The following is a 112,463-nucleotide window of genomic DNA, read 5'->3' as shown; positions in this document are numbered from 1 at the left end:
CCCCGCGGCAGGACGACCAGCGGATTGATGTCCAGCTCGGCCAGGTCATCGCCCAGTTCGAGCGCCATCCGCTGCACGCGCAGGACGACCTCGACCAGCGCGTCGACATCCGCGGGCGGTGCGCCCCGCACACCGTCCAGGAGGGCGTGGCCGCGCAGTTCGCCGAGCATCGCCCGCGCCTGGTCCTCGCCGAAGGGCGGCACGCCCACCGCGACATCCCGCAGTACTTCCACGAGGACCCCGCCCAGCCCGACCGTCACCGTCGGTCCGAAGAGGCTGTCATGCGTGACCCCGACGACCATCTCCACGCCCCGCTCGATCATCTGGCAGACCAGCACCCCGTCGAGGGGTACGCCCTCGTAGCGGGCGATGTCCGTGAGCTCGCGGTAGGCGTCCCGCACCTGGCTGGCGGAGGTCAGCCCGACCTTCACCAGGCCGAGTTCGGTCTTATGGGCCAGTTGCGGCCCGGAGGCCTTCATGACCACGGGATAGCCGACCTGACTCGCCGCCCGTACGGCCGCCGCCGCGCTGGTCACCAGCTGTTCGCGCGGCACGCGGATGCCGTAGGCACGCAGCAGCTGCTTGGCCGCGTGCTCGCTGAGCTGCTGGCCCGGACGCATCAGCGCCTGCGCCTTGCGGGCGGAGGGGGAGAGCACACGCGGGGCGTCGTCGAACGGCGAGCGGTAGTCGGCGGTGAACCGGTGGTGGTCGAGATAGGCGCGAACGGCCGTGATGCAGTTGGCGAAGGTACGGAACGTCGCCACGCGAGCGGAGCCGAGGAGGGTGTGCCGATAGGCGTCCTCGGTGCCGACCGGCGACCCCCACACGACACAGACCAGCTTGTCCGTCTGCTCCGCGGCGTCCACCAGATCCTGTGCGAGCTTGTCGCTCATGGGCGGGAAGGGCCCGGTGATCGGGCAGATGAGAACGCCGATCGACGGGTCGGCGAGGATCGCGTCGATGATCTTGCGGCCCCGCCAGTCCCCGACGGGGTGCCCGCCGTTGTCGATCGGATTGGCGACGTTCAGGTAGTCCGGTATCCACTGGTGCAGTTCGGACTGCTTCGCGTCGTCGAGGGTGGGCAGCCGCAGCCCCGCCGCGGTCGCCAGGTCCGAGAAGTGCGCGCCGGTGCCACCGGAGATCGAATACACCGCGACGCCCTCGGCCGTGGGCCGCTTGGCGCGGGCCAGCAGCGCGGCGGTGTCCTGCAGCTCGTCGAGCCCGTCCACCCGGATCACGCCGAACTGCCGCATCGCGGCGTCCACGACGCCGTCCGCGCCGGTGAGCTTGCCGGTGTGTGAGGCGGCCATCCGGGCGCCGGTCTCGGTACGGCCGACCTTGACGGCGACGACCGGCACCTTGTTGCGGGCGGCGCGGTCGGCGGCGAGCAGAAAGCTGCGGCCGTCCTTGAGGCCTTCCACATACGCGGCGATCGCGCCGACCTCGGGGCGGGAGGCGAAGTAGGAGAGGAAGTCGGCGGTCTCCAGATCGGCCTCGTTGCCGGTGGGGGCCCAGTGAGAGAGGCGGATGCCCAGTTCCTGGAGGGTGAAGACGGGGCGGCCCTGGTGGCCCGACTGCGTGATGAGCGCGATGGCCGGGCCGTCGAGGTCCTCGCGGAATTCCTCGAAGGCGTTGAGGTTGGTGTTCGGGCCGAGCAGCCGCAGGCCGGAGCGTTCGACGGCCTCGGTCAGCCGGGCCTGCGCCGCCGCGCCGTCCGCGCCCGTCTCGGCGAACCCGGAGGCGAACGCCACCGCGAACTTCACCTTGGCGTCGCCCAGTTGCTCGATGACCGGGACCGGGTCGCCGACCAGCAGGACGGCGAGGTCGACGGGTTCGGGGAGGTCGGCGACGGAGGCGTGGCAGGGCCGGCCGAAGACCCGTTCGCGCCCCGGATTGACGGGATGGAGCCGTGCGCCGACCCGCTCGGCCCAGGCGATCAGCTGACGGGTGATGCCGGTGTTCGGGCGGCCCTCGCTGTCCGAGGCGCCGATCACCGCCACGGCCTCGGGCCGGAAGAAACGGTCCAGGTCGGGCACCGGGGCGTGCAGCGGGCGCCCGCTGACGTCCCGGTCGACGGCCGCCCCGCCGGATCGCTGCCCGGCGTCGCCCTCGTGCGCCTCGGGCACGCCGTGGACGGTGTGCGGTGGTTGCTCCCCGCAGGCCACGACGCGGGCCGGCCGGGAGTGAGTGGTGAGGGTGCCGTGAGTCGATCCAAGCATCGCAGACGCCCGCTCCTGTGTGACGGCTCTGGTTACCTGACGCATAGTCAGATTACTGAACTGACGGCCTGTCAGGAATGGGGCTGCACGGTAAAGCTTCGCGGAGCCCGCCGTTGTCGCCTGCACCGAGGCGCCCAAGGACCGGAGTCGGCCCGAAGGCCGGAGGGTCGCTGTCGTACGTCCTCTTGCGTACCCCGCTCCGCATCCGCTGAACTGACGTGACGTCAGATAAGTTAGAACTCGGCCGGATCCATACCGCGCCACCAGGAGGGCACCCGGAATGCATACGCGGAGTGATCTGCCGGAGATGGACGCTTTCACCCGGCCGTACTGGGACGCCGCGGCGGAGGGGCGGCTGCTGCTGCGGCGCTGCCGGGCCGAAGGCGGCGGGTGCGGGGCGGCCCACCATTACCCGCGCGAGTTCTGCCCGTACTGCTGGGGTGAGGACGTCGAATGGGAGCCGGCCGGCGGCCGCGCCACCCTGTACACCTGGTCCGTCGTACACCGCAACGACCTGCCGCCCTTCGGTGCCCGCGTGCCGTACGTGGCGGCCGTGGTCGACCTCGCCGAGGGGCCCCGGATGATGACCGAGGTCATCGGCTGTGCGGAGCGGGACCTGCGGATCGGGATGCCGCTGGTGGTGGACTTCCGGGAGGAGGCGGCCGGCGCGGAAGGCGGTGGCGGGGCCACGGTCGCGGTCCCTGTTTTCCGGCCCGCGTGACGGCGCCGCCCGACGGAATCGGGTGGCGCGCCGCAGGCCCCCGCGTCACCCTTGCCCTGTGCTGATTCGCGAAGCGACCGCGGCCGACTGGCCCGCCATCTGGCCGTTCTTCCACGCCATCGTCGCGGCCGGGGAGACCTATCCGTACCCCGCCGACCTCGATGACCAGGCCGGCCGGGAGATGTGGATGCGCCAACCGCCGGGCCGTACGGTCGTCGCCGTCGACGCGGTCGGTACGGTGCTGGGCACGGCCAACATGAACCCCAACAAGCCGGGCGGCGGCTCGCATATCGCCAGCGCCAGCTTCATGGTCGATCCCCGGCACGGCCGCCGTGGTGTCGGGCGGGCGCTGGGTGAGCATGTGCTGGACTGGGCCCGCGCCGAGGGCTACCGCGGGATCCAGTTCAACTCGGTCGTCGAGACCAACACCGCCGCGGTCGCCCTGTGGCAGTCCCTCGGCTTCGAGATCATGACCACCATCCCCGAGGGATTCCGGCACCCCACAAGGGGCTATGTGGGATTCCACATCATGTACCGGAAGCTGTGACGCCGCTTCGGCCGCGGCAGGCCGAAGCGGTCAGGCCTTCAGGCCGTCGGCAGGTCACGGCCACAGCAGCTCGTGCGCCCAGCCGCCCTCGTCCTCGTAGCGGTAGTTGAGGCGGACGTGACGGCGTCGCGCATCGCCCTGGAAGAACTCGACCTCCTCGGCCCGCAGCACGTACAGCGTCCAGCTCGGGACCGGAGCGTCCGGCTCGCGCCGGGCTCGTTCCCAGGCGGCGTCCGAGGCGCGGGCCAGTTCCTCGGTGGAGCCGAGGACCTCGCTCTGGTGGCCGACCAGCGCGGCGGCCAGCGCGCCCGTGGAGCGGCGGTGCAGATCGGCCGCGCTCTCCTCGGGGCCCGCCTCGGTCACCGTCCCCCGGATACGGACCTGACGGCCGACCGCCGGCCAGTAGAAGCCGAGCGCCGCCCGGGGCCGGGCGGCCAGCTCGCGGCCCTTGCGGCTGCCGCGGTGCGAGCCGAAGTGCCAGCCGCGCTCGTCGGCGTCGTGCAGCATCAGCGTCCGCAGGGAAGGGTCCCCGGCCGCGTCCGCCGTGGCCAGCGTCATGGTGTGCGGCTCGGGCACACCGGCATCGGCGGCCTCGCGCAGCCACTGCCGGAAGAGCGGCAGCGGTTCGGCCGGGGCGCGCGCCGGATCGAAGGAGGGCAGTTCGCTCTCCCACACCCGCAGCCCGCGCAGCAGCTCGCGGAACGCGCGGGCCGCCGCCTCTTCCGAAGGGTGACGGCCGGCGGCGCGGTCGTCCGGGGAGTCCTGGTGGGCAGCGAGTTCGGCCATGTCAGGCAGCGTACGGGGGGAGGGCCGCGGCCGCCGCAGGGGCGGCCCCGCGCCGCCGTGGCCGTCCGGCCGCCGATGCCGGGCGGACCGCGCCGTAGTCCTTGAGCGTGATGGCGTTCGCCCCCCGCTGCACATCCTCGGCGACCTTCTTCGCGACGAGGTTCTTCCACGGCATGTGCGGCAGGATCCGCAGCATCAGATGCCGCAACCGGATCCCCCGCCGCGTCGCCAGGTTCATCTCCGTCACGAACTTCTCCGCCAGCCGGTGATTGACCTCGACATAGCCGCGCATCTCCCGCTCGTAACGGTCGAAGGCCACCGCCGGATCGCCGCCCGCGGCCGCGAGCTCCCCGGCCAGGACGTACGCGCCGACCAGCGCCATCCCGGTCCCCTGACCCGACGCCGGCGAGGCACAGTGCGCGGCATCGCCGAGCAGCACCACCCGGCCGCTCGACCAGCGGTCCATCTCGATCAGCTGCATCCCGTCGAAGTAGAGGTCGGACGCCTCGCGGGCCGCCCGGAGCAGCCGTGGGGTGCGGCCTCCGTCGCCCTCGAACGCGGCCTCCAGCAGGGCGAGTTGCCGGTCGGTGTCGCGGTGGTCGTGGGCCGGCCGGGGCGAGCGGAAGCTCATCATGCCCTTGGCCGCCGGGTCGCCGGCCGAGCTGTATTCGCAGAGCAGCTTGTTGGGCAGTGCGTAGTACAGCTCCTCGCGGTCCAGGCCGAGCTCGTTGGGCATGGAGAAGACCGCGAGATAGGTGCCGAGGTGGCGGCTGAACCGCTCCTCCGGGCCGAAGGCCAGCCGCCGTACGGTCGAGTGCACCCCGTCCGCGCCGACGACGATGTCGAAGCGGCGCGGCGCGCCCCGCTCGAAGGTGACGTCGATGCCTTCGGCGCCTTCGTCGGTGGCGGCGCCGGTGGGGGCGCCGGTGGCGGCGATGGGGGTGAGGGAGGCGATCGAGTCGCCGAAGAGGTACTCGACGTCGTCCCGGGTGCGGTCGTAGAGGATGCGGGCCAGATCGCCACGCATGATCTCGTCGTCGCGGCCGATTCGGGCGCCGAAGATGTCGGCGGGGAGCGTGGCGATGCGCTTGCCGTCGTCATTGACGTAGGCACCGGTCTGCATGTCCGTACTGGCGCGCTGGATGTCCTCCAGGATTCCCATCCGCTCCGCGACCTCGATCGCCGCGCCCCGGATGTCGACCTTGTAGCCGCCGGTCCGCAGCTCGGGTGCGCGCTCGACGACGGTGACGGCGAAGCCGTAGCGGTGCAGCCAGTGGGCGAGCGCCGGTCCGGCGACGCTCGCGCCGGAGATCAGCACGGTCTTGGCGGGGCGGGGGCGCGATCCGGTGCCGGGCATGGCGGGATTCCCTTCGGGGTCGGGGCGTTCGGGGTGGAGCGGACGTGCGTGCTCGATGGCTTACGACCCCGAATATACGAGCGTATTAAACACTTGTCTATGACGTTCGTTTAATACATCCGTATGGATGTTTGTCTGTGGCGCCAGCCTGCGACGTCCGCAGGGAAGCCCCGCACCGGCCGACCGGTACGCCCGCGGTCGCCCCCGCACCGCGAGCGCCGGGCACCCGGCCCCTCACTCCCTCCCCAGCACCACCGTCCCCGACGAGCAGAACCAGCCGCCCGTACCGGAGGCGACGGCGAGCTGCGGGAGCCGCCCGCCCGCCTTGTGGACCTGGCGGCCGGGACCGGCCTCGCCGCGGAGTTGGCGTACGGCCTCGACCAGCAGGAACAGGCCGCGCATGCCCGGGTGGCAGGCGGCCAGGCCGCCGCCGTCGGTATTGACCGGCAGCTCGCCGTCCCGGAGCAGCCGCCCCTTCTCCACGAACGCGCCGCCCTCGCCCTTGGCGCAGAAACCGAGGTCCTCCAGCGTCACCAGGGTCATGTAGGTGAAGGCGTCGTAGATCTCGGCGAGGTCGATCTCGGCGGGGCGGACGCCGGCCCGCTCGAAGGCCAGGCGGCCGGAGACCGCGGCCGGTGAGACGGTGAAGTCCGCCCACTCCGACATGGTCGTATGGGAGACGGAGGTGCCCGAACCGAGCACCCAGACAGGAGGTTTGGCCAGGTCGGGGACGTAGTCCTCGGCGACCAGCAGGACCGCGCAGCCGCCGTCGGAGCGGATGCAGCAGTGCAGCTTGGTGAACGGGTCGGCGATCATCGGGCCGGAGAGGACGTCGTCGACGGTGATCGGGTCGCGGTACATGGCGTCCGGGTTTGTCGCCGCGTTGGCCCGCGCCTGGACGGCGATCTCGGCCAGCTGTTCCAGCGTGGTGCCGTATTGGTGCATGTGCCGGCGGGCGGCCATGGCGTATTTGGCTATCAGGGTGTGCCCGTAGGGGACCTCGAACTGGAGCGGGCCGCGGGCGCCGAAGGACAGGTTGGAGGTGCGGCGCCCGGCCTTGATGTCGGCGCGCGCGGTGGAGCCGTAGACGAGGAGTACGGCGCGGGCGTGACCTGCGGCGATCGCGTCGGCGGCGTGGGCGGCCAGGACCTCCCAGGTGGCGCCCCCGACGGAGGTGGAGTCGACCCAGGTGGGCCGCAGGCCCAGATATTCGGCGACCTCCACGGGCGCGAGGGTGCCCAGACCGGCCGAGGCGAAGCCGTCGATCACCGACCGGTCCAGGCCGCTGTCGGCGAGCGCCCGGCGGGCGGCCTGTGCGTGCAGGGCGTAAGGGGTGGCCTCGTCCACGCGTCCGCAGTCGGACAGGGCAACTCCGGCGACGGCGACCTTGCGATGGCGATACCCGGAAGGGGTCCCTGAAGTCATGAATCTGACGGTACATCAGATCGCGCGGCCCGGGCAGGGTGACGGACGGGGTGACGGGCGGGGCTCCTGGCGCCCTGGCGGTACGTCTTCCGCCCAGGCGGGCGAAGTGGCGCGGCCCTAGGAAAGTCGGCCCCCCGTCCCTACTATGACGGCCCGTCAGATCGGATGCCGGGGCCCGTCGTACCCGATGGGCGTTGTCGCACGGCTGGGAGGAGCCCGCCGATGGATGCCGCGTTCACCGAGGAGCAGGACGAGATCCGCCGCACTCTGCGCGAACTGCTGCACAAGCGCTGCGGACCGGACGACGTCAAGTCGGCGGTGCGCACGCCGCCCGGGTACGACCAGGCACTGTGGCGGCAGCTCGCCGGACAGCTCGGGCTGCCGGGCCTGGCCCTGCCCGCGGCCTACGGCGGCGCGGACTGCGGGCCCACCGAACTCGCCCTGGCCTGCGAGGAGACCGGCCGCGTACTGCTCCCCTCGCCGCTGATCGCCACCGCCGCGCTCGCCGCGCCGCTGATCCTGGCTCTGGGCAGCGAGCCGCAGCGCGCCGAACTGCTGCCGGCCCTCGCCGCCGGGGAGCTGACCGCGACCCTCGCCGTACCGGGCGGACGGCTGGCCACCGCGCTGGCGCTGACCGGGCCGAACGCCGGGGACTGGGCGGGCGGCGGCCGCGCGGGCGGCATACAGGCGCGGGCGGTGTCACCGCAGCGCGATGGGGGTGCCCCCGGGCGGAGTCCGGGGGAGCTTCCGGCGAAGGGCGGGTGGCGGCTGTACGGAGAGGCCGCGCAGGTCCTCGACGGCCACACCGCGGACGTCCTCCTGGTGGCCGCGCACACCGGCGGCTTCGCGCGCAGCCGCACCCTGATCTTTCTCGTACGGGCCGACGCCCCCGGCCTGGTACGGACCCGGCAGACCGCCATGGACGAGACCCGTCCGCAGGCGCGCATCGAACTGCGCGAGGTGACGGCCGAGTTGCTGGGGGAACGTGAGAGCGACGAGGCGGCCGTGGCGGACGCGCTCGCCGCCGCCGGGACCGAGGCGGCCGCGGCGCTGGCCGCCGAGGCGGTCGGTGCGGCCGATGCCGCGCTGGCCCGCACCGTCGAATACGTCGGTACGCGCGAGCAGTTCGGCCGGCCCATCGGCTCCTTCCAGGCGGTGCAGCACCGCCTCGCCGACCTGTATGTGGCGGTGCAGGCGGCGCGCTCGGCGGCGTACTACGCGGCCTGGTCGGCGGGCGGCGCCCGGACCGGGGACCGGCGCGCGGCCGAGCCGGGGGTGGCCGGGCTGGCGCTCGCGCAGGCGTTGGAGGCGTTGCGCAAGGTGGCGGCCGAGGCGGTGCAGCTGCACGGCGGCATCGGCTTCACCTGGGAACACGATGCGCACCTGTACTTCAAGCGCGCCGCCTGCGACGAACTGCTGCTGGGGCCAGTGCACCGGCTGCGGGCGCGGGCCGCGGAGGAGGCCGGGCTGTTCGCGGCGCGGGACGGGGGAACGGTGCCCGGGCCGGTCGCGGCGGACGTTGCGCGAGAGGCGGTCGATGCGTGATGTCGCCTGGCGAGCGGCTGGTGCAGAAGGTGTCCTCGACCCGTACGTTCGCGCGGATCGCACCGCATGTCATTCCCGCGCTGGACCGCGCCGTACACCGGGTGACGCGGGGAAAGGTGCTGCTCAGCGCGCGGATGCTGCCCGGGGTGATCCTCACGGCGACCGGGGCGAAGAGCGGGCTGCCGCGGCGTACCCCGCTGGCGTGCATGCCGGAGGAGGGCGGCGGCTGGCTGCTGATCGGCAGTAACTTCGGGCGGCCGGGACACCCCGCCTGGACCGGGAATCTGCTCAAGCATCCGGATGCGGAGGTGAGTTGGCGGGGCCGGGACATTCCCGTGCGGGCGCGGCTGCTCGAGGGGGCGGAGCGGGAGCGGGCCTGGCGGGCGGCGCTCGCCTTCTGGCCGCCGTATGCGGCGTATCAGGCGCGGGTGGAGCGGGAGATCAGGCTGTTCCGGCTCGAACGGCGCTGAGCGGCCCGCACGGCGCCGAGTGCACAGCGCCTCGCACGGCGCTGAGTGCACAGACAGCGGGTGCCGTATGAACCCTCAGGGCCCTACGGCACCCGCTGCGTGTGCAGCTGTGCTGCTATGGCAGGACGGACACAGGACGGATGCAGGACGAATGCGGGACGTATGCAGGGCCGGTCGCGAACCGGTCCGGCGTGCGACCACCCGACTGCGCGACTGCGCAGCTGACGCCGGCTACTTCGTCGGTTTCTTGCCGGTGACGCCGAAGTGCACCAGCAGCGCCAGATTGGGCTTGAGCTCGGCCTGCTTGACGCCCCAGCTCTGGAAGCCCTTCTGGTGCCCGGCGACCGCCGCCAGCATCGCCACGATGGAGCCCGCCATGGCCGGCGCGCTCACGTCCTTGTCGACCTTGTTCTTGCTCTGGAGCTCCTGGATGGAGTCCGTAAGGGAGTTGGTGACGGCATTGAGGATCTTCATGCGGATCTTGTAGAACCGCTTGTCGCCCTCGGCCGCGCCCAGATCCACGACGCGCAGAATCGCGTCGTGCTTGCGCCAGAAGGAGAGGAAGCCGTCGACGAGTTCTTCCGCCGTTCCCCAGCCGGCCTTGCCCACCCAGGAGCGTTCGGCGACAAGACCGGTCAGACTTGCGCCTTCTTTGGCCATCTCCTCGGCGATTTCGAGGACGGCGCCCTCGACGTCCGGGAAGTACTGATAGAACGTTGCGGGTGAAGTCCCCGCTTTTCGGGCCACATCGATGACTTTGACGTCCCGGTAGGGGGACGAACTGAGCATTTCGCTGAGGCAGTCGAGCAGCTTCTGCCGCGTCGCCTGTCCGCGGCGGCCGGCAACTCTGCCGTCGACGGTTCGCACTTGTCCTGTCATGCCGTCAGCTTACCGAGGGGTGATCGGAGCGCGATTTGGCTGCCTGCAAATGGGGATGGGGGAGTTAGCGGCCCTCGGTGCCGGTTGCCGCCCCTGTTGCGGCATCCGGCGGGGCCGCGGATCCGTATGGCGGCGCTTGATCCGAACCGGTGAATGGTCTTATCAACAGGCTGTGGACAACTTTGGTGGACAAGTGCGCGCCGCGACGACGACAAGTGCGGTCAGGGTGTGGCCTGTTGTGCGCCGAACCCGGGGATGACCTGCGTCAACCCCGGAATGAATCGACCACACGTTCGAGTGCTCGCCGGGCGGGGCGCCCGTACCGCCGCTAGCGTTGATGCATGACTGCACTCGCGGACGGCGCTCCCTGCTGGGCGGACGTGATGCTGCCCGACCTCGAGCGGGGCAAGCGCTTCTACGGGGACCTCCTGGGGTGGACGTTCTCCGGGGGCGCCGCCGAGTTCGGCGGGTACGTCCAGGCCTCCCGCAACGGCAAGATGGCCGCCGGGCTGATGCCCCGGCAGGGCGAGACGTCCCCCACCGCCTGGGGGCTCTACTTCGCGACCGGCGACATCGAGCGCACCTCATCCCTGATCCGGGAGGCGGGCGGACGGATCCTCGCGGCGCCCACGGAGGTCGGCGCGCTGGGCTCCATGCTGATCGCCGTCGACCCGACCGGGGCGGTGTTCGGTGCCTGGCAGGCCGGTACGCACCAGGGCTTCGAGACCGGCCAGGAGCCCGGCGGCTACATCTGGATGGGGCTGCACACGCGCGACGCCGCGGCGGCGGACGCCTTCTACGGGACGGTCTTCGGCTTCCAGGGCGTCGCCGACAGCCCCATGGCGCGCCCCGGCTTCCTGCCGTGGCGGCTGCCCGGCCGGGCCCGCGAGATCGGCTGCCGGGTCGCGATGGACGCGACGTTCCCGCCGCAGGCATCGGCGCACTTCCTCGTCTGCTTCCTCGTCGACGAGATGGACACCGCGGTGCGCACCGCCACCGCCCTCGGCGGCAGTGTCGTCGTGCGGCCGCAACAGACCCCCGGCGGTCCGTTCGCGGTCTTCAGTGACAATCAGGGCGCCACCTTCGGCGTCATCGGGCTGAAGTAGCGGCCGACGTCTCAGAATTGGGCCGGCGGAGAGGGTGGCGGAGCGATCGTGCGGAGGGTGAAATAGGTGCGGGACCGGGGGAATACGCGAGATACGGGCGGCGCTGCACGATGTGCACGTCAGCGGCGGCAAGAGCGGGGCGGGGACGGCATGACCGACAGGGGACGCGCGCGCGGGCGGACGACGGCGGGGCGGCGGACGGGTACCGCCGGGGGCCCGCTGCGCCGCGGGATACCGGCGGCCGGCGTACGGCCAACCGGCCGGTAACCCCACGGCCACCCCTTTTTCGCGGGACGTGACGGAGCACGTCAGGCGGACTTGGGTTACGCCTGGTAACGGCCGCACAGGGTGTGACGGGGCGTGATCCGTGACACGACGCATGGCCCCGGGTTCGCAACGATCGGCCCGGCCAGGAAGAATCAGCACGCGTACGGCCGTTTCGACAGTCCTCGCCGAAGGCGGGGAGACGCTGCACGGGGCAGTGGCTCTCGGCGGCTCGTGGCTATTGAGAGTCTCTTTTTAAGCCCCACGGGGAGGTGGCAGGCAAGTGGTGGAGCAGCTGACGCAGCTGACGCAGCACGATCCCCGGCGGATCGGGCCGTTCGAGGTGCTCGGCCGTCTCGGGGCCGGCGGCATGGGACTGGTCTATCTGGCCCGTTCGGCGTCCGGCCGGCGCGTGGCGATCAAGACCGTGCGTACCGAACTCGCCGAGGACCAGCTGTTCCGGGTCCGCTTCACACGCGAGGTCGAGGCGGCCCGCGCGGTCAGTGGCTTCTACACCGCGGCGGTGGTGGACGCCGATCCGCGGGCGGCGGTGCCGTGGCTGGCGACGGCCTACGTCCCCGCCCCCTCCCTCGAGGAAATAGTCAATGAGTGCGGGCCGCTGCCGGCCCAGGCGGTGCGCTGGCTGGCGGCCGGGATCGCCGAGGCGCTGCAGTCCATCCACGGCGCGGGCCTGGTGCACCGCGACCTGAAGCCGTCGAACGTCCTGGTGGTCGAGGACGGCCCCCGGGTCATCGACTTCGGCATCGCCTCCGGCGTGTCCAACACCCGTCTGACCATGACCAACGTGGCCGTGGGGACCCCGGCCTACATGTCGCCCGAGCAGGCCCGCGACTCGCGCAGCGTGACGGGCGCCAGTGATGTGTTCTCCCTCGGCTCGACGCTGGTCTTCGCCGCCACCGGGCACGCGCCCTTCCACGGCGCCAACCCCGTCGAGACCGTCTTCATGCTGCTGCGCGAGGGCCCCGACCTCGCCGGACTGCCGGACGAGCTGCGGCCGCTGATGGAGTCCTGTATGCAGATGGAGGCGGCCCACCGGCCGTCCCCCGCCGATCTGCAGTCCCAGCTGGCGCCGCATCTGTTCGGCTCCGGCAGCGACGACAGCGGCACGGCCTCGGCCTGGCTGCCGCCCGGTGCGGTGGCGCTCATCGAGCAGCGGCGCGGCGGCCGGTCCACCGTGCCCAAGAACGCGCAGCGCGCCTCCGCAGGCCGCAGCGCCGCCCGCCCGGCGCCCGTCGCGCCGCCCGCCCCGCAGTCCGTACCGGCGCCGCCGCGGCCCGAGCGCGCCCCCGTGGGCGGCGCCGCGCCCGAGTCCGGCTGGCCCGGCCAGGTCGGCGCGGGCCCCGGCGCGCACCGCGGCGGCGACCCCCGGTCCGCCGGACCCGGCCCGATGCCGCAGCCCGCGGCGCTCGGCCCGGACGCCTCGACGGCCCGGGTGACCCCGGTATCCGCGGCCCCGCCGCCCGCCGCGCCCCCGGAGGCCGGCCCGGTACGCCTCGGTGGCTCGCCCGCCGCCATAGGGCCGGGTCTGCGCGCCGCCGACGCGCGCGATCCCCAGCCGCACGCCCAGGCCGGCGCCGCCACGAACTGGGTACGGCCGCCCGGTGGCGGACCGACCGCCGGGGTGCCTCAGCAGGGCGCGGCCAGTGGCGGCCCCGCACAGGCCGCGCCGCCCCCGCCGCCCGAGCAGCCGCCCGCCGAGCCGGGCCGCTGGCGCCCCTGGCGGTTCCGGATGTCGAACGACGTGTGGGGCACCCCCGCCGTCTCCGGCGACCTGCTCTACGTCACCTCCTTCGAGGTGCACGCCCTCGATGTGGCCAGCGGACGACGGAAGTTCAAGACCCGCGATGTGGCGTGGGCGATGGCCGTCGCCGACGGCCGCATCCATGCCTCGGACGGCCCGAGCCTGTACGCCCTGGACTCCGATGACGGCACCGAGCTGTGGCGGCTGAACACCGAAGGGTGGGTCTACGCCCTGAAGGTGGACCGCGGCACGGTCGTCACCAGCACGCGCGGCGGCGGCGTCCAGGCCTGGGAGGCCGCCAACGGCGAGCTGCTGTGGGAGATCAGCGGCATCCAGACCGACTTCGAGACCGATGAGACCGGGCCCGTGGTGCACGACGGCACGGTCTTCGTCTGGGACGACGCGCGGCTGAAGGCGCTGGAGGCGCGTACCGGCGCCGAGCGCTGGTCGTACCCCGTGGGCGACACGGCGTCCTGCGGCGGGGTGCCGATGCGGCTGCTGCCCGCGCCCGACGGCGTGGTCTACGTCGTGGCCGGGACGCGGGTGATGGCGCTCGACATCGCGCGCGGCGATGTGCGCTGGCACTTCGAGGCGCCCGCGGTGTTCGTCAGCCCGCCCGCCTTCGCTCCCGGCCCCGCGGTCACCGGCGGCGGGGTCTATCTGGCGGACTACCTCGGCACGGTCTACGCCCTGGACGCGGCGGACGGCCGCGACCGCTGGCGGATCGCCACCGAAGCGCGCCAGTCCAGCGAACCGGTGCTGGTCGCGCACGGCGCGGTCCACCTGGGCAGCGGCAAGGCGCTCTACACCCTGGACGCGGTGACCGGCACGCCGCGTTGGCGGTTCCAGGCCGGCGCGGACGTGGTCGGCGCCCCGGTCGCCGCCGAGGGCCGGGTGCACTTCGGCTCCGCCGACCACTGCCTCTACACCCTGGACGCGATGGGTGGCCAGCTGCGCTGGAAGCTGGAGACCGGCGGCGAGATCACGGGGTCGCCGGTGGCGGTCGGCGGCGTGGTCTACGCGTGCAGCAAGGATCGCTGTGTGTACGCGCTGGACGCGGCGAAGGGGACGGGTCAGGCCCGGCGCTCGTAACGGCGCCGCGCCGGGCGGCTACTGCCCCTCCTCCGGCGGCTCTCGGGAGCCCCGCTGCCGCTGTTCCTTGCCCCACTCCACCGGAGGCGTGGGCGGCTGCTGATGCGCCGGCCGGGTCGGCGGCGGAGGAGGCGGGGGCGGCGGCGCCGTCGGGCGGGGCCAGGGCTCGGTGAACGGCTCGCGGGGCGGGCGTCCACCGCCTTCGGGGCCGACGGCGTCGGGGTCGAAACCGGGGCGGGTCAGCGGGCGGGTGGCGGGCCCTTCGTCCGGCGGCTCGCCCCCATTGCCGTACTGCTCCGGCGTCCACTCCTGGGTCGCCGGGTCATGCGTCACCGGGCGGCCCGGGTCCCATGGTTCGGGCGCCACTGGGGGCGCCACCGGGGGCGCGGCCTCGCGCTCGTCGTAACGGCCGTACCCGTCGTCGTACCGCTCCTCGGCCCGGCGGCCGCCCACCCGATCGGCCCGGCCGCTCATCACCAGGGCGCCGAACACCATCAGCGCACCGCCACCGAGGGCGTTGGCCACTCCCACACCGAGGCCGCGGGCGCCCGCCGTCAGCTCGCCCGCCGACTGCCCCTGGCGGACCATCCACAAGATGGTGAAGCCCAGCACGACCAGGCCCGCGAGCGCGACCAGCACCCGCGAGCGCAGCACGACGCCGACCAGAGCCATCAGGCCCGCGACGGCCAGCGGCAGAAAGACGGAGCCGTAGAGAGAGGCCCTGTTGTCGGTGATGCTGTTGAAGAGATCTTCGATACGGAAATCGCTTCCGTGACGGCCGTCGTACCAGGGACGGAAGGGGCTCCAGACGGCGGCCGTCGCTCCGATGAGGGCGATCAGGGATCCGATGACGTTGCGCACCACTGGCGTCGCCTCGCTTCGGGTCGTCCTGAGGTCCTCCGTGACCGACGCTACGCCTGACCGTCCGTACCCGCTATTTCTCCGGTGCTTCCGGGCCCCGTCCGGGTTGTCACCCACCCTTGCTAGGGTGCCGTGCACGCGTCAGCCAACGCATGACGCGGTTTGGACGTCTTCAGGGGGATGGGCAGGGGCATGAAGCAGCGCACGCGCACACACATAAGCCGGCGCAGGGGCACCCGGGCGGTCGGGACGGCCGGGCTCGCCCTGGCGGTCATGACGACGGTCGGCGGCTGCGGCGCCCTGCTCCCGGGCGGCGCCACGCCGAGCTTCTCCCCGAGCGCCTCGGCGAGCGGCTACAACCCGAACGACCCGACCCCGTCCGGTGACGCGACGCCGGAGGACACCTACACGCCCGAGGACACCTACTCGCCCGAGCCGACCGAGGAGACCTTCGACCCGGACGGCCGGAGCGACGTCACGGGCAAGGACTGCAACTTCTCCAATTCGCTGAACCAGTTCACGTACACGGTCTCGGTCACCAACCCGTCCAGCGAGAGCACCTTCTCCTACGACATCGCGATCAACTGGATGAAGGCGAAGCCGGCCGACGGCAAGGCGTGGGGCCTGCATCAGCGCAGCATCACCGTGGGGCCCGGTGACACGGAGACCTACACCGCCAAGTACAGCGTCAACTGGGGTAACAACTACGGCCGGTTCTGGTTCAACTGTCAGGTCACGCGGGCGGAGAAGACCAAGCTGTGACCCGCTGCCGGGTCAGCGCACCCGGTAGTCCCGTTTCCGGGCGCCGAACAGCTCCGTCTGGAGTTCCGGCGCCGCGTTGCCGAGCGTGATCAGATGCGGCGCGCCCGCCAGCGCCTGCGTACGCGCCGCCTCGCGCGCCGACCAGACCGCCCGTACGGTCCCCTGGACGGCCGCCGTCGGGTACGAGGCGATCACCGCGGCCGCCCGCAGCGCGGCCGCGACCGCCTCGCCGTCCGGTACGACCTCCGACACCAGTCCGGTCTCGTACGCCCGCGCGGCCGAGAGCCGCTCCGCCGTCCCCATCAGCGCCATCCGCGCGATCTCGCCGAACGGCATCCGCTGCGCCATCCCGATCGCCTCGTACGCGCTGACCATGCCGTACGTCGTGTGCGGGTCGAAGAAGGTGGCCGACTCGGCGCCGACGAGGAAATCGCACTCGCCCAGCAGGTAGAACGCGCCGCCGCAGGCCATGCCGTTGACGGCCCCGATGACCGGCTTCCACAGGTCGTTCGCCTTGGGACCGACGGTCAGCAGCGGATCGTCCATCGAGTACGGGGAGGCGGGCTGCGGGACGCTGACGGAGCGGTCGATGCCGGTGCAGAAGGCGCGGTCGCCCGCTCCGGTGAGGACCACGGCCCGGACCCGGCCGTCGCCGCGGATCGCCCGCCAGGCGGCTGCCAGTTCCGCGGCGGTCTCCAGGTCGATCGCGTTGTGCCGCTCGGGCCGGTCGATCGTGATCAGCGCGACGCCGTCGTCGCCGGGGCGCTCGACGCGGATCGTGCGGCCGGTCGTGCCGTTTGTGCCGGCCGCGCCGTTGATGCCGTTCGTGCCGGTCATGGCCGCTCCAGGAGCCAGCGGGGTACGGTCACGCCCCCGGGCATGGTGTGGAAGGTGACCTTCACCGGCGCGCCGATGCGCAGCCGCGCCGGGTCGACGGAGTTGAGGGGGGCGTCGGCGGCGGTGACGAGGTTGCCGACGAGGCGGATGCGCGGGGCCTCGGCCAGTTCCACGATGACGGCGTTGTAGCCGGGCTGGGCGGCGTACGCGGGCAGCAGCGGCGGATGCGGCAGCACGTACGACCAGATGCGGCCGCGGCCGCTCATCCTCCGCCAGTGGGCGGCGAAGGACTGGCAGTGCGGGCAGCAGGGGCGGGGCGGGAAGCGCAGCTCGTCGCAGTCGGCGCAGGCCTGGATGCGGAGCTCGCCGCGGGCGGCGTGGTCCCAGAAGGGGGCGCCGTCTTCGTCCGGGACCGGAAGCAGCAGGCCGGCGCCGGTGTCGGGCCGATTGTCAGTGGTGGCTGTCACGCTTGAGGACATGACGTCACGCACCGGCTCGGATGCACGAACGGACTCACGAGAACTCATTGGCCGTCAACTCCTCAGCAGCAGGGCCGAAGTGGGGACTCCCTCGCCCGCGGTGACCAGACAGGTGGCGGCGTCCGGGACCTGCGCGGTGCTGGTGCCGCGCAGCTGCTTGACGCCTTCGTTGATGAGGTTGAAACCGTGTACGTACGCCTCGGAGAGACCGCCGCCGCCGGTGTTGAGGGGGAGCCGGCCGCCGATCTCCAGCGCGCCGCCCTCGGTGAAGGCCGCGCCTTCGCCGCGCCCGCAGAAGCCGTAGCCCTCCAGCGAGAGGGGAATCAGGGGGGTGAACGCGTCATAGATCTGTGCCACGTCGACGTCCTGCGGTCCGAGGTCCGCGCCCTTCCACAGGTGGCGGGCGGCGGTCCAGGCGGGCCCGGTGAGCGGGTCGTCGTTCCAGTAGTTGACCATGCCGTGGTGCTGCGCGGGCAGGCCCTGCGCGGTGGAGTGCACATACACGGGCCGCTGCCGGCAGTCGCGGGCCCGCTCGGCGGAGACCACGACGCAGGCCAGCGCGCCGTCCGTCTCCAGGCAGTTGTCGAAGAGGCAGAGCGGTTCGCTGATCCAGCGTGCGGTCATATACATCTCGCGGGTCAGCGGGCGGTCGTACATGATCGCGGCCGGGTTCTGGTTGGCCCGGTTGCGGCAGGCGAGAGCGACGTTGAAGAGGTGATCGCGGGTGGCGCCGTACTCGTGCATGTAGCGGCGGGCCAGCATGCCGATCTCGTCGGCGGGGCGCAGCAGTCCGAAGGGACGGGTCCACTGTCCGGGGGTCGGCAGCTGGACCTGGGTGTTCTTCCAGGGCCGCGGTCCCGAACCGCGTTTGCGCGAGCGCCAGGCGACGCCGACGCTCGCCTGCCCGGTGGCGATGGCCGCGGCCAGATGGGCCACCGTTGCGCACGAACCCCCGCCGCCGTAGCCGACCTTGGAGAAGTGCGTGACGTCGCCCGCGCCGATCGCCTTGGCTATCTCGGCCTCGTCCGTCTCCTCCATGGTGTACGAGGCGAACGCGTCCACCTCCGAAGGCGCGATCCCGGCGTCGTCCAGCGCCGCGACGATCGCCCGGCAGGCCAACGTCTTTTCCGATTCCGGGAGTTGTTTGGCAAAAGGAGTCTGTCCGATGCCGGCTATCGCCGTAGCGTCCTTGAGGGTCGCCCCCATCGCCACCTCCGTGGTCGGCCGTCAGTGCTGACAGCCGAGGAGGCTACCGCTAATCTGACGGACAGTCAGCTATGAAGACATGCTCTTGTTCGGCCGGCTCTTTCGCGGGAGGCAGTGTGATGCGCGATGACCTGGAACTGCGGGCGGACCTGGAGTACGGCTCCATCCCCCGGCTGGTGCGCGTGGCCGCGGAGCGGTACGGCCCCCAGGAGGCCGTGGTCGACGGCCGCACCCGGCTCTCGTACACCGAGCTGGGCGAGCGGGTGACGCGGGCCGCCGCCGCCTGTATCGCCTCCGGCGTCGCGCCCGGCGACCGCGTCGCCGTCTGGGCTCCCAACACCCTCGACTGGATCGTCTCCGCCCTCGGCGCGGTGACGGCCGGCGCCGTGCTCGTCCCCGTCAACACCCGCTTCAAGGGCGCCGAGACCGCCTATGTCCTGCGCCGCACCCGCGCCAGACTCCTCTTCATCACCGGCACCTTCCTCGGCACCTCCTACGTCGCCTCGCTCCGCCGCGCCGCCCAGGAAGGCACCGGCTCCGGACCGCTCCCCGGTCTGCCGCACCTGGAAAAGGTCGTGGTCCTGTCGGACGACGCCCCCGCCGACTTCACCACCTGGAAGGACTTCCTCGCCGCCGGCGCCTCCGTCGACGCCGCGACGGTTGCCACCCGCGCCGACGGCCTCCGCCCGGACGCCCCCTCCGACATCGTCTTCACCTCGGGCACCACCGGCCACCCCAAGGGTGCGGTCATCACCCACGCCCAGACCCTGCGCGCCTACGCCGTCTGGAGCGAACTCGCCGGCCTCGAACAGGGCGACCGCTATCTGATCGTCAACCCCTTCTTCCACACCTTCGGCTACAAGGCCGGCATCATCGCCTGCCTGCTGCGCGGCGCGACGATGGTCCCCCAGCCGGTCTTCAGTGTGGAGACCGCCCTCGCCAACATCGCCGCCGAGCGGATCTCCGTACTCCCCGGCCCGCCCACCCTGCATCAGCAGATCCTCGATCACCCCTCCCGCGGCCTGCACGATCTCTCCGCGCTTCGCCTCGTCGTCACGGGCGCGGCGGTCGTCCCCCTGGAGCTCGTCGAGCGGCTGCGCAGCGAGTTGAAGATCTCCACCGTCCTGACCGCATACGGCCTTTCGGAGAGCTCCGGCATCGTCACGATGTGCCGCCGCGGCGACCCGCCCGACGTCATCGCCTCGACCTCGGGCCGCGCCCTACCCGGCACCGAGATCCGCGTCGTCGACGCGGCGGGCCGCCCGCTGCCGTCCGGCGAGCCCGGCGAGGTCCTGGTCCGCGGCTACCACGTCATGTCCGGCTACTTCGAGGACCCGGCCGGCACGGCTCGCGCCCTCACCCCCGACGGCTGGCTGCGCACCGGCGATGTCGGCATCCTCGACGCCGACGGCAACCTCCGTATCACCGACCGCATCAAGGACATGTTCATCGTCGGCGGTTTCAACGCCTATCCCGCCGAAATAGAGCAACTCCTGGGCCGCCACCCGGACATCGCCGACATCGCCGTCATCGGCGTCCCCGACCCCCGCCTGGGCGAGGTCGGCAAGGCCTACGCGGTACGCCGGCCCGGCTCGTCCCTCACCGCCGATGACCTCATCGCCTGGTCGCGCCGGGAGATGGCCAATTACAAGGTGCCGCGCGAGGTCGCGTTCGTCGCGGAACTGCCGCGCAATGCGAGCGGGAAGGTGATCAAGCGGCGACTGCGGGAGGGGGACGGCGCGGCGGCCGGGTGAGAGGGCGGGTCGGGGGTTCCGGTACCCGGGGGTCCGCGCGGCCGGGCGGTGCGATCGGGCACGCCCCCGGGACGCGGGGATGCCCGGGACCGCGGGGGCGCGTGCCCGCGTCACGCCCTCGGGGCTACCGCGCCCCCGTCACCCGGCCGTCGACCACCCCCACCCCCTCCGCCAACGCCCGCATCCGTTCCCCGAACCCGTCCTCCACCGGCCCGAACCACACCGCCAGATCCTCGGCGCCCGCGGCCTCCCAGGCCGCCACCTCGGCCCGTATGTCCGCGAGCGGGCGGTCCCCCGACGACCACTCGGTACGGCTCCCCGCCGCGACACGCGGCGCGCCCGGGACGCCGGAGCCCGCGGACCTGCCTGCGATGTCCTTGCGCCGCGCCGCGAACTCCTGCGGCGACAACCCCACCGCCTGCCAGTACCCGCCGAACTCCGCCGCCCGCCGCAGCGCCGCGTCCGAATTCCCGCCGATCAGGAACGGCACCGGCTCCTCGGGTACGGGCTCGAACACCGCGCGCTCGTCGAACGCCACGAACCCGTCCTCGTACGGCCCGCCGAGCCCCGAGTGCAGCCGCCGGATCAGCCGCAGCGCGGCGTCCGTCCGGGCACCCCGCGTCCCGAAGTCCACGCCCGCCGCCTCGAACTCGTACCGCTGCCACCCGACGCCGACGCCCAGCACGAACCGCCCGCCGCTGAGCCGCGCCAGGGTCGCCGTCTGCCGGGCGAGGGTCAGCGGATCGCGAAGCGGGGCGATGAGCACCGACGTGCCGAGGGTGATCCGTTCCGTGACCGCCGCGATATAGCTGAGCGTGGTCAGGGCCTCGTACACCCCGCCGTACCCCGGCAGCGGCGTCCCGTACGGGCCCGGCGGCAGCACATGATCCGGCAGCCAGACCCCGGCGTACCCCAGCTCCTCCGCCTCCCGCGCCAGGTCCGCGACGGTCCGGACATCCATCGCCGCGGACTCGTCCGGCAGGACGACATGCAGCCGCATCCGTGCGCCCGCTCCCTCGGTCTCCGTCATGATCCCTCCCCTTTCTCCCCTGGGCCTGGGCGCCGCCTTCCCGCGGCACACGGCCGAGACGCCGCCCCGGGCCACTTCTGCGTGACCCGTCGCTTCGGGGCGGCACTTCGCCAGGGCATTCCTACGGCCTCACACCGGTGTGAGGGTCAAGCGCCGCGGGGGAGGGATGGCGGCAGGAACAGAGGGGCGGGGAACGGAAGCTACTTCGCCGGCGTCCAGTCCGGCCGGCGGCCGCTGAGGGCCACCACCCGTTCGAGCAGCGGAGCGTCGTCCCCCACCGGGGCGGGCGCGGCGAACATCGGCCCCGGCCCGCTCCCGGAATCCTCGGCCCAGGAGGTCAGCAGCGCGTACGAGACCCCCAGGCTCGCCGGGTCGGGCGCGTACTCCTGGCCCGTGGCGCGCGCCAGATCCCAGCCGTGCAGCACCAGTTCGTTCAGCGCGATCCGGCCCGCGATGGCGCCGGGGAGGGGGACGCCGCCCGCCTGGGTCTCGCCGGTCCAGGCCTCCGGGGCGCGCCAGGCCGCCGCCAGCTCTGTCAGGTTCCGGACCAGGTCGTCGCGCCAGCCGGGCGTCACATCCGGTACGGAGCTGGTCGGCGGCGTACTGGTCGTCGGCCCGAGGTCCTTGCGCGCCGCGTCCCTGAAGGCCCCGGCCAGCCCGACGAGATGCCCCAGCAGATGGCGTACGGCGTACTCCTCGCAGGGCGTGGGGGCGTCCAGCTGTTCCTCCGCGGTGTGCTCCGCCAGCCGCGCCACCAGCTGCGTCTGCGCGTCGAAGTCGATCGTCTCGGTCATGGTCCGGTCCTTCCGTGCTGCCGTCGTGTCGGGGGAGCCGCCCCCTCCAGTGAAGACTCCTCCGGGCGCCGGAAGTCATCGCCACACCGCCGATTGCCCCGCCTGGTGGCCCTCGGACGGCCGCTCGTATCGCCTGCCGGCCGTGCTTGTCGGCTGTCCCCGCCGGCCCGATGGCCGTGTCCGGGCACGCCGACGGGGAGGGGTGAGGCACGAAACCTGCACGTGCGGTTCCATGCCTCCTGCCGACCTCAGCGGGCCGACCGTCCGCATCACACGCGACCCGATCGGTCGTCTCGTGCGTCAGGTGGGTGGGAGCCGCTCATGGCAACCATCGCACCGGGGACGCCTGGCGGATGTGGATGAGCACATCGAATGCGTCGGCAAGGCGAGTGACGGCGATGTATTCGGCGGCATCACGGGACGGGTCGTAGACCCCGCTGATCACGCGGGCCTTTGCGGGACCGTCCCATCGGCGGCGTACGTCGTCGAGGCGCAGGTCCAGCCAGTGGGCGGCCGGATCCGCCTCGCCCAGCATCGCGTCGATCAGATCTCCGGCCGGCTCCGGGACGGTGACGACACCGAGGTCTCCGTGATGGAAACCGATGGCCACGGAGACGTACCGGGTGCCGTATTGATCGCGCAGCAGGCTGCCGACGCTCGGTTGCGGACCGCGCTCGGGCGCCAGCCCCATGGTCACCGAGGCCGCCGAGGTGTGAGCAATCCCGTCCCAGTAGACCACGCGCAGGCCCGTCCGACGCTGGTGGTCACTGATGGCATCGGCCCAAACCGCGGCATCGCCGGCGTAGTTGCCGCGCCCCGCGACACTGCGTTCATGGAAGTCCACGATCAGACGCATGCGCGCCAGGATGCCGTCGGCATGGCCGACACCGGGCAACGATCGGATGAGCGCGAGCGCATCGCGGGCATGGTCGACGAACGGGCGCCCCGGGTGCATCCCCCGAGCGCGCTGCACGTGCTCCTCGGTGTGGTGAGCGGACCGGATCGGCTCCAGGTGGGAAGCCACCTCCGCCCACTGTTCCGGGGCCGATTCACGTACGTGATTCAGGACGGCGTCGTAGTCCCCGGGCTGTGCCTGTACGGGTTTCACACCGAAGATCCGGATGGGGTCGTGGGGGTGGTCCTGGTTGAACGCCCGTATCCACTCCAGCGTCGCCGCCATCTCGGCGGTGCGCCAGGGGCGCCAGGCGGCATCGAGGGCGGATTCGGCCGAGCCCTCGCCGGCGTGCACGTACCTGTCGAGGTCGGCGGCGATGCCGGCGCTGTCCTGGATGGCCAGTGCCCGGAACCCGTGGTGCTGGACGAGCCGGCGGAAGAGTTGTTCTCGTACCCCGAAGGTCTCCCGGGAGTATCGAGTGGACTCCCCGATGCCGATCACCGTTGCGGCGTCGGCAATCTTCTCGGCAAGCGCATCAAGCGTGGCGTCGGACAGCGGGACGGCATTGGCCTGCCGAGGATCGGACGACCCCATACGTGAGGGAAGGGAGCCCTGCGGAGCGGTGGTGTCATGCGTCATGCCCCCAGGCTCTTACCTGAAGTGCACTTGAGGTCAAGGAGCCCGGTCAACTGACCACCTGAAGCACCAACTGGCCGAGCGGCGGGCTCAGTCACCACGAGAACGAGGGTGTCCGGGATCGTTGCCTGACGAACAGCCTGCACACCCTCCCAACGGCCCTTGGCCACTAGCCACAGACCCCTTGGAATTGAGCATCTAGGCGTCCGCGGTCGCCCAGTTACGGAACAGCGTGAGGGCCTCGGCGAGGTTTCCGAGGCCGCACGCGGCGTGGAAGGTGTTCTCGGCGGTCCAGGCCCGGACCCAGTCCCGCGGGCTGCGGTGGACGTCCCGGCGGGGAAACTCGCGCCCTTCCATTTCCGTCTTCTCCAGGTCGATCTCGATGCTCCAGCCCGGGTTGTCGAGCGTGGCAATCTTCACGGCCCCCTCGTGCTCCCAGTCGCCGTCGCACTGCTGCGCGTACCAGTTCTGCAGCCAGCCGAGGAGAGGTTCCGAATCGCTCATGACACGGATGGTAGGCGGGTCGTGCGCCAAGCCCGGGCACGACCGCTTCCCCGGCTCCTCAGAGGGCGCCGGCGTAGCGCTCCCGCAGCGCCGACTTGAGCACCTTGTTCAGCGGGCCCCCGCGCGGCAGTTCAGCCGTGATCTCCAGCTGCTCCGGCAGCTTCTGCGTCATCAGCCCGGCGGCCCGCAGATGAGCGGTCAGGTCGGAAAGCGTCAGCGGGGCGGGAGCCGGCCCGGCGGCGGAATCGGGGGAGTGCTCCGCAAGCGCGACGACCGCGCACACCCGCTCGCCCCGCCGGCGGTCCGGCAGCCCGATGACCGCGACGTCGGCCACCGCAGGATGCGTCCGCACCAGGTCCTCGATCTCCTGGGCGGAGATGTTCTCGCCCTTGCGGATGATGATGTCCTTGAGCCGCCCGGTGAGGACGAGATGCCCGTCGGGCCGCAGATGCCCCAGGTCGCCGGTGTGGAAGTAGCCGTCCTCGTCGAACGCCTCCGCCGTCAGCGCGGGATCGGTGTACCGCCGGAAGAGCATCGTCCCCTTGAGCGTGACCTCCCCCGACTCCCCGCTCCCGGCCTCGCTCCCGTCCGCCCGCACGATCCGCACCTCGGCGCCCGTCACGGGTCGGCCCGCCGTCCGCGCCAGCTGCTCATCGCTGTCGTACGGCGTCCCCATCGCGATCATCGGGCACTCCGTCATCCCGTACCCGTGCACGATCGCGCAGTCCAGCTCGCGCCCGGCCGCCGCGTACAGCTCCGGTGACATGGGTGCCCCGCCGCCGGACAGCAGCCGCAGCGACGGAATCAGCCGCTCAGCGTCCGGCGACTGTCCCCGGTACCGCCGCGACTCGTCCAGGAAGGCCTGATAGAAGGCGGTGCTGCCGCCCGCCATGGTCACCCCGAGCCGTCGGTAGACCGCGGCCGCCCGTCCCGGCTCGAAGGTCTCCAGCATCACCGCGGGGAAGCCGCTGACCAGCATTGCGATGACGTAGTCCGGCCCGGCGATATGCGCGAACGGGAACGCGATCGAGCCGATGTCGTCCGCCGACATCCCCAGCGCGGTGGCCAGCCCGACGCCGCCCGCGATCAGCGAGGCGTCCGTGTGCTCGACGCCCTTGGGGGACGCGGTCGTCCCGGAGGTGTAGTAGATCCAGGTGGTGCGTCCGTCATCGCCGTCGGGCGCGGCATCCGGCAGGTCCGCAGGATCGCCCACCGGCAGCCCGTCCGCCACCGAGATCACCTGGAGGCCGTCGCCGGCCAGCTTCCGCGCCATCGCTCCGTAGTCGAACCCCCGCCACACGCCGGGTACGAGCACGAACTCCGCGGCCGACTCGGCCAGGATGAACCCGACCTCCCGCTCTCGGAGCAGATGGATGACCGGTGTCTGTACGGCCCCGAGCCGCGCCAGCGCCAGTGACACCACCACGGTCTCCACCCGTGTCGGCAGCTGCCACACCACCCGCGTCCCGGCCCCGATACCGAGCCCCCGCAGCCCCGCGGCCACCCGCAGCGCCGTGTCCCGCACCTCGTCGAAGGTGACGCCGTGCCCGTCCTCGTCGAAGAACATGGTCCGCCCGGCCGAGGCCCGAGCCCGGTCGTCGACCAGGTCCCAGAGGTGGTGGATGCGGGTGGGGTCGAACATGTCGCCTCCTCGCGGCTCGCGGGTGGCGTGACTGTAGCAGCGAATCTGACGAGGCGTCAGTAGTGGTGCAGGCGCGCTGCCTCAGTGGCGGCGCCCGCTCACGGCTGGTGCCGGTCCAGGTCTCCGAGGGCCGCGGTGAGCGGCATGTGGCGGTCGATGGGAGCGACCTGCGCCGAGGAGCGCCTGGGTTGTGCAGCCGTTGCGGCAGGGACGGCGACGGTGCCGACGATCGCGACGGCCAGCGCGACAGAGGCTATGGCGTGTTTGGTGCGGTGCATGTCGTCTCCTCGGTGAAGGCGGATGAGTGGTGGTGGGAACAGTTCGGTCACGGCCATACAACCGTCCCGATCATGGACAGGAAAGCCACCGGGGAAGTTTGGCCGGATGCGGCGCGAACAAGCCGCAGGGGCCGGTTCCGATGGCTCCCCCTCCAAGCCATCGAAACCGGCCCCTGCGATCCCCCGGGTACAGCGCCTTAGTTCTTCGGGTCGCCAATGGGCATGTGCTTGTCCGCGGCGGCCACCGCAGGCGCGCTTCCCTCTGCGGTAGTGGGTTTGGTGGGCTTCTTCTTGGGGACGCCGGGCGCACCGATGGGCATGTGCTTGTCCATCGGCTTGATGATGTCGCGGTCGCTTGCCGGCGGTACCTGGTCGTTGCTCATGCTGATCAACTCCTGAGTGTGGGCGCTGTGGGAAGCCCGGCCGGCAACTCCCCCGTGGGTCGCCGGACGGGCGTTCCAGAGCCGCTCACCCTAGCGGTGGGGCCTGGCTGCCGAGCCGCTTGCCCCCCGAGGCGGCGGTTCGGCAATAGAGAGACTGGACTCCCGCGATGAACGATCGATAAACGCCGACGATTCGGGCTGTGGCCTGCGCAAACGTGGCGGCCGTTCGCTCAGGACACGTGCACCGGGCTGAGCAGGGCCTGCACTTGGCGGCTCTCGGGCGAGCCCAGCTGTTCATAGATGGGCAGGGCCTCCTGCCAACACACCCGCGCGCGGCCGGTGTGCCCGATGGAGTGGAGCGCGCGTCCCAGCAGCGTCAAGGTATCCGCGCGCCACCGCTCACCCCCGACGATACGGAGGGCCTTGAGTGCCTGCTCCGCGTGTTCGGCGGCTTGGGCCGGGTGGCCGTCACCGAGTTCGATCTCGCCCAGCCTGAGCAGCGTCATTCCTTCCCAGAATCCCTGGCGGTTCTCCTGGAAAATGACCAAGGCCTCGGACAGTTGCTGACGGGCGGCGTTGAGCCGTCCGGCACGTGTGAGGGCCAGCCCGAGCGAATACATGCCGTTGGCGAGGCGGCGGGTGGCGCCGAGCTTCCGGTAGATGCCGATGCCCTCCTGGGCGAGCTTGATGGCACTCTCGACGCGTCCCGTGCCCAGGTGGACGCGGGCCAGGTTGCAGAGCGCGCTGGCCTCGGACTGCTCGTTCCGGTCGTCGCGGAAGGCGGCGCGCGCCTGACTCAGATACAGCTCGGCGTCCTCGTAGCGCTGCTGGATGCCGGCGATGATGCCCCGGTCGTTGGGCGCGTTCGACGACGCGAACGCGTCCTCCGTCGCCAGCCCCAGCAGCATCGCCGACTGCGCGTGGGCGTCCGCCTCGTCGAGCCGGCCCGCCAGCGTGTGGACGTTCGTCAGTGATGTGTGCAACCGTGCCTCGGCGCGCTGGTCGCCCAGTTCGCGGGCGGCCGCCAACAGGCTCATATTGGCCTGCTCGTACTGGTGCGAGTCAGCGCTCGACTCTGCGAGGTCCAGTGTGAGCAGGAGCAGATCGACGGCCCGGCGAAGGGCCTGAGGCGTGGTGGACTGCTGGGCACAGGCGAGGAGGCAGCGGGCCTCCCCGAAGAGCCACTGCAGGGCCTCGGGGCGGTCGGTGAATTGCAGGCCCGGGTAGCCGGTGGGCTCCATGTGATCGACGAGGCGGTCACCGGGCCGTTCCAGCGCGTACATGCGGGCCGCCGTCGCCAGATAGAAGTCCAGCAGCCGCGACAGCGCGGCCTCGCGCTCGGATGAGGGCTCTTCGTCGCGTTCGGCGCAGTCGCGGGCGTAGAGGCGGACGAGGTCGTGGAAGCGGTAGCGGCCCGGGGCGGCGGACTCCAGGAGAGAGGCGTCCACGAGGGATTCGATGAGCTCCTCGGCCGACTCGATGTCCAGATCCAGTATCGCCGCGGCCGCCGCCAGCGAGATGTCCGGCCCGTCCGCCAGTCCCAGCAGCCGGAACGCCCGCGCCTGCTGCGGCTCCAGCTGGCCGTAACCCAGCTCGAAGGTCGCCTTGACGGCCAGGTCGCCGGCGCGCAGCTCGTCCAGGCGGCGGCGCTCGTCGGCGAGTTTGCGGGCCAGGATGGAGACGGTCCAGGTGCGGCGGGCGGCCAGCCGGGAGGCGGCGATGCGGATGGCCAGCGGGAGGAAGCCGCAGGCGCCGACGACGGCCATGGCGGCTTGGCGTTCGGAGTTGACGCGTTCCTCGCCGACGATGCGGGTGAAGAGGGCGAGTGCCTCCTCGGGGCTCATGACGTCGAGGTCGATGAGGTGTGCGCCGGCCAGGTCGATCATGCGGGCGCGGCTGGTGATGAGGGCGGCACAGCCTTCCGTACCGGGCAGCAGCGGCCGGACCTGTGCGGCGTCCCGCGCGTTGTCCAGGAGGGTCAGTATGCGCCGGCCCGCCAGCGTGGAGCGGTAAAGGGCGGAGCGCTCCGCCAGGCCGTCGGGGATGGAGGGGTCGGGGATGCCCAGGGAGCGCAGGAAGGCGCCCAGGACCGCCTCGGGCGAGGAGGGGGTGTGGCCGGCGCCCTGGAGGTCGACGTAGAGCTGCCCGTCGGGGAAGTGCTCGCGGGCGGCATGGGCGACATGCACGGCCAGCGTCGTCTTGCCGACACCTCCGATGCCGGTGAGCGCGGAGACGGCCATCACGCTGCCCTCGGCGGTGGCGAGCTGATCGCCGAGTTCGGCGACGAAGGCGGCGCGGCCGGTGAAGTCGGCGACGCTGGCGGGCAGTTGCTGGGGACGTACGGCGACCCGCCCGGTGGCGTCCCGGCCGTCGCTGATGACGGGCGGCGCGTCCAGGTCGGTGTCGGCGCGCAGGATGCGCTGCTGGAGCTCGGAGAGCGAGGCGCAGGGATCGACGCCCAGTTCGTCGTCCAGCAACTTGCGGGTGTCGGTGTAGACCGCCAGCGCCTCCGCCTGGCGTCCGCTGCGGTACAGCGCCAGCATCAGCAGTTCTCGTAGCCGTTCGCGCAGGGGGTGAGCGGCGGTGAGGGCGGTCAGTTCGGAGACGGCCTCGGCATGGCTGCCGAGTTCCAGGTCGAGTTCGAGCAGGGTCTCCATCAGGGACAGCCGCCACTCGTTGAGGCGGGTGCGCTGGGTCTCGGCGTACGGGCCCGGGAGGCCTGCCAGCGGTTCGCCATCCCACAGGTCCAGCGCCCGGTCGAGGAGTTCGCGGGCGCGGCTGAGGTCGCCGGCGGTCCTGGCCTTCTCGGCCTCGGCGGCGTACTGCTCGGCCTGATCGTGGTCGAGGTCGAGCGGCTGGCCGTCCGTCGACCGGATCGCGTACCCGCCGGACTCGCTGACCAGCGCATCGGCATCCGGGCCGAGCGCCTTGCGGAACCGGGAGGCATAGGTGCGCAGCGCGGCGAGCGCGGCGTGCGGCGGTTCGTCGCCCCACAGGGCATCGACCAGCTCGGCCGCGGTGGCGGTGCGGCCGCCGCGCAACAGCAGTGCGGCCAGCAACGCCCGTTGCTGCGGGGAGCCCGCCGCCAGCGCCGTCTCGCCACGCCAGGCCCGTACGGGACCGAGCACGGTGAAGCGGAGCCGCTCCTGCCCCTGCCCCGTACCGTCGTCCATCGTTTCCCCCTGCCCTGTCCCGGTCGTATACGCGCTGTTCGCACGTATCCGCTGTGCGCAACGGCCAGTCTGCCTTGTCAGGCCCCTTTACGTCAGTAGGGGTCTGGAGCGTCCACAAAGCCTCCCCGGGTGTCGGGTGGGCGTTGGGGGGAGGCGCACGCAGGGGCGCGGAGGAATGGATTCCGTGCGCCCCCTGTGTGCCTCCCCTGGCCTGGTACGCGCGGGAGCCGTCGCGCGGTTCCCGTATTGAGCGGGTCATGGGCCGCACGATTACTGACGGACCGTCAGATCGGCGCTACCGTAGCGGCATGGAGACCATGGAGACCTTCCCCAAGATCATCTCGGTGGACGACCACACGGTGGAACCGCCCACCGTCTGGCGGGACCGGCTCCCGTCGAAGTACCACGACATCGGCCCGCGCATCGTCCGCGCACCCCTGAAGGAAATGACCTTCGTGGGCGGCAAATTCGCTCCCAAGATGGGAGCGCCGGGCGACGACGGTCCGATAGCCGACTGGTGGGTATACGAGGATCTGCAGCGGCCGCTGACCCGCCTCGACACCGCCGTCGGCTACTCCCGCGACGACATCAAGCTGGAGGGCATCACCTACGAGCAGATGCGCCGCGGCTCCTTCAGCGTCCCGGAACGGTTGGCCGATATGGACGTCAACCATGTCCAGTCCGCGCTCTGTTTCCCCACCTTCCCGCGCTTCTGCGGCCAGACCTTCACCGAGGCCAAGGACCGCGAACTGGGGCTGCTGGGGGTGCGCGCGTACAACGACTGGATGGTGGAGGAGTGGTGCGGCCCGCAGGCGCAAGGACGGCTGATCCCGCTCACCCTCATCCCCCTCTGGGACGCCGAACTTGCCGCCGCGGAGGTGCGGCGCAACGCGGCCCGCGGCGTCCGGGCGGTCTGCTTCAGCGAGATCCCGCCACATCTGGGCCTGCCCAGCATCCACACCGACTACTGGGACCCCTTCCTGCGCGCCTGTGACGAGACCGGCACCGTCATCGCCATGCACATCGGCTCGTCCAGCAAAATGCCGTCCACCTCCGCCGACGCGCCGCCCGCCGTCGGCTCCACCATCACGTTCGCCAACTGCTGCTTCTCGATGGTCGACTGGCTGATGAGCGGCAAGTTCGACCGCTTCCCCGACCTCAAGATCATGTATGCCGAGGGCCAGATCGGCTGGATCCCGTACATCCTGGAGCGCGCGAATGTCGTCTGGGAGGAGAACCGGGGGTGGGGCGGCGTCGCCGACAAGGTCCTGCGACCGCCGAGCGAACTCTTCACGGAGCACGTGTACGGGTGCTTCTTCGACGACGCCTTCGGCCTGAAGAACCTGGAGGCGATCGGGGCGGGGAACGTGCTCTACGAGACCGACTATCCGCACTCCGACTCCACCTGGCCCAAGTCGCGGGAGGTCGGGGAGGCGCAGATGGGACATCTGGCGCCGGACGTGGTGGAGCGGATCGTACGCGGGAACGCGATCGAGCTGCTGGGGCTGACGGGGGAGGGGCTTTGGGCGCCGGGGGCATCCGCCCGGTAACCGGCGGCCGCCTCCTACGGGCCGGTCGGTGACCGCCCGAGGCTGACCGCAGCCGTTCCGCCGGCCGCGTCGTACAGTCGGGCCGACGTGATGGGCTGCACGGGGGCGGCAGTTGACCGGCTGTTCCCGCGCACGGGGAGAGGCTGGTCAGTTCTTTGAAGTACGCGACGGCGATGGCGACGGTGGCCGCGGCGACGGTGGCGGGGTTGCTGACGCTCACCGCCTGCGGCGGTGGCGCGGGCGGCGGCCACGGCACGGGGGCGGCCGCACCGGGCGGCAACGGCCCGCAGGCGCTGAAGGTCAAGGCGACGGTTCCCCAGGCGTTCGACAACAGCAAGGGCTGGCAGGACGCCCTCCCCTGGGTGCCCGAAGACGCCACCGGCCGGCCGTTCGCCGTCGCGCCCGGGGCCGGGATCGTCGCACTCCTCAAGAAGAAGGGCGGATCGTACGTCCTGGAGGCCCGCGACGAGGCGACGGGCGCGCTGCGCTTCAGCGGCAGGCCCTGGCAGCCGCCGGAGCCGCAGGAGAGCGCGGGCGGGCGCGCCGAGACACCGGGTGTGGAGGCCGTCGAGCGGGACGGCCGGGAATACCTTGCCGTCTGGGCGCACGGCCTGGACGGCAAGGATGCGCTCAGCAAGGGCAAGGAGGTCGTCGCGGTGGCCCTCTACCCGGCCGGGACCTCGGGCACGTCCGCCGCCCCCGCCCGGGTGGTGAAGGTGCCGGTCGAGAGCTTCTCGAGCGTGGCGCGGGTACGCGACGCCGGAGCGGGACTGCTGGTCACGACGAAGGGCGGCGACGAGTCCGTTTCCGTCGACCCCCGGACCGGCCGGACCAAGCGCTACCCCCACAGCCTGGAGGTCGGCGAACCCACGTGCGGGGCGATCGGCTGTGTCAGCAGTGAGGTCAAGGCGCTGACCAGGCGCGGGCCGGTGCTGGACGGCTCCGCGGGCGGTTTCGGCATCCCCGGTGTCTGGAACTCCAGCCGCGCCGTACCGCCGGGCGCCAAGACGGACGACTACGAGAAATACAAGAGCAGGGCCCGGCTGGCCGTATCCGGCCATCTCCTCGCGTCCTGGACGGCCAAGGACGACGAGGGCGACGGGGGCGACGGGGGTGACGGTGATGACATCTGGGCGGTGCACAACGCCGAGACCGGCAAGGTGGAGGCATCCGTGCGCTGCGCGCTGGACAGCCTGACGGACCAGGGATCGGGGGAGGACTACCCGAGCGCCCTGTCGCTGAACGGCCGCTATCTCACCGCCGGGCCGCTCGCCTTCGATCTGAAGAAGGGCAAGGGCTACTGCTTCGCGGAAGGCGACGAACAGCGCCAGATCCTGCTGCTGTCCGTCGGCGACGACGGGCAGGCGTACGGAATGACCCAGGGCGACGCCGCCGGGACCGCCGGAGCCGCCGTGGCCGTACCGCTGAGCACGGGCCGCCCGAAGGTCCTGCCGAAGGGGACGCAGCCCCCTCTCCTCTCCCTCCGCACCGCCGGGGCCTTCGCGCCGCCCGCGGACGGCCCCGGCGTGCTGTTCGCCTTCTACCGCCGTCGCTGAGGGGGGCGGCGCAGGGCGGGGCGAGCGGCAGTGATGTGCGTGCCGCGGACCGCGTTCAGCCGCGCCGCGCCGCGTCGACGGCATCCGGACCGGCCCCGCCCAGCATCCCGACCGCCATCGCCACCAGCTCCGCGTCGGTCTCCTGCGTACGGTGATCCGCGATGCCGGAGCGGAACAGCGATGCCCCCTCGGTGAGCATCGTGAACACCCCGGCGCGGGAGCGGCATTGCGCGGTGGACAGGTCCGGCCGCCGCGCGTGCAGGAAGGCGGCGACCTGGTCCTGGTAGTCGCGGTAGAAGGCGCGTACGGCCGCGGCGACGGCCTCGTCCAGTGCGGCCATCGCCCAGAGTTCGGCGAACAGCCGGACCAGGCGGGGGTCGTCCTGTTCGGCCAGCAGGGCGCGGACGACCCGTTCCGGATCGGGGGCCGTGGGGGACCCGGGCTCCGACAGGAGCGGGCGGAGGCGTTCCAGGGAGTGGGACAGGGCGCGGTCGAGGACGGCGGCCACCAGGTCGGCGCGGGTGGGGAAGTAGTACTGGAGGTTGCCCAGGCGGATGTCGGCGGCCGTGGCCACGGCGCGCATGGAGAGTCCGGCGTGGCCGGTGGCGAGCAGGAGCTCTTCGGCGGTGTCGAGGAGCTGGGTGCGCTTGCGGGCGCCCTTGGTGGTGGGGGTGTTGGTCATGCGGCTCTCGTGGCGAGTGTGGTGACGGGAAGGGTGACGTCGCTGATCTCCAGTGTTACCCCGTACTCGGCGAGCAGTTCCGGGACCCGGGCCGGGACCGGGGTCAGCTCCGGGAAGAGCACGCCGCGCGGTGCCTCGGCGCCGTCCGCACCCAGGACCCGGCGGAGCGCCAGGGCGGCGCCGACGGCCGTGAGGTGGGCCTGACCCGCCTCGTCGGTGACGGTCGCGGTGCGGATACGGCCGGCGTGCGTGACGTCGATACGGAGCCGCGCGACGCCGCCCTCGCCCGGGGCGTACAACAGCGCGCGCCGGGCGGAGGCGAAGCGTTCGCCGCGCCCCCAGCGGAAGAAGCCGAGCCGCTTGACGGCCAGGAGCGAGGAGGTGGAGGCCGCGGAACTGAAGCCGATACGGGTGGTCGCGGTGGCCGCACCCAGGGCGAGGGGCAGGGTGAACTGTTCCGGGGTGTCGATGCGGGCCACCTTCGTGGGGTGGGCCCCGATGCGGACCCGCCGGACATCGCTGAGCGGCATGACCGTGTGCCGCCGCCCGTCCTCGGTGATCTCGTAGTCCAGGCCGAGCCGGTCCATGAACTCCACCGAATCCGCGCCGGCACGGTCCTTGAGGTCCCAGCGGATGGCGACGTCAACGGTGTCCGCGCCGCCCAGGCCGTCCGCCAGTGCCGCCGCCACCAGGCTGGTCACGCCGCCCATCCAGGCCGAGGACAGGAGTACGGGCGCGGTCGGGCCCGCCAGCGCCGCGAGGGTCGCGGCCCGTTGGAGCCGCGCGGTCCAGCGGGTAACGTCCACATACGGCACCCGGCCGCGCAGCGCCGCCCGCAGCACCCGGTCGTCGGGATCGTTCACCACCCCGACCACCGCCCGCACTTCGGCCCGGAACGGCTCGGGACCGGCCAGGTCCCAGCGCTCGACCCGCGCCCCGGTCTCCGCGGCCACCGCCGCGCCCCGCGCCACATTGCGCCCGGTCAGCAGCAGCGGCCAGTGCGGCGCCACCAGCCGGGCCAGCTCGGTGCCGACCGTTCCGTAACCGCCTACCAGCAGGACCGGACCGGCCGCGTCGTACCGGAGCTCGTCGGATGTCCCCGTCGCGTGGTTCATGGCAGCAATATAGGTCACCCGACCTAAATTTGGAGGGCTTCGGTGTCGATACCGGCGACCGAGTGCCGAGTGCCGAGTGCCGACTGCTGACTGCTGACTGCTGACTGCGTCTGCCGTCTGCCGTCTGCCGTCTGCCGACTGCCGGCGTCGGCCGCCGGTATTGCCGGACCTCTTGTCTGATGGTGCGTCAGCCATGACGATGGCCTCCGCGGTAAATGACGGCCCGTCAGATAGGCCGTCGGGTCGGTCGTCGGACCGGGCCCGGGCGGTCGCAGACGGGTCGCCGGACAGCCGTCGGACGACCGTCCGAGGCGTGCCCGATATCCACCAGGAGGAGCCATCCAGATGGTGCGGATACTGCCCGAGGGGCGACTGGCGTACGGAATGCAGCTTCCGGTGCAGTCGCAGAGCACCCTGTACGCGGAGAGCTGGGAGGCGGCGGCCGGGCCGGCCGATCTGGTGGAGATCGCGCGCGTCGCCGACCGGCACGGCTTTGCCTATATCGCCTGTTGCGAGCACATCGCGATTCCGCGGCGGCTGGCCGGCGCGATGGGCACGACCTGGTACGACCCGGTGGCCACCCTCGCCCATCTGGCGGCCGTGACGGAGCGGGTGCGGCTGCTCAGCCATGTTGCGGTGGTGGGCCTCAAGCATCCCCTGGTGAGCGCCAAGCAGTACGCGACGCTGGACCACCTCTCCGGCGGGCGGCTGATTCTCGGCGTCGGCGCGGGGCATGTGGCCGAGGAGTTCGAGGCCCTCGGGGTGGAATTCTCGCGGCGGGGGGCGGTGCTGGACGAGACCGTCGACGCGCTGAAGGCGGCGCTGGGGCCGGCGGAATTCCCCGAATTCAAGGGGACGCGGTTCGCGTTCTCGGGACTGGGGCAGGCGCCGCGGCCGGCGCAGACGCCGCGGCCGCCGATCTGGGTGGGCGGCTCCTCGCCCGCCGCCGTCCGCCGGGCCGCGGTCCGCGGTGACGGGTGGCTGCCGCAGGGCGACCGGCGGGATCAGCTGCCCGGCCAGATAGCCCGGCTGCTGGCCCTCAGGGAAGCGGCCGGGGTCACGGAGCCGATCGCGATCGGGACCATCGTCGAGCCGCTGTATGTGGGCGAGCCGGGGTGGGAGGTCGGGCGGCGGACCCTGTCGGGTGCGCCGGAGCGGATCGCGGAGTCGCTGCGTGAGTACCGGGCGATGGGTGTGGCCCAGATACAGGTGCGGTTCCGCAGCCGGAGCCGCAGCGAACTGACGGATCAGATGGCCGCGTTCGCGACGGAGGTCGCGACGCGGCTCGACGGCTGAGCGAGTGGGGTCGAGGCGGGTGCGGCGGGGATCGCCGTACCGCGCGGGAACGCTGGGAGGCGGGCATGGGAAAGCTGGCAGACCGGGTTGTCCTCATCACGGGCGCGGCGCGTGGACAGGGGGAACAGGAGGCGCGGCTCTTTGCGGCGGAAGGGGCGCGGGTGGTCCTCGGCGATGTGCTGGACGGGCCGGGGGAGGCGCTCGCCAAGGAGCTGGGGGAGGAGCGGGCCCGGTACGTCCATCTGGATGTGGGCCAGGAGGCGGACTGGGAGGCGGCGGTCGCGGCCGCGAAGGCGGCGTTCGGGAAGATCGACGGACTGGTCAACAACGCCGGGATACTGCGCTTCAACGAGCTGGTGAACACGCCGCTGGCGGAGTTCCAGCAGGTGGTGCAGGTCAACCAGGTCGGCGCGTTCCTGGGGATGAAGGCGGTGACGCCCGAGCTGGCGGCGGCCGGCGGCGGGACGATCGTCAACACCGCCTCGTACACGGCGCTGACCGGGATGGCGTTCCTGACCTCGTACGCCGCCACCAAGGCCGCCATCGTCGGGATGACGCGGGTGGCGGCGATGGAGCTGGCGGGCAAGGGGATCCGGGTCAACGCGATGTGCCCGGGGGCGGTCGATACGCCGATGACCAACCCGGACCGGGTGGCGGCGGACGGCGGGCCGAAGGCGGCCGACGCGGCGGGCAGCGCGGCGCTGGACGAGTTCTACGGGAAGGTCGTCCCGATGGGGCGGATCGGGCAGCCGGAGGAGGTGGCCCGGCTGGCCCTTTTCCTTTCGTGCGAGGACTCGTCGTACATCACCGGGCAGCCGTTCGTCATCGATGGGGGGTGGCTGGCAGGGGTTTCGGTGTTCTGAACGTCGTTGGCCGGTGCTAGCGATATCTGACAAGCGATATCCGGCAAGCGACGTCTGACGAGCAATACCTGACGAGGCGTCAGGTATTGACGATGGATGCGGGCGGTGCCAGAGTCTGCCTCGATCGTCATCTGACGATCCGTCAGGTCGATGGCCGAACTCTCAGGGTGGCCGGGTGGCCCCCGGCGGCTCGGCCGGGCGGATTGTCAGAGGGGCGGGGTACCGTCGAAGACGTGACGGAACGTGCGATGAGGATCGACGGTAAGTAATCGAACGGACGAAATCTTCCGGGGGGCGACCCCCGCACCCCGAAGGAGTGAACTCCCTTGGAATTCGGGCTCTTTGTGCAGGGATATGTGCCGGCCGCGAGGGCGAAGGTCGACCCGGAGGCCGAGCATCACGCACTGATGGAGGAGACCGAGTACGTCATCCAGGCGGACAGGTCCGGCTTCAAATACGCCTGGGCCTCCGAGCACCACTTCCTGGAGGAGTACTCCCACATCTCCGCGAACGACGTGTTCCTCGGCTACCTCGCGCACGCCACCGAGCGCATTCACCTCGGCTCCGGAATCTTCAACCCGCTCGCCCCTGTCAACCACCCGGTGAAGGTCGCCGAGAAGGTCGCCATGCTCGACCATCTCTCGGGCGGGCGCTTCGAGTTCGGCTCCGGCCGGGGCGCCGGCAGCCACGAAATACTCGGTTTCATGCCGGGTGTGACCGACATGAACCACACCAAGGAAATCTGGGAAGAGACGATCGCGGAATTCCCCAAGATGTGGCTCCAGGACGAGTACGTCGGCTTCCAGGGCAAGCACTGGCAGCTGCCGCCGCGCAAGATCCTGCCCAAGCCGTACGGGAAGTCGCATCCGGCGATGTGGTACGCCGCGGGTTCGCCGTCCTCGTACGCGATGGCGGGCAAGAAGGGGCTGGGCGTGCTCGGCTTCAGCGTGCAGAAGGTCTCCGACATGGAGTGGGTCGTCGAGTCGTACAAGACGGCCGTGAAGGAGGCGGAGGCGGTCGGCGACTTCGTCAACGACAACGTCATGGTGACCTCGACGGCGATCTGCGCGGAGACGCACCAGAAGGCGGTGGAGATCGCGGTCAGCGGCGGACTCAACTACCTGCAGTCGCTGCTCTTCCGCTACCACGACACCTTCCCGCGGCCCGAGGGCATACCGGAGTGGCCCGAGCTCCTGCCCGAGTACACCGAGGAGATCATCGAGCTGCTGATCGCCGAGGAGCTGATGATCTGCGGTGATCCGGACGAGGTGCTGCGGCAGTGCAAGAGGTGGGAGCAGGCCGGCGCCGACCAGCTCTCCTTCGGGCTGCCCATCGGGGTGAGCTCCGAGGACACGCTCAACACGATCAAGCTGATCGGCGAGCACGTCATCCCCAAGATCGACACCGATCCCGTGCACCGCACCACGCGTTTCCGTCAGGCGGCGGGCAGCTAGGTCGTGTCCGCAAACTCCCGCCTGGCTCGCCGGGCAACAACGGGATTTTGCGGACACGACCCAGGGGCGTCATCGACGTCCCGCCCGCGCTGGAGGAGCGGCGCCTTGGCCGGGCGCCGCCCCACGAACCGCACCGAGAAAGGGATCCCCGCCATGCTCGACCACCTGATCAAGGGCGCGACCGTCGTGGACGGGACCGGCGCGCCCTCCTACACCGCCGACCTCGGCATCCGGGACGGGCGGATCGCGATCGTCGCGGAACCCGGGACGGTCACCGAGGAGGCCCGTACGAGCGAGGACGCCCAGGGCCTCGTCCTCGCGCCCGGCTTCGTCGACCCGCATACGCACTACGACGCCCAGCTGTTCTGGGACCCGTATGCCACACCCTCGCTCAACCACGGCGTGACCACCGTCGCGGGCGGCAACTGCGGCTTCACTCTTGCCCCGCTGCATCCCGACCGCCCCGAGGACGCCGACTACACCCGGCGGATGATGAGCAAGGTCGAGGGCATGTCGCTGGTGGCGCTCGAGGAGGGCGCGCCCTGGAACTGGCACACGTTCGGGGAGTACCTCGACGCGCTGGAGGGGCGGATCGCGGTCAACGCCGGCTTCATGGTGGGCCATTGCGCGCTCCGGCGGCATGTCATGGGGGCGGACGCGGTGGGCGGGCAGCCGACGCCCGAGCAGCTGACGGACATGCTGCGGCTGTTCCATGACGCGATGGAGGCCGGGGCCTGGGGACTGTCCACGACCCAGTCGTCCACGCACTCCGACGGCGACGGCGAACCGGTCGCCTCACGGCACGCCCGCCCCGACGAACTCCTCGCCCTCTCCCGCGCGGTGGCCGACCACGAAGGCACCCAGCTCGAAGCCATCGTCGCGGGCTGCCTCGACCAGTTCGACGACGACGAGATCGATCTGTTCGTGGAGATGTCGGCGGCCGCCGGACGCCCGCTGAACTGGAACGTGCTCACCATCGACGCCGCGGTGCCCGAGCGGGTGCCGCGCCAGCTGGTCGCCGGCGAACGGGCCCGCAAGGCAGGCGGCCGGATCGTGGCGCTGACCATGCCCATCCTCACCCCCATGAACATGTCGCTGGGCACCTTCTGCGCCCTGAACCTCATCCCCGGCTGGGGCGAGATCCTCGGCCTGCCGGTGCCCGAGCGGATCGCCAGGCTGAGGGACGCGGACGTACGCGCCGAGATGCTGCGCCGGGCGGACAGCAAGGAGGCCGGGGTCTTCCGCCGGCTGGCCCGCTTCGACCGGTACGTCATCGGGGACACCTACTCCGCGGCGAACGAAGGACTCAGCGGCCGGGTGGTCCGCGACATCGCCGCCGAGCGCGGTCAGGACGCCTTCCACTGCCTGGTGGAGATCTGCGCCAACGACGATCTCCGTACGGTCCTGTGGCCGATGCCCACCGACAACGACCCGGACAGCTGGGCGCTGCGGCAGGCGACCTGGCAGCACGAGGACGTGATGCTGGGCGGCTCGGATGCCGGCGCCCACCTGGACCGGATGTGCGGCGCCCCGTACACCACCCGCTTCCTCGGCGACTGTCTGCGCGGCCGCAAGCTCGTCGGGCTGGAGCGGGCCGTACAGATGCTGACCGATGACCCGGCCCGGCTGTTCGGGCTGCGCGAGCGGGGCCGGATAGCCGAGGGCTACCACGCGGACCTGGTGCTGTTCGACCCGGAGCGGATCGACGCCGGGCCGGCGACGCTGGTGCACGACCTGCCGGGGGACAGCCCGCGGCTGGACTCGAAGGCGATCGGGGTGGTGAGCGTGCGGGTCAATGGCGTGGAGGCGATCCGGGACGACGTGGTGACCGGGGCGGTGCCGGGGACGGTGCTGCGGTCGGGGCGGGACACGAGGACGGTGAGCACCAGGTGAGCGGACCGGGCGGAGCGGATGCGGCCATGGCGGGTGAAGGTCGGCTGTTCATCGGCGGGGAGTGGGTCGAGCCGGACGGCGGCCATTACGACGTGATCAACCCGGCGACCGAGGAGGTCGTCGGGCGGGCCCCGGAGGCGAGCCGGGCGCAGGTGGAGGCGGCGGTCGACGCGGCCCGCGAGGCGTTCGAGGGCTGGTCGCGCACCACGCCCGAAGAGCGTTCGGCGATCTTGGACCGGGCCGCGGAGGTGATGCGCCGCGAGATCGTTCCGTACGCGGAGCTGGCCCGGGCGGAGAGCGGCGCGACGACCGGCATCGCGCGCGGTATGCAGGTGGGGGTGTCCGTCGCGCGCTTCAAGCGATATGCGCGCGGCGCCCTGGAACCGGTCGAGACGGGCCTGCCGCCGCAGGTCAGCGAAGCCGGGCCGATGGGGAAGGCGGGCGTCCTCGGCGCGCTCGCGGTGCGCCGCCCGGTCGGCGTCGTCACGTGCATCACCTCGTACAACAACCCCTGGGCGAACGCGGCTGGCAAGGTGGCGCCGGCCCTGGCCATGGGCAATACGGTCGTGGTCAAACCGGCGCCGCAGGATCCGCTGTCGGTGTACCGGATGGCCGAGGCGCTGGCGGCGGCCGGCGTGCCGCCGGGGGTGGTCAATGTCGTCACCGGGGCGCGGCCGGAGGTCGGCGAGGCGGCGGTCGCCGCGGCCGGCGTGGACATGGTCAGCTTCACCGGCTCCACTGCCGTCGGCCAGAAGATCGCCGAGGAGTGCGGCCGCGGCATGAAGCGGCAGCTGATGGAGCTGGGCGGCAAGGGCGCGGCGCTGGTCTTCGACGACGCCGACCTGGAGAGCGCGGTGGCCGGGATCGGCACGACCTTCTCCTTCTACAGCGGCCAGATATGCACGGCGCCGACGCGGGTGCTCGCGCAGCGCGGCATCTATGACCGCCTGGTGGCCGGCCTCGCCCGGTACGCGGAACGGCTGCCGCTGGGTGATCCCGGCGACCCCGGCACGGTCGTCGGCCCGGTGATCTCCGCCGCGCACCGGGACCGTATCGAGTCGTACATCGAGCTGGCCGGGAAGGAGGGCGCGCGGCTGGTTGCCGGCGGCGAGCGTCCCGCACGGGACCGTGGCTTCTATGTGGGCCCGACGCTCTTCGCGGACTGCACGAACGAGATGCGGGCGGTGCGCGAGGAGATCTTCGGCCCCGTTGTCGTGGTGGTCCCCTTCGACGATGAGGAGGAGGGCCTCGCGCTGGCCAACGACAGCGACTACGGGTTGCTGGACTACGTCTGGTCCGGCGATGTGGCCCGCGCCTTCCGGGTGGCGGGCAGGCTGCGGGCGGGCGGGGTCGGGATCAATACGGTCGGCCGCAACATGGAGGCCCCGTTCGGCGGCTTCAAGCGCAGCGGGGTCGGCCGCGATGTCGGTTCCTATGCGCTGCACGCCTACAGCGAGCTGCAATCGATCGTGTGGCCGGGCTGAGAGGCCGGTCACAGCACGGGGGCGGAAGGCCGGTCGTGGAGCGGCGGGGGAGGCCCCCTTGCACGAGCGCGCGAAAATTTCCAGACAACGGATGGGAAAATTTTGAACTACACCAAAACGGACACCGCTGCGATTCCCGCATCGCGGAAGACCTGAGTCAATGCCATGAAGTTGAAGGCTTGATTCGTTTTCTCCTTGCGATTGGTTGGGTCTCAGGTCTGATTTACCTGCATAGAGAAGGTATCTGTTGCGGAAGATCATCATCCGGATACGGAAACAGCAGGCCTTAACGTCCTGTTCATGGTTCAGGTAGACCCCCGGCCGAAGACCGGAGACACGGTAACGAGCGTCGGCGGAAGTGGCAGCGACACCCGCAGTAAAGGCCTCAGCGGCAATTCCGTCGGCTTGCTCGGCAGCGCGGTCATCGGCATATCGACCGTCGCGCCCGTCTACTGCCTCACCTCTACGCTCGGCCCGACCGTGGGCGAGGTCGGCGTGCAGATGCCCGCCGTCTTCCTCGCGGGCTTCCTGCCCATGCTGCTCGTCGCCTTCGCCTACCGCGAGCTGAACAAGGCGGTCCCCGACTGCGGCACGTCCTTCACCTGGACGGTCAAGGCCTTCGGCCCCCGCGTCGGCTGGATGTGCGGCTGGGGCCTGGTGATCGCGACGATCATCGTGCTCTCCAACCTCGCCGGCGTCGCCACCTCGTTCTTCTATCTCCTGCTCGGCGAACTCACCGGCAGCCAGACCATCGCCGACCTGGACGGAAACAGATTTGCCCACGTCGCGACCTGTCTGATCTTCATCGCCGCCGCCACGGCCATCAGCTACCGCGGGATGACCGCCACCAAGGGCGTCCAGTACGCCCTGGTCGGCCTCCAGCTCGCCGTACTGGCCGTCTTCGTCGCGATGGCCGTCATCAAGGCGCAGTCCGGCGACCTCGCCGGCTCCCTCCACTTCTCCTGGACCTGGCTCGACCCCTTCGCCGTCCAGTCCTTCTCCGCCTTCACGGCCGGCCTCTCGCTGTCGATCTTCATGTTCTGGGGCTGGGACACCTGCCTGACCGTGAATGAGGAGACCGCGGGCAGCGAGAAGACGCCCGGCCGCGCCGCCCTGCTGGCCATGGTCGTGCTGATCGGCTCCTACCTGCTGACCGCCGTCGCCTCGCAGATGTTCTCCGGCGTCGGCCACAAGGGCCTGGGCCTGGGCAACCCCGGCACCGCCGACAATGTCTTCGCCGCCCTCGCCAACCCCGTCATGGGCACCGTGCTCGGCGTACTGCTCTTCGTCGCGGTCCTCGCGTCGGCCGCGGCCAGCCTCCAGACCACCTTCATCCCGGTGGCCCGCACGGTCCTCGCGATGAGCACCTACGAGGCCCTCCCGGCCTCCTTCGCCAAGATCCACCCGCGCTTCCGCTCCCCGGGCAAGGCGACCATCGCGGCGGGCACGGCGACCGGCGTCTTCTACGCGGTGATGAGCTTCCTGAGCGAGAACGTCCTCATCGACACCATCTACGCGCTCGGCCTCATGATCTGCTTCTACTACTCGATCACGGCCTTCGCCTGCGCCTGGTTCTTCCGCCGCGACCTGCGCAACTCGGCCCGCGACCTGCTGTTCAAGGGCGTCTTCCCGGTCCTGGGCGGCGTCCTCCTCGCGGCCGTCTTCTTCAAGACCCTGATCGACATGTGGAACCCCGCCTACGGCTCCGGCAGCTCGGTCTTCGGTGTCGGCTCGGTCTTCGTCATCGGCGTCGGGCTGCTGCTGATCGGCGTGGTCATCATGCTGGTGATGCAGCGGCGCAGCCCGGCCTTCTTCCGGGGCGACGTACTGACGCGGACCACACCGGCGATGGTGGTGGAGGACTGAACCGGTAGCGAGCGCCGCCCGGCCCCGGCAGGGAGCGGAGCCCGGCCCGTTGTCCGCGGGCGGGGTCCGCTTTCGCGGTAGCCCCTCACCCCCTCCCCAGGAACACCGGATTGGTCATCGCCGCCATCGCCCCCGGGAGCCCCGCCGTGGTGGGCGGATGGCGGACCTCGGCGCGTATATAGGCGGCGTAGCCAGGCGTGGTCTGCCAGGTCACGGTGCCCGTGCCGGAGGGCGGGAGGGGGGAGGTGAACAGGCGTCCCTGGTCCGTGACGAAGGAGACCGTGCAGCCTGGGGCGCCGGAGATCTTCAGCTCGGCGGTGGCCTTGGCCGTAGGGGAGACCTCGAGGCGTTCGGCGATGCCGGCGTGTTCGCCGCGCTCGCCGGTGACCGCGAAGGCGAGGTCGATCTTCGATGACTCGGCGATCCAGACCCGGCCGGCCCGGATGCCCTCCTGCACGGCGTGCCGCGAGAGGTCCTCGGCCAGCACGACGGTCTGCGGCAGGCCCACGACATCGGGGTCGCGGTGCGCGTCGCTGTGGCCGACGGCCGGCAGCCAGGCCGTGCGGCCGCGGGTGTGGGCGACCAGGGTGTTGTCCCACTCGGCGAGGGTGACCTCGTCATCCGGGGTGTACGGGCCGTTCCAGACCTCCACCGCATCGGCGTCGTTCAGGCCGAACTTCCAGTTGCAGCCGATGCAGGTGGCGTGCGGATGGGCCGGGATGACCAGCCCGCCGGCCTCGCGGATGGCGCGTGCGTACTTGCCGAAGGCGTTGTCGCGGGCCCGGTAGCGCCAGTCGATGAAGACGCCGGGGTCGGTGCCCATCGCCACCACGTGGCCGTTGCGGGTCGTGATCTCCTCGCCGGTCAGGATGAGCAGGTCATCGCCCCACAGCCCTTCCCATGCGCGGTGCGCCGAGGTGGTGTTGTGTTCGGAGGTGGTGATGAAGTCCAGCCCGGCGGCGCGGGCCAGCGCCGCGATCCGGGCGGGCGTGCGCTTGCCGTCGGAGTAGACCGAGTGCAGATGGTTGTCGCCCCGGTACCAGGCGCGGCCGCGGCCCCGGGCGCGTTCGGGAGGGTAGACAGGGGCCGGGGTGTGCCCCGGCGGGCCGTACCGCAGGGTGATCGTGACGTCGTAGTTCAGGCCCTGGGGCGCGACGGTGTACGGGCCGAGGGCGATGTGCCAGGTCCCGGCGTTGACGGGGCCCGGGAGGTAGCCGGGGGTGGCGTCGTCGGCGCGCAGGAAGAACTCCGCGCGGGCGCCGCCCGACCAACCGCGGAATCCCGCGCCGCCGAGGCCCTTGCCGCGCTCGTCGAAGATGCCGATGTCGCAGGCGTTGCCGGCCGTGCCCTCGGGGACGGTGGGCTTGTCATAGCTGTATGCGACGGCGATCTCCCGCACGCCGCGGGGCACTTCGACCGGCAGGTAGACGAAGTCCGGCGCACCGGTGGGCAGATGGCCGGTGACTCTCCGTTCCTGTTCGGAGCCGGCGGCCCGCTCGGTCCGGTCGGCACGTCCGGCCCCGGCCCCGGGAGCGGCGTCGGCGAAGCTCACAGTGCCAAGTGTCAGCGCGCCCGCCGCACCCGCAACCGCCGAAAGCCTCAGAACCTCGCGTCGTTCCATCCTCGCCCCCGCGTCTCGTCTCGTGACGTCGCCGCTTCGCCGCTTCGCCGCTTCGCCGCTTCGCCGCTTCGCCGCTTCTTCGGTCTCGTCGGCTATCGCCTATCGCTTCACATGCCGCTCGTATCGCTGTGTATCCGCGCGCTGTCGCCTCGTATCGCCGTGTGAAAACTGTTGTACGCGGGTGTGACACGGAGGGAAAGGCCTGTGGATAACCGGCGGGCGGTAGGGCAACATGCGGTCACCACACGCCTGACGGAGGTGTCCTCAGCATGCGGATCGCGACCACGATCTTCCTGACCGACGAGACGATCCGGCCGGACCGGCTGGCCCTTGAGCTGGAACAACGCGGATTCGCCGGGCTCTATCTGCCCGAGCACACCCACATCCCGGCCAGCCGGGACACCCCGGCCCCCATGGGGGAACCGCTGCCCCGCGAATACGGCCGCACCCTCGACCCGTTCATCGCGCTCGGCCAGGCCGCCGCCGTCACCGAGCGGCTGGGCCTGGGCACCGGCATCACCCTGGTCGCCCAGCACGACCCGGTCGGCCTCGCCAAGCAGATCGCGACCCTCGACTTCCTCTCCGGCGGCCGTTTCACCTTCGGCATCGGTTACGGCTGGAACGTCGAGGAGGCCGCCGACCACGGGGTCGACTGGTCGACCCGGCGCGAGCTGACGCGCGACCGGGTGGCACTGATGCGGGCGCTGTGGGCCGCGGAACCGACCGCCTACAAGGGCGAGTTCGGCTCCGTGCGGGCGTCCCTGGCGCATCCCAAACCGGCGCACGGCGCGCCACGCACCCTGATCGGCGGGGCGGCCGGGCCCAAGCTCTTCGGGCACATCGCGGAGTACGCGGACGGCTGGCTGCCGATCGGCGGGCGCGGGCTGACCGAATCCGTTCCGGCGCTGCGGCAGGCCTGGGCGGAGGCCGGGCGCACCGGGGAGCCCGTGGTGGTGCCGTACGCGGTCCGTCCCTCGGCCGGGAAGCTGGCGCACTACCGCGAGCTGGGCCTCCAGGAGGTGGTGCTGCAACTGCCGCCGGCAGGCGAGGCAGAGGTGCTGCGCACGCTGGACGACTTCGCGCAGTACCTGTGAGGCGGCGCAGCGTGATCCGCGTGGCAGGAGCGTGAACGGCGCGGCGTAGCGCGGCTGCCTAGGTCGTGTCCGCAAACTCCCGTTGTCGCCCGCGAGCCAGGCGGGAGTTTGCGGACACGACCTAGGGCCATCGGCGTACGGCCGGCGGGCGCAGGACGGTACCGGAGACCGAAGCGCGTCCGCCGTCGGAGGTCATAGCGTGGAAAGTGACGGATTCGCTGCGCGCCGCGGGCCGGGGACGATGTCGCCGGTCCGGTGGCGTCCACGGTCCCGCGCACCTCAGAGCCGTATCCACAGATCGACGGTCCAAGGAGAGTCCGATGCCCAGCCTCGACCACACGATCGTGCACAGCACCGACCGTTTTGCCTCCGCCCAGTTCCTGACCGACCTTCTGGACGTCCCCGCGCCCAAGGCCTTCGGCCCGTTCGCCGTCGTCAAGATGGACAACGGGGTGAGCCTCGACTACGCAGAGCATGTCGCCACCGACCGCGAGTTCGTTCCGACGCACTACGCGATCCTTGTGACGGAGGACGAGTTCGACGCGATCCTGGCGCGGATAGCGGCGCGGCAGCTGCCGTACTGGGCCGACCCCCTGCACCACCAGGCACAGCAGATCAACACCCGCGACGGCGGCCGTGGCCTGTACCTCGACGACCCCGACGGTCACAACATGGAGTTCCTGACCCGGACGTATTCGGACGAGCTGCTGGCCGGCCTGTAATCCGGCTCCACCGGGCGTGCGCCGCGCGCCCCGGGAAGGGCCACGCAATGCCACGCCCGCCGCGCGGAGGGAACCTCCGTCTGACGTGATCAGTGGCACACCGGCGGCCGGTTGACCGACGGCCGCAGTGTCGGCGGGCGCTCGTATGCTCGGAGGATGACTTCCAGCGCGCAGGGACCTGACCAGGGATCTGACCGGCGACACCACCAGGGCTCCGACCAGGGATCCGGCCGGGGGCCCGACCAGGGGGCCGATCAGGAATCCGGCAGGGCGGCCGGCCGGGCGGCCGACGGGGGGACGGGCGCCGCCGGCCGGCCGGGGCGCCCCACGGCGAACGCCATGCGCCGCGCGCTCAAGCGGGCCCGCGACGGCGTGGCACTGGATGCCGGCGAGGCCGCGGTGCTGCTGCAGGCCCGCGGCGAGGACCTGCGGGACCTGTGCGCCTCGGCGGCCCGGGTGCGGGACGCGGGCCTGGAGGCCGCCGGGCGCCCCGGAATCATCACGTACTCGCGCGGCGTGTTCATCCCCCTCACCCGCCTGTGCCGGGACAAATGCCACTACTGCACCTTCGTCACCGTCCCCGGCAAGCTGCGCCGCGACGGCCACGGGATGTTCATGTCGCCCGACGAGGTGCTCGACATCGCCCGCCGCGGCGCCGAAATGGGCTGTAAGGAGGCCCTGTTCACGCTCGGCGACAAGCCGGAGGACCGCTGGCCCGAGGCCCGCGAATGGCTGGAGGCGCACGGCTACGACGACACGCTCTCCTACGTACGGGCCATGGCCATCCGCGTACTGGAGGAGACCGGGCTGCTGCCGCACCTCAACCCGGGGGTGCTGTCCTGGACGGACTTCCAGCGGCTCAAGCCCGTCGCCCCGTCCCTGGGGATGATGCTGGAGACCACCGCCGAGCGGCTGTGGAGCGAGCCCGGCGGCCCCCACCACGGCTCGCCCGACAAGGAGCCCGCCGTCCGGCTGCGCGTCCTGGAGGACGCCGGCCGCTCCAACGTTCCCTTCACCACCGGGCTGCTCATCGGGATCGGCGAGACCTACGAGGAGCGCGCCGAGTCCATTTTCGCGCTGCGCCGCATCCAGCGGACCTACCACGGCATCCAGGAACTGATCATGCAGAACTTCCGCGCCAAGCCGGACACGGCCATGCGCGGAATGCCGGACGCCGAACTGGAAGAGCTGGCCGCCACCATCGCCGTGGCCCGGCACATCATGGGCCCGTCCACCCGTATCCAGGCGCCGCCCAACCTGGTCGACGGTGAGTACGCGATGCTCATCGACGCCGGGATCGACGACTGGGGCGGCGTCTCGCCGCTGACCCTCGATCACGTCAACCCCGAGCGCCCCTGGCCGCAGATCGAGGAGCTGACCGAGCGCTGCGCGGCCGCCGGCTTCGAGCTGCGCGAACGGCTGCCCATCTACCCGGAGTTCCTCCAGCGCGGCGAGCCCTGGCTCGACCCCCGACTGCTGCCGCACGTCCGCGCGCTCGCCGACCCGGAGACGGGCCTGGCCATCGAGGACGCCCCCGTGGTGGGCCGCCCCTGGCAGGAGCCCGACGAGGGCTTCTCGATGCACTCCACGGGCCGTACGGACCTGCACCACACCATCGACACCGAAGGCCGCACGGCCGACCGGCGCGATGACTTCGACGAGGTCTACGGCGACTGGGAGGCGCTGCGCGAGGCCGCCGCCCCCGGGATGGTCCCCGAGCGCATCGACACCGACGTACGCCAGGCCCTCTCGCAGGCCGCCGACGACCCCACCAAGCTCACCGACGCCGAGGCGCTGTCGCTGCTGCACGCCGACGGCCCCGCCCTGGACGCCCTCTGCGCCATCGCCGATGACCTGCGCCGCGCCACGGTGGGCGACGACGTCACCTACATCGTCACCAGGAACATCAACTTCACCAACGTCTGCTACACCGGCTGCCGCTTCTGCGCCTTCGCCCAGCGCCGCACCGACGCCGACGCCTACACCCTCTCCCTCTCCCAGGTGGCCGACCGCGCCCAACAGGCCTGGGACGTCGGCGCGGTGGAGGTCTGCATGCAGGGCGGCATCCACCCCGACCTGCCCGGTACGGCGTACTTCGACATCGCGCGCGCCGTCAAGGAACGCGTCCCCGGCATGCATGTGCACGCCTTCTCACCGATGGAGGTCGTCAACGGCGCGACCCGCACCGGCCTGTCCATCCGCGAGTGGCTCACCGAGGCCAAGGCCGCCGGCCTGGACACGATCCCCGGCACCGCCGCCGAGATCCTCGACGACGAGGTCCGCTGGGTCCTGACCAAGGGCAAGCTCCCCACCGCCACCTGGGTCGAGGTCATCAAGACCGCCCACGACCTGGGCATCCGCTCCTCGTCGACGATGATGTACGGCCATGTCGACCAGCCCCGCCACTGGCTCGGCCACCTCCGCCTCCTGGCCGAGATCCAGCAGGAGACGGGCGGCTTCACGGAATTCGTCACCCTCCCCTTCATCCACACCAACGCCCCCGTCTATCTCGCCGGCATCGCCCGCCCCGGCCCCACCACCCGCGACAATCGCGCGGTGACGGCCATGGCCCGGGTCCTGCTTCACCCGGGCATCACCAACATCCAGACCAGCTGGGTCAAGCTGGGGGCGGAGGGCGCCGCAGAGATGCTCCGCTCGGGCGCCAACGACCTGGGCGGCACCCTGATGGAGGAGACCATCTCCCGGATGGCGGGCTCCAGCTACGGCTCGTACCGCTCCATCCAGGACCTGGTTGCCATCGCCGATGCCGCCGGCCGCCCGTCCCGGCCCCGTACGACGACCTATGGCCCCGTGACGGAGGAACGGCAGGCCGCGGCGCTGGCGTCGGACGGGCATCTGCCGGAGCTGCTGCCGGTGGTGGAGTAGCGGCGGGGCGCCACCCGGCCGGGCTCCGGGCCCCGCTCATTCCCCGTCGTACTCCCACTCGTGCTGCAGGATGCACTGCTGCCACTGTGACAGCGCCTCCTCGCGGTCGCCTCCGGTGTCCTGGGCGGCGGCGATCAGCGCGTCGGCGGCCATGGCGGCCAGCCGTACGGCGATATGGCAGACGTCGCGCTGGGGGAGCGGCCGGAGGAGTTCCACCGCGCCGTCGCTGTCGCCGGAGAGCGCGGAGGCGACGACGGCCATGGTGGTGCGATCCCACTCGTACTCGGACATGAGGGAAGCATGCCCAGCATGCGGCGCCGCCATGGTCGAACGGGTGAGCGTGATGGGGCGGGGAGGCGAGTCCGCCTCACGTCAGCTCCCGCACCGCCTTTCCCTCCAGGAATCCCACGATGTTCTCCACCGCCTGCTGGAAGTAGCCCTCGTAGTTCCGTCGGGTGACATAGCCGAGATGGGGGAGGGCGAGGACGTTCGGGAGGGTGCGCAGGGGGTGGTCGGCGGGCAGCGGCTCCTGGTCGAAGACATCGAGGCCGGCGCCGGCGATGCGTCCCTCGCGCAGGGCGTCGAGCAGGGCGGGCTGGTCGACGATCGCGGCGCGTGAGGTGTTGACGAGGTAGGCGGTGGGCCGCATCCGGCGGAGTTCGGGGGCGCCGAGAAGGCCGCGGGTGCGGTCGCCGAGGACGAGGTGGACGGAGACGAAGTCGCTGGTCTCCAGGAGCTCTTCCTTGGTGGCGGCGATGCCCACCCCCGCCTCCGCGGCGCGCTCGGCGGTCAGGTTCTGGCTCCAGGCGACGACGTCCATGCCGAAGGCCTGGCCGACCCCGGCGACCCGGGTCCCGGTCTTGCCCAGGCCGAGAAGTCCCAGCCGGCGGCCGTGCAGATCGGCGCCGACCGTGCTCTGCCAGGGGCCGCCCGCGCGCATCGCGGCGCTCTCGGTGGCCACGTTGCGGGCCAGGCCCAGGATCAGTGCCCAGGTCAGCTCGACGGGCGGTTCGGCGTTGCTGGCCGTACCGCAGACCGTGACGCCGTGCCGCGCGGCGGCCGCCAGGTCGATGGCGGCGTTGCGCATACCGGAGGTGATCAGGAGCCGCAGGCGCGGCAGCCGCGCGAGGAGCGAGGCGGGGAACGGGGTGCGTTCGCGCATCGCGACGACGATCTCGCAGTCGCCGATCGCCTCGACCACCTCGTCCTCGGAGCCGAAGGGCCGGCGCAGGATGCGGACGTCCACCGTGCCGTCCAAAGGGGACCAGTCGGCCATGGAGAGGGCGACGCCCTGGTAGTCGTCGAGTACGGCGCAGCGCTCAGTCATCGGGGGCGTCTCCTGGCGTGGTCGGGGTGCGGTCGGGCAGGGACGACGACGGTGCGATCGGGGGCGCGATCGGCCCCTGGCCGGCACCTGGCCGGGGGCCAATCCCGGCAATCGTCGCGAGCCGTCACAGCGTTCATGGGTGACAGCTCACATTACGATCCGGGGCTCAAAGTGATCATTCCTGGTCGATTACAGTGCTGCGGCGGGGAGCCTGCAAGGCCCCGGGACGTTGTGAGTTTCTGGAGGCGCGCCAGTGAGTGAGCGCAGCGAGCGAGCCGTCGGAAGGTGCGCGCCGCGCGCATGCGAGGCCGAGCGGAGCGAGGTGTCGGCATGAGCGGCAACACCGCTATCTGGGGCCGCGCCGAACAGCAGGATTTCCGTAGCCGGGTGCGGGGCTGTCTGCTCGGCGGAGCCATCGGCGATGCGCTCGGCGCCGGCATCGAATTCGATGCGCTGGACGCGATCCGTGAGGCGCACGGGCAGGAAGGCGTGACGGACTTCGTGCCCGCCTACGGGCGGCGCGGCGCGGTCACCGACGACACCCAGATGACGCTCTTCACGGTGGACGGCCTGATCCGGGCCCAGGTGCGCCGCGACACCGGAGCCTGGCATCCGCCCACCGACGTCCACCGCGCCTATCTGCGCTGGGCCGCCACCCAGCGCGACTGGGGCCCCGACGAGCGCAAGAAGGACGACGGCTGGCTCGCCCGCGAGGAGTGGCTCTACTCGCGGCGGGCGCCCGGCCGGGCCTGCCTGAGCGGCCTCGGCGACGAGGTGATGGGCACCGTGGACAAGCCCAAGAACCGCGACTCCAAGGGCTGCGGCGCGGTGATGCGCTCCGCGCCGTTCGGGCTGCTGGTCGGCTGGGAGCCGCAGCTGGTCTTCCAGCTGGCCGTCGAGTGCGCGGCGCAGACCCACGGCCACCCCACCGGCTATCTGTCGGCCGGCGCGTTCGCCGTCATCAGCCATTCCCTGGCCCGCGGCGAGGACCTCGACGGCGCCGTCCAGAAGGCCCTGGCCCATCTGGCCACCCGCCCCGGCCACGAGGAGACCACCGACGCCCTCAAGCGTGCGCTGGGCGCCGTACGGCAGGGCATGCCGACGCCCGCCCGGGTGGAGTCGCTCGGCGAGGGCTGGACGGGCGAGGAGGCGCTGGCGATCGGCGTGTACTGCGCGCTGGTCGCCGAGGACATCCGGCACGGGCTGCTGCTCGCCGTCAATCACGGTGGCGACAGCGACTCGACCGGCGCCATCTGCGGAAACCTGCTGGGCACCCTGCACGGCGAGACGGCGCTGCCGCCGGACTGGCTGGTCGAGCTGGAGGGCCGGGAGACGATCCTGCAGCTCGCCGACGACTTCTCGATGGAGATGACGCAGGGGCCCGCGCTGCACGGTCCGGGTGGCTCGGCGCCGGGCTGGCTCGCCCGCTACCCGCGCGCCTGATCCTCCTGGACGGCGCGGCGGGCCCGCGGCGCCCCCTCCGCCGCAGTCGCCCGGTACCCCGTGGCGGCCGTCTCGTCGACGATCACGCAACGGGCGGTCAGCAGCCGGCTCGGCCGCAGCCCGAACGTGGCGTGAAAGCTGCTGCTGAAGTGGGACGGGCTGGCGAAGCCGGCCGCCGCGGCCGCCTCCGTCAGGGTGCCGTGGACCAGCAGCGCCCGCCCGGCGCGCAGCATCCGCGCCCACAGCCGGTAGCGCCGGAAGCTCGTACCGGTCTGCTCGCGGAAAAGGTGCAGGAAGCGGGACGCGGACAGGCCCGCGACGGCGGCGAACTCCCTTGCCCCGTCCGGGAGTTCGGGCTCCCACAGCAGCTGCCGTACAGCCTCGCGGATGCGCGGGTCGAGCGTGTCCGGCCGCTCCGAGCGGTCCGGCTGCGCACAGAGCCGTACGAGCCGCATGGCGTCCACGGTGCCGTCGGCGGACACCGTCACCGGCTCCGTACCCGCCCCCAGCGCCGCGACGCAGGCCCGTTCCGCCGCCGAGCCCGGTTCGACGTAGCAGAAGGTCATCCGCCTCCCGTGCGCCTCGATCCGGTGCGGCACCCGGGGGCGGATCAGCGCGCTGCGGCCCGTACGCCGGGTGCCGTCCGCCGTCTCCAGGGTGAAGTCGGCGTCCGTGCCGATGGCGAGGCAGGTGACCGAGCCGGAGTGCAGATCCAGCTCCAGGGAGGGCCCGGAGTAGACGGCGCGGCCGGGCCAGAGGCTGAGCCGGGCTCCGGTGCCGGGGCAGCACGTTGATGAAAGCGCAGGGTCGGTCATGCCCGGCATCCTGGCGCACATGACGACCACGTCCACCGCGATTCCGGCCGCCCCGGCCCTCCCGGCCGCGTCCTGTGCCGCGCAGGCGGCCCTCGCGCTCTTCTTCCTCGGCATGGGTCTGTACGGGCTGGCCGCGCCCGCCGCCCTGGTCCGGCCGTTCGGCATCCGCCTGGGCGGGCCCGCCGCCCGTACCGAAGTGCGGGCCGTCTACGGCGGGTTCGGGGTCGCGATGGCCGCCCTGCTCGGCTGGGCCGCCGCCGGCCCGGGGGATCCGCTGCGCCGCGGGGCGGTCCTCGCCGTGGCGGTGGCGCTGCTGGGGATGGGGGCCGGCCGCCTCGCCGCGCGGATCGCCGAACCGCCGGGCGCCTGGTACCCGTCCTGGTGCTACTTCTGGGTGGAGCTGGCGGGCGGCGGCCTCCTGCTGGCCACCGTCATGGGGACTTAGGCGTATCCCCGTCCTCCGAAACCGTCACCCCGTCCTCCGAAATCCGCACTCCCTCCTCCGGAACCGGCGCCCCTTGCCCCGGGACCGGCAGCGCCCCGGCCCCCGCCTCGCCCCCGCCGCCCCCGTCGTTGATCCGCGCCAACAGCGCATCCCGCTCCGCCGTCCCCTCCGGCCTGATGAGCCCCACCAGCAGGAACAACACCAGCGAGGTGGCGACCGGCGACACGATCTGCACCTGCAACTGCACCTCGTCCAGACCGTAGTTGGTCAGCCAGAAGGCGAACAGGCCCGCCGCCCAAGCGGTCAGCGCCGCGGTCGGCCCCGATCTGCGGCAGGCCGGCAGCATGCCGAGCAGGAACGGGATGGAGATCGGACCGACGAGCCCCGCCACCCACTTGATGACGACGGTGATGATGTCCTTGAACGCCGGCGAATTGACCTGCGTGGCGATCGCCATCGACAGGGCCAGGAACGACACCGTCGACAGCCGCGCCGCCAGCAGCCCGGCCTTGTGGCTCCAGCCCCGCGCCCTGGCCGACAGCGCCGGGGCGATATCGCGGGTGAAGACCGCGGAGATGGCGTTGGCGTCCGAGGAGCACATGGCCATCGTGTGCGAGAAGAAGCCCACGATGACGAGCCCCAGCAGGCCGTGCGGCAGGAGCCGTTCGGTCAGCAGCGCATACGCGTCCGACGCATCCGGTTTCCGGGCCTTGACCAGCAGCGGCGCGGCCCACATCGGGAAGAAGAGGACCGCGGGCCAGACGAACCACAGCGCCGCCGACAGCCGGGCCGAGCGCCTGGCCTGCCGGGCGTTGGCGGTGGCCATGAAGCGCTGGGCCTGGTTCCACATCCCGCCGCTGTACTCGAAGGTCTTGATGAAGAGGTAGGCGAGCAGGAAGGTGAGGGTGTACGGGCCGACGGTCGGCTGCGTATGCCCGTCGGGCAGCCGGTCCCATACGCTCCACAGCGCGCCGACGCCGCCCAGTTCGCCCAGGACGGTGACCAGCATGGCGATACCGGCCAGCAGCTGGATGACGAACTGCCCCAGCTCGGTGAGCGCGTCCGCCCACAGTCCGCCGACCGTGCAGTAGATGCCGGTGATCACGCCCGTGATGAGAATGCCCTGGTGGAGCGAGATGCCGGTGAAGACGGACAACAGGGTGGCGATCGCAGCCCATTTGGCACCCACGTCCACGATCTTCAGCAGCACTCCGGACCAGGCCAGCGCCTGTTGCGTCGGCAGGTTGTAGCGGCTCTTGAGGTATTCCAGCGGCGAGGCGACCCCGAGACGCGACCGCAGCCGGTTGAGCCGCCCCGCGAACAGCTGGGCCCCGATGGCGATGCCGATGGCGATGGGGAGGGACCAGGTGACGTAGGACGTGACGCCGTACTGGTACGCGATGCCGGCGTACCCGGTGAACATCACGGCGCTGTAGCCGGACATGTGGTGGGAGATGCCGGACAGCCACCACGGCATCTTGCCGCCCGCGGTGAAGAAGTCGCCGACGTCATCCACCCGTCGGTGGGACCAGACGCCGATGGCGATCATCACGCCGAAGTAGCCGATGAGCACGGCCCAGTCGAGACTGTTCATGCCCCCTCCAGGGGTCCGCCTTGTGAACGCTGGTCACTTCGCCGTGACGTCCTATGGGGCGGTGCCCCCATGCGGGAGTGGGGACTGGAGGGGATTGAACCGTCCCGCGCGTGGGCTGGTCAAGGCCGTACACGGTCATGGATGTGAACCATAGTCATTGAACCGAACGAATTTACTTTCCCTTGACCTTCGCGGGCGTTGTCCGTGCCGCGTCGCCGAACCCACGATGAACGGACACTTCGCCGGGCTCCGTATGCCCGCACGCGCCACGGCACGGGAGCGGGATCCCGTGCGCCCGGGGCCGACCGACGGAAGGGAAGGGGCAAGAGGAGAGGGAAGGGGGGTGGGGCGGTTGGCTACCGCATCAGCTCGCCCGCGTTGACCAGCAGGGACTGGCCCGTGATGGCGCGGGCGCGGTCGGAGGCGAGGAAGACCGCGGTGTCGGCCACATCGGCGTCCGTCGCCAGGTCGGGCAGCGCCATCCGGTCGGTGAGCCGGCCCAGCACCTCCGACTCCGGTACGCCCTCGGTGTGCGCCGTGAAGCGCACATACGCCTGAACCGGCGGGCCCCACATCCAGCCGGGCTGCACGGTGTTGACCCGTATCCGGTCCGGCCCCAGCTCCCGCGCCAGCGAGTACATCGCCGAGACCAGCCCGCCCTTGGATGCCGCGTACGCCGCCTGCTGCACCTGCGAGGGCGCGGCCACCGACGACTGCGTGCCGATCATCACCACCGATCCGCCGCCGCGCGCCGTGAGCGAGGGCAGGCAGGCGCGGGTCATCCGCAGGGTGCCGAAGAGGTTGACGTCGACGACATCGCGCCAGGAGGCGAAATCGGCGTCGCGCAGGCCGCCGAAGAGCGAGTCGAGGGCCGCGACATGGATCACCGCGTCGATGCCTCCGAACCGCTCCACGGCGAGCGCCGCCAGCGCCTCGCACTGCGCCTCGTCGCCGATGTCCGTCGCCCGCCAGGCCGTCCGCTCCCCCGAAGGGTCGATGTCCGCGGCCGACGCGGCCAGATTCTTCTCCGTGCGGGCGCCCAGGACCACCGAGGCGCCGTCGCGTACGCAGGCCGCCGCGACCTGATGGCCCAGTCCGGCCCCGACGCCGGAGACGATCACGGTCTTGTTGCGGAGCAGCATGGGTGCGCCTCCCGAGCCGTATCCTGACGCTGCGTCAGATGAGTGGTCAGAGTAGGGCCGGGAGGCCGCGATGACCAGAGGGGGCGCAGGAGGGATTGCCGGCGGCGGGCGGGCGATCCGCTACGGGGGCTCGGTCGCACCACGTAGCCGGCGAGTGGGCCCAGGACTGCCGTGACGACACCCACGACCAGGGCGTGCCGGGCGCGCGTACCGCCGTGCGCCCACCCGTCGCCCGCCGCGACCTTCCCACCCGCACCGCGCGCCTCAGCCGACGCGGTGCGCGCCCTCCAGCGCCTTCTTCAGCCGGAGCAGGCCCGTCCGGATCTCGTCCGGCGCGTGCGTGACGAAGGACAGCCGCACGGCCGTGGGGTCCGGCGTCCCGGCGAAGAACGGCGCCCCGGGGACATACGCCACGTCATGCCGCACGACCTCCGGCAGCAGCGCCGTCGCGTCGTACCCCGCGGGCAGCGTCGCCCACACGAACATCCCGCCCGCCGGACGGTTCCACCGCGACCCCTCCGGCAGCGCGTCGGACAGCCCGTCCACCAGCGCGTTCCGCCGCTCGCGGTAGGCGCCGCGGACCCGCTCCAGATGCGCGTCGAGATCGGCGTCCGCCAAGTACCGTGCCGCGGCGGCCTGATCGATGGTCGACGTGTGCAGATCGGCGGCCTGCTTGGCGATGATGCAGGCCCGCCGCAGCGCCGCCGGCGCGCGCAGCGAGCCCAGCCGCAGGCCCGGCGCCATCACCTTGGAGAACGAGCCGAGCAGCGCCGTACGGTCCTCGGCGCCCGGGAAGGACGCGACCCACGACTGCGGCTCGCCCTCGAAACGCAGCTCGCTGTACGGGTCGTCCTCGGCGATCCACAGCCCGCGCCGGGCGGCGACCTGCGCGACCGCGGCCCGCCGCTCGGCGGACAGGGTGCGCCCGGTCGGGTTCTGGAACGTCGGGATGACGTAGAGCAGCTTGGGGTTCTCGCGCGCCGCGACCTCGTCGAGCGCGACCGGGTCCAGGCCCCCCTCATCGGTCGGCACGGGCACCACCCGGGCGCCGGTGAAGGAGAAGATCTGCAGCGCCGCGAGATAGCAGGGGTCCTCGACCAGCACCACGTCGCCCGGCTCCAACAGGGCCGTGGCCAGCAGCGACAGGCCCTGCTGGGAGCCGGTGGTCACCAGCACGTCGTCGGCGTCGGTGGCCAGCCCGCGCGCGGTGGCGCGCGCCGCGACGGCCGCGCGCAGCCCCGGGTCGCCCTCGCTGGTGGAGTACTGCAGCGCCCGTTGCGGCGTCTCGCTCAGCACCTGGCGGAAGGCCGCCGCTATGCCCTCCGCGTCGAACAGCTCCGGTGCCGGCAGGCCGCCGGCGAACGAGATGACCTCGGGGCGGGCGGTGAGCGCCAGGATGTCGCGTACGGGCGAGCTGCCGGTCCGCGCCGCGCGGGCCGCGAGCTCGGGGACGGGGGTGACGGTGGCGGTATCGGCAAGGATCGCGTCCGACATGACGGCTCCAATCGCTCGGTTTGCGGGCACCGCCGGGCGCCGTGCGGAGCGTTAACCGGCGTTAGCTGCACAGGGCAGCGAGCTTAGGCGGACGGGGGACTTGTGCGCAGATCTGCCCGCATGATGGGCGGCCCGCGCCCGCACTCTCCCCTTCTGACGGCATGTCAGCTAAACCTGTCTGTCATGACCGAGGACACGGAACGCACCACCACGGACTCCGCCCCCTCCAGCGCGGCCTATGCGGAACTGGCCGCCACCGGCCCCTACGGGGTGCACCCCGGGCACGCGCTGATCACCATGGTCGAGCCGCATCCGGGCCACGAGTACGCCTACAACCGCTGGTACGAGGACGACCACTACATCGCGGGCGCCATGGCGATGCCCTGGATCTTCGCCGGCCGCCGCTGGGTCGCCACCCGCGAGCTCCAACTCCTGCGCTACCCCGAGAAGTCCGCCGTCGCCCAGCCGGTCACGGCCGGCTGCTACCTCTCCACGTACTGGCTCACCGAAGGCCGCTACGACGAGCACATGAAGTGGACCGTCGGCATCAACAAGCGCCTCAACCGGGACGGCCGCGTCTATCAGGACCGCACGCACGTCTTTACGGCCTTCCAGGATCATGCGGCGACGGTCTACCGGGACGGGGCCGCGGGCCCGCGCGACTTCCATGCGCTGGACCACCCGTACGCGGGGCTGGTGCTGGAGGTGATCGACGCGGACGGCCCGGAGCGCCGGGCCGAGCTGCTTGAGTGGCTGCGCGCCCGGCATCTGCCGCGGCGGCTGGCGGGCTCGCCGGCCGCGATGGTCACGATCTTCCGGCCGACGCCGCTGCCGGGGGACCGGATGGCGTATGTGAAGCAGGTCGAGGGCGTCGATACCCGGCTGACGCTGCTGTGGTTCCTCCAGCGGGACCCGCGCGAGGTCTGGGCGGAGCACTTCGCCGGCCGGGCGGAAGCGGTCGCGGAGTCGGGGCTGGGGCGGGTGGAGCTGGTCGCGCCGTTCCTGCCGACCGTCCCCGGGACCGACCGGTACGTGGCCGAACTGCGCTGAAGGGGCGAGGAGTTCGGGCGCGCACGCCCGAGGGGGCATGGCCGAGCCCCCTCGGCCGGGACGGCGATCCAGTCGAGAGGGCTCATGTCCGCGCGGAGCGCGCGGACCGGGGTGGGTGACGCTCAGTTCACGCCAGGTCGAACGAGCCGCCGGCCACGTCCGACACGAAGGTGCTCCAGGCGGCGTTGTCGAACGTGAGGCGCGGGCCCTCGGGGTCCTTGGAGTCGCGCACCGCGATGGCTGCCGTGGTCGGCACGGCCATCTCGACGCAGGCGCCGTTGCCGCCCGAGTACGACGACTTCGTCCAGGAGAACGCGGAATTGGGCTGGAAAGCCATTTTCACTCCAACTCACTCTGTGTTACCGGGGATTCGGTACTGCTGACGCTACGCGCCAACATCACGAGCCGCAGGAGTCGTTCACCCTTCCGAATGTCATATTCCTTGATCTCTTTTCATGTCACCGGGCACCGGTGTACCGTGCGATCCCGCTTTCCGGAACGCGATATTCCGCACCGCAGTGCGCCATTTATCCCATGACTCCCATGGTTCCCATGACTGCCCTTCGCCCCATTCATCCCATGGCGTCTGCGTGTTCCTTGGACGCCTTGGCGATGAACTCCCGGCTCTGATCCGCGTTCAGTGCCTGCGCGCGCAGATGCTCGTACATGATCGTGTATTTGTGCACATCGTTGGTTTTCTCCAGATACAGATCGCTGGTGACGCCCTCGATGTACACCACGCTCGAATCCGAGGCATCGTCGAATTCCAGGATCGAAAAGGTCCCCGACATTCCGGCGTGCGCACCCGTGTCGTACGGCAGTACCTGCACCGTGACATGCGGCAGATGGCTCATCTCGACGAGATGGTCAAGCTGCTCGCGCATGACCAGATGGCTGCCGACCACCCGGCGCAGCGCGCTCTCGTCCAGCACCACCCACAGCCGCAGCGGGCGCTTGGGGTCGTTGACCCGCTCCTGCCGGCGCATCCGGACCTGGATCCGCTTCTCCAGATTCTCGGGTGCAAGCTCGGGGACCGCGCCGGGAATGACCGCCTCGGCATAACCGGGGGTCTGCAGCAGGCCGGGCACCAGCAGCGACTCATAGACCCGCAACGAGGCCGCCTCGGTCTCCAGGCCGATGTAGACGCTGTACGGGATGTCGCCGAAGGCGTGCCACCAGCCTTGCTGGCGCGAATCCTTGGCCATCTGCATCAGCGAATCGACTATGCGGTGATCATCCACTTCGTAGACCCCGCACAGGTCGCGGACGTCGCGCTGACTGATGCTGCGGCGGCCGTTCTCGAGCCTGCTGATCTTCGACTGGGAGACCAGCAGCCGCTCGGCCACCTGTTCCGCCGTCATGCCCTTGTCCTCGCGGAGCCTGCGCAGCTCCTGCCCCAACCGGCGTCGCCTGACGGTCGGGTTGATGTTGGACGCCACGGGTAGTGCACCTCCGGCTCCGTACAGCTGTCGTGTTCTGTCCAGCAGGGTGCCACCCCGACGCCACGCCGCGCAGTCAAATGGACACAGAAGGCAAGCGGACATGCGCGTGGGGTGGCGGTCCGGCCATCGTCCAGAACGGCCGGTCCGCCACCCCACGCCTTCTTGCTGCGGCTCCCGAACGGATCTGCGGGATATGGGAAGTCGGTGCTGAGGGGTAGTGGTGCGCGTGTGGTGAGGGTGTGCTGCCTACCGCGTCAGCGGGCGCCGACGCGTGCCATGCTGCCGTGACCGTGCCGCGACTGCACCGGCACACCGGCCGGCTCCGTGGCGCGGGCCGCGGTCTGCCGTACGGGTCCCGCTCCGGCGGCCTGTGCCCGCCGGGGCTGCGCCGCGGCGCCGTTCTGCACATCCATGACGGCGTGTGCGACCAGCCCGCCCATCGGGTCGTGCCGGATCAGATCCCGGAGACGGGAGCGTGATGAGCGCCCTTCGTTCCCTGGATAGAGATGCTTGCCGAGTCCGACCGCGTGGGCCAGCGCAGCGAGCGCTGCGGTCCGCGGGTCCGGGGGTACGCCGGTGCGGATCGCGTTGTCCAGCCGGGCCCTGATTTCCCGGCTGATGGCCGTCTCCGTCGCCTGGTAGCGCGTCGTCGGCAGCACCCCGCACATCTGGCCTGCCACGGCATGCACCATGCCGCACCGTTCCAGATGCGTGAGATACGTCTGGCGCAGCCCCAGCCGGGGCCCGCCGATCCAATGGACCGCACGCACCGGACTGCCGCGTCGGCGCAGCAGTTCGAGCGCGGAGTCCAGAGTCGGATCTCCTGTCGGCCGTGCCATCACCACGGCGATACGATCCCCGTCTGGGGCTATCCGTCCTGCCAGAGCCAGCTCTACTAGCTGGGCCCCGGCCAGGCCGAGGTCGAGCGACTGCGGCTGCGCTGTGGTGCCCGTGGTCGGGTCCAAAGCGAGCAGCAGAAGCTCCTCCGGAATTGTTCTGCGGCTCCTGCCCATCCATGCCTCCCCGCGTGGATGAATGACAGGGTGACCCCTCTCACATTCATCTGTCGAGGGTGCGTGGGAGGTTCGGTATGGAACCGGTAGGTATGTCGTTCTCGTCTTGCGCGTCGGCGACATCTTCGGTGGGGTGCGGCGCGTACTGGATTCGCGTGGCGGCGGGATGGCGCCGTGCGAACACAGGACACTGGGAAACACTGGCTGTGGTGGAGCGGGCGACGTGGTGAAGGAGACATTGGTGGCGGGCGAGTCCCCCGACGAGTCGGACAAGAACAAGTCGGACAAGGAGCAGTCGTCGGGGGAGACGGCGCGGAGCGAACGCGATCCGCGCCTGACGGTCTTCCGCGGGGATTCGGATACGAAGGCGGCGGAGGCTGCCGGCGAACCGTCGGAGAAGCCGGAGGGGGACTCGTCGGAGAAGCCGGCGGGGAAGCCCCCAAAGAAGCCGTCGGCGAAGTCGGGTGAGCCGGAAGCGCCCGGCGAGCCGGACTCGGCGGCGGAGGACGCGGCGGAGGCCGACGCCACCGCCGAGGTTGCGCCCGAGAAGGCCTCTGAGGCGTCGCAGGACGCCGAGGCGGACGAGGGCGGCGCCGGGGGTGGCGGGGACCGCCTGCGGGCTGCTGTGGCTGCCTGGGTCGCCGGTACGGGCGATGAGGACGGGGACGCGAGCGGGGACGCGGCGACGGGCTCGGGTGATGACGCCGATGACTCCGATGACGCGGGTGCCCGCGATGCCGGGGATGGCGACGATGCCGATGACGCCGACGCTGATGGCGATGGCGATGGCGATGGCGATGGCGACGGCGACGGCGCGAAGGCAGCGGTGAAGCCTGCGGCGAAGGCCGAGACGAAGCCCGAGGTGGACCCGAAGCCTGGGGCCAAGGACGCCAAGGCTGAGGGCGCCAAGGATGCCGACGCGCCCAAGTCCGCACCCAAGGCGAAGGCCAAGGGCGGGCCCGAGTCCGAGTCCGAGTCCGAGTCCAAGGGTGCCTCCGCCGCTCGGAACAAGGCTGTCGACCAGGCCACGGCCGTGTTCAAGACGGTCGGGCTCCAGAAGGGCAAGGGCGGCGACGGCGAGGCGGCCGATGAGGCGCCGGTCGATGAAGCGACCCGGGTATTTGCTATTGCGAAGCCCAAGGGTGAGGCGGCCGGCCGGCCCGTCGACCAGCCGACCACGGCGTTCAAGATCACGCCGCCCGGCAAGGACAAGGACGAGGCCAAGGACAAGGGCGAGGGCGAGGGCAAGGACAAGCCCAAGGGCGACTCCAAGCCCAAGGACGACTCCAACTCCAAGGTCAAGGACGACTCCAAGGCCAAGGCCAAAGCCAAGGACGCGGAGAAGGACAAGGGCGGGGCGAAGGCCGAGGCCAAGGACAACGTCAAGGACAACGTCAAGGCCAACGCCAAGGACAACGCCAAGGCCGAGCCCAAGGCCAAGGCGCCCGCCAAGGACCGGCCCGCCGAGCGCGACCCCGAGCGGACCAGTCAGTTCGTGGCGCTGAAGTCGACGGACGACGGTGCGGCGGAGAAGTCCCTCGGCAAGACGGCGGACCGTACGCCGGCCCGTACCCCTGGGAAGGCCCTCGACAAGGCGGCCCCCGCGAAGGGTCCCGGCGCGCTGCCGCCCGAGGCCCCGGCGGCACCGCCCGCCCCGGCCGCCGCGCCCGCCCCGCCGCGTCAGGAGCCCGAGGCGCTGCCCGAGTCCGAGCGGACCCGGCAGGAGCCGCTGCCGCCGCTCGACCTCCTGGCCAGGCTCACCAACACCCCGCCGCCGCCCGAGACCACGCTGCGCACGGTCGTCCGCCGGTTCAAGATCTGGACCCCGCTGGCCGTGCTGCTGGCGATCATCTTCGTGGTCGTCCAGGCGGTGCGTCCGCTGCCCAACCCGACGCTCGTCCTTGGCGACGCCAAGTCCTCGTTCACCTTCGAGGGCGGCAAGCTCTCCATCCCGTGGCCCGAAAAGGGGCAGGCGGCGGTCAAGGTGGTGGGCTCCGGCCGGCTGGGGACGTTCGGCGAGCAGAAGCCGGTGCCGACGGCGAGCGTCGCGAAGATCATGACGGCGTATGTGATCCTCAAGGAACACCCGCTCAAGAACAAGGACGACAAGGGCCCGGAGATCGAGGTCGACGCCAAGGCGGTGGCCGAGGGCGGCGCCGAGGACGAGTCGCGGATCGAAGGGCTCCAGGCGGGACAGAAGTTCCACCAGCAGGACATGCTCAAGATGCTGATGATTCCGTCCGGCAACAACATCGCCCGGCTGCTGGCCCGTTGGGACACCCAGTCCGGCAGTGAGGCGGCGTTCGTCAAGAAGATGAACGCCGCCGCCAAGGCCCTGGGCATGACGAAGACCACCTACACCGACCCCAGCGGCCTGGATGCCAAGACCGTGAGCACCGCCGTCGACCAGCTCAAGCTGGCCGAGGCCGTCATGAAGTTCGACGCCTTCCGGCCGATCGTCGCGATGACCAACGCCGAGATTCCCGGCCTGCCGGGGCGGATCAACAACAACAACGACAACCTGCTGCTGGCCCCCGGGCTGAGCATCAAGGGCATCAAGACCGGCTCCAGCACGGCAGCCGGCGGCACGCTGTCCTGGGCCGCCTACAAGACGGTGGACGGCAAGGACCGGATGATCCTCGGCACCATGATGGATCAGCACTTCAAGGGCCTGGACCCCCAAGCCTCCAACAGCCTCACCATGGTCAAGGCGAACAGCCAGAAGGTCATCGCGGCGGTACGCAACGCGCTGACCTCGGCCACGGCGGTGAAGAAGGGGCAGGTCGTCGGCTACGTCGACGACGGCCTGGGCGGGCAGACGCCGGTCGTCGCCACCAAGGACCTGAAGGCGGTCGGAGTCGCGGGCCAGAAGCTGGAGTTGAGCATCAGCGGCGGCGGAAAGACCGTCCCGCACACCGCCAAGGCCGGGACCACGGTCGGCGTGCTGACGGTCGGCAACGGCGCGAGCGCGCAGAAGGTCCCGGTGGCCCTGCAGAAGGACCTCACCGAGCCGACGTTCGGGTCGAAGCTGACGCGCCTCGGCTGACGGTGCGTTTGGCGGTGCGCCTTACGGTGCGCTGGCGGGGCTCTTGGATCTGGCGACGCTAGATTCGAGGGCCCCGTCGGTTTTCGCCGGCGCCGCTGGACGTACGTGCTTCGCCGGTCCTACGGGCGGCCCCGCGTCCCGTACGTATGAATGACCGGAGCCCGTCATCGACGCAGCGCAAGCACAGAAGACGACGTTCGCGTCTTCCCCGGCCGCCCGTGACACCTGGGCGACGCAGAGGGCGGTGATGCTGACGCCCGCCGGGCTGATACTGCTCCTGGGGGCCTGGGGCATCCGCCGCCAGGAAGCCATATGGCGCGACGAGGCGGTCACCTACGACATGGCGCACCGCGCCCTGGCCGACCTCTGGCCGACGCTCCAGCACGTCGATGTCGTCCACGGCCTCTATTACGCGCTGATGCACCTCTGGTTCGCCGGCTACGACCCCGCCCTCGGTGCCGCCCTCGGCGAGGCGATCGGCCTGCGGCTGCCGTCCGTCGCCGCCATGACCGCCGCCGCGGCCGGCGTCGCCCTGCTGGGGGCGCGCCTGGCGGGGCGGCGCGCGGGTCTGTTCGCCGGCGTCACCTTCGCACTGGTCCCCGTCGTGCAGCAGTACGCGCAGGAGGGGCGCTCGTACGCGATGGTCTGCGCGCTGGTCGTCTGGGCGACCTACCTCCTGGTGTCGGCCGCCGCCCGACCGCGCCGCGGGCTGTGGTGCGCCTATGCGGCCCTGATGCTGATCGCCTGCCTGCTGCACGAGTTCGCCGCGCTGGCGCTGCCCGCGCACGGCACCGCCCTCGTCCTGGCGCACCGGCCCCGCCGGGTGCGGCGCGCCTGGGCCCTGGCCGCCGTGACCGTCCTGGCCGGCCTCGCCCCCCTCGCGGCCTTCAGCACCCGGCAGTCGGCGCAGGTCGGCTGGCTCATGTGGCCGGACCCCGTCCAGCTGCTGACGTTCGCGACGCTGGCGGTGCTGGGGGGCGGCTGCGCCCGGATCCGCGTACCCTCCCGCGGCCCGGTCGGCGTGCGCGCCCTCGCGCTCCCGCTGCTCCTGCTGCCCACCCTCTTCCTCTGGCTCCTCTCCTACGCGGAACCGGCCTACGTCGACCGCTATGTCCTGTACTACGTCGCCGGCTTCGCCCTGCTCGCCGGCGCCGCGCTGGCCCGGCTGCTGCGGCCGGCGGGCGAAGACGGCCAGACGCGGGCACGAGGGCGGCGCCGGGCGGCGGCCCTGGTGCTCGTGGCGGCGGCGCTGCTGCCCGTCGATATCCATCTGCGCAGCCCGGACAGCCGGGTCGACGATGCCACCGCGGTCGCCCGTGCGGTACGAGAGCTGGCCGCCCCAGGTGACGGGCTGCTGTTCCTGCCCGCCCGGCGCCGTATCTGGATGGCGCCGCATCCGCACGACTTCCGTGGCCTGACCGATCTCGCGCTGGCCAGGAGCCCGGTGGCCTCGCACACCCTCTACGGCACCGAACGCTCCGGTGACGCGATCACCGGCCGGATGCTGGCCGCCCGCCGGATCGTCGTCGCCGGCGACCCGCCCGGTCAGCCGGTCGACCTCAGCGACCAGGAAATCGCCAAACGCATCACCCTGCGCGACGCGTTCGAGGTCTGCGCCAGTACCGAGGTCCGCGGCGCCCGGACGACGCTCTACGCGCGGCCGGGTCGCTGCGCTTGGCCTGAGCCGGTCCGCTGCGCTTTGCCTGGGCCGATGTGTTCGGCTGTCCCGTCGTGGGGGTTTGCCGCCGTGGCGCCTGCGGCGGGCTGGTGCCGCTTGCGCGGGGCTGTTCGGCTGCGGGACCGGGCCTCCGGACTCCGTCCTGCGGCCCGGCCCCTCCCCGTTGGGGTGGGAGAAAACCGTGGGGGCGTACGTAGACGGTCAGCCACACCCTGTGGATCCACCGTGGGAAACGGTCAACTCAACGCCCGCCCCCACCGGCCTCCTCCCCCACCCACGGGAGGGGACGGACCGTAGCGGCGAAGCCGTGTAGGGCCGTCACCGCACCCGACAAACCACGCCCGCCGCAGGCGCAACGGCGAGAACACACCACGGCGGGTCAGCCAACAACGTTCGGCCCAGGCGAAGCGCAGCGGAGGCCCGCCGCCGCGTCGTCGATGCCGAGCAGGTCGTGCAGCGCCCTCGCGCCGTCCGGGGTGAGGCGGACCGCCCGGCCGCTGCCGATCCGGCGGACCCAGTGGCGTTCGAGGAGCCGGTCGCAGAGCCGGGCGCCGGCCGTGCCCGCGAGGTGCGGGCGGCGCTCGGTCCAGTCCAGGCAGCCGCGGGCCTGCGGACGGCGCCCGCTGCGCAGGGCGGCCGCCTCGATCCCCAGGCCGTCGGCGAACCACTCCCGTCCGGCGTCGGTGAGCGCGAAGCCGCCGTCCTGGTCGACCAGTCCGCGCCCGGTCATGGCATCCGTGATGGCCACCCCGAGCCGCCCGGCCAGATGGTCGTAACAGGTCCGGCCGCGCGCGAGCGCCGCGGACGCACTGGCGGCGCGCAGTCCGCGCGGTGGGGTGGTCGGCGGGTCCAGGTGGGCGACGAGGGATTCGAGGAGCTCGGCGACGCGCGGGCTCGCGAGGCGGACGTAGCGGTGGCGGCCCTGATGCCACTCGGCCAGCAGCCCGCCCTCCGTCAGCCGGGTCAGATGCTCGCTCGCGGTCGACGGGGCGACCTGGGCGTACGCCGCCAGCTCACCGGCCGTCCAGGCCCGTCCGTCCAGCAGCGCCAGGCAGAACGCGGCCCGGGTGCGGTCGGCCAGCAGCGCCGCCAGCCGGGCGAGTTCGGCGCCGTACGCCGGGCCGTCGGAGCCGGAGGAGGCGGGCGAGGCGTTCGCCGGGGTGGGGGTCATGGGTCCCATTCTCCGCCGCGACGTTTCGGCGCCCGCCGAAACGATCCGTGCCTACGGTCCTCGTATGAGCCGTACGCATCGCACGAACCCGGTGAGCCCCGCGACCTTCCACGCCCTGCATCACGCGGACGCGCCGCTGCTGCTGCCCAACGCCTGGGACATCGCCTCGGCCGTCGCCCTCGCCGGCGCCGGATACGCGGCGGTCGGTACGACGAGCCTGGGCGTCGCCGCGGCTCACGGGTACCCCGACGGGCGGGGCCTGGCGGGGGTGCGGGAGGCGACGGTGACGCTGGCCCGAGGGCTCGGGGGCCGGCTGCCGTGCCCGTTCACGGTCGACATCGAGGGCGGTTACGGGGGCGACGACCACCGGGCGCCCGAACGGGTGGCCGATCTGGCGGCGGAACTGGCGGCCGCCGGGGCCGCCGGCATCAACCTGGAGGACGGGCTCCCAGGGGGCGGTGGCCTGCAACCGCCCTCCCGGCAGGCGGAGTTGATCGCCGCGGTGAAGGAACGCGCCCCGGACCTCTTCCTCAACGCCCGCATCGACACCCACTGGCAGGCCGGGACGCCGTCGCCGCTCGCCGCCGCGCTCGCCCGGGCGGAGGCCTATCTGGCCGCGGGCGCGGACGGCATCTTCGTGCCGGGCATCGTGCCGGACGAGGACGTATCGGCCCTGGTGGCCGCCGTCCCCGCGCCGCTGAACATCCTCTTCGCCCCCGGGCGGCACACCGTCAGCCGTCTGGCGGATCTCGGCGTGCGCCGCATCAGTACCGGCTCGCTGCTCTTCCGTACGGCGCTGGGGGCCGCGCTCGCGGCGGCGGACCGCATCCGTACGGGGCGGCCGCCGGGCGCCGAGGACGCTCCGGGATATGCGGAGGTGCAGCGGCTGATCGGTTAGATCTGCGCTCGCGGCACGCTCAGGGGGTGGGCTGACGGGCCGGCTCAGGCGCGCTGCGCGCGGCGGCTCCGGCGCGATCCGGCGGTCCGGGCCGGGTGGCCCCCGTGGCGCCGGCGGAGCGCGGCGATGCCCTCGCCCGCGACGCCGAGCGCACCCGCGCCGCCGATGAGCGCCGCCTGGGGGAGGTTGCCGATCTTCTCGGCGACACCGGCCAGACCGTTGTCGGACAGCACGATCCCCGTCCGGTGTCCCGCGGGCGCGGTGGCATCGGCGGCGAAGGCGGCCCCGGCGGGAAGCATCAGGACGGCCAGCGCGCCGGTTGCGACGGCGGCGGTACGGATCACGGAGCGGCGCTGGGCCGGCATGGGTACTCCTCGTCGTGGGCGGCTCGGGCCGCCATGGGCGTACGGCGTGAGTCAGCACATTACGGAGCGTCCTTAACGGTGACCCATACGTTGTGTAACAGTCACCAAGATCTCTGCTGTAGTTCGTGTGACGGAGCGGCCGACAGATGGCCCTCCTGGAGATTCCTTGCCCCGCCACCTTGGGTAGCTTGATCTGGATGTGCCCCGGTATATCCGAATCCAGGATGTCCGATGTGTCCGGCTCCGGTGAATCCGGCCGTCCGGCGCATCCGGTCGTACATAAAGGCGAAGGGTGGTGGCGAGATGCCGCGGTTGCCGTGGCGGGTCCGTGCCGCCCTGGCCTCCCTCGCCGCACAGGCCCCGCTGCTCGCCCTGCTCGCCGGCTGCGCGGGTCTGGAGGGGCTCCAGAGTGAGGGGAAGGCGCGGGAGGTGAAGGCGCCGCTCGCCCTGTGGCCGGAGTATTCACCCGCCCCGCTCCGCCGGGAGGAGAATCCGGCCGCGCGCCGTCCCGTACCGGGCCTCGCCCATATCCCGAGCGGCAGCATGGCGGCCGCCGACCCGCTCACCGTCCTCGACGCCGACATCACGTCCGGCGGCGCCGCCGCGCCCGCCCCGAAGTCCGTACGCCGTCCCGTCCTGCGTGACCTCACCGGCGACGGCAAACCCGACCTGATCATGGTCGTCGACCTCGACCGCCGCACCAGTGATCTGCGCGTCTACACCGTCCGGAAGCGGATCGTCACCAGAGTGCTGGCGCTGCGCGGGGTGCTGGCCGGGGTCGAGCTGGCGGCGGGCCACCTCGTCATCCGCGAGCCCACCAAGGACCCGCGCTATGTCAGCGTCACCGACTACACCTGGGACAACGGCGAGATGGCGCTGTGGGACCTCACCCTCGACGACGCCCGTACGCCGCAGACGCCCTCGCAGGCCCCGGCTCCGGTGCCGATCCCGACGCCGACGCCCGGGGACGGGCTGTGAGACGTCCCGCGGTCTCCCTCCGCTGGAAGATCGCGCTGACCGTGACGGCGGTGTGCTGCGCGGTCGCCGCCGTCCTGGGCGTGCTCGTCCACAACGCGGTGGCGCATCAGACCGTCGGCCAGGTCCGCAAGGAGGCCCGTACGGACCTCGACACCGCCCTGGTCCTCTTCGAGTACGGCACCTCGCGCGAAGGCATCAACTCCGTGATCGACCCGCCCGAACTCCCCCTGCGGCTAAGCAAGTTGGCGCACGGCGGCGACCGGGGCAGCATGGTCGGGACGTACCGCGGGCGGTCGGTGATGTGGGCGGCGGCGCCCGCGGGCGACCACATCATGGCCGTGTGGTCGCCCTACGGGAGCACCCGGCACTCGCTGGAGGACTTCGATACGGCGATCCTCGGTTCGGCCGTCCTCGCCGCCGCGGCCGTCGCGCTCGCCGGGCTGTTCGTCGCCCACCGCATCAGCCGCCGGCTCGGCACCACCGCGGCGGTCGCCCGCCGGATCACCGCGGGCGATCTCGATGCGCGGGTCGGCAACGGCGACGGCGACGGTACGCCCGGCAGGGGCACGCCCGGCGGGGGCCGGGCCGGGCACGACGAGGTGGCGGCGGTGGCCGCGGCGCTGGACTCCGTGGCCGGTTCCCTGCAGAGCCGTCTTCAGGCCGAACAGCGCTTCACCGCCGATGTCGCCCATGAACTCCGCACGCCGCTGACCGGCATCCTCGCCTCGGCCGAACTGCTCCCCGAGGGCCGCCCCAAGGAGATGATCAACGACCGGCTGCGGGCGCTGCACCGGCTCACCGAGGACCTGCTGGAGATCTCCCGGCTGGATTCCGGCGCCGAGCACGCCGACCTCGAGGCATACGCCCTCGGTCCGCTGGTCGAACGCTCGGTGCAGGCCACCCGCTCCGACACCGAGGTGCGGATCATCACGGACACGGTCGTCGAGACCGACCGGCGCCGCCTCGACCGCATCGTCGGCAACCTCGTCATCAACGCCCACCGGCACGGCCGGCCCCCGGTGCAGGTCACCGTCGACGCACCCCCCGACGGCCTCCCGACCGTCGAGGTACGCGACCGCGGTCCGGGCTACCCCGAAGCGCTGCTGCGCCACGGCCCGCAGCGCTTCCGTACCGACGCGCCCGGCCGCGGCAAGGGCCACGGGCTCGGCCTGACCATCGCGGTCGGCCAGGCCGCCGTCCTCGGCATCGACCTACGCTTCAGCAACGCACCCGACGGCGGCGCCCGCGCCAAGCTTCAGCTGCCGCGGTATCCGGAGGACGGCCACTGACGCCCCCTCCGGCGCCCTGCGCCCCCTGACCGCTCGCTCTCCCGCCGATCGCTCGCTCACCAGTCGATCTCGGCGTACTCGTCGGCGTCCGGGGCCGGGGCTTCCCGGTCCTCCGCCGATGGTTCCTCTCCCAGCGGCTCTCCCCGCGGCCCGTCCGCCCGCGCCGCGGCGCCGCCCGCGTCTGCCGCCCCGCCCGCACCGGCCGGACCGTCCCCGGCCGGCTCCGCGCCGTCCCGTCCCGCCAGCACCTCCAGAATCTGCTGCCCGTACTTCGCGAGCTTGTTCTCGCCGACTCCGTTGACCGCCCCCAGCGCGGACGTCGTCGTCGGCCGGGCGGTGGCGATCTCCCGCAGGGTGGCGTCGTGGAAGATCACATACGCGGGCACGCCCTGCTCCTTGGCCGTACTGCCCCGCCAGGCGCGCAGCGCCTCGAACACCGGCAGCGCCTCCGCGGGCAGATCCACCGGCGCCCGCTTTCCCTTGGACTTGGCCTTCGCCGCCGCCCGCGCCGCCTTCTCCGGCTCCCGGCGCATCGGCACCTCGCGCTGTGCGCGCAGCACCTCGCCGCTCGTCTCCGTCAGCACCAGCGTGCCGTAGTCCCCCTCGACGGCCAGCAGCCCCTGCGCCAGCAACTGCCGTACGACGCCCCGCCATTCGGCCTCGCGGAGGTCGGCGCCCACCCCGAAGACGCTCAGCCCGTCATGGTCGAACTGAATGACCTTGGCGGTCTTGCGCCCCATCAGGATGTCGATGATCTGCCCCGCGCCGAACTTCTGTCGCCGCTCGCGCTGCAACCGCACGATCGTCGACATCAGCTTCTGCGCCGGCACCGTGCCGTCCCAGGTCTCCGGCGGGGCGAGGCAGGTGTCGCAGTTGCCGCACGCGGTGCTCTCCTGCCCGAAGTACGCCAGCAGCCGGACCCGGCGGCACTGCACCGACTCGCAGAGCGCGAGCATCGCATCGAGATGGACGGACAGCCGGCGCCGGTGTGCGTCGTCCCCCTCCGAGCCGTCGATCATCTTGCGTTGCTGCACCACGTCCTGGAGCCCGTACGCCAGCCAGGCCGTCGACGGCTGTCCGTCCCGCCCGGCGCGCCCCGTCTCCTGGTAGTAGCCCTCCACCGACTTCGGCAGGTCCAGATGCGCCACGAACCGCACATCGGGCTTGTCGATCCCCATGCCGAACGCGATGGTGGCGACGACCACCAGCCCGTCCTCCCGCAGGAACCGCGCCTGGTTCGCCGCACGCGTACGGGCCTCCAGCCCCGCGTGATACGGCACCGCCTCGATGCCGTTGTCCACCAGGAACTGTGCCGTCTTCTCCACCGAGGCCCGCGAGAGGCAGTAGACGATGCCCGCGTCCCCGGCGTGCTCGCTGCGCAGCAGCTCCAGCAGCTGCCGCTTCGGCTCGCTCTTCGTCGCGATCCGGTACTGGATGTTGGGCCGGTCGAAGCTCGCGACGAAGTGCCGGGCGTCCTCCATCCGCAGCCGCGACGTGATCTCCTGGTGGGTGGCTTCGGTGGCGGTCGCCGTCAGCGCGATCCGCGGCACCTCGGGCCACCGCTCGTGCAGCATCGACAGGGCCAGATAGTCCGGCCGGAAGTCGTGGCCCCACTGCGCCACGCAGTGCGCCTCATCGATCGCGAAGAGTGAGATCTTCCCCCGGTCCAGCAGATTCAGCGTCTGCTCCACCCGCAGCCGCTCCGGCGCCAGGTACAGCAGATCCAGCTCCCCGGCGAGGAACTCGGCCTCGACCAGCCGCCGCTCCTCCAGGTCCTGCGTGGAATTGAGGAACCCGGCGCGCACCCCCAGCGCCCGCAGCGCATCGACCTGGTCCTGCATCAAGGCGATCAGCGGCGAGACGACGACCCCCACACCGCTTCTGACCAGCGAGGGAATCTGATAGCACAGCGACTTCCCGCCGCCGGTCGGCATCAGGACAACGGCGTCCCCGCCCCCTATGACGTGCTCGATGATCTCCTGCTGACTGCCGCGGAACGCGTCATAGCCGAACACCCGGCGCAGCACCTGCACCGCCTCGCTCACGTCCGAAACGCCTTCCGCATCCATGTCCACGACCACTTCCACGTCCGCCAGTGCCATCCCTGAAGCGTACGAGCTCGGCGGGTGCGGCCGCTGAGCCTGTGGATAACTCGGACCGACGAGGCTCCGGCCGCCGTCCCGGCCCGCCCGCAGGGCGAGGCGCGAGCGCTCGGACCTCCCCGAACGGACCTCCCCGAACGGACCTCGGTACGGACCTCCCCGTATCGCCCCCTCAGCCGCCCGCCCGGACGTGCATCTCCAGCCCGCTCGCCCCCGGTGCCTCCACCCCCGGCAGCAGCCGCATGTCGCGGCCGTAGTCGCCCCCGACGAGGGTCCGGAACGGGACCGGCTCGTCCGTGAAGAGCCCGTCGAGCCGTTGCCCGTACGCCCGCTTCCCCGCCGCGAACCGTTCCTCCGGCACCTCGTTCGCGCCGTACACCGCGAACGGCTCGAGCGGCGTCATGCCGGTGAACCAGAACAGGCCGTGCTGCACCGGGTGGAGGACGTCCGTCAGCCGCCCGTGGATGCCCCGGTCGGAGAACGCCGACTCCCGGGCGCCGATCGTCACCGACACCAGCGCCCGCCGGCCCGCCAGGGCGCCCTCGCTGTAGGGCGGCGGGACTTCCGGGCCGTAGCCGAACCCGGCGGTGAACACCCGGTCGATCCAGCCCTTCAGGATCGCGGGCACCGAGAACCACCACATCGGGAACTGCAGGATCACCGCGTCCGACCAGCGCACCTTCTCCTGCTCTGCCGCGATGTCCGGCGACAGCCGCCCCGCCAGCGTGGCCCGCTCCGAGGCGGCCATCACGCCCAGCCGCCGGTCCGCGGCGTGTTCGGGGAAGTCGTCGGCGTCCACCGGCGCCTTCCACTTCATCGCGTAGAGGTCGGACACCCGCACCTCGTGCCCTGTCGCACGCAAGTGCTCGACCGCGAAGGAGGTAAGGGAGGCGTTGAGCGAACGGGGTTCCGGGTGGGCGCTGACGACGAGGATCTTCTTCCGCCGCTGCGGCGTGGCTTCGTTCATGCCGCAACGCTCTCCCGGGCGCGGCCGGACAGCCAGCACCCTCTTCAGCCGTCGGAACGAGAATCCTGGTACTGCGAGGGCCACGCATACTTGAACGCATGGACGGCGTGGACCACATCGAGCGCACGGACGGCGTGAGCACCCGCAGCGAGCACGACACCGGCAACCACATCGAGCACGACACCGGCACCCGCAGCGAGCACGGCAACGGCAACGGCATCAAGAGCGCCGACGCGCTCGGCGGCTTTCTGCGCGCCCGCCGGGGCCGCGTCGCGCCGGAGCAGGTCGGGCTGGCCGGCGGCCGTCGCCGAAGGGTGCGAGGGCTGCGTCGCGAGGAACTGGCCCAGCTCGCCGGGATCAGCGTGGACTACTACGTACGCCTCGAACAGGGCCGGGCCACCCAGCCGTCCCCCGAGGTGCTCGACGCGCTCGCCCGGGCGCTCGGCCTCGACGCGGCGGAGCGCAGCCACCTCGCCACCCTGGCCACCGCCAGGCGCGGCCCCGCGCCCACGGCCCGGGTCAGCCCCTTGCTCCAGCGGACCCTGGACGCCATGGCCACCCACCTTCCGGCCTTCGCGACGGATCACCGCCTGGACGTGGTGGCCTGGAACGGCCTGGGTGCCGAACTGATCGGCGGCGTGGCCGACCCGAGCCGCCGCGACCGGAACAACGCCAGATTCCTCTTCCTCGACCCCGCCTCCCGGGTCGTCCACCCCGAGTGGGAGGACAGGGCGGCGGAGACGGTCGGCCAGCTGCGGGTCTCCGCAGGGCGCTACCCCGATGACGCGGAACTGTCCGCGCTCATCGCCGAACTCTCCACGCACAGCGTGGAGTTCCGGCGCATCTGGGCCACCGGCGAGGTCGTGATGTGTGCGGCGGGACGCAAGCGGCTGCGGCACCCGGAAGCCGGCTTGCTCACCCTGGACTTCGAGACGCTGCACGTGCCGGCCGCGCCCGGCGAGACGGGCCTGGTGGTGCACGTGTTCAGCGCCGAGGAAGGCAGCCGGGAGGCCGCCGCCCTCGCCCGCCTGGCCGCGACCGTAACGAAGACGTCCGGCTCCCCGCAGCCGGACGGACCACCACCCGGCCCCATCACCCGAGTTGACCCCACGGCACCCACGTCCTGAGCCACCACGGCCAGGCACACACTCCTGCCCGTCACCGTCACCGCCACCGTCACCCTCACCGTCGACCGGGCCCGGGGACGACGGCCTCGCCGCCCTGGCCCACGGCTCGCACGACGGCGTCATGCAGGACTTCCAGGCCGCCCGGCGCCACGGAAGCCGGGCTGCCGCTGAGCGTGTACCACTCCTCGGCGCCGGTGTACTGGATGTGCACCGCCGCTCGGCCGTCGGGCCGGAGGGCGGTGGCGATGGTGAGGTCGCCGGTGATGACGCCGACCTCATCGGTCATCGCTCCGCCGGGGCCGGCGGTCACCGTGCCGGTACACCGCCGGGGTCCGTGGGGCATCAGGCGCAGGTGTCGAGCATCGTGACGAGCTGGTCCGCCTCGGGCTGCGTCACCGACAGCTGGTAGAGGTGCTTGACGTCCGTCCAGGCCCGCGCGTACGTGCACCAGTAGTCGCGATTCGGCGGGCTCCACTGGTCGGGCGACTGATCGCCCTTGCTCCGGTTGGAGCTCGCGGACACGGCGATCAGCTGCGAGTGCTGCAGATCATTGGCGAACTCCGTGCGCCGCGCCGTCGTCCAGCTGTCGGCCCCCGACCGCCAGGCGTTGGCCAGCGGCACCATGTGGTCGATGTCCACCTGCGACGCCGCCGTCAGGCTCTTTTCGTCGTAATGGCTGAGCCAGGTGCCGGAGACGGCCCGGCACTGGTCGTCCCGGGTGACGTCCTGCCCGTCCCGCTTCAGCACGACCTCGCGGGTGTCGCACTTGTTGCCCTGCTGGATCCAGTGCGGGAACTTGGCGCGCGAGTAACCATCCATCGAGTGCGGTGCCTCAACGGTCAGGTCCGCGAGTTCGGTGCGGGCGGCATCCGCCGAAGGCGGCTCCGGCATCTCGACGGGTGCCGCGGCGGCGGGAGTGGTGGCGACCGGCCCGAGAACGGCAGCCAGAGCGAGAGCGGCGACAGCGGCCAACCGCCGGGCACGAGTACGGATCATGCGCAAGAAATACCGAACATATCGGTGTGAATCGCCCAACGTCGTCCGGATGGTGGCGTGGCGCGTCCTCCTCGCACGTGCGTGCCGCACAACAGCGGCGCCGCGTACCGTGTGAAGCTCGCGGGCGCGCGCCTCGACGCCGGTACGGCGGCGCGGGAGTGCGGCGAGCACATCCGTGAGACCGACCGAGGGGGCACCGCGTGACGCAACAAGGAACCCACCGGGGAACCGAGCCCGGAACCAGGCAGGCCACCAAGCCCGGACCCAAGCAGGCCACCGCGCACGGAACCCTCACCATCGAGCGCATGGACGGGCCCGCCGCCGCGCAGGCCGAGGACGCGTTCCGGCTGATCTATGCCGAGGCGTTCGCCGAGCCGCCGTACCACGAGACCGAGGACGATGTCGCGGCCGCCTTCCGGCGCTTCCCCTCCATGACCCGCAAACGCACCGTCCGCGCGGCCCTGGCCCGTACCGAGGACGGCGAGCCGGTCGGCATGGCGTACGGCTACCCGCTCGGCGCCGATGCCGAATGGTGGGACCGGCTCACCGAGCCGGTCCCCGACGACATGCGGCGCGAGGACGGCCGCCGGACCTTCGGGTTCATGGAACTCGCCGTGCGGGGACCGTGGCGCGGGCGGGGTGTCGCCCGCCGACTGCACGAGACCGTGCTCGACGGCATCGAGGCCGAGCGCGTGCTGCTCAACGTCCACCCGGCCGGCGAGGCGGCGCAGGCGGCCTACCGGACCTGGGGGTACCGCAAGATCGGCGAGGCGCGCCCGTGGGAGGGCGCGGACCTCCATGACGTGATGCTGCTCGGCCTTCATCAATAGGCCTGCCGACTCCACCACCAGGCCTGCCGAACGCGTTCCGCGGCGACGCCTGCCGGGTCATACCCAGGTCGGACCCTCCGGTTCAGCTCCTGGTCCGACGCCCCGCCGGGACGGCGAAGGCATCGTCGTCAGCATGACGAACCCGACGACATCCATGGCCGTCACCCCGGTCACCACGACCGGCGCCCGGCTGCGCGGCGCGCTGCCCGTGGAGCGGTGGGGGGCCACCGGCTTCCCCGGGCGCTGGGTGGGCGGCACCGCCATGGTGCTCGGCCCACTCCTGATGCTGACCGGTGCGTTGTTGCGGGCCCGCTTCCCCTTCTTCTACCCCGACCAACTCGCCGCGTACGAGCGGCACCCCACCCTGATGGCCACCGCGTACGGCCTCTTCGCCGCGGGGAGCCTGCTGCTCTGGCCCGCCGTGGCCGTGGTGGCCGCGCGCATCGGGGCCCGCAGCGCCGGCTGGGGGCTTTGGGGCGGCGTGCTGGTCATGTTCGGCCTGTTCGCGCGTGCCTTCCACGCGGGGGTGGACCATCTGGCCTTTCAGCTGGTGCGTTCCCAGGGGGCCGGGCCCGCCACCGACGCGGTCTCCGCCGGCTACGGCGCCTTCCACGTCTTCGCCACGCTGAACCTCGCCATCCTCGCCGGGTGGGCGGTCCTTGCCCTCGGTGCCTGGCGCACCCGGGTGCTCGGCCCGGTCCGTGCCGCCGCACTCGGCCTCACCGCGGCACTGCCCCTCGGCGTACTCAAGGGGACCACCCCGTTGTCGCTGGTGGCCCTGGCCGGACTGTGCGCCGCGCTGGTGCCGCTGGGCCTGTCGCTGCTGCGCGAAGCGCCTCGACCCAGCCGGACGGCGGTGCTGCGCTGGGTGCCGCTGACGCTGGTGACGGTCGGGCTGATGGTGCTGCTGGGACAGGCCGGTTGAGTGCCCGCGCACAGGTACGGTCGGGCCATGAAGCCCAAGGGGCGGCGCCAGCTCTACGCCCTCGACCTCAGCGCGGCCCTGGCCCTGACCGTCGTGTACGTCGGCTTCGCCCGGCTGACCGCCGACGACGGCCAGCCCGCCTACACCGGACCGCCCTGGCTCGGCGCTCTGGTCGCCGCCACGATCGGCCTGCCGATCGCCGTACGCCGCCGCTGGCCGCTCGCCGTCCTGCTGGTCGTACTGACCGCCCTGGCCGCGGCATCGCTCCTCGACATCCCCCGTGAGCCGTATGCCGCCGCCGGGCTCGCGGCCTACCTCGTCGCCCTGGCCGAGCCCGCCCGCCGGTCCGTGCCCGCACTCGCGGTGACGCTGACGGTGGCGTGCGGTGCCGTCTACCTCGGCGAGACGGTGGTCACTCCCGGCGAGGACTGGCGGGGCGGCCTCGGGGTGGCCGGGCTCGTGCTCCTGGTGATCTGCGGGGGCTGGGGCGCGGGGTTCACCGTGCGCGGCCGCCGGGCCGAGGCCGCCCGGGAACAGCGGCGCCGGTCGGACCGCGCACTGGACGACGAGCGCCTGCGGATAGCCCGTGAGCTGCACGACATCGTCTCGCACAACCTCAGCCTGATCGCCGTCAAGGCGGGCGTGGCCGGACATGTGGCGGAGGCCGACCCGCGGGAGGCACGGGACGCCCTCAAGATCATCGAGGAGACGAGCCGCTCCGCGCTGGCCGAGATGCGGCGCACACTCGGCGTGCTGCGCACCGAGGGCGCGCCCCTGGGGCCCGTACCGGATCTGGGCCGCCTGGGCGCGCTCGCCGCGCAGGCACACCGGGCGGGGGTGGACGTCGACCTGACGGTGCACACCACGGAAGACCTGGCCGCCGGCACACAACTGACCATCCACCGGATCGTCCAGGAGGCCCTCACCAACGCGGTCCGGCACGCCGCCCCCACCCGCTGCCAGGTCACGGTCGAGGCGGATGAACGAGAGATCCGCATCGACATCACGGACGAGGGGCCACCGCCCGCACCCGCCCGTCCCGTCCGCGAACTGCCGGGCGGACACGGTCTCTTGGGCATACGCGAACGGGCGATGATGTACGGCGGCAGCTTCGAGGCGGGCCCCCGGCCGGACGGCGGCTTCGCGGTGTCCGTCCGCCTGCCCGCCGAAGGGAACCAATGACCATGACCGACGCGCCCCCGGTCCGGGTGCTGATCGTCGACGACCAGGCGATGGTCCGCGGCAGCTTCCGGGTCCTCGTCGACCACACACCCGGCATGACGGCCGTCGGCGAGGCCGCCAACGGAGCGGAGGCCGTCCGACTCGCCCGCAGCGCACGCCCGGACGTCGTCCTCATGGACGTCCGCATGCCGGACCTCGACGGCATCGAAGCCACCCGGCAGATCTGCGCGGACCCGGCCCTGTCCGGCGTCCGCGTCCTCATCCTCACCACCTTCGACCTGGACGAGTACGTCTACGCCGCACTGCGCGCCGGCGCCGCGGGCTTCCTCCTCAAGGACACCCCGCCCACCGAGGTCCTCACCGCCATAGGCGTCATCGCCTCGGGCGAGGCCCTCCTCGCCCCCTCGGTGACCCGCCGCCTGATCGCGGAATTCGCCCGCCGCCCGGAGCCCGCGCGCCCGCCCAGCCGCTCGCTGGACGGGGTCACCGACCGGGAGTTGGAGGTACTCGGCCTGATCGCACGGGGTTTGTCCAACACGGAGATCGCAGCGCACCTCCACCTGAGCCTGGCCACGATCAAGACCCACATCGGGCGCCTGCTCGCCAAGCTCCACGCACGCGACCGCGCCCAGCTAGTGATCGTCGCCTACGAGACCGGCCTCACGGACGCCCGCCGACACAGGGCGTAAGACCCGACGGGCGGCCAACTCTCATCGAGCCGGTACGGCGCCCAACCAAACCGTCTTCAACATGCGCCCCGGGGCCGTCGCTTGCCGCTGGGCTCAGCGGTAGGCGCCGAGGAAGACTCCGACGCCGGCCGTGGCGTAGCGGTCGAGTTCGTCCCGCGTGTGCTGGGGGCTGCCGTGGAACATGGCTTTGTTCACGGGGATCCAGAGCAGCAGGCCGGTGAAGTGGTTGGCGGCCAGCAGCGGGTCGTCGATCCGGAGCAGTCCCTCGTCGGTGAGGCGCTCGAAGGTGGCTGCCAGCGTGGCGAGGACTCGTTCGAAGCCCTGCTCGTACCAGGCCGCACCCAGCTCGGGGAAGGTGTCGGCGTTGGCGATGATCAGACGCCGCAGCTCGAGCACCTCGGGCTGGGTGAGGGCGGCCAGGAACTGACCGGCGAGCCGGGTGAGGTTCTCCCCCAGGCGATCGGCGTCGGCCGGGATGTCGGCCACCAGGTCGATCATGGCGTCGACCCGGTCGGTGGTGGCCAGGACGATCTCGGTGAACAGCTTCTCCTTGTCGGTGAAGTGCTTGTAGACGGTCTGCTTGGAGACCGCGGCTAGCTTCGCGATGTCGTCCATGCTGGTGCCCGAGTAGCCCCTGGCCATGAACACCTGCGTCGCGGCGTCCATGATCGCCCTGTGCTTGCGGGCCGACCGGCTCTGATCGCTCGCTTCCACGCCGACTCCTCATTAGTACTGGACAGTCTAGTTCTTGTGCGCCTACTGTAGCGGCCAGATCCTGACGGGTACTACACCGTCTAGTTCCATTCCTGGGGGGAGACCACCATGACCCACACCATCGAGGCTCCGGTCACCACTGCCGTCCCGGCATCGACCTGGCCGAGGACCCGCACCCTTCTGGCCGGGGGCATCGTGGCAGGCCCGTTGTTCCTGGGCGGGGGCCTGATCCAGGGATGGGCGCGCGACGGCTTCGACTTCACCCGCAACGCGATCAGTCAGCTGAGCCTCGGCGACCTCGGCTGGATCCAGGTGACCAGCTTCCTGCTGACCGGCGTACTGGTGATCGCCGGCTCGGTCGGCGTGCGCCGTGCGCTGCGCGACGAGCCCGGCGGGACGTGGGCACCGCGGCTGATCGGCGTCTTCGGCGCGTCGTTCCCGCTCGCCGCGGCGTTCACCGCCGACCCCGGCGGCGGATTCCCCGCCGGTGGCCCCGATGCCCGGGCCGCCGCACTGAGTTGGCACGGCACCCTCCACATGCTCAGCGGCATGGTGGGCTACCTCGCCCTGTGCGCGGCCTTCTTCATCCTGGCCCGCCACTTCACGGCTCACCGGCTCCGCGGATGGGCCATCGGCTCCCGCCTCACGCCTCTCGGTGTCCTCGCCGGCTTCGCAGGCTCCTCCGCAACGGTTCTGGCCTTCACCATCGGCGCCGGCCTGGGCCTGCTGTGGCTGACGGCAGTTACCGCACGCCTGCACAAGGCGTAAGCGATCCCCGCAAGCGATACCCACACCACCACACCACCACGAACCAGAGACAGGACATTGTGATGACCTCACCGGTAAAGGGGCCCGCGGCTTACTTCCCCTCCATCGAGAAGAAGTACGGCCGCGCGATCGCGGACTGGAAGGACCTCATCCGCACCTCGCCCCTGACCAAGCACATGGAACTCGTCACCTGGCTGAAGACCGAACACGGACTCGGCCACGGCCATGCCAACGCGCTCGTCGCCCACACGCTCGCGGAAGACAGCAGCAAGTAGCCCGGACAAACGCGCCGTGGGACGCCAAGCGGGCCCCACGGCGCGGCCCGTGCTGTCGAAACTCGTGAGGAGAGGCACCCGGGTCGTGCGTGATCGCCGCTGTTGATGTCAGACCCGGATGTCAAAGGCCCTTCACCTACCAAAACTGGTAGGTGAAGGGCCTTTGAGGTGGTGCCCCCGGCAGGATTCGAACCTGCGACACCCGCTTTAGGAGTTTTCCCTGGTCAAGGATGTGACCTGCACAAATGCCGCCCGCAGTGCCTTTGTCCTGGGAAAACTCTCCTCTGTAGTTCTCACGTGTTCGCGGGGTTTCCCGTCCTGATGTGTGCTGGATCCGTTCTGGTGGGAGGCTCCTCGACATGCGGTCAGCGGCATGCCAAGGCCGCTTGGTGGCAAGCCATGCCAGAGCATGGCTTGACCTGACTGCGGCGGGGCCGCGGTCCTCCAGACGCTTCGCCTTGCTGTCCCTGGCCACTGGCAAGGGAGCGGATGTGGATGCAGCGCGCATTACGAACCGGCTGCCGGCGCCACCAATCAAGCCGGGCCGCGGTGCCGTCGAGTGCGGGGTCCGGGTCGCGCAGGTGAGTGCGACTTGGGCAGCGTGGTACTTGAGGCGTCGTCTGGGAGAGATAGGGGGGCGACAGGGCCTGGTGATTGGCCATCGACTGTTTCCAAGCCAGGCAAAATGGCGTGGTGCGGGCCGGTGTGAGCGCGCTTGGCGCGCTCGGGCACTGGGAGGATGCGGCGTCGGGTGAGTTCTGCGACGTCGATCAAGGGTGCGGCGAGGATGCGGTCGAGCAGATCTGCCTGCTGCGGTTCCAGGGCGGTGAGGTGCCTGAGCACGGCAAGGATTTCGACGAGTTCCCGGCTCCAGTCGTGCTCCCAGCGCTCTGGGCGCTCGCGGTCGAGTTCGCTGGTGATTTTGCCGGAGGTGCGGCTGCTGCGGTAGCTGAGCCAGCTGTCGAGTACGTTGCGCCCGCCGGTGGTGTAGTTGCGCATGCGTGGCGTGACCCCGGTGAAGATGCCCCCCTCGACGATCAGGTGCTCGTGCTCATTGTCGTAGGTGATGGTGGAGGGGAGCGTGTCATGCGCGACTTCTTGGGCGTACATGATCTCGGGGTGTACACGTCGCCACCAGTTCGATGTGCCTGCCGGGCGGCCGTCGCCGGGGCTGATGCAGCGTGCGCCGAAGGTGGAGGCCCACAGGATGTGGCGTCCCAGACGGATGGCGTCGTTCCATAGGGCTCGGTCGGCGGTGACGGGGATGCGTACGCCCGGGGAGTTGAGGTCATCTGCGTAACCTTCGGTGAAGGCGGGGTGGGCGGTGATGGCGGCGATGTAGGCGAGGAGGTCTTCGGGCAGGACGTCCTGGAGGCTGTAGGAGTTGGCGAGATGACGTAGCAGTCCTGGGGCGATGTTGGGAGTGTGGTCGGCGTGCAGGAGCGGCAGGACGCGGCCGCCGTTTCCGTTGAAGTAGTGCACGTCGGGGATAAGGGCGGTGAACAGCAGTGCAGGGCCGGTCTGCAGACGCTGGGCGTGCTGTTCGGCGACGAAGAGCTGGTCAGCGACGACCGCACGCCATAGGTCGGGGCGTGCACGGTCGATGAGTCGGCCGTCGGGTATTAGCCACTGACGGTCCAGGGCTCTGCGCGCGATGCGTATTGGTGCGGGGCAGGGGCCGCGTTCGTCGCTGAGGAGGACTGGTGGATGGGGACAGCCGGGTATCTGGGGGGCGTCTTTGCCCAGGGTGCGGCCGTCGGTCTTCTTGAAAAGTGCCTGCTTCGTAGCGGGGTCGCGTTCTTGGACGAGGCGGTTCCAGCGTCGGTGCAAAGTGAGCTTCGACGGGCTAATGACCCAGTTCCGATTGGTGGTGATGCCGGGTTTGTACCAGGGCATGAGGTCGGTGAGGGCGGGAAAGCTGTCCCAGCCGCTGCTGGCAGCAGGTGTGAACGGTGCGGACTCGACCATGGGAGAGGTATGCCAGCCCGGTCCGCTGATGTGCAGGTGCTGCAGTTGCTGTTCTTTGTTGTGGCGGGTTCCATGGACGGCTGCGTAGTGGACCGGAGCCAGTTCGTTGCGTCGCTCGTCCCAGCGGCGGGCGAAGATGCCGATGGCTAACTCCTGCTGGACACCAGGGAAGAAGCGGCTGTTGAGCGGGGGTCTCTTGGTTTCGGGCGTGAGGTCGATGATCCATCCCTCGGTGCAGGTGCGTCGTAGGTAGGAGCGCATGCCCTGAAAGCCGGGGCCACGGATGAACCCGGCGGTGCTGACGAAGCAGACGATGCCGTGGCGGTGGTCGTCGTGCTGGTCGAAGACTTTGTGGGTGGCCCAGCGCCAGAAGTAGGTGCAGAGGCTCTTCAGTTTGTTCTCGAACACGCCCGCCGCACCGCGCATTCGGAAATCGTCCAGAGGCGGGGCGCCGCGGCCCGATGAACCCTTCTCGATCCATCCGCCCTGGCCTTCTGCCTGTTCGCGGTGGGGAGGGTTTCCGATGACGACCGTGATGCGTTCGTCGCGCTGGATCGTGCTGGCTGCTTCCGCGTCGTCGCGTAAGGGGCCCCACAGGGCGCCGTAGCGGGTGAAGAGTTCGCTGGGCCGCCAAGGGTCGGCGAGGGTGTCGGCCAGATGCAGGCGCATGTCGCGCAGCCGGACTCGGGCATTGAGGGAGCGCAGCATCTGACCGACGCGCATTTGGGCTACGGCGAAGGGGCCCATCTGCTTCTCAAAGCCGATCAGTCGACCGGCAAGTTCTTGTACGGATTCGGCGCGGAAGCCTGCATTGCCGCCCTCGGACTGCTTGCGGGCGACGAGGTCGATGATGCCGGTGAGGAAGGTTCCGGTGCCCATGGCCGGGTCGATGATGGACACGCCGGCGTCGGCGAAGCCGTCTGGGCAGTCCAGCGTGGCGGCCAGCGCCTCGTCGACAAGGCGGATCATCTCCGTCACCAGCGGGGCCGGGGTGTAGTAGGTGCCGGAGTCCTTGCGCAGGTCGGCGTCGTACTCCTGTAGGAAGTGCTCGTAAAGATGGATGTGGAAGCCGGGTTCGCCGGCCAGGGCACTTCTCCAGTCGATGGCGTCGATGACGCGGACGAGCATGTCTAGGCTGTCGCGGAATTCACCCTCAACCTGAGCGGTGAGAATTTGCAGAGCGCGACCCATGACGGAGTGCTCCGCCCCCAGACGCCGGCCGACCTCGTGCAGGCTCACCCCGGCCAGCGCGCTGCCGGAGCCGTCGGCAGTGCCAGAGCCCGCGAGGAGGAGTGCGAAGGTGACGGACTGGGCGTAGCGGTCGGCGAAGGCCGCGCGTTTGTCCCGGTCGTCGGTGGTGGGAAAGAGGTCGACCTCTAGGGTGGAGGCCAGGTCGGTGAAGGGACGCCGGTGGCGTGGAAGGCCGGCTTCGGTGTCGAGTCGGTCGTGGACAGCATCCCGCAGGAGAGTGCAAAGGGGAGCTACTTGGGCGACCACATCCCGCATTGACGACAGCGGTTGGGGCTGCCAGCTGAAGAAGGCGATCAGCATCGCTTCGAAGGCAGCCTCGCTGACAGTCGGTAGTCGCAAGCGAGAACCCGCAGTGCGCAGATCGCCTTCAAAGTGGATGGCGTCGCCATACTGATGGCCCGAGCGATACATGATCCACGTCTGACCGTTGGTGTAGATCAAGTTGGGGAGCTTCGTCATGCCCTCCCACTGGCGGCGGTCGCGTTGGTTGAGCCCGCCAGGATGAATCACGCTCTTGTCCGGGCTTTTCAGCTCGACATAGCCGACGATGCTGCGCGGTGATTTCCCGATCCGTACGGCCAGGTCGGGGCGGATCCGATGCGCGGCGATCGCGACCTCGGCATGCAGGATGGCCTGCAGCCCCAACGCCCCTGCCACGTCTACGAGAAGCGTCTCCACTGCCCGGCGTATCGCGGCTTCCTTCTGCCCGTGCAGTAACGCCTGCTTACAGGTCTCACCAAACTCGCTGACGATCCGCCGAAACCGGTCCCTGCGCTGCATCCCGCCCCCCGAGGCCAGCCCACCCCGCATCCGCCTCAACCCACGGTAAACACAGCATCACCCATCGTCGAGAGGGCCATTCAAGGGTTACTCACATCCACCGTTCACAAGAGGCCCTCCTGAGCGGCGAAACCGTCGCGATGCTTCCTAGGCAACTTCAACGCTCCACCGAAACGAATGTGCCCTCGTGGACGCCTGGTGGGCACGTCGACGAGCGCCCAGCACAGGGCGAGTCCGGGAAGCTGCCCGACCCGTGCGCGTGAGCGGCGCACTCGGGGCAGGTAGTTCTTGTTCACGATGCCGCCGCTGTGGGTGAAGGTGTGCTGCACCGGGCCGAGGAGATGCCACTCGCTGTAGTGGACGGCCGTGGGGTGAGCGAGCGTCGATGTAGCGGTCGGCCAGGTCGGCGAGACCTTCGGGGCGCCCGCGCCAGGAGGCTTCCGCGCCGCCGTGATGGCGGCGCGGGTGACCACTTTTACGGCTCGGCCAAGGTTTCCGGGTGTCGGATCACCGCCGAGATGCCGCGGATGCCCAGCGCCGACCCGTTCTCGTGCCGACATGCGCCACCAGTCCGCAGGGCGCCGTCTTCGGGGCCCTGCGAAACCTGGGCATGCTCGTCGTCCACGATCAACTCGGCGAGGACCTGATCCTTCAAACGGTCCCCCCGAGCCGCGGACACGGCGGTGTTGTCCTGGCAGCGGTCCGCCACGCGCCGCCAGCGGTCGGCGGAATCTGGATCACCGCTCCACATCCAGAGACCTGCGGCCGCCCGTGCTACTTGGGCCATGAACTCGGTTCCGCCCACGTGGACCGAGCGTGCCTTCACCGAGCCCGGCGACCCGGCCCACGCGTAGTCACCGATAACCGCTTCGAGGGCACCATCCTTCCCATCGAAGATCAGGAGGCCGGCACCGCTGCCCGTCGGTTCCTTGGCTGGTTTCGCGAGATCCCGGCCGCGACGTTGCGCAGAGTGGTAGCCGACCCGGTTCAGCAGGTCGACGACGTCCTGCGGGACGGTTCCCTCGTCCGTGTCGCCGTAGAGGACATCCACGCGCACGCCGCGCGCCACCGCGTCCTGGATCGCGCCGCAGAGCTTCGACAGACTCTCCACATTCACCGTGGGCGAGGCGATCAGGACGTGGTGTGCCGCTGTGGCCAGCGCCTCGGTGATCAGGAGTTGGTGGGACTCATCGCCGGACACCTCCGAGAACAAGGCCGCCTTGACCGATTGTTCCGAGAAACCGTCACCGCCGTTCCCGAGCGGATCGGCTTCGTCCAACCAGGGGAAAGAGGCGTCTGTCTGGGGGAGCGCCGGGGCCCCGACCGCGGAGGCCGGGGACCTCCGCCCCGCGATGGTCAGCGGTGTCGGGCGGTGCGCCTGGCCGGTGGCGGGCGGCGGAGCCGGTACCAGGGGTGATTCCTTCCTGGCGGTCTGCGGCGCCGGCTGGAGATCCGGGGCGGCCTCCAGCTCCTCCTGCCTGGCCTGTGCCACGGCCAGGATCTCGGCCGACAGCGCCTGGTGCCAGCTCCTGGGAAGCCCCGTGATGGCCCGGTCGGCGAGGTCGACGCGCACCGGGAGGTAGCGGCTGAATGTCACGAGCCTGGGCCGTCCGATGCTGCGCACCCATTCGTCGCTGGCGCGCGGGAGCAGCTTCTGGATCTGGGACTCATCCAGCGCGTTGCGCAGGATGCGCCGGGGAGTGGACGGGTTGAGGTCCGGCCGCGCCTCCTGCTTCGAGACGGTCAGAACTTCACCACGCCTGGCCAGTTGGCCTGCGGTGCGATCGAAGACGACCGTGCAGGGCGAAGCCGGAGCCACGACGACCGATGCCGGGTCCTTTCCCGACGAGCACGCCTGCTGCCCTTCGTCGGTAAGGACGAAGGTGGCTTCCCGGCCGCTGGTGACGGCGACCCAGCCGGCACCGACCAGAGTCACCACGGCTTCGACCATCAGTCGTTCGTGGACCCGGAAGGTGTCGCACAGCGAGGTCAGGGTTGCGCCCTGGTGGGGGGCGACACCAACCTGCGCGGCGATCTCCTCCAGGACCCGCCGCTCCAGACGGCTGTACGGGCGGCCCCGGGCCACGCTGAAGTTGACGCTGAACATGCTCACAGGAACGAGGACGATCACGAGTTCTCCCTGAGGTCAGCCGGGATACGCACAGCGCTGCCGTCCAGGAACCATTCGTCGAGCAGGGTGACGATCTTCTTGAAGGACCACAGGGGCTGGGACTCATCCGCGAGAGGTACTGCCTGCACCTGATGGAGGAAGAAGTCCCAGGACCCGACGAGGATCAGCAGGCGCTCCGCTCGCGAGAGGAGCACGTTCATCCGGCCCGGGTCGTCGAGGAACCCCAGGCCGCGACCGATTTCCTCCTCGTTGTTGCGGACCAGGCTGATGGCGACGACGTCCGCCTGGTTGCCCTGGAAGGAGTCGACGGTGTGGGCGGGGAACCGGTTGCCGTCGATCGCCTCGGCTTTGAGACCGAGCTGGACCTGTAGTCCGGCAGGCAGGGGCGTGCCTCGCAAGTGCTGGCTGAGCAGACTCACCTGCCGGGAGTACGGGGCCAGCACCGCGAGCTTGCCCGGGCACCCGCCATCCGGTCCCAGGGCCCGGAGGAAGTTGGCGAGCGCGCGTGCCTCCGCCGGATTGGTGTAGGGCGACTGGCCGCTCTTCGGGCCGACCTCGCGGGTGGCGGAGTCGTTGCGGCACCACGGTACGTCGAGCCAGACCACGGCCCGGTCACGGATGCCGTGCGGGGTGTGGAAACCGTGGCGCACGCGCTCCACCGGTTCGTCCTTCTCGTCCAGGGTGCGGTTCACCAGTCGCCCCTGGTAGTACGCCTCGGAGATGAGCTGGCCGATGTCCGGGTGCATGCGGTGCTGGCCGATCAACTGCCCCGCGGACGCTCCCTTCGCTTCGGTGTCCGTGACGAGACGGTCGGTACCGGTGGCCACGGCGCAGTACTCGTACAGGCGGCGGAAGGTCCTCAGCCACTCCTTGGCGTACTCGCGGAACTCATCCCGATCCGTCTGACTGCGCCGTTCCCACGAGTCGAGCCATTCCTGGTCGAGCAGGCCGGACGCCCTCACCTTGAGACGGCTGAGGGTCTGTGCCACCGGGTCCAGCTTTTCGATTCCCTCCTGGTAGTCCACGTACCGGTAGGGATCCAGTTGCTTGTGGTCGCCGATCAGCAACCAGCGATGACCTGCCTGTAGGGGCAGCGCGAGGTCGAACGCGTGTGCTTTGCCCGCTTCCTCGACGATCGACCAGTCGAACGCCTGGCCCGCGGCGAGGGCTACCAGGTCGCCGGCGCTGGTGGTGCAATACGTGAGGTTCGCGCCGCGTTTGACCAATTCGACGAAGTCCGACGAGCGACGGCCGAGATCCCCCTGCTCCTGCATCATGTTGATCTCACCGACCATGGCCTTCGCGTCCTCCAGCCAGGCGAGCTGAACCTCGCTGGTGGAACCCATGGCACCGAGCTGGGAGATGCTGCGCTGGAGCACTTGCCTGGCCACGCCCTCGACGCCGTCCTCCGGCAGTGCGGTTCCGGCCTTGTGGGGACCCCGCAGCCGAATCTGCAGTGGCCTGTCGGCTTCGGGTACGTCCTGGAACGCCTCACTCACCTTCGACCTGAGCACGTCGACGGCGCCGTGGGCCTGGGCCGTGACCAGTACCTGGACGACGGGATCCTCCGTGAGGATCTCGCGCAGCAGCCAGGCAACAAGCGTGGTCTTGCCTGTACCGGGCGGCCCCTGCAGCGTGTAGATGGGCCGCACCCGGAGGATGTCCTCGATGCTGGCCCGTTTGGGCTCGTCGACCCGTTCGTGGGGGAGCTCGACGGGAAGCTCGGAAGCGCCGGTGTCCATGCGGACGTGGCTCGGAGTGGCCAGCGACCGCAGGAGATACCCGTGCTGGTCGAGGGCGTCGATGGCCTTCTTGCGACGCTGGAACAGGCTGATCTGCCCGGGCATCCCGGCGCTGCGGAGAAACCCCTCTTTCGCCAGCTTCACGCGGCCCTTGCTCAGGGCGGGGCGGCTGAGGGTGACCAGCTGGGTTGTCTGATCCATGGCGTCGACCTGCCATACGTTGCCGTCATCGTCGGAATGAGGGTCCCTGGGCGGGAGTTTCAGGCGGTCGCCGTCTCGGGCTCCGGACAGGATGACTCTGGACCGGTCGTTGCCCCGTACCTCCTTCTGCAGGAAGTCGATCAGGTCCTCGCGGAACGCCTCGAAGACTTCGTGTCCTTCGGGGCGCGCGCGTTCCTTGACCTCGGCCCACTCCACTCCATGCTCCTGCCACGGACCACGGACGACCTCGTACGGGAAGATCTGTGAGTCGAGGAGGAGCAGCTCGATCTGGTTGCTCGCACGGACGAACTCGTGGAAGCGACCGAGCTCGCGTGAGACCTGCGCACTGCGGTCGATCTTCGGCAGCACGGGCTCCCATGACGTGGCGTTCTGCGCGATCGTACGGTCGCGGGCCACCTCCTCCCTGGCATAGGCGAACACGCGGCCGGTCGGGAGTTCGCGGAAGCTGTCGTCGCCCTCGCTGAAGAGCAGTGGCTGGGCGGACCGGCAGTCCGCGACCTGCCAGCTGGACGTGCCGTCCTTCCCGCGGTGCGACGTGATCTTCAGGCTGAGCCTGCCGCCGACGAGGATGTAGTACGGCCTGCCGGGTATGGCGTACAGCGTAGGCTTCTGCAGGTCCTGGCGGACGAACTCGCAGGCCTCCTTCCGGTGGACCGGATCCCCGGGGATGAAGGTCCCCATGGGGTCGAGCCGCAAGTGGTCACGCAGCCCGTTCTCCATCAGGTGATCGATGAACTCCAGCCGCCGCAGATCGAGGGCCAGGACGTACAGCACGTCCTCCTGTTGGGTGCGCAGGGGGTTCGCCAGGGCCCGCGTAATGTCCTGGATCCGACTGATGATGTCGTATGGCGCGGTCAGGCGCTCCAGTGGATCTGCGGCGACGAGGTCCAGCAGCAGCTTGCGCTCGGCCTCGGTCAGCTCGTGCTTGGCGGTGTCGATGGTCTTGAGCACCCGTGCGTGACGCTCGTGCGGGGCATTGGTGGTGAAGCGTTCGAGGTCGAGCAGCAGCCGTGCGCAGAGGATGCCGAAGGCGAACCAGTCGTCGTCCTGGCGCCAGGCCGTCACGCCTCCCGCAGTGCGCTCCGGTGGGACCGGCCAGCCGTCAGGAGGCTGGGTCCCCACCGGGCGGCCCAGTTTGACGGACCATTCGAAGCCGCCGAGCCGAAGGGATTCGGCGCCAAGGTCCTCGTCGAAGAAGAGGGAGTCGAGGTCCACGCCCCGGTGCAGGACCTGTCGCTCGTGCAGCAGGTTCAGGCCTGTAGCGACGCGCCGTAAGCCGCTCCACAGTTGCTCGCGTGCGGCCGTCCCGCGGTTCGAGAGCCACGGGTAGCGGGCGCGGTGCCGCAGCGCGTCGGCGACACGCTTGTAGCCCGGTGCCTCCAGGACCATGACGAAGCACTGGTGGTCCCGGTCGAGGCCGGCGTCCTTGAGCACGACCAGTGCGTCGTCCGACCTCGGGCTGCTCGCGATCTTGTACAGGGTGCGCAGTTCCTGGTCCCACAGGGCGCGCTGCACCCGGTCCGGTTGCTCGCCCTCGTACGTCCATGTCTTGAGCAGGTACGTGTATCCGTCGCTGAACGCCTCCCAGACCTGGGATTCGCCATCACCTGCATGGGGACCACCAGTGATTTCGTACTTGTTCTGCAGAAGCAACGTCCCGACGGTGGGAGTTGTCATGCATCCACCTTCTCGAGCTGGAGAGCGGGTGAGTAGACACCGCGGCGGCCCGACCCGGCCGCACGGGTGAAATGTGATCGTACTCACGCTTACTGGCCGCTGTGGTCGGTTCCGAATATGCGCTCTTGTCGGCGTTGGTATCGAACTGGCGTGCTTGCGCGGTTCTCGGCGCTGCCTGCCGCCTGGTGCGGCCCACGTCGAGCTGGAGGCGAGCAAGCGACCCAAGGCGCTGGTGTGGACAGAGCAGCGCGTCCTCCACTGGAAGCGCACCGGCGAGAAGCTCTCTCCGGTGATGGTCTGGACGCCCGAGCACACTGGCCGCTTCCTCGACCACGTCGCGGAGGACCGCCTGTACGCGCTGTTCCGCCTGAACGCCTTCCGCGGGCTCTGGATGCCGACCTCATCACCGTCGCGAAGCAACTCGTCGTGGATGGCAGGGAGGTGTACGAGGAGGATCCCAAGACCGACGCCGGCGCGCGCACCGTCTCGCTCGACTCCCACACGGTCCAGGCCCTCAAGTGGCACCGCTTCCAGCAGGACAAGGACCGAAAGGAATGGGGGAGCGCCTGGTTGGAGACCGGACGCGCTTTCACCCGCGAGAACGGCGAGATGCTCCACCCTGCCAACGTCACACGGTGGTTCATCGAGCTGTACGAGGAGATCGGCCTCCCGCCGATCCGGCTCCACGACCTTCGCCACGGCGTGGCAACGCTGGCCCACGCGGCCGGGGCCGACCTGAAGGACATCCAGGAGATGCTCGACCACTCCTAGATCACCATCACGGCCGATACGTACACGAGCCTGCTTCCCGAGGCGGACCTGGCGATCGCCGAGGCTGCAGCCCGGCTCGTACCGCGCGCCCGCGCCGCCTCTGAGGACGCCGCTTCCGCTGCGGTGTCCGAGCCCGACAAGGCGCACTAGTCCGTGCCGGTTGATGCTGATCCGTCAGGCGATGTCCGGGAGATCGACTCTCCGTCCGCTCACGCACCGCTCACGCAAACGGCCCCGGACGAGACGTCCGAGGCCGAATAAGGCCCCTTAAGGGAGAAACCCCAGGTCAGAGCGGTAATGCATGGTGCCCCCGGCAGGATTCGAACCTGCGACACCCGCTTTAGGAGAGCGGTGCTCTATCCCCTGAGCTACGGAGGCGGGGCCTTGCGTAAAGCGTGGATGAGTACTCTGAGTGAGGATTCATCCGGTCCCCGGTAAGGGTGGGTCCGCCGCTGGCGGCGGTTCCAGACAGGGTAGCGGATGGGGCGTGGGGCGTGGTGGGTGCCTCAGCTCGGGGGGTGCATCTGGCGCTGCTGGTCCGCGGTGTTCGGCCGGTATGAACCGGGCGTCGGCGACGAGGGGCCGAATGGAGGGTCACGCGGACTGCGGCCGTTCGGGGCACCGTAGGCCAGGTCGGACCCGATGCGGGCGGACTGTCCGCCGGGCCCCTCCGCAGGGAGGAGGGTTCTCTGGGAGGGGTGGCGGGGCGTCGGCCGGTGGTACGGGGGGCTATCGGGGGGTGCGGATTGCTTGCTTCGGGGCCGGGGTGTGGCGTGTGCTGTTCCGCGGGTGCTGGGGGTTGAGGAACCACTTGCGGGCGGAGACGAGCCACCAGGTGCCGGCGAAGAGCAGCACCACGCCCACGGCGAGGGGGGCGTAATTGAACGTCTCGACGGTCACGGGGGCGGCCTGCGGCAGCATGAACAAGATGGTGATGATCACGACCCAGGCCACGGCGAGGACACCCACGGGCGTCGACCAACGGCCCAGGTGCCAGGGGCCGCGCCGGAAGTTCTCTCCCTGACGCAGGCGCAGGAGGGTGGGGACCACGTACGCGATGTAGAGGCCGATCGTCGCGATGGAGGTGACGGCGGCGTAGGCGGTCGTGTTGAACAGGTAGGGCAGGCCCAGGACGAACGCGCCTCCGGCGGCGAGCCACACGGCGTTGGTCGGCGTACGGGTACCCGGGTGAAGCTTGTGCCACACGGTGGAGAAGGGGAGCGCGCCGTCGCGGGAGAAGGCGTAGATCATGCGGGAGTTCGCGGTGACGGACGCCATGCCGCAGAACAGCTGGGCGCCGATGATGACGAGCAGCATCAGCTTGCCCGTGCTCTCGCCGAGCGCGTCCATGAAGATCTGCGCCGGCGGCACGCCGGTGCCGGACTCCAGGGCGCCGGTGTAGGACTGGATGGCGAAGGTCAGGCCGAAGAGGAGCACGAACCCGGCGCCCCAGGACACGAGGATCGACCGGACGATGCCCTTCGGCCCTTCGACGGAGGCGTTCTTGGTCTCCTCGGTCATGTGGGCGGACGCGTCGTAGCCGGTGAAGGTGTACTGCGCCATCAGGAGACCGATGAGGGCGACGTAGACGGCGGAGCCCCAGCCGGTGTTGTTGACGAACTCGGTGAAGACGAATCCGGGCGACTGGTGCTTGTCGGGGACGATGAGGAGGGCGCCGACGATGACCACGACGCCGATCAGGTGCCACCACACCGAGACGGTGTTGAAGAAGCCGACGATGCGGACGCGGAAGGTGTTCACCACGGCGTGCAGCAGGAGGATCAGGCCGAAGAGCGTGATCGTGTGGCCGGGGGTGGCGGCGTAGCCGAACTGAAGCTTCAGATAGGCATTGAGGAAGGATGCGGCGCCGAAGTCGATGCCCGCGGTGACGGCTACCTGGCCGAGCGTGTTGAACCAGCCGGTGAACCAGGCCCAGGCCGCGGCGGACTTCTCAGGGGCGAGCTTGTGCGCCCAGAAGTAGAGGCCGGCGGAGGTCGGGTAGGAGGAACAGACCTCGGCCATGGCCAGGCCGACGAACAGGGTCATCAGGCCGACGAGGACCCAGCCCCACATGATCAGGGCGGGCCCGCCCGTGTTCATGCCGAACCCGTACATGGTCAGGCAGCCGGACAGGATGCTGATGATCGTGAAGGAGACGGCGAAGTTCTGCCGCCCGGACATGGAGCGGTCCAGTGTCTGGGTGATGCCGAGCTCGGCGAGCCGTTCCTCTTCCGACTGCGTGACGCTTGGTATGTCCAACGGCATAGCGAGAGCCTCTCCTGTTGATTGCAGGGTGAATTGCGGAACAACATCGCTCTGGGCGGTCTCGAAAGAGGCGCTACGGTGCGGACGCCTTGACCGCCCAGTTTCGATGGCGGGTGAACAGCTGCTGGGCGTCTCCGCAGTAGCTCCACGGCACATCCGTGGCGTACGGGCCGATGGCGTCGAACACCTCGGCCGCTGCCCGGTGCTGGTTCGCGAAGGACATCGCGTGGGCGAGGTAGTTGGCGTCGTCGTGGAAGGAGGCATGGGGGTGGGCGGGGGCCCGGTACGTCCACCAGTTGTCCCAGGCCTGCAGGGTCGACGGGTTGTCCGTCCACGGATGCACCGTCAGCCCGTACCGGTGCCCTTCCTTCTTCATCCGCTGGTGGTGCGATTCGGCGAGCGCGACGAGGGGCAGCGTGTGCAGCGGCATCCCGCGGGGGACATGGGCGCACCGCTCCTGCGCCCAGTGGAACATCTCGCCCGCGACGCCGTGCCAGTCGGGGAACATATAGGTGAGGATCTCGTGGTGCGCTTCCCTGTTCCACGGGTCGCGCTCCTCCACCTCCTGCCACACCTTCTGGACCGTCTCCCGCCACTGCCGGTCGCGGTCCGGTGAGTGGTAGCGCAGCAGGGCGAGCATGACGACGTACGGCGTCGGATCGGCCGGCAGCGCATCACCCGCGGCATGGCACAGGTCCCACGCCTGCTCCATCTCCGCGCCGCTGCCCTGCCCCCGCGGGCCCGCCATCGACCGCAGGGCCTGGACCGTGGCAAGGAGTGCCAGGGCGTGGGGGGAACGGGGTTCGGCCTGCGCCCAGGTGTCGGCGAAGGTGAGCCGCGCGCCGGCGCGGGCGAGCACCTGGAGGCGGAAGATACGGCGGTCCCAGTCCATACCGGTCGCGGACAGCAGTTCGCTGGCCCCTTCCCACCTGCCCATCGCGGCGTCCTCCACCACCGCCCGCAGCGGGGTGTCATTACGCGCCGGATGCCGGTCGAATGCCGGTTGTCGTCTCACGGCCATCCCGTTACGGCCGACTCGGACGAGCGGAGCGGTTCATTGCCTTGCGCCGGGGCGGCGTCAACAGGCACCTTTCAGGCCTCCGGGGGTGCGTCCGCCGCGGCGGAGTCTGCGTCTGGCGTAGGGGCGGGCGCGTCGCGGCGAACGGGCGGCCGTGCGGCGGAGCGGGCTCGCCGGGAGTCGTGGGGCCGTGATCGCGTCGCAGGTCACCCGTGGGTCCGGGCACCGGACCGCGCCGTTGTGGTGCCTCTTGCGAAGGCGAGAGCCCGACTCGGCCTGGAAGGGCTATCACCAAAATCTCCTGTACGTCTGGACGCACGCTCTGCGCGACTCGACCTGTCAACTTCCTGCACCAAGTGGTGACTTGCGAAAGCAGACTATTCACAGATGCGCGGCTACGCACATTCCTTTGGTGATAAAGCTCTCATGATTCGGTTTCGCGGAGGGGGAGTTGAGGTTACGGGCGCTCTCGCGGTGCACGCGTAACGGGAGGTGGCGCCGGGTGCCGCGCGGGCACTCGGCGCCTTTCCCCTCACTCCGTACGGGGGCACGGCGATCGTCTTCGTCGGACTCGCGCGTGCCGCCGGGGCCCTGCGCAGCAGGGAGGGGCGGGGCTGTCGTCAGCCTCCGATGTGCCAGCTGACCGTGCCGTCGGTGGTGACGAGGGTGGCGAGGAGGATCAGGTCGACGGCGCCGAGGGCCAGGCCGAGGAGGGCGCGGCCGCGGCGGTTCGTGCCGCGGGCGAGGGCCAGGCCGCCGAGGACCAGGGCGCAGGGGCCGAGGACCACGTTGAGGACCAGGGTGCCGAGCAGGCCGAGGACGAAGGAGGCCACGGCCATGCCGTCGGCATGGGGCCGCCGCGGCGCGGTGCTGCGCGTGTTCTCCGGGGCGTTCTTCGGGGCGGTCTTCGAGGCGTTCTTCGGCGCGGCTTCGGTGAGCGTGGTCATCGGGAGGCCCCCTCGTGGTTGCGGCGTTCGCGGAGCGTGAAGACGAGCAGCCAGCCGGCGATGACGGCGGCCGCGACGAGGGTGACGGGGAGGGGGAGGTGTGCCGCGGTGCCCAGCATGATCCCCATCAGGAGAAGGGCTGCGACGAGGAAGAGCATGTTCCTGCCTTTCCGGCTCGGACGCCGGACGCGGTGTGCGCCGGACGTGAGGTGTTCACTCAGAGGACAGTTGTTCACTGAGTTCCTTCAGTCTAGGGCCACCCACGAGTGGAGGAACTCGGAGAACGGTTGTTTACTGGATGACATGAGTCACACCGTGGGAGTCCGGCAGGCGCAGAAGCAGAAGACCCGTCAGGCATTGCTCGACGGGGCGCTCGGTCTGCTGGCCGAGCAGAGCCTGAGCAGCCTGGGGTTGCGGGAGGTCACGCGGGTGGTGGGGATCGCCCCGACCGCGTTCTACCGGCATTTCAAAGACCTGGGGGAGCTGGGCGTCGCCCTGGTGGAGGAGGCGCTGGGGAGCCTGCATGCGATGGTCCGGGCGATCCTCGTCGAGCAGGCCGCGGCGGAGGAGCGGATCGACAGCACGATCGCGGTGGTCGAGCGGCATGTGCGCGAACATCCCGCGCACGTGCGGTTCGTGGCGCGCGAACGGCGCGGTGGCGTACGGGCCGTGCGGCAGGCCATCGCCGGCGAACTGGACCGGTTCGCCCAGGAGGTCGCGGAGGCGCTCGCCTCCCAGCCGGTGTCCGAGGGGTGGCGCACCGAGGACGTGCGGATGCTGGCGGAACTGTATGTGGACCGGCTGGTGACGACGGCCGGGGAGCTGATCGACGCCGAGGACGCCGGGCCGGACGAGGCCGCGCGGGTGGTGCTCACCGCACGGCGCCAGCTGCGGCTCATCGCCATCGGGCGGCGCCACTGGGTGGCGGAGGGCGGCATGGGGTAGGCGGGCCGGTCGCGGCTATCCCGATCGCGCCGGGGTGGCCCGGATCCGGTACGTGCCGTCCCGGTTCTCGCCGAGGACGGTGACCGCGGCGCCGCTGCGGCGGTCGGTGTAGGTGGCGCCGGGGCGCAGGGCGGCGTCGGTCAGTTCCGGCTCGACGTACTTGTCGGCGGTGAAGCAGCCGCCGCTGTGCGGGGTGGCGTCCACGACGCGCAGCGGCCCGCGGCCCGATGTGACGTGGGTGGTGACGCGGTAGACCAGGACGCCGGGGCGGCAGAGCGTCGGGTCGAGGGGGCCGCGGGTGCGGGCCTCGGCGACCAGGGCGGTGCGGGCGGACGTGGGTATGACGACGATCTTGGTGCCGCGGGGAGCCGGGGCCGGGGTCAAGGTGTGTTCGGCGGGCGTCCCGCGGCGCGGCGCGCAGTGCACCTGGCCGGGGGCCAGCCAGCCGAGCTTCCATTTGTGCCAGCCGAGGAAATCGCTGCGCGGCCCCCAGTCCTCGTCCATCGGGTCCCAGTGGCCGACCGGGGTCACCGCGCGGCGGCCGTCGGTGTAGTAGAGGTCCGGGAGCCCGAAGGCATGGCCGTTCTCGTGATTGAGGACGCGGTAGGCGCCGTCCCCGGACTGCCGGCTCCAGATGAACGAGGCGTTCCGGAACGGCACTCCGTCCGCCGTCGGCAGCCCCATGTCACCGCCGCTGAAGGTGACCGACAGGACCTTGCGGGCCGCGGGCGGGCCCGCGTTGGGGGCGGCCAGGACGTTGATGACGTCGTACGCCCGGAAGTCGACCGCATCGTCGACGGCGCGGACGATCTCCCGGGAGAGGGCGTGATAGCCGGTCTTCGACCGCGCGTCGAACGTGGCCTCGCGCTCGATGCGGTACGCCGCCAGCGGCCGTGACATACGTATCCACTTCAGCAGCGGCACCGGACGGTAGTCGAGCCTGCCGTACGAGCTGGCGCGGAAGAACCGCGTGGCGGCCGGGAAGAACTCGGCGAACCGGGCCCGCGGGGTGATCGTGGCGCGGGCGTCGGGAAAGTCGATGAAGAGCGTGAGCGCCCGGACCGTGCCGTGGGAGCGGGCGTATCCCGCGGGGGTGGTCGCGGATTCGGCGACGTCGTCCGTCCTGCCGGGCAGCGCGCACGGGCCGCTCGGCAGTGCGCCGGCCGGCGTGACGATGGCCGCGGCGGTGGGGGAGGCGTCCATGGTCACGGCGGCGGCAGCGGTGGCCGCGGTCGCCGCGCCCGCGACCAGGACCGCGGATATTTTCTGCCTCATGGTGATCACCCTGAGCGGCGGGCCGGTCGGCCGCGCGCGGGATTACGTCATCCGGAGGGCGGGCGACGCCATGCGACGTATGTGGCTCAGGTCACGCTCGGGCGCGAAATATCCGGGGAGGGGGTCCCCGTTTAACCAGTCGTACGAGAGAAACGGGGAGCCCTTCCCCGGTTCGCCCGTGAAGCGAAGAGCGAAGACCGAAGAGAGGAGTGTGCCGCTGTGACCGCCACGGTTTCCGCCGCCGGTGTCGATGCCGCCGCTGATGCTGCCACCGCCACCGCCACCGCCACCGCCACCGCCGGCCGCACGCAGCCGGCGCAGCCGCGACTGCGGGCCGATGCGCTGCGGAACCGGGAACGGATCATCGCGGCCGCCCGCGAAACGATGGTCGAGTCCGGGGCCGAGGTCTCGCTCGATGAAATCGCTCGACGCGCAGGGGTCGGCAATGCGACGCTTTATCGTCACTTTGCGGATCGGCGGGAGTTGATCCACCACGTCACGCTCTCCGTCATGGCCCGTACCGCGGACCGCGCCGAGAGCGCCCTTGCCGAGGAGTCCGATGCTTTCCAGGCGCTGCGGCGCTTTGTCCACGCCGCGGTGGAGGAGCGGATCGGGGCGCTGTGCCCGCTGCTCTCGGACAGCATCGATCTGAGCCACCCCGATCTGCTCGCCGCGCGCGAGCGCCTGGAGGCGGCCGTCGAGGCCGTCATGGGTGCCGCACGCGACAGCGGCCAGCTGCGCACCGACATCGCCGTCGGTGACCTGATGGTCGCGATCACCCAGCTCACCCGGCCGCTGCCGGGCAGTGGGTGCATTGACTTCGATGGCTTCGTGCACCGGCATCTGCAGCTGTTCCTGGACGGCCTGCTGGCGCCCGCACGGTCCGAACTTCCCGGCACCGCCGCCACCTTGGATGACCTGCGGCAGCGCCGACCGTAAGCGCCGGGCGTAGGTGACGGCGCCCGCCCGCCGATGTGCAGAACCCGTCCCGATCACGTCCCGGCGCGTCCCGAACGCGCCCTGATTACGCCCTGAACCAGTACTGCCCGCGTCGCCGCCAAGACGCGTCGCCCCGAACACGTCCCGTTATCCGCTCACCGCACCACTAGGTGGACCTCTCCATGCCTGAAACCGTCACATCCGTCGATCCCCGGCGCTGGAAAGCGCTGATATTCATCGCTCTCGCCCAGCTGATGGTCGTCCTCGACGCGACCATCGTGAACATCGCGCTGCCCTCCGCCCAGGCGGACCTCGGCATCACCGACGCCAACCGGCAGTGGGTGATCACCGCCTACGCCCTGGCCTTCGGCGGGCTGCTGCTCTTCGGCGGACGGGTCGCCGACCTGTTCGGCCGCAGGCGGACCTTCGTCATCGGACTCATCGGCTTCGCGCTCGCCTCGGCGGTCGGCGGGGCCGCGGTGAACCAGGGGATGCTGCTGGGCGCGCGGGCGCTACAGGGCCTCTTCGGTGCGCTGCTGGCGCCGGCCGCGCTGTCGCTGCTGGCGGTGACGTTCACCGAGGCCAGGGAGCGGGCCAAGGCCTTCGGCATCTTCGGTGCGATCGCCGGTGGCGGTGGCGCCGTGGGCCTGATCCTCGGCGGTGTGCTGACCGAGTACATGAACTGGCGCTGGACCTTCTTCGTCAACATCCCGTTCGCCGTGGTCGCCGCGACCGGCGCCATCCTGGTCATCCGTGAGCCCGCGGAGGGCCGTAATTCCTCGCGGCTGGACGTCCCCGGCGTCTTCCTGGCCACGCTCGGCCTGGTCTCGCTGGTGTACGGGTTCACCCGCGCCGAGTCGGACGGCTGGCTGGCCGGCCCGACGCTGGGCCTGTTCGCCGCGGCCGCCGTGCTGCTGCTGGCGTTCGTGCTGGTCGAGTCCAAGGTGAAGGCCCCGCTGCTGCCGCTGCGGGTGGTCGCCGAGCGGAACCGCGGCGGTGTCTACGCCTCCCTCGGCCTGGCCGTCATCGGGATGTTCGGTCTCTTCCTCTTCCTGACCTACTACCTGCAGATCGTGAAGGGCTACAGCCCGGTCACCACCGGCCTGGCCTTCCTCCCCATGATCGCGGGCATGATCACCGGCTCGACGCAGATCGGCGCCCGGCTGATGACCCGTGTCCGGCCGCGCCTTCTGATGGCGCCCGGTTTCGTGGTCGCCGCGGTCGGCATGCTGGTGCTGACCCAGATCGACCTGGACACGTCCTACCCGGCGCTGATCCTGCCCGCGTTCCTGCTGCTGGGTCTCGGCATGGGTACGGCGTTCATGCCGGCCATGTCGCTGGCCACGCACGGTGTCCAGCCGCGCGACGCCGGTGTCGCCTCCGCGATGGTCAACACCTCGCAGCAGGTGGGCGGCGCGATCGGTACGGCGCTGCTGAACACCATCGCGGCCAGCGCCACCACTGCGTACGCCACCTCGCACGCGGCCGGTGCGGCCTCGCGGAAGCTGCTCAAGCTGGAGTCGATGGTGCACGGCTACACCATCGCCATCTGGTGGGCGGTCGGCATCCTCGTGCTGGCGGCGGCGATCGCTTTTGTCTTCGTCAACACCGGGCATCAGGGTGGCGGTTCGCCGGCGGCCTCGTCCGATGAGGGCGCCGGCGCGAGCGAGGACGCGGACGTTCAGGTTCCGGTCATGGTGCACTGAGCGACGTCTCGTACAGCCAGTGAAGGCGTCGACCTCCCCGCCGGTCAGCGGAGCCAGGGGAGGTCGGCGCCTTCCGGCTGCAGACCGTCGGCCATCACCCGGCAGATGTGCGCGAGTTGGGTGATCTCCTCGGGGGAGAGCCGGTCGAAGATCGCGGCGCGGACGGCGGCGACGTGTCCCGGCGCGGCCTTCTCCAGTACCCGCATGCCCTCGTCCGTGAGATAGGCGTTCTGGCCCCGCTTGTCGGACGGGCAGTCCTCGCGATGCACCCAGCCGTACTTCTCCAGGCGGGCGATGGCGTGCGAGAGGCGGGAGCGGGTGATCTTGGCGTTCTGGGCCAGCTCGGTCATCCGCAGCCGCCGTCGCGGCGCACGGGAGAGCTGGACGAGCAGGCCGTAATACACGTGCGGCATCCCGGCGTCACGCTGCAGCTGGCGGTCCAGGTGATCCTCCAGAAGCGTGGTGGCATGGAGGTAGCACTGCCAGGCGTATTGCTCCTCGTCGCTGAGCCAGTGTGGCTCGGCTGCGGATTCCTTGCTCATACCATCCACTGTCTCACCGCCGGGCATGTTATTGAAGTTTTAACAATGGAAAGTTAGGCCGGAAAGCGATGGGCACCGATCCCCGGAATCCGTCGAAGATCGCCAAGTGGGCGGAACGAGCAGGCCGGCGCGAGGCAGGGCGGGGTGTGTGACCCGTGGCCACCGTCCCGTCCCCCGGGGTGAGCGCGCGGCACGCGGGCTGCGCGTGCGGTACGGCCCCAGGGGCGGGGCGCGGCTCAGGCTCCCGACGGGATCAGTTCCAGCGCGCGCAGGGCCGCCGACAGGGCGCGGTCGTCGCCGGACGGGGTCCAGGAGGCCACGTCCAGGGCCGTGTCGGTCAGCTTGATGACGTGCTCGTCGCCGTGTGCGGTGGCGCGGGCGAAGACTTCCTCCGGGGTGAGCGAGCCGGCCGACAGCGGTGGCAGCGGCTCGGCGGGCGAGTACAGGGAGGTCAGCGCGGCGCTTGCGGCCCAGGCGGCCTGCAGGGAGGGGGCCCAGAGGTCGCGTGGCAGGGCCGGCAGCGTGCGCAGGACGGCGTTCGGCGCGGTGGCGGCGTGGACGAGGAGGACCGCGTCGCCGTGCCCGTAGCCGAGATAGCGGTGGGTCGCCGCCCGAACGAGGGCGGCCAGCTGGTCGCGGGCGGCCTCGGCCTCCTGCGGGGCGCGCACCGCATCGGCGGCCGCCAGCCAGCCGTCCGTGCCGGGCAGTTGGGCCAGTCCGTCGAGCGGGACGACCCGCTGGTCGGCGATGCGCGGGAGGGCGGCCAGCGCGTCGGCGGGGGAGGCGGTGCCGTCCGGCCGGACGGTCACCGGTAAGGGGGTGTGACGGGCCGCCCAATAGCCGATGGCGTGCGCCAACTCGGCCACGCGCGGCGCCTGTTCCCCCTCCTCCAGAAGGACGCGTACGGCGTGGCCGACGCGGATCACGGGGTGTGTCGCGGCGCCCGCGATGCCCGGCAGCAGCCGGGGCCACCACTCGGCCAGGACCTCGCGCCAGAGGCGTTCGCCGACCTGGCGCGCCAGGTACGTGGTCCAGTCGGTGACCCGGCGCGGATCGCCCAGCGCCTCCTGCCAGTTGGTGTCGTCGAGGGGGGACCGCGGGCTCGGTACGTCCTCCAGCTTGGCGGCATAGCCGTCGAGCCAGCGGTGGACGGTGCCGGCCTGTCCGTGCCGGACCAGGGCCTCGATGGCCATCGGGCCGTGATTGGCCAGGAAGCCACGGAATTCGGGGCCGGTGGTGTGCAGGCGTTCCAGGGCTTCGTCGAGTGTGCCGCTCGTCGTATCCATGGCCCGAGGCTAGGGCGGCGCGGGGCCGCGAGGTAACGGGCAAAGGCCCTACACCGCTGGTCGTAAGGCCGCGGGTGCGGGCGGGTGAAGGCGGGCGAGGGGCGCTGCGGAGGGGGGATTGTCAGTGGCCGGTGGGACGCTGAAGTCGTGGGTGCGGACGGGGAGGTGACGCGCGGGGGAGGGGTGGGTGCGGTGGCCGGGGGCTGAGTGGCGGTACGGCGCGGGTGTGTGAGCGTGGAAGGGAGGGCCGATCGCGAGGAGCCGGTGATGTCGCTGTCTGTGGAAGAGCGCGAACACTTTCTGGCCGAGCCGCTGGTCGCCGTGCTGTCCGTCGCGACGGGAGGCGAGCGGGGCCCGGTGACGGCGCCGGTCTGGTACGCCTACCGCCCCGGGGGCGATGTCTTCCTCTTCACGGGCCGTACGTCACGAAAGGCCCGGCTGATCGAGCGGGCCGGCCGGTTCACCCTGACGGTGCAGACCACATCGCCGACGTACCGCTACGCCGCCGTCGAGGGCCGGGCCGCGTTCGTCGCGGTGACGCCGGAGCTCGTCGACGAGATCGCGGGCCGCTATCTGCCCGCCGAGAAGGTGTCGGAGTACGCGGCGGGGGTGCTGGAGCACGGCGAGGAGCTGATCGGCGTGCGGCTGCGGCCGGAGCGGTGGAACGCGGCGGATCTGGGGCCGTCGGCATGAGGGCGGAAGCCGGTCGGTAAACCGGACAGGAGATGTCGGGTATCGGGGGGAGAGTCGTGGCATGACGAGTACGGATAAGGGAGCAGGGGCGAGCGCGGCTACGAGCGGGACCTCGGCCCCGGCCGTTGCCGGTGCGGTCCGCTGGTCGGTGGCCGAGGAGGCCGTGCCGGAGTTCGCCGGATGGGTGCGGGAGCGCTTCGAGGCGTTTCGGCACCACGTCCTGGCCACGCTCCGCAAGGACGGCGCGCCACGGCTGACCGGCCTGGAGGCGGATTTCCGCTACGGCGAGCTGTGGCTGGGCATGATGGCGAACTCGCACAAGGCGCTCGACCTGCGGCGCGACCCCCGATTCTCGCTGTACGCCAACCCGGGCGGGGGCACGGACCTGTCGGATGGCGATGTACGGCTGTCCGGGCGCGCGGTCGAGGTGGCCGACCCCGAGGTGATCGCGCGCTATGCGGCGGCGGTGCGGCCGCCGGAGCCGTTCCATCTGTTCCGGGCCGAGCTGACGGAGGTGGTGCGCACGTCCGTCGATGACCCATGGCTGGTGGTCCGGGTCTGGCGACCGGACCGGCCGCTGCGCACGATCCGGCGGAAGAGCGACGACTCGCCGCCAGAGGTGGAGTGACGGCCGGGCTCAGCCGACGTCACGGGACCGGGCGGGGGCGTCGCCCGGTCCCGGGTGCCGGCTGATGAGGCGGTGCGGGTGCCCGCACCGCGGCCGGCGGGTCAGCGTGCCGCGTGGGCGTGGTGCGGTACGTGGTGAGCGGTGTGGGGGCGGTGCAGGCCGTGCGGTTCGCGGACGCGGTGGCCCCGGAAGACGTACAGCGACACGACGAACATCACGGCGCCCATTCCCAGTCCGAAGCCGGTGGACTTGAGGATCGACTCCCCGCCGAGGCTGTAGACCCACCCCATCGAGACGCCGAAGAGCGCGCCGTAGCTCACCGCCCGGGTTTCGGTGATCATGGTCCGCTGGAAGTGCACCAGATACAGCCCCAGCGCCCCGGTGACCACGGCCGCGCACAGCCCGTACAGGATCGCCGGGCCGCCCTTGATGCCGGCGGCGTGCGTGCGGAAGATCGTGAAGCAGCCGAAGGCGAGCGCCGCCATGATGGGCACCGTTACGGTCGCCGGGACTCTGCGCGTGGTGCCCGGGAGCCGGAAGCCCGTGTCCGGGGTGACGGCGCTCGCGCCGCGTTCCGGCTCGACGGAGCCGTGGGAGCGGGCCGCCCTCGTCCCGGGTGCCTCGCGCCGCTGGGGGTGCGTTTCCATGACGGGCTCCTCTCGCTTGCCCCGCCTTCCGGGGGGCAGTCGAAATCGCTCTCCGTCCAGGCGACACCCGCATCCGGCATGCGTCAACCGGAGCAGCGGATGCCAGGGGTGTACAGGGGCGGAGGGAGGCCGTCCCGTGGATGTCGGGACGGGACGGGAGGGGCGGCACCGGAGGGCCGCACCGGACCGCACCGGGCCTCGCGCGGGACGGCTCAGCCCCGGCCGCCGTCCTCCCCGCCCCCATGCCCGTCCCCGTTCACGTCTCCGTTCAGGTCCTTCTGGTACCAGGTGACGTCCCAGTAGCGGCCGAACTTGCGGCCCACCTCCGTGTACGTCCCGATGGGCCGGAAGCCGAAGCGGGTGTGCAGGCGGTGCGACGCCTCGTTGGGCTGGGCGATGCCCGCGAAGGCGCGGTGCACGTCCTCGGTGGCCAGCGCCTCGAACAGGGCCTGGTAGAGCAGCGTGCCGATGCCGCGGCCTGCGGCGTGCGGGGCGCAGTAGACGGTGACCTCGACGGAGGGCGCGTAGGCCGCCTTCGGCCGGAAGGCGCTGCTGGTCGCGTAGCCGAGCAGCGGACCGGCCTCGCCGTGAGACGGGCCCGCCGCGCGCGCAACCAGAAGCCGGTGGGGGCCGTCTTTGGGGTGGGAGAGCAACCACGGACGACGACGCTCGGGAGTGAAGGGCTCCGTGTCGAACGTGATGGACGTCTCGCGAATGTAGTGGTTGTAGAGCTCCGTGAGGGCCGGTAGATCGGCCTCGACGCCCGCTCTGACCTGCACGTCCCCGCTCTCCGACAGCATCCGGCCCCCTTCGTGAACGGGCAGGGTACTGCATGATCACAAAAATAGGGTCGCGGCATGGGAATTCTGTCCGGATTCCAGCCGTTGTTTCCTTCGGACGGGTCGCTCGATGAACCATCGAGTCTCCCGCCCCACCGTCCCGCGACCTTCCCCAAGCTCTCGCCTTCGCTCGAGCAGGGGATACACCAACATCGCAAAGGGAGCACACGCATGGCAACCCGTGCCGTCGCCCGTCGTAAGGAAAGCAGCAGCGGTTCCGACGGGGCCAACAGTGTTCGCGCCGTAGGCGGGGAGATCGCCGACCGCGACCTGGTCGGCATGTACCTCGACGAGATCGCGCGCACGCCTCTGCTCGACGCCGCCAAGGAGGTCGAGCTGTCCCAGACCATCGAGGCGGGCGTCTACGCCCAGCAGATCCTGGACGGCGTCGTCACCGACGGCAACGCCGCAGGTGCCGGCCGCGAGGAGCTCGAGGCGCTGGCCACAGAGAGCGCCAAGGCCAAGGACGTCTTCATCCGTTCCAACCTGCGGCTGGTCGTCGCCGTGGCGCGCCGCTACCCCCGCGCCGGTCTGCCGCTGCTGGACCTGATCCAGGAGGGCAACGCCGGTCTGGTGCGCGCCGTGGAGAAGTTCGACTACGCCAAGGGCTTCAAGTTCTCGACGTATGCGACGTGGTGGATCCGTCAGGCCATCACCCGTTCCATCGCCGACCAGTCGCGCACGATCCGGCTGCCCGTCCACCTCGTCGAGGAGCTCGGCCGCATCCGCCGGGTGCAGCGCGAGTTCAACCGCGAGAACGGCCGCGACCCGGAGCCCGAGGAGGTCGCCGGCGAGCTGGGCTCCACGCCCGCCCGCGTGACCGACGTACTGGACTGGGCCCGCGACCCGGTCAGCCTCAACATGTCGGTGGACGACGACGGCGACACCCAGTTCGGTGATCTGCTGGAGGACACCTCCGCGGCCTCGCCCGAGCAGTCGGTGCTCACGCTGCTGCGGAGCGAAGAGCTGGAGGATCTGATCGACCGCCTCGACCAGCGCACCGCCTCCATCATCAAGGCGCGCTACGGCATCGAGGACGGCCGCGAGCGCACGCTGACCGAGGTCGGCAAGCAGCACGGCCTGACCCGCGAGCGGATCCGCCAGATCGAGAAGCATGCGCTGCTGGAGCTGAAGCGGATGGCGCGTGACACGGGGTTCGACGCGGCGGCGTAGGCCGCGGCGGCGGGCCGGCGGGCCCTGACGCCTGCCCCCTTCCCCGAACGACGAGCCCCGGTGCCATGAATGGCGTCGGGGCTCTTTTTGTCGTGCGGCGATGTCCGTTTGAGTCTGCTCGACGTCCGAATGCATTTACTTCGCGCATTCCTCGACGTAGCATCCCGCTGAAACCACAGGTTCGGGCAGGGAACGGACGCAGACACAGATGTACGCACCGGAGCGCCAACAGGAGATCCTGCGGCTCGCCCGTGAGGGCGGGCGGGTCGATGTGCTGTCCCTCGCGGAGGAATTCCAGGTCACCGCCGAGACCGTACGGCGCGATCTGAAGGCCCTGGACCGGGCCGGGCTGGTGCGCAGGGTGCACGGCGGCGCCATTCCGGCCGGCCGGCTGGACTTCGAGCCGGACCTCGCCGAGCGGGACGCCGTGGCCGCCGACGAGAAGCAGCGCATCGCGCGGGCCGCGCTGGCCGAGCTCCCCGGGGGCGAGACCGGCTCCGGCGGCTCCGGCAGTGTGATCCTGGACGCCGGTACGACCGCCGCCCGGCTCGCCGCCGAGATTCCGCTGGCGGCCGAGCTCACTGTCGTCACCCACGGCCTGCCGGTCGCGGCACGGCTGGCCGATCACCCCGGGCTCACCCTCCACCTCGTGGGCGGCCGGATCCGGCACCGTACGCGGGCCGCGGTCGACGACTGGGCGCTGCGCGCCTACCGCGAGATCAACGCCGATGTGCTCTTCCTCGCCACCAACGGCTTCTCCCTGGACGGCGGCCTGACCACCCCCGACCTCGCGGAGGCCGCCGTCAAGCGGGCGCTGATCGCCGCCGCCCGCCGGGTCGTCCTGCTCGCCGACTCGGCCAAATTCGGGCAACGGCACTTCGCCCGCTTCGGCGAGCTCGCGGACGTGGATCTGCTCATCACCGACACCGGACTGAGCCCCGACGACGCCCTCGCCATCGAGCGCGCGGGCACGGAAGTGGTACGCGCATGACCCACCGAGGCGTACGCACACCACTCCCCGCGACGCACGCGCACGCCCCCCGTAAGGCAGCACCCGTATGACTCCCGAGGCGATACGCGCATGATCCTCACCGTCACCCCCAACCCCAGCCTCGACCGCACCTACGAGATCCCGACGCTGGACCGCGGGGCCGTGCTGCGGGCCACCGCCGACCGGATCGACCCGGGCGGCAAGGGCGTCAATGTCTCGCGGGCGATCGCCGCCGCCGGGCACCGCACCCTGGCCGTCCTGCCGCTGGGCGGGCCGGCGGGCGCTGCGCTGGCCGGGCTGCTGGGCGCCGAGGGGATCGAGGTGGCGGGCGTCCAGGTGGCGGGCCAGACCCGCTCCAACATCTCCGTCGCCGAACCGGACGGCACGCTCACGAAGATCAACGCGCCCGGCCCCGAACTCACCGCCGAGGAATCGGCGGCGCTGCTCGCGGCGGTCGGCGCGCGCTCGGCCGGGGCCGACTGGATCGCCTGCTGCGGCAGCCTGCCTCGGGGACTGCCGCCCGAGTGGTACGCCGAACTGGTCGCACGCGCCCACCGGGCCGGTGCCCGGATCGCGCTGGACACCTCGGGCCCGTCGCTGACCGCGGCCCTGGCCGAACGCCCCGACGTCGTCAAGCCGAACGCCGAGGAGCTGGCCCAGGCCGTCGGCCGCCCGCTCGCCACCCTCGGCGACGCGGTCGCCGCCGCCGAGGAGCTGCGCGCCGCGGGCGCCCGCGCCGTACTGGCCTCGCTGGGCGCCGACGGCCAGCTGCTGGTCGACGAGGACGGCGCCCACTACGGCAGCGCGCCGGTGGCCGCCGTCCGCAGCAACGTCGGCGCGGGCGACGCCTCGCTGGCCGGGTTCCTGGCGGCCGGCGGCACGGGCGGCCGGGCGCTGGGGGCGGCGGTGGCGCACGGCGCGGCCGCCGTGCAGCTCCCGGGCAGCCTGATGCCGACGCCGAAGGACCTCGATCCCTCGGCGGTGCGGGTCACGGATGAGGTTCCGCTGGACCGCGTACTCACGGAGCCGGCGCGATGAACGGCCGTCGGCCGCCTGCCTTCAGGCGCCGACGGGCCCGATGGTGTCCACCCCCGCGAGCAAGGGAGCCGCGCGATGAGTGAGCTGATCACCGCCGAACTGGTCGACCTCGACCTGTCCGCAGAAACCAAGGACGCGGCCGCACGAGCGCTGGCCGAACGGATGGTGACCGCCGGCCGCGTCACCGACCTGGAGGGCTTCCTCGCGGATGTGGCCGCCCGCGAGGCCCAGATGCCGACCGGCCTGGACGGCGGCATCGGAATTCCGCACTGCCGCAGCGAGCATGTCACCGCGCCGACGCTGGCCTTCGGACGCAGCGCCCGCGGGATCGACTTCGGTGCGCCGGACGGGCCGGCCGACCTGATCTTCCTGATCGCCGCCCCGGCGGGCGGCGACGCCGACCATCTGTCGATCCTGTCGACGCTCGCCCGCCATCTGATGGACGAGGCATTCACCGGCGCGCTGCGGTCCGCCGCCGAGCCGGGGCGGGCGGCGGCGCTCCTACGGGGAGAGGCCCCGCAGCCGGAGGCCGACGAGGCGGCGGCCCCGGCCCCCGAGCCCGAACCGGCCCCCGAGCCGGAACCGGCCCCCGAGCCCGAGCCGGAACCGGAACCCGCCCTCGAACCGAAACCCGCCCCTGCCCCCTTCCGTATCGTCGCCGTCACCTCCTGCCCCACCGGCATCGCCCACACCTACATGGCCGCCGAGTCGCTGGAGAAGGCCGGACGGGCCGCCGGCGTCGAGGTGTTCGTGGAGACGCAGGGGTCGGCGGGCTTCGAGCGGCTGGACCCGCGGCTCGTCGCCGACGCGGACGCCGTGATCTTCGCCCATGACGTCGGGATACGGGACAAGGACCGCTTCGCCGGGAAGCCCACCCTCGACGTCGGGGTGAAAGCGGGCATCAACCGCCCCGCCGAACTCATCGCCGAGGTACGGGAGAAGGCCGAGCGGGGGGAAACCGGCGCCCCGGCGCGGGCCGCCGCCCCCATGGACAAGGACGCCGACGCGGGCGACGGCTACGCCACCCGCCTGCGCAAGTGGCTGATGACCGGCGTCAGCTACATGGTCCCCTTCGTCGCCGCCGGCGGCCTCCTCATCGCCCTCGCCTTCGCCCTCGGCGGCTACACCGTCAACAAGGCGCCGTCCGTCGCCGACCACTTCATCTGGACCGAGTCCGCCGGCTGGGCGGCCCTGCTCTTCCAGATCGGCAGCGTCGCCTTCGGCTTCCTCGTCCCGGTCCTGGCCGGCTTCATCGCGTACGGCATGGCGGACCGGCCCGGACTCGCCCCCGGCTTCGTGGGCGGCGCCATCGCCCTCACCGTCAACGCGGGCTTCCTCGGCGGCCTGATCGCCGGGCTCCTCGCGGGCGCGGTGGCCGGCGCGGTCCAGCGGATCGGCATCCCGCCCGTGCTGCGCGGCATCATGCCGGTCGTCGTCATCCCGCTGGTGTCGTCCGCGGTCGTCGGCTTCCTGATGTTCCTGGTCGTCGGCAAGCCGATCGCCGCGCTGCAAAAGGGCATGACCAACTGGCTGTCCGGCCTCACCGGCGCCAACGCCGTCATTCTGGGCGCGCTGCTGGGCCTGATGATGTGCTTCGACCTCGGTGGCCCGCTGAACAAGGTCGCCTACGCCTTCGCGGTCGGCGGCCTGGCCAACCCCAACGCGGGCAGCCTGAAGGTCATGGCCGCGGTGATGGCGGCCGGTATGGTCCCGCCGCTGGCGATGGCGCTGGCCACGACCGTACGCGGCCGGCTCTTCACCGCGGCCGAGCGGGAGAACGGCAAGGCGGCGTGGGTGCTGGGCGCCTCCTTCATCACTGAGGGCGCGATCCCGTTCGCCGCCGCCGATCCGCTGCGCGTCATCCCCTCCGCGATGGCCGGCGGCGCGGTCACCGGCGCCCTCTCGATGGCCTTCGGCTGCACCCTGCGCGCCCCGCACGGCGGCATCTTCGTCGTCCCCCTGATCGGGCAGCCGCTCCTCTACCTGCTGGCCGTCGTGGCCGGTACGGGTGTCAGCGCGGCGCTGGTGATGGCGCTCAAGGGACTCCGTGGCGCCCCCGCGGAGGGAAGCCCGGGAACGGCGGCGGCCACGGCCGGCGAACGGGACGCCCCGGTCGCGGCCTGAGCGCCGAACGCGCGCTCCACCCGTCGCCGGTTCCGGCCGCCGCCCACCGTTGATACGTTGCGGCGGCGGCCGGACCGGCGGCGGTGAGCAGGAGCGACGGAGGCGAAATGGATCACGGAACGGACCTTCCCCCGCTCGGGCTGGAGGAGACGGCCCGCAGCCCGGCCGATGCTTATCTCCAGCGGGAGGTGCGGGCCTGGTCGCTGCTCCCACCCCTCTTCGCGCTGGTCCTCCCCTGGACGTGGCTCTGCCTCGCGTTCGCCCACGACGCGCCCAGGATTCCCCCGCTGCTCGCCGCCGTCCTGACGTCCGCCGCGCTGGCATCGGCCTGGTACGGCCGCCGTCGCGCGCGCCGCGTCCTCACCTGGGTGGGCATCGGCGGCTATCTGCTCGCCCTTGTCCTCTGCGTGCTGCTGGCGAAGTCCCTCTGAGGGGCATCACCTGCTCACCTCAAGGTAAGTACGCACTAAATAGTGCGTACTTGTCCGTCTCCGGCCCTCCGCAAAGACTGGATCCGCAGCAGCAACCGGTAAGCGGTAGGCCGCAACCGGTGAGTGGTAAGCGGAGAGCGGGAGAGCGGAAGCCATGTCGGTGACGAAGAAGAATGTCGCGGTTCTCGGGCTCGGTGCCATGGGCACGGCCCTCGCGGACGCCCTGCTGGCGGCCGGCCACCGGGTGACGGTGTGGAACCGTACGGCCGCCAGGGCGGACGGGCCGGTGGAGCGGGGCGCGCGGCGGGCCAACACCGCGGCGGAGGCGGTCGCCGCGGCCGAGGTGGTGATCGTCTGCATCCTGGATTACGCGGATGTCGGGGCGTTGCTGGCGGATCGGGCCGGCGGCGAGGTGCTGCAAGGCCGGGCCGTGGTGAATCTGACCAACGGGTCGCCCGAGGAGGCCCGGTCCATGGCGGAGCGGGTGTCGGCGCTCGGCGGCGCGTATCTGGACGGCGGGATCATGGCGGTGCCCGAGATGATCGGGCGGCCCGAGGCGTTGGTGCTCTACAGCGGGGAGCGGGCGGCGTTCGAGGCGTACCGGGGGGTGCTGGACGGCTTCGCCCGCAGCGTCTATCTCGGTGCGGATGCGGGGCTGGCGCCGCTGAACGACCTCGCGCTGCTGAGCGGCATGTACGGCATGTTCGGCGGCTTCGCGCATGCGGCGGCGCTGGTGCGTTCGGCGGGCGGGCCGGTCGCGGAGTTCACGACGGGGCTGCTGGTGCCGTGGCTGCAGGCGATGTGCGGCGGGCTGCCCGCGATGGCGGCGGAGATCGACTCGGGGGACTACGGCGCCACCGGCTCCAGCCTCGGCATGCAGGTCGCCCACGACAGCATCGGCGCGCTGAGCCGGGCGCAGGGCGTCAGCGACGAACTCTTCGCCCCGGTGTTCGCGCTGATGGAGCGACGGGTCGCGGGCGGCCATGGGGACGAGGGGTTCGCGGGCGTGGTGGAGGAGCTGATGCGGGCCCGGTGAGGCGCGCGAAGGCAGGCGCGCGGGGGCCAGGTCCGTGGCGAACGCGGCGGTGGGGGGGCCCCGGGCGGGGGCGGGCCCCCCCCGGCCGAACGGAAGGGGGGGGGGGAGAGAGCGCCGGCCCCCCCGCCCAACCACCACCAGCGG

Annotated in this window: 94 protein-coding genes and 1 tRNA gene (1 of these 95 only partly in view); 46 read left to right on the top strand and 49 right to left on the bottom strand. The window is 71.3% G+C overall.

Annotated features, from left to right (window positions below; genetic code table 11):
- Window positions 1–2,219 carry the 5' portion of an acetate--CoA ligase family protein gene (locus tag ACIRPT_RS11025; protein ID WP_403825309.1) on the bottom strand. Its footprint begins 67 nt before the window's first position, so the window shows 2,219 of its 2,286 coding nt (coding positions 1–2,219); the start codon lies at window positions 2,217–2,219; the stop codon falls past the left edge of the window.
- Window positions 2,220–2,499: 280 nt separating this feature from the next.
- Between ACIRPT_RS11025 and ACIRPT_RS11020 the strand changes: the two genes are divergently transcribed.
- A complete protein-coding gene (locus ACIRPT_RS11020) occupies window positions 2,500–2,940 on the top strand; it encodes a Zn-ribbon domain-containing OB-fold protein (protein WP_403825306.1) in 441 nt (146 codons plus the stop codon).
- A 58-nt stretch (window positions 2,941–2,998) separates the two neighbouring features.
- On the top strand, window positions 2,999–3,487 hold the full coding sequence (locus tag ACIRPT_RS11015) for a GNAT family N-acetyltransferase (protein WP_403825303.1): 489 nt from the start codon (window positions 2,999–3,001) through the stop codon (window positions 3,485–3,487).
- A gap of 54 nt (window positions 3,488–3,541) precedes the next feature.
- Here the strand turns inward: ACIRPT_RS11015 and ACIRPT_RS11010 are convergent, their stop codons facing one another.
- From ACIRPT_RS11010 to ACIRPT_RS11000, 3 genes are all read right to left on the bottom strand, one after another.
- Window positions 3,542–4,273, bottom strand: a complete 732-nt coding sequence (locus ACIRPT_RS11010) for a pyridoxal 5'-phosphate synthase (RefSeq protein ID WP_403825300.1) — start codon at window positions 4,271–4,273, stop codon at window positions 3,542–3,544.
- Between the two features lies 1 nt (window position 4,274).
- A complete protein-coding gene (locus tag ACIRPT_RS11005; RefSeq protein WP_403825297.1) occupies window positions 4,275–5,630 on the bottom strand; it encodes an FAD-dependent monooxygenase in 1,356 nt (451 codons plus the stop codon).
- 234 nt (window positions 5,631–5,864) lie between these two features.
- Complete coding sequence (locus ACIRPT_RS11000; RefSeq protein WP_403825294.1) at window positions 5,865–7,055, bottom strand: thiolase C-terminal domain-containing protein; 1,191 nt, start codon at window positions 7,053–7,055, stop codon at window positions 5,865–5,867.
- 222 nt (window positions 7,056–7,277) lie between these two features.
- Here ACIRPT_RS11000 and ACIRPT_RS10995 point away from each other — a divergent pair, with 222 nt between their 5' ends.
- Both ACIRPT_RS10995 and ACIRPT_RS10990 read left to right on the top strand, forming a co-directional pair.
- Window positions 7,278–8,600: an acyl-CoA dehydrogenase family protein gene (locus tag ACIRPT_RS10995; protein WP_403825291.1), complete on the top strand. Its 1,323-nt coding sequence runs from the start codon at window positions 7,278–7,280 to the stop codon at window positions 8,598–8,600.
- Complete coding sequence (locus ACIRPT_RS10990) at window positions 8,600–9,070, top strand: nitroreductase family deazaflavin-dependent oxidoreductase (protein ID WP_403825289.1); 471 nt, start codon at window positions 8,600–8,602, stop codon at window positions 9,068–9,070. The genes ACIRPT_RS10995 and ACIRPT_RS10990 overlap by 1 nt, the downstream gene beginning before the upstream one ends.
- 231 nt (window positions 9,071–9,301) lie before the next feature.
- Here the strand turns inward: ACIRPT_RS10990 and ACIRPT_RS10985 are convergent, their stop codons facing one another.
- Entirely contained in the window at window positions 9,302–9,949 is a 648-nt protein-coding gene (locus tag ACIRPT_RS10985) for a TetR family transcriptional regulator (protein ID WP_403825286.1), read from the bottom strand.
- Window positions 9,950–10,290: 341 nt separating this feature from the next.
- Here ACIRPT_RS10985 and ACIRPT_RS10980 point away from each other — a divergent pair, with 341 nt between their 5' ends.
- Window positions 10,291–11,055, top strand: coding sequence for a VOC family protein (locus ACIRPT_RS10980; protein ID WP_403825283.1), 765 nt, complete (start codon window positions 10,291–10,293; stop codon window positions 11,053–11,055).
- A 547-nt stretch (window positions 11,056–11,602) separates the two neighbouring features.
- Entirely contained in the window at window positions 11,603–14,173 is a 2,571-nt protein-coding gene (locus ACIRPT_RS10975; RefSeq protein ID WP_403825280.1) for a PQQ-binding-like beta-propeller repeat protein, read from the top strand.
- An 18-nt stretch (window positions 14,174–14,191) separates the two neighbouring features.
- On the opposite strand, the gene ACIRPT_RS10970 is transcribed toward ACIRPT_RS10975, so the two are convergent.
- Entirely contained in the window at window positions 14,192–15,037 is an 846-nt protein-coding gene (locus tag ACIRPT_RS10970; protein WP_403825278.1) for a hypothetical protein, read from the bottom strand.
- A gap of 189 nt (window positions 15,038–15,226) precedes the next feature.
- Here ACIRPT_RS10970 and ACIRPT_RS10965 point away from each other — a divergent pair, with 189 nt between their 5' ends.
- A complete protein-coding gene (locus ACIRPT_RS10965; protein WP_403825276.1) occupies window positions 15,227–15,796 on the top strand; it encodes a hypothetical protein in 570 nt (189 codons plus the stop codon).
- 12 nt (window positions 15,797–15,808) lie between these two features.
- Here ACIRPT_RS10965 and ACIRPT_RS10960 read toward each other — a convergent pair whose 3' ends face one another.
- From ACIRPT_RS10960 to ACIRPT_RS10950, 3 genes are read right to left on the bottom strand one after another with little or no spacing between them, the layout of a single operon-like run.
- On the bottom strand, window positions 15,809–16,633 hold the full coding sequence (locus ACIRPT_RS10960) for an enoyl-CoA hydratase/isomerase family protein (RefSeq protein WP_403825274.1): 825 nt from the start codon (window positions 16,631–16,633) through the stop codon (window positions 15,809–15,811).
- Complete coding sequence (locus ACIRPT_RS10955; RefSeq protein WP_403825271.1) at window positions 16,630–17,112, bottom strand: Zn-ribbon domain-containing OB-fold protein; 483 nt, start codon at window positions 17,110–17,112, stop codon at window positions 16,630–16,632. The genes ACIRPT_RS10960 and ACIRPT_RS10955 overlap by 4 nt, the downstream gene beginning before the upstream one ends.
- Before the next feature lie 54 nt (window positions 17,113–17,166).
- A complete protein-coding gene (locus ACIRPT_RS10950; RefSeq protein WP_403825268.1) occupies window positions 17,167–18,318 on the bottom strand; it encodes a lipid-transfer protein in 1,152 nt (383 codons plus the stop codon).
- A gap of 119 nt (window positions 18,319–18,437) precedes the next feature.
- Between ACIRPT_RS10950 and ACIRPT_RS10945 the strand changes: the two genes are divergently transcribed.
- Window positions 18,438–20,072: a FadD3 family acyl-CoA ligase gene (locus ACIRPT_RS10945; protein WP_403825265.1), complete on the top strand. Its 1,635-nt coding sequence runs from the start codon at window positions 18,438–18,440 to the stop codon at window positions 20,070–20,072.
- Between the two features lie 124 nt (window positions 20,073–20,196).
- On the opposite strand, the gene ACIRPT_RS10940 is transcribed toward ACIRPT_RS10945, so the two are convergent.
- The 8 genes from ACIRPT_RS10940 to ACIRPT_RS10905 form a co-directional block, all read right to left on the bottom strand.
- On the bottom strand, window positions 20,197–21,102 hold the full coding sequence (locus tag ACIRPT_RS10940; protein ID WP_403825263.1) for a TIGR03619 family F420-dependent LLM class oxidoreductase: 906 nt from the start codon (window positions 21,100–21,102) through the stop codon (window positions 20,197–20,199).
- A gap of 200 nt (window positions 21,103–21,302) precedes the next feature.
- On the bottom strand, window positions 21,303–21,896 hold the full coding sequence (locus ACIRPT_RS10935) for a TIGR03086 family metal-binding protein (RefSeq protein ID WP_403825260.1): 594 nt from the start codon (window positions 21,894–21,896) through the stop codon (window positions 21,303–21,305).
- 319 nt (window positions 21,897–22,215) lie between these two features.
- On the bottom strand, window positions 22,216–23,430 hold the full coding sequence (locus ACIRPT_RS10930; protein WP_403825258.1) for an erythromycin esterase family protein: 1,215 nt from the start codon (window positions 23,428–23,430) through the stop codon (window positions 22,216–22,218).
- A 195-nt stretch (window positions 23,431–23,625) separates the two neighbouring features.
- Window positions 23,626–23,931 (bottom strand): immunity 53 family protein, encoded by a 306-nt coding sequence (locus ACIRPT_RS10925; protein WP_403825255.1) that lies wholly within the window; start codon window positions 23,929–23,931, stop codon window positions 23,626–23,628.
- A gap of 58 nt (window positions 23,932–23,989) precedes the next feature.
- Window positions 23,990–25,573: a class I adenylate-forming enzyme family protein gene (locus ACIRPT_RS10920; RefSeq protein ID WP_403825252.1), complete on the bottom strand. Its 1,584-nt coding sequence runs from the start codon at window positions 25,571–25,573 to the stop codon at window positions 23,990–23,992.
- 98 nt (window positions 25,574–25,671) lie between these two features.
- Window positions 25,672–25,851, bottom strand: coding sequence for a hypothetical protein (locus ACIRPT_RS10915; RefSeq protein ID WP_403825249.1), 180 nt, complete (start codon window positions 25,849–25,851; stop codon window positions 25,672–25,674).
- Window positions 25,852–26,048: 197 nt separating this feature from the next.
- The gene (locus ACIRPT_RS10910; protein ID WP_403505421.1) at window positions 26,049–26,234 is read right to left on the bottom strand and encodes a hypothetical protein; all 186 of its coding nucleotides are present in this window, start codon (window positions 26,232–26,234) and stop codon (window positions 26,049–26,051) included.
- 230 nt (window positions 26,235–26,464) lie between these two features.
- Window positions 26,465–29,407: a BTAD domain-containing putative transcriptional regulator gene (locus tag ACIRPT_RS10905; RefSeq protein WP_403825246.1), complete on the bottom strand. Its 2,943-nt coding sequence runs from the start codon at window positions 29,405–29,407 to the stop codon at window positions 26,465–26,467.
- Window positions 29,408–29,724: 317 nt separating this feature from the next.
- On the opposite strand from ACIRPT_RS10905, the gene ACIRPT_RS10900 reads away from it, so the two are divergent.
- A complete protein-coding gene (locus tag ACIRPT_RS10900; protein WP_403825879.1) occupies window positions 29,725–30,957 on the top strand; it encodes an amidohydrolase family protein in 1,233 nt (410 codons plus the stop codon).
- A gap of 155 nt (window positions 30,958–31,112) precedes the next feature.
- A complete protein-coding gene (locus ACIRPT_RS10895) occupies window positions 31,113–32,513 on the top strand; it encodes a hypothetical protein (protein WP_403825243.1) in 1,401 nt (466 codons plus the stop codon).
- A 55-nt stretch (window positions 32,514–32,568) separates the two neighbouring features.
- On the opposite strand, the gene ACIRPT_RS10890 is transcribed toward ACIRPT_RS10895, so the two are convergent.
- Window positions 32,569–33,195 (bottom strand): TetR/AcrR family transcriptional regulator, encoded by a 627-nt coding sequence (locus ACIRPT_RS10890; RefSeq protein ID WP_403825241.1) that lies wholly within the window; start codon window positions 33,193–33,195, stop codon window positions 32,569–32,571.
- A complete protein-coding gene (locus tag ACIRPT_RS10885; protein WP_403825238.1) occupies window positions 33,192–34,310 on the bottom strand; it encodes a saccharopine dehydrogenase in 1,119 nt (372 codons plus the stop codon). The genes ACIRPT_RS10890 and ACIRPT_RS10885 overlap by 4 nt, the downstream gene beginning before the upstream one ends.
- A 345-nt stretch (window positions 34,311–34,655) precedes the next feature.
- Between ACIRPT_RS10885 and ACIRPT_RS10880 the strand changes: the two genes are divergently transcribed.
- From ACIRPT_RS10880 to ACIRPT_RS10855, 6 genes are all read left to right on the top strand, one after another.
- Window positions 34,656–35,606 (top strand): TIGR03619 family F420-dependent LLM class oxidoreductase, encoded by a 951-nt coding sequence (locus ACIRPT_RS10880; protein WP_403825235.1) that lies wholly within the window; start codon window positions 34,656–34,658, stop codon window positions 35,604–35,606.
- A 65-nt stretch (window positions 35,607–35,671) separates the two neighbouring features.
- Complete coding sequence (locus ACIRPT_RS10875) at window positions 35,672–36,469, top strand: SDR family NAD(P)-dependent oxidoreductase (protein ID WP_403825232.1); 798 nt, start codon at window positions 35,672–35,674, stop codon at window positions 36,467–36,469.
- A gap of 326 nt (window positions 36,470–36,795) precedes the next feature.
- Window positions 36,796–37,923, top strand: coding sequence for an LLM class flavin-dependent oxidoreductase (locus ACIRPT_RS10870; protein ID WP_403825229.1), 1,128 nt, complete (start codon window positions 36,796–36,798; stop codon window positions 37,921–37,923).
- 153 nt (window positions 37,924–38,076) lie between these two features.
- Window positions 38,077–39,816 carry an amidohydrolase family protein gene (locus tag ACIRPT_RS10865; RefSeq protein ID WP_403825226.1) on the top strand — a complete coding sequence of 580 codons (1,740 nt, stop codon included), beginning with the start codon at window positions 38,077–38,079 and terminating at the stop codon, window positions 39,814–39,816.
- 26 nt (window positions 39,817–39,842) lie between these two features.
- Window positions 39,843–41,300 carry an aldehyde dehydrogenase family protein gene (locus ACIRPT_RS10860; protein WP_403825223.1) on the top strand — a complete coding sequence of 486 codons (1,458 nt, stop codon included), beginning with the start codon at window positions 39,843–39,845 and terminating at the stop codon, window positions 41,298–41,300.
- Window positions 41,301–41,600: 300 nt separating this feature from the next.
- On the top strand, window positions 41,601–43,166 hold the full coding sequence (locus ACIRPT_RS10855; protein ID WP_403825220.1) for an APC family permease: 1,566 nt from the start codon (window positions 41,601–41,603) through the stop codon (window positions 43,164–43,166).
- A gap of 85 nt (window positions 43,167–43,251) precedes the next feature.
- Here ACIRPT_RS10855 and ACIRPT_RS10850 read toward each other — a convergent pair whose 3' ends face one another.
- The gene (locus ACIRPT_RS10850; protein ID WP_403825217.1) at window positions 43,252–44,787 is read right to left on the bottom strand and encodes a CehA/McbA family metallohydrolase; all 1,536 of its coding nucleotides are present in this window, start codon (window positions 44,785–44,787) and stop codon (window positions 43,252–43,254) included.
- A 269-nt stretch (window positions 44,788–45,056) separates the two neighbouring features.
- Between ACIRPT_RS10850 and ACIRPT_RS10845 the strand changes: the two genes are divergently transcribed.
- The 3 genes from ACIRPT_RS10845 (at window position 45,057) to ACIRPT_RS10835 (ending at window position 49,489) form a co-directional block, all read left to right on the top strand.
- Window positions 45,057–45,881 (top strand): TIGR03619 family F420-dependent LLM class oxidoreductase, encoded by an 825-nt coding sequence (locus tag ACIRPT_RS10845; RefSeq protein ID WP_403825214.1) that lies wholly within the window; start codon window positions 45,057–45,059, stop codon window positions 45,879–45,881.
- 320 nt (window positions 45,882–46,201) lie between these two features.
- Window positions 46,202–46,603, top strand: a complete 402-nt coding sequence (locus tag ACIRPT_RS10840) for a VOC family protein (RefSeq protein WP_403825211.1) — start codon at window positions 46,202–46,204, stop codon at window positions 46,601–46,603.
- A gap of 156 nt (window positions 46,604–46,759) precedes the next feature.
- A complete protein-coding gene (locus ACIRPT_RS10835; RefSeq protein WP_403825208.1) occupies window positions 46,760–49,489 on the top strand; it encodes a bifunctional FO biosynthesis protein CofGH in 2,730 nt (909 codons plus the stop codon).
- 36 nt (window positions 49,490–49,525) lie between these two features.
- On the opposite strand, the gene ACIRPT_RS10830 is transcribed toward ACIRPT_RS10835, so the two are convergent.
- Both ACIRPT_RS10830 and ACIRPT_RS10825 read right to left on the bottom strand, forming a co-directional pair.
- The gene (locus tag ACIRPT_RS10830; RefSeq protein WP_403825206.1) at window positions 49,526–49,780 is read right to left on the bottom strand and encodes a hypothetical protein; all 255 of its coding nucleotides are present in this window, start codon (window positions 49,778–49,780) and stop codon (window positions 49,526–49,528) included.
- 76 nt (window positions 49,781–49,856) lie between these two features.
- Window positions 49,857–50,816: a D-2-hydroxyacid dehydrogenase family protein gene (locus tag ACIRPT_RS10825; RefSeq protein WP_403825203.1), complete on the bottom strand. Its 960-nt coding sequence runs from the start codon at window positions 50,814–50,816 to the stop codon at window positions 49,857–49,859.
- A 330-nt stretch (window positions 50,817–51,146) separates the two neighbouring features.
- Between ACIRPT_RS10825 and ACIRPT_RS10820 the strand changes: the two genes are divergently transcribed.
- Window positions 51,147–52,259 (top strand): ADP-ribosylglycohydrolase family protein, encoded by a 1,113-nt coding sequence (locus ACIRPT_RS10820; RefSeq protein ID WP_403505374.1) that lies wholly within the window; start codon window positions 51,147–51,149, stop codon window positions 52,257–52,259.
- On the opposite strand, the gene ACIRPT_RS10815 is transcribed toward ACIRPT_RS10820, so the two are convergent.
- Entirely contained in the window at window positions 52,244–53,074 is an 831-nt protein-coding gene (locus tag ACIRPT_RS10815) for a helix-turn-helix domain-containing protein (protein ID WP_403825200.1), read from the bottom strand. The two genes, ACIRPT_RS10820 and ACIRPT_RS10815, sit on opposite strands and share 16 nt — an antisense overlap.
- A 19-nt stretch (window positions 53,075–53,093) precedes the next feature.
- On the opposite strand from ACIRPT_RS10815, the gene ACIRPT_RS10810 reads away from it, so the two are divergent.
- Complete coding sequence (locus ACIRPT_RS10810) at window positions 53,094–53,519, top strand: DUF4345 family protein (RefSeq protein WP_403825197.1); 426 nt, start codon at window positions 53,094–53,096, stop codon at window positions 53,517–53,519.
- Here ACIRPT_RS10810 and ACIRPT_RS10805 read toward each other — a convergent pair.
- The 3 genes from ACIRPT_RS10805 to ACIRPT_RS10795 form a co-directional block, all read right to left on the bottom strand.
- Entirely contained in the window at window positions 53,506–55,113 is a 1,608-nt protein-coding gene (locus ACIRPT_RS10805) for a sodium:solute symporter family protein (RefSeq protein ID WP_403825195.1), read from the bottom strand. The two genes, ACIRPT_RS10810 and ACIRPT_RS10805, sit on opposite strands and share 14 nt — an antisense overlap.
- 356 nt (window positions 55,114–55,469) lie before the next feature.
- Window positions 55,470–56,255 (bottom strand): SDR family oxidoreductase, encoded by a 786-nt coding sequence (locus ACIRPT_RS10800; RefSeq protein ID WP_403505362.1) that lies wholly within the window; start codon window positions 56,253–56,255, stop codon window positions 55,470–55,472.
- 264 nt (window positions 56,256–56,519) lie between these two features.
- On the bottom strand, window positions 56,520–57,749 hold the full coding sequence (locus ACIRPT_RS10795) for a PLP-dependent aminotransferase family protein (RefSeq protein WP_403825192.1): 1,230 nt from the start codon (window positions 57,747–57,749) through the stop codon (window positions 56,520–56,522).
- 183 nt (window positions 57,750–57,932) lie between these two features.
- Here ACIRPT_RS10795 and ACIRPT_RS10790 point away from each other — a divergent pair, with 183 nt between their 5' ends.
- On the top strand, window positions 57,933–58,799 hold the full coding sequence (locus tag ACIRPT_RS10790) for a hypothetical protein (protein ID WP_403825189.1): 867 nt from the start codon (window positions 57,933–57,935) through the stop codon (window positions 58,797–58,799).
- A 127-nt stretch (window positions 58,800–58,926) separates the two neighbouring features.
- Here ACIRPT_RS10790 and ACIRPT_RS10785 read toward each other — a convergent pair whose 3' ends face one another.
- The 3 genes from ACIRPT_RS10785 to ACIRPT_RS10775 form a co-directional block, all read right to left on the bottom strand.
- Window positions 58,927–59,136, bottom strand: coding sequence for a DUF397 domain-containing protein (locus ACIRPT_RS10785; protein ID WP_403505351.1), 210 nt, complete (start codon window positions 59,134–59,136; stop codon window positions 58,927–58,929).
- A 235-nt stretch (window positions 59,137–59,371) separates the two neighbouring features.
- A complete protein-coding gene (locus ACIRPT_RS10780) occupies window positions 59,372–60,238 on the bottom strand; it encodes a helix-turn-helix domain-containing protein (protein WP_403505348.1) in 867 nt (288 codons plus the stop codon).
- Between the two features lie 257 nt (window positions 60,239–60,495).
- A complete protein-coding gene (locus ACIRPT_RS10775; RefSeq protein ID WP_403505345.1) occupies window positions 60,496–61,254 on the bottom strand; it encodes a GPP34 family phosphoprotein in 759 nt (252 codons plus the stop codon).
- A 223-nt stretch (window positions 61,255–61,477) separates the two neighbouring features.
- Between ACIRPT_RS10775 and ACIRPT_RS10770 the strand changes: the two genes are divergently transcribed.
- Window positions 61,478–64,300: a D-alanyl-D-alanine carboxypeptidase gene (locus ACIRPT_RS10770; protein ID WP_403825185.1), complete on the top strand. Its 2,823-nt coding sequence runs from the start codon at window positions 61,478–61,480 to the stop codon at window positions 64,298–64,300.
- 247 nt (window positions 64,301–64,547) lie between these two features.
- Window positions 64,548–66,275: a glycosyltransferase family 39 protein gene (locus ACIRPT_RS10765; RefSeq protein ID WP_403825182.1), complete on the top strand. Its 1,728-nt coding sequence runs from the start codon at window positions 64,548–64,550 to the stop codon at window positions 66,273–66,275.
- 82 nt (window positions 66,276–66,357) lie between these two features.
- Here the strand turns inward: ACIRPT_RS10765 and ACIRPT_RS10760 are convergent, their stop codons facing one another.
- Window positions 66,358–67,149 (bottom strand): ArsR/SmtB family transcription factor, encoded by a 792-nt coding sequence (locus ACIRPT_RS10760; protein WP_403825179.1) that lies wholly within the window; start codon window positions 67,147–67,149, stop codon window positions 66,358–66,360.
- Window positions 67,150–67,213: 64 nt separating this feature from the next.
- Here ACIRPT_RS10760 and ACIRPT_RS10755 point away from each other — a divergent pair, with 64 nt between their 5' ends.
- Complete coding sequence (locus tag ACIRPT_RS10755) at window positions 67,214–68,047, top strand: isocitrate lyase/phosphoenolpyruvate mutase family protein (protein ID WP_403825174.1); 834 nt, start codon at window positions 67,214–67,216, stop codon at window positions 68,045–68,047.
- A 44-nt stretch (window positions 68,048–68,091) separates the two neighbouring features.
- Here the strand turns inward: ACIRPT_RS10755 and ACIRPT_RS10750 are convergent, their stop codons facing one another.
- Complete coding sequence (locus ACIRPT_RS10750; protein WP_403825172.1) at window positions 68,092–68,412, bottom strand: hypothetical protein; 321 nt, start codon at window positions 68,410–68,412, stop codon at window positions 68,092–68,094.
- A 303-nt stretch (window positions 68,413–68,715) separates the two neighbouring features.
- Between ACIRPT_RS10750 and ACIRPT_RS10745 the strand changes: the two genes are divergently transcribed.
- Both ACIRPT_RS10745 and ACIRPT_RS10740 read left to right on the top strand, forming a co-directional pair.
- A complete protein-coding gene (locus ACIRPT_RS10745; protein WP_403825169.1) occupies window positions 68,716–69,390 on the top strand; it encodes a hypothetical protein in 675 nt (224 codons plus the stop codon).
- On the top strand, window positions 69,387–70,679 hold the full coding sequence (locus tag ACIRPT_RS10740) for a sensor histidine kinase (RefSeq protein WP_403825166.1): 1,293 nt from the start codon (window positions 69,387–69,389) through the stop codon (window positions 70,677–70,679). Before ACIRPT_RS10745 ends, ACIRPT_RS10740 begins: the two co-directional genes overlap by 4 nt.
- 56 nt (window positions 70,680–70,735) lie before the next feature.
- Here ACIRPT_RS10740 and recQ read toward each other — a convergent pair whose 3' ends face one another.
- A complete protein-coding gene (gene recQ / locus ACIRPT_RS10735; RefSeq protein ID WP_403825163.1) occupies window positions 70,736–72,781 on the bottom strand; it encodes a DNA helicase RecQ in 2,046 nt (681 codons plus the stop codon).
- A 172-nt stretch (window positions 72,782–72,953) separates the two neighbouring features.
- Window positions 72,954–73,748, bottom strand: a complete 795-nt coding sequence (locus ACIRPT_RS10730) for an NAD(P)H-dependent oxidoreductase (protein ID WP_403825160.1) — start codon at window positions 73,746–73,748, stop codon at window positions 72,954–72,956.
- A gap of 98 nt (window positions 73,749–73,846) precedes the next feature.
- Here ACIRPT_RS10730 and ACIRPT_RS10725 point away from each other — a divergent pair, with 98 nt between their 5' ends.
- The gene (locus ACIRPT_RS10725; protein WP_403825158.1) at window positions 73,847–74,875 is read left to right on the top strand and encodes a helix-turn-helix transcriptional regulator; all 1,029 of its coding nucleotides are present in this window, start codon (window positions 73,847–73,849) and stop codon (window positions 74,873–74,875) included.
- Between the two features lie 55 nt (window positions 74,876–74,930).
- Here ACIRPT_RS10725 and ACIRPT_RS10720 read toward each other — a convergent pair whose 3' ends face one another.
- Together ACIRPT_RS10720 and ACIRPT_RS10715 are read right to left on the bottom strand one after the other, a co-directional pair.
- Window positions 74,931–75,161 (bottom strand): hypothetical protein, encoded by a 231-nt coding sequence (locus tag ACIRPT_RS10720; protein ID WP_403825155.1) that lies wholly within the window; start codon window positions 75,159–75,161, stop codon window positions 74,931–74,933.
- 56 nt (window positions 75,162–75,217) lie between these two features.
- Window positions 75,218–75,871: an HNH endonuclease family protein gene (locus tag ACIRPT_RS10715; protein WP_403825152.1), complete on the bottom strand. Its 654-nt coding sequence runs from the start codon at window positions 75,869–75,871 to the stop codon at window positions 75,218–75,220.
- A 305-nt stretch (window positions 75,872–76,176) separates the two neighbouring features.
- On the opposite strand from ACIRPT_RS10715, the gene ACIRPT_RS10710 reads away from it, so the two are divergent.
- From ACIRPT_RS10710 to ACIRPT_RS10695, 4 genes are all read left to right on the top strand, one after another.
- On the top strand, window positions 76,177–76,701 hold the full coding sequence (locus tag ACIRPT_RS10710; RefSeq protein ID WP_403825876.1) for a GNAT family N-acetyltransferase: 525 nt from the start codon (window positions 76,177–76,179) through the stop codon (window positions 76,699–76,701).
- 133 nt (window positions 76,702–76,834) lie between these two features.
- On the top strand, window positions 76,835–77,626 hold the full coding sequence (locus ACIRPT_RS10705) for a hypothetical protein (protein ID WP_403825148.1): 792 nt from the start codon (window positions 76,835–76,837) through the stop codon (window positions 77,624–77,626).
- A gap of 27 nt (window positions 77,627–77,653) precedes the next feature.
- Entirely contained in the window at window positions 77,654–78,808 is a 1,155-nt protein-coding gene (locus ACIRPT_RS10700; RefSeq protein WP_403825145.1) for a sensor histidine kinase, read from the top strand.
- Window positions 78,805–79,497, top strand: a complete 693-nt coding sequence (locus ACIRPT_RS10695; RefSeq protein WP_403825143.1) for a response regulator — start codon at window positions 78,805–78,807, stop codon at window positions 79,495–79,497. The genes ACIRPT_RS10700 and ACIRPT_RS10695 overlap by 4 nt, the downstream gene beginning before the upstream one ends.
- Window positions 79,498–79,590: 93 nt before the next feature.
- Here the strand turns inward: ACIRPT_RS10695 and ACIRPT_RS10690 are convergent, their stop codons facing one another.
- The gene (locus ACIRPT_RS10690) at window positions 79,591–80,211 is read right to left on the bottom strand and encodes a TetR/AcrR family transcriptional regulator (protein ID WP_403825140.1); all 621 of its coding nucleotides are present in this window, start codon (window positions 80,209–80,211) and stop codon (window positions 79,591–79,593) included.
- A 108-nt stretch (window positions 80,212–80,319) separates the two neighbouring features.
- Here ACIRPT_RS10690 and ACIRPT_RS10685 point away from each other — a divergent pair, with 108 nt between their 5' ends.
- Window positions 80,320–80,979: a DUF998 domain-containing protein gene (locus tag ACIRPT_RS10685; protein WP_403825137.1), complete on the top strand. Its 660-nt coding sequence runs from the start codon at window positions 80,320–80,322 to the stop codon at window positions 80,977–80,979.
- Window positions 80,980–81,041: 62 nt separating this feature from the next.
- Complete coding sequence (locus tag ACIRPT_RS10680; protein WP_403825134.1) at window positions 81,042–81,254, top strand: DUF4287 domain-containing protein; 213 nt, start codon at window positions 81,042–81,044, stop codon at window positions 81,252–81,254.
- Window positions 81,255–81,788: 534 nt separating this feature from the next.
- Here the strand turns inward: ACIRPT_RS10680 and ACIRPT_RS10675 are convergent.
- The 3 genes from ACIRPT_RS10675 to ACIRPT_RS10665 all read right to left on the bottom strand — a co-directional run bounded on the left by ACIRPT_RS10675 (window position 81,789) and on the right by ACIRPT_RS10665 (window position 91,025).
- Window positions 81,789–85,253, bottom strand: coding sequence for a type ISP restriction/modification enzyme (locus ACIRPT_RS10675; protein WP_403825131.1), 3,465 nt, complete (start codon window positions 85,251–85,253; stop codon window positions 81,789–81,791).
- A gap of 475 nt (window positions 85,254–85,728) precedes the next feature.
- The gene (locus ACIRPT_RS10670) at window positions 85,729–87,384 is read right to left on the bottom strand and encodes a hypothetical protein (protein ID WP_403825128.1); all 1,656 of its coding nucleotides are present in this window, start codon (window positions 87,382–87,384) and stop codon (window positions 85,729–85,731) included.
- Window positions 87,381–91,025 carry an AAA domain-containing protein gene (locus ACIRPT_RS10665; RefSeq protein ID WP_403825125.1) on the bottom strand — a complete coding sequence of 1,215 codons (3,645 nt, stop codon included), beginning with the start codon at window positions 91,023–91,025 and terminating at the stop codon, window positions 87,381–87,383. The genes ACIRPT_RS10670 and ACIRPT_RS10665 overlap by 4 nt, the downstream gene beginning before the upstream one ends.
- 426 nt (window positions 91,026–91,451) lie before the next feature.
- On the opposite strand from ACIRPT_RS10665, the gene ACIRPT_RS10660 reads away from it, so the two are divergent.
- The gene (locus ACIRPT_RS10660) at window positions 91,452–91,796 is read left to right on the top strand and encodes a tyrosine-type recombinase/integrase (protein ID WP_403825122.1); all 345 of its coding nucleotides are present in this window, start codon (window positions 91,452–91,454) and stop codon (window positions 91,794–91,796) included.
- Window positions 91,797–92,098: 302 nt separating this feature from the next.
- Here the strand turns inward: ACIRPT_RS10660 and ACIRPT_RS10655 are convergent.
- The 5 genes from ACIRPT_RS10655 to ACIRPT_RS10635 form a co-directional block, all read right to left on the bottom strand.
- Window positions 92,099–92,174: transfer RNA gene (locus tag ACIRPT_RS10655), tRNA-Arg, on the bottom strand.
- Between the two features lie 351 nt (window positions 92,175–92,525).
- Window positions 92,526–94,061, bottom strand: coding sequence for an amino acid permease (locus tag ACIRPT_RS10650; RefSeq protein WP_403825118.1), 1,536 nt, complete (start codon window positions 94,059–94,061; stop codon window positions 92,526–92,528).
- Between the two features lie 73 nt (window positions 94,062–94,134).
- Window positions 94,135–95,082 (bottom strand): hypothetical protein, encoded by a 948-nt coding sequence (locus tag ACIRPT_RS10645; protein WP_403505274.1) that lies wholly within the window; start codon window positions 95,080–95,082, stop codon window positions 94,135–94,137.
- A gap of 617 nt (window positions 95,083–95,699) precedes the next feature.
- The gene (locus ACIRPT_RS10640) at window positions 95,700–96,026 is read right to left on the bottom strand and encodes a hypothetical protein (RefSeq protein ID WP_403825115.1); all 327 of its coding nucleotides are present in this window, start codon (window positions 96,024–96,026) and stop codon (window positions 95,700–95,702) included.
- On the bottom strand, window positions 96,023–96,184 hold the full coding sequence (locus ACIRPT_RS10635) for a hypothetical protein (RefSeq protein WP_403825112.1): 162 nt from the start codon (window positions 96,182–96,184) through the stop codon (window positions 96,023–96,025). Before ACIRPT_RS10635 ends, ACIRPT_RS10640 begins: the two co-directional genes overlap by 4 nt.
- Window positions 96,185–96,329: 145 nt before the next feature.
- Between ACIRPT_RS10635 and ACIRPT_RS10630 the strand changes: the two genes are divergently transcribed.
- The gene (locus ACIRPT_RS10630; protein WP_403505266.1) at window positions 96,330–96,971 is read left to right on the top strand and encodes a TetR family transcriptional regulator; all 642 of its coding nucleotides are present in this window, start codon (window positions 96,330–96,332) and stop codon (window positions 96,969–96,971) included.
- 15 nt (window positions 96,972–96,986) lie between these two features.
- Here the strand turns inward: ACIRPT_RS10630 and ACIRPT_RS10625 are convergent, their stop codons facing one another.
- Complete coding sequence (locus ACIRPT_RS10625) at window positions 96,987–98,246, bottom strand: M6 family metalloprotease domain-containing protein (protein WP_403825108.1); 1,260 nt, start codon at window positions 98,244–98,246, stop codon at window positions 96,987–96,989.
- Window positions 98,247–98,573: 327 nt separating this feature from the next.
- Between ACIRPT_RS10625 and ACIRPT_RS10620 the strand changes: the two genes are divergently transcribed.
- Window positions 98,574–99,185: a TetR/AcrR family transcriptional regulator gene (locus tag ACIRPT_RS10620; RefSeq protein WP_403825873.1), complete on the top strand. Its 612-nt coding sequence runs from the start codon at window positions 98,574–98,576 to the stop codon at window positions 99,183–99,185.
- Between the two features lie 182 nt (window positions 99,186–99,367).
- The gene (locus ACIRPT_RS10615) at window positions 99,368–100,891 is read left to right on the top strand and encodes an MFS transporter (RefSeq protein WP_403825105.1); all 1,524 of its coding nucleotides are present in this window, start codon (window positions 99,368–99,370) and stop codon (window positions 100,889–100,891) included.
- A 44-nt stretch (window positions 100,892–100,935) separates the two neighbouring features.
- Here the strand turns inward: ACIRPT_RS10615 and ACIRPT_RS10610 are convergent, their stop codons facing one another.
- A complete protein-coding gene (locus tag ACIRPT_RS10610) occupies window positions 100,936–101,433 on the bottom strand; it encodes a MarR family winged helix-turn-helix transcriptional regulator (protein WP_403505254.1) in 498 nt (165 codons plus the stop codon).
- A gap of 236 nt (window positions 101,434–101,669) precedes the next feature.
- Window positions 101,670–102,719, bottom strand: coding sequence for a questin oxidase family protein (locus ACIRPT_RS10605; protein ID WP_403825102.1), 1,050 nt, complete (start codon window positions 102,717–102,719; stop codon window positions 101,670–101,672).
- A gap of 267 nt (window positions 102,720–102,986) precedes the next feature.
- On the opposite strand from ACIRPT_RS10605, the gene ACIRPT_RS10600 reads away from it, so the two are divergent.
- A complete protein-coding gene (locus ACIRPT_RS10600; protein ID WP_403825099.1) occupies window positions 102,987–103,412 on the top strand; it encodes a pyridoxamine 5'-phosphate oxidase family protein in 426 nt (141 codons plus the stop codon).
- 61 nt (window positions 103,413–103,473) lie between these two features.
- Entirely contained in the window at window positions 103,474–104,040 is a 567-nt protein-coding gene (locus tag ACIRPT_RS10595; RefSeq protein ID WP_403825096.1) for a pyridoxamine 5'-phosphate oxidase family protein, read from the top strand.
- 101 nt (window positions 104,041–104,141) lie between these two features.
- On the opposite strand, the gene ACIRPT_RS10590 is transcribed toward ACIRPT_RS10595, so the two are convergent.
- Window positions 104,142–104,687 (bottom strand): hypothetical protein, encoded by a 546-nt coding sequence (locus tag ACIRPT_RS10590; RefSeq protein WP_403825093.1) that lies wholly within the window; start codon window positions 104,685–104,687, stop codon window positions 104,142–104,144.
- Between the two features lie 212 nt (window positions 104,688–104,899).
- Entirely contained in the window at window positions 104,900–105,487 is a 588-nt protein-coding gene (locus ACIRPT_RS10585) for a GNAT family N-acetyltransferase (RefSeq protein ID WP_403825090.1), read from the bottom strand.
- Window positions 105,488–105,697: 210 nt separating this feature from the next.
- Between ACIRPT_RS10585 and ACIRPT_RS10580 the strand changes: the two genes are divergently transcribed.
- The 6 genes from ACIRPT_RS10580 (at window position 105,698) to ACIRPT_RS10555 (ending at window position 112,319) form a co-directional block, all read left to right on the top strand.
- Window positions 105,698–106,699: an RNA polymerase sigma factor RpoD/SigA gene (locus ACIRPT_RS10580; RefSeq protein WP_403825087.1), complete on the top strand. Its 1,002-nt coding sequence runs from the start codon at window positions 105,698–105,700 to the stop codon at window positions 106,697–106,699.
- Window positions 106,700–106,907: 208 nt separating this feature from the next.
- The gene (locus tag ACIRPT_RS10575; protein WP_403825084.1) at window positions 106,908–107,690 is read left to right on the top strand and encodes a DeoR/GlpR family DNA-binding transcription regulator; all 783 of its coding nucleotides are present in this window, start codon (window positions 106,908–106,910) and stop codon (window positions 107,688–107,690) included.
- 90 nt (window positions 107,691–107,780) lie between these two features.
- Window positions 107,781–108,728, top strand: coding sequence for a 1-phosphofructokinase (gene pfkB, locus ACIRPT_RS10570; protein WP_403825081.1), 948 nt, complete (start codon window positions 107,781–107,783; stop codon window positions 108,726–108,728).
- Between the two features lie 75 nt (window positions 108,729–108,803).
- Complete coding sequence (locus ACIRPT_RS10565) at window positions 108,804–110,852, top strand: fructose-specific PTS transporter subunit EIIC (RefSeq protein ID WP_403825077.1); 2,049 nt, start codon at window positions 108,804–108,806, stop codon at window positions 110,850–110,852.
- A gap of 107 nt (window positions 110,853–110,959) precedes the next feature.
- Window positions 110,960–111,283 carry a hypothetical protein gene (locus tag ACIRPT_RS10560; protein WP_403825074.1) on the top strand — a complete coding sequence of 108 codons (324 nt, stop codon included), beginning with the start codon at window positions 110,960–110,962 and terminating at the stop codon, window positions 111,281–111,283.
- A gap of 154 nt (window positions 111,284–111,437) precedes the next feature.
- Complete coding sequence (locus tag ACIRPT_RS10555; RefSeq protein WP_403825072.1) at window positions 111,438–112,319, top strand: NAD(P)-dependent oxidoreductase; 882 nt, start codon at window positions 111,438–111,440, stop codon at window positions 112,317–112,319.
- Window positions 112,320–112,463 lie beyond the last annotated feature (144 nt).

This window comes from Streptomyces sp. NPDC101227, from assembly GCF_044767545.1.
Lineage (GTDB): Bacteria > Actinomycetota > Actinomycetes > Streptomycetales > Streptomycetaceae > Streptomyces.
Note: the sequence above shows the minus strand (reverse complement) of the source record. Positions and strands in the feature narration are given on the sequence as shown.

What these genes read in the sequence shown, in the direction of transcription:
- ACIRPT_RS10950 (WP_403825268.1), bottom strand. Translation starts at nt 18,318, where the DNA reads ATGGGGGCGACCCTCAAGGACGCTACGGCGATAGCCGGCATCGGACAG.
- ACIRPT_RS10765 (WP_403825182.1), top strand. Translation starts at nt 64,548, where the DNA reads ATGCTGACGCCCGCCGGGCTGATACTGCTCCTGGGGGCCTGGGGCATC.
- ACIRPT_RS10685 (WP_403825137.1), top strand. Translation starts at nt 80,320, where the DNA reads ATGACCCACACCATCGAGGCTCCGGTCACCACTGCCGTCCCGGCATCG.
- ACIRPT_RS10585 (WP_403825090.1), bottom strand. Translation starts at nt 105,487, where the DNA reads ATGCTGTCGGAGAGCGGGGACGTGCAGGTCAGAGCGGGCGTCGAGGCC.
- ACIRPT_RS10700 (WP_403825145.1), top strand. Translation starts at nt 77,654, where the DNA reads ATGAAGCCCAAGGGGCGGCGCCAGCTCTACGCCCTCGACCTCAGCGCG.
- ACIRPT_RS10650 (WP_403825118.1), bottom strand. Translation starts at nt 94,061, where the DNA reads ATGCCGTTGGACATACCAAGCGTCACGCAGTCGGAAGAGGAACGGCTC.
- ACIRPT_RS10610 (WP_403505254.1), bottom strand. Translation starts at nt 101,433, where the DNA reads ATGAGCAAGGAATCCGCAGCCGAGCCACACTGGCTCAGCGACGAGGAG.
- ACIRPT_RS10840 (WP_403825211.1), top strand. Translation starts at nt 46,202, where the DNA reads ATGCCCAGCCTCGACCACACGATCGTGCACAGCACCGACCGTTTTGCC.
- ACIRPT_RS10865 (WP_403825226.1), top strand. Translation starts at nt 38,077, where the DNA reads ATGCTCGACCACCTGATCAAGGGCGCGACCGTCGTGGACGGGACCGGC.
- pfkB (WP_403825081.1), top strand. Translation starts at nt 107,781, where the DNA reads ATGATCCTCACCGTCACCCCCAACCCCAGCCTCGACCGCACCTACGAG.
- ACIRPT_RS10590 (WP_403825093.1), bottom strand. Translation starts at nt 104,687, where the DNA reads ATGGAAACGCACCCCCAGCGGCGCGAGGCACCCGGGACGAGGGCGGCC.
- ACIRPT_RS10960 (WP_403825274.1), bottom strand. Translation starts at nt 16,633, where the DNA reads ATGACCGGCACGAACGGCATCAACGGCGCGGCCGGCACAAACGGCACG.
- ACIRPT_RS10965 (WP_403825276.1), top strand. Translation starts at nt 15,227, where the DNA reads ATGAAGCAGCGCACGCGCACACACATAAGCCGGCGCAGGGGCACCCGG.
- ACIRPT_RS11000 (WP_403825294.1), bottom strand. Translation starts at nt 7,055, where the DNA reads ATGACTTCAGGGACCCCTTCCGGGTATCGCCATCGCAAGGTCGCCGTC.
- ACIRPT_RS10835 (WP_403825208.1), top strand. Translation starts at nt 46,760, where the DNA reads ATGACTTCCAGCGCGCAGGGACCTGACCAGGGATCTGACCGGCGACAC.
- ACIRPT_RS11020 (WP_403825306.1), top strand. Translation starts at nt 2,500, where the DNA reads ATGCATACGCGGAGTGATCTGCCGGAGATGGACGCTTTCACCCGGCCG.
- ACIRPT_RS11010 (WP_403825300.1), bottom strand. Translation starts at nt 4,273, where the DNA reads ATGGCCGAACTCGCTGCCCACCAGGACTCCCCGGACGACCGCGCCGCC.
- ACIRPT_RS10565 (WP_403825077.1), top strand. Translation starts at nt 108,804, where the DNA reads ATGAGTGAGCTGATCACCGCCGAACTGGTCGACCTCGACCTGTCCGCA.
- ACIRPT_RS10805 (WP_403825195.1), bottom strand. Translation starts at nt 55,113, where the DNA reads ATGAACAGTCTCGACTGGGCCGTGCTCATCGGCTACTTCGGCGTGATG.
- recQ (WP_403825163.1), bottom strand. Translation starts at nt 72,781, where the DNA reads ATGGCACTGGCGGACGTGGAAGTGGTCGTGGACATGGATGCGGAAGGC.
- ACIRPT_RS10720 (WP_403825155.1), bottom strand. Translation starts at nt 75,161, where the DNA reads ATGACCGATGAGGTCGGCGTCATCACCGGCGACCTCACCATCGCCACC.
- ACIRPT_RS10940 (WP_403825263.1), bottom strand. Translation starts at nt 21,102, where the DNA reads ATGACGGAGACCGAGGGAGCGGGCGCACGGATGCGGCTGCATGTCGTC.
- ACIRPT_RS10695 (WP_403825143.1), top strand. Translation starts at nt 78,805, where the DNA reads ATGACCATGACCGACGCGCCCCCGGTCCGGGTGCTGATCGTCGACGAC.
- ACIRPT_RS10605 (WP_403825102.1), bottom strand. Translation starts at nt 102,719, where the DNA reads ATGGATACGACGAGCGGCACACTCGACGAAGCCCTGGAACGCCTGCAC.
- ACIRPT_RS10830 (WP_403825206.1), bottom strand. Translation starts at nt 49,780, where the DNA reads ATGTCCGAGTACGAGTGGGATCGCACCACCATGGCCGTCGTCGCCTCC.
- ACIRPT_RS10820 (WP_403505374.1), top strand. Translation starts at nt 51,147, where the DNA reads ATGAGCGGCAACACCGCTATCTGGGGCCGCGCCGAACAGCAGGATTTC.
- ACIRPT_RS10675 (WP_403825131.1), bottom strand. Translation starts at nt 85,253, where the DNA reads ATGCAGCGCAGGGACCGGTTTCGGCGGATCGTCAGCGAGTTTGGTGAG.
- ACIRPT_RS10725 (WP_403825158.1), top strand. Translation starts at nt 73,847, where the DNA reads ATGGACGGCGTGGACCACATCGAGCGCACGGACGGCGTGAGCACCCGC.
- ACIRPT_RS10560 (WP_403825074.1), top strand. Translation starts at nt 110,960, where the DNA reads ATGGATCACGGAACGGACCTTCCCCCGCTCGGGCTGGAGGAGACGGCC.
- ACIRPT_RS10750 (WP_403825172.1), bottom strand. Translation starts at nt 68,412, where the DNA reads ATGCCGGCCCAGCGCCGCTCCGTGATCCGTACCGCCGCCGTCGCAACC.
- ACIRPT_RS10810 (WP_403825197.1), top strand. Translation starts at nt 53,094, where the DNA reads ATGACGACCACGTCCACCGCGATTCCGGCCGCCCCGGCCCTCCCGGCC.
- ACIRPT_RS10790 (WP_403825189.1), top strand. Translation starts at nt 57,933, where the DNA reads ATGACCGAGGACACGGAACGCACCACCACGGACTCCGCCCCCTCCAGC.
- ACIRPT_RS10995 (WP_403825291.1), top strand. Translation starts at nt 7,278, where the DNA reads ATGGATGCCGCGTTCACCGAGGAGCAGGACGAGATCCGCCGCACTCTG.
- ACIRPT_RS10935 (WP_403825260.1), bottom strand. Translation starts at nt 21,896, where the DNA reads ATGACCGAGACGATCGACTTCGACGCGCAGACGCAGCTGGTGGCGCGG.
- ACIRPT_RS10920 (WP_403825252.1), bottom strand. Translation starts at nt 25,573, where the DNA reads ATGTTCGACCCCACCCGCATCCACCACCTCTGGGACCTGGTCGACGAC.
- ACIRPT_RS10795 (WP_403825192.1), bottom strand. Translation starts at nt 57,749, where the DNA reads ATGTCGGACGCGATCCTTGCCGATACCGCCACCGTCACCCCCGTCCCC.
- ACIRPT_RS10855 (WP_403825220.1), top strand. Translation starts at nt 41,601, where the DNA reads ATGGTTCAGGTAGACCCCCGGCCGAAGACCGGAGACACGGTAACGAGC.
- ACIRPT_RS10645 (WP_403505274.1), bottom strand. Translation starts at nt 95,082, where the DNA reads ATGGCCGTGAGACGACAACCGGCATTCGACCGGCATCCGGCGCGTAAT.
- ACIRPT_RS10905 (WP_403825246.1), bottom strand. Translation starts at nt 29,407, where the DNA reads ATGGACGACGGTACGGGGCAGGGGCAGGAGCGGCTCCGCTTCACCGTG.
- ACIRPT_RS10945 (WP_403825265.1), top strand. Translation starts at nt 18,438, where the DNA reads ATGCGCGATGACCTGGAACTGCGGGCGGACCTGGAGTACGGCTCCATC.
- ACIRPT_RS10665 (WP_403825125.1), bottom strand. Translation starts at nt 91,025, where the DNA reads ATGACAACTCCCACCGTCGGGACGTTGCTTCTGCAGAACAAGTACGAA.
- ACIRPT_RS10860 (WP_403825223.1), top strand. Translation starts at nt 39,843, where the DNA reads ATGGCGGGTGAAGGTCGGCTGTTCATCGGCGGGGAGTGGGTCGAGCCG.
- ACIRPT_RS10755 (WP_403825174.1), top strand. Translation starts at nt 67,214, where the DNA reads ATGAGCCGTACGCATCGCACGAACCCGGTGAGCCCCGCGACCTTCCAC.
- ACIRPT_RS10815 (WP_403825200.1), bottom strand. Translation starts at nt 53,074, where the DNA reads ATGACCGACCCTGCGCTTTCATCAACGTGCTGCCCCGGCACCGGAGCC.
- ACIRPT_RS10850 (WP_403825217.1), bottom strand. Translation starts at nt 44,787, where the DNA reads ATGGAACGACGCGAGGTTCTGAGGCTTTCGGCGGTTGCGGGTGCGGCG.
- ACIRPT_RS10915 (WP_403825249.1), bottom strand. Translation starts at nt 25,851, where the DNA reads ATGCACCGCACCAAACACGCCATAGCCTCTGTCGCGCTGGCCGTCGCG.
- ACIRPT_RS10825 (WP_403825203.1), bottom strand. Translation starts at nt 50,816, where the DNA reads ATGACTGAGCGCTGCGCCGTACTCGACGACTACCAGGGCGTCGCCCTC.
- ACIRPT_RS10955 (WP_403825271.1), bottom strand. Translation starts at nt 17,112, where the DNA reads ATGTCCTCAAGCGTGACAGCCACCACTGACAATCGGCCCGACACCGGC.
- ACIRPT_RS10575 (WP_403825084.1), top strand. Translation starts at nt 106,908, where the DNA reads ATGTACGCACCGGAGCGCCAACAGGAGATCCTGCGGCTCGCCCGTGAG.
- ACIRPT_RS10885 (WP_403825238.1), bottom strand. Translation starts at nt 34,310, where the DNA reads ATGAACCACGCGACGGGGACATCCGACGAGCTCCGGTACGACGCGGCC.
- ACIRPT_RS10580 (WP_403825087.1), top strand. Translation starts at nt 105,698, where the DNA reads ATGGCAACCCGTGCCGTCGCCCGTCGTAAGGAAAGCAGCAGCGGTTCC.
- ACIRPT_RS11005 (WP_403825297.1), bottom strand. Translation starts at nt 5,630, where the DNA reads ATGCCCGGCACCGGATCGCGCCCCCGCCCCGCCAAGACCGTGCTGATC.
- ACIRPT_RS10875 (WP_403825232.1), top strand. Translation starts at nt 35,672, where the DNA reads ATGGGAAAGCTGGCAGACCGGGTTGTCCTCATCACGGGCGCGGCGCGT.
- ACIRPT_RS10760 (WP_403825179.1), bottom strand. Translation starts at nt 67,149, where the DNA reads ATGACCCCCACCCCGGCGAACGCCTCGCCCGCCTCCTCCGGCTCCGAC.
- ACIRPT_RS10930 (WP_403825258.1), bottom strand. Translation starts at nt 23,430, where the DNA reads ATGACGCATGACACCACCGCTCCGCAGGGCTCCCTTCCCTCACGTATG.
- ACIRPT_RS10625 (WP_403825108.1), bottom strand. Translation starts at nt 98,246, where the DNA reads ATGAGGCAGAAAATATCCGCGGTCCTGGTCGCGGGCGCGGCGACCGCG.
- ACIRPT_RS10635 (WP_403825112.1), bottom strand. Translation starts at nt 96,184, where the DNA reads ATGCTCTTCCTCGTCGCAGCCCTTCTCCTGATGGGGATCATGCTGGGC.
- ACIRPT_RS10595 (WP_403825096.1), top strand. Translation starts at nt 103,474, where the DNA reads ATGACGAGTACGGATAAGGGAGCAGGGGCGAGCGCGGCTACGAGCGGG.
- ACIRPT_RS10900 (WP_403825879.1), top strand. Translation starts at nt 29,725, where the DNA reads ATGGAGACCTTCCCCAAGATCATCTCGGTGGACGACCACACGGTGGAA.
- ACIRPT_RS10745 (WP_403825169.1), top strand. Translation starts at nt 68,716, where the DNA reads ATGCCGCGGTTGCCGTGGCGGGTCCGTGCCGCCCTGGCCTCCCTCGCC.
- ACIRPT_RS10800 (WP_403505362.1), bottom strand. Translation starts at nt 56,255, where the DNA reads ATGCTGCTCCGCAACAAGACCGTGATCGTCTCCGGCGTCGGGGCCGGA.
- ACIRPT_RS10985 (WP_403825286.1), bottom strand. Translation starts at nt 9,949, where the DNA reads ATGACAGGACAAGTGCGAACCGTCGACGGCAGAGTTGCCGGCCGCCGC.
- ACIRPT_RS10775 (WP_403505345.1), bottom strand. Translation starts at nt 61,254, where the DNA reads ATGGGCAGGAGCCGCAGAACAATTCCGGAGGAGCTTCTGCTGCTCGCT.
- ACIRPT_RS10925 (WP_403825255.1), bottom strand. Translation starts at nt 23,931, where the DNA reads ATGAGCGATTCGGAACCTCTCCTCGGCTGGCTGCAGAACTGGTACGCG.
- ACIRPT_RS10705 (WP_403825148.1), top strand. Translation starts at nt 76,835, where the DNA reads ATGACGAACCCGACGACATCCATGGCCGTCACCCCGGTCACCACGACC.
- ACIRPT_RS10910 (WP_403505421.1), bottom strand. Translation starts at nt 26,234, where the DNA reads ATGAGCAACGACCAGGTACCGCCGGCAAGCGACCGCGACATCATCAAG.
- ACIRPT_RS10990 (WP_403825289.1), top strand. Translation starts at nt 8,600, where the DNA reads ATGTCGCCTGGCGAGCGGCTGGTGCAGAAGGTGTCCTCGACCCGTACG.
- ACIRPT_RS10980 (WP_403825283.1), top strand. Translation starts at nt 10,291, where the DNA reads ATGACTGCACTCGCGGACGGCGCTCCCTGCTGGGCGGACGTGATGCTG.
- ACIRPT_RS10630 (WP_403505266.1), top strand. Translation starts at nt 96,330, where the DNA reads ATGAGTCACACCGTGGGAGTCCGGCAGGCGCAGAAGCAGAAGACCCGT.
- ACIRPT_RS10600 (WP_403825099.1), top strand. Translation starts at nt 102,987, where the DNA reads ATGTCGCTGTCTGTGGAAGAGCGCGAACACTTTCTGGCCGAGCCGCTG.
- ACIRPT_RS10710 (WP_403825876.1), top strand. Translation starts at nt 76,177, where the DNA reads ATGGACGGGCCCGCCGCCGCGCAGGCCGAGGACGCGTTCCGGCTGATC.
- ACIRPT_RS10715 (WP_403825152.1), bottom strand. Translation starts at nt 75,871, where the DNA reads ATGATCCGTACTCGTGCCCGGCGGTTGGCCGCTGTCGCCGCTCTCGCT.
- ACIRPT_RS10730 (WP_403825160.1), bottom strand. Translation starts at nt 73,748, where the DNA reads ATGAACGAAGCCACGCCGCAGCGGCGGAAGAAGATCCTCGTCGTCAGC.
- ACIRPT_RS10890 (WP_403825241.1), bottom strand. Translation starts at nt 33,195, where the DNA reads ATGACCAACACCCCCACCACCAAGGGCGCCCGCAAGCGCACCCAGCTC.
- ACIRPT_RS10615 (WP_403825105.1), top strand. Translation starts at nt 99,368, where the DNA reads ATGCCTGAAACCGTCACATCCGTCGATCCCCGGCGCTGGAAAGCGCTG.
- ACIRPT_RS10680 (WP_403825134.1), top strand. Translation starts at nt 81,042, where the DNA reads ATGACCTCACCGGTAAAGGGGCCCGCGGCTTACTTCCCCTCCATCGAG.
- ACIRPT_RS10555 (WP_403825072.1), top strand. Translation starts at nt 111,438, where the DNA reads ATGTCGGTGACGAAGAAGAATGTCGCGGTTCTCGGGCTCGGTGCCATG.
- ACIRPT_RS10880 (WP_403825235.1), top strand. Translation starts at nt 34,656, where the DNA reads ATGGTGCGGATACTGCCCGAGGGGCGACTGGCGTACGGAATGCAGCTT.
- ACIRPT_RS10785 (WP_403505351.1), bottom strand. Translation starts at nt 59,136, where the DNA reads ATGGCTTTCCAGCCCAATTCCGCGTTCTCCTGGACGAAGTCGTCGTAC.
- ACIRPT_RS10845 (WP_403825214.1), top strand. Translation starts at nt 45,057, where the DNA reads ATGCGGATCGCGACCACGATCTTCCTGACCGACGAGACGATCCGGCCG.
- ACIRPT_RS10640 (WP_403825115.1), bottom strand. Translation starts at nt 96,026, where the DNA reads ATGACCACGCTCACCGAAGCCGCGCCGAAGAACGCCTCGAAGACCGCC.